This window comes from Flavonifractor sp. AGMB03687 (assembly GCF_017811815.1).
GTDB lineage: Bacteria > Bacillota > Clostridia > Oscillospirales > Oscillospiraceae > Flavonifractor.
Genome location: NZ_JADKZI010000004.1, coordinates 339,121 through 453,042, shown reverse-complemented (window position 1 = coordinate 453,042; position 113,922 = coordinate 339,121). Strand labels below are relative to the sequence as shown.

The following is a 113,922-nucleotide window of genomic DNA, read 5'->3' as shown; positions in this document are numbered from 1 at the left end:
TTTCAAGATGCGAGGTGGACTTTTTTGTCTTTGCAGAAAGGAAAAACAAAAAATGACACCCGGGAAGAGGGGGGCAGAAGGGAAAATATGGGGTACTTTTTAGACCGAGGGGTTTGGAACAAACAGACAAAAAAGCACTCCGGTCTGCCAAGAAAAGCGGGCCGGGGGTCAGGTATAATCCCTTCAGATAGCGTGCGGTCTCCTGCGGAGCCGCCGTTGGCTACATGAAGGAGGTAGTAGTATGCAACAGGAAGCTCTGGGAATGGTTGAGACCAGAGGTCTGGTCGGCGCCATCGAGGCCGCCGATGCCATGGTCAAATCCGCCAATGTCAGCCTGGTAGGCTACGAGAAGATCGGTTCCGGCCTGGTCACCGTGATGGTGCGGGGCGACGTGGGCGCGGTCAAGGCGTCCACCGATGCCGGCGCTGCCGCGGCCCAGAAGGTGGGAGAAGTGGTCTCCATCCACGTCATCCCCAGACCCCACACCGATGTGGAAAAGATTCTGCCCAATCAGCTGTAAGTGAGAAGGGACTCCCCCAAGGATTCAAAATTATAAAATGTTCGGAGGGTTAACACATGAAAGACGAGCTGATCAGCAAGGTCATGGACGAAGTCATGAAGAAGATGGGCGTGACTGAGACCACCCCCGCTCCCGCAGCCAGCGAGGCGTGCTGCGAGGCTGCCCCCGCCTGCAACCTGACTGAGTTTGTGGGCACCGCTCTGGGCCACACCATCGGCCTGGTTATCGCCAACCTGGATCATCAGGTGCATGAGCAGCTGAAGATCGATCCCAAGTATCGTGCCATCGGCATCATCAGCGATCGCGTGGGCGCCGGCCCCCAGATCTTTGCCGCTGACGAGGCTGTCAAGGCTACCAACAGTGAGTGCCTGCTGGTGGAGTGCCCCCGTGATACCGAGGGCGGCGCCGGCCACGGCTCCCTGATCATCTTCGGCGCCGAGGACGTCTCCGATGCCCGCCGGGCCGTTGAGGTCTGCCTGCGCGAGATCCCCCGCACCATGGGCGACGTGTATGGCAACAGCGCCGGTCACCTGGAGTTCCAGTACAGCGCCCGCGCTTCCTACGTTCTGAACAAGGTCTGGGGTGCTCCTCTGGGCAAGGCCTTCGGCATCACCGTAGGCGCCCCCGCCGGCATCGGCGTGGTTCTGGCGGATACCGCTTCCAAGGCGGCCACCGTGGACGCTGTTACCATTGCCACTCCCGGCAACGGCGGCACCAGCTTCTCCAACGAGGTCAACTTCTTCTTCTCCGGCGATTCCGGCGCCGTTAAGCAGGCTGTGATCGCCGCCCGCGACGTGGGCCTGCAGCTGCTCAAGACCCTGGCCCCTGACGAGGAGCTCAAGAGCACCACTACCCCCTACATCATCTAATTAACGGGAAGGAGTCAGTTACATGAAGTCAAAGCGTTTTGAAGTACTGGCCGCCCGCCCGGTTAACCAGGACGGCTATGTTCAGGAGTGGCCTGAGGTGGGTCTGATCGCCATGAACAGCCCCTTCGATCCCAAGCCCAGCATCAAGATTGAGAACGGTGTGGTTACCGAGCTGGACGGCAAGACCCGCGCCGAGTTCGATATGCTGGATACCTTCATCGCCGACCACGCCATCCGCCTGGAGAACGCCGAGAAGGCCATGGCCATGGATTCTCTGGACATCGCCCGGATGATCGTGGACATCAACGTCTCCCGTAAGGAAGTTCTGGACGTCACCCTGTCCCTGACCCCCGCCAAGCTGACCGAGGTCGTGGGCAAGCTGACCATCGTGGAGATCATGATGGGCATGACCAAGATGCGTGCCCGTATGATGCCCGCCAACCAGTGCCACGTGACCAACGTCCGTGACAACCCCGTTCAGATCGCTGCCGACGCCGCTGAGGCCGCCGTCCGCGGCTTCGCCGAGATGGAGACCACCGTGGCCGTGGCCCGTTACGCTCCCTTCAACGCCATGGCTCTGTTCGTGGGCGCCCAGGCCGGCCGTCCCGGCATCATGACCCAGTGCGCCCTGGAAGAGGCCACCGAGCTCATGCTGGGCATGCGCGGCTTCACCACCTACGCCGAGACCATCTCCGTCTACGGCACCGAGCCCGTCTTTATGGACGGCGACGACACCCCCTACTCCAAGGCGTTCCTGGCCAGCTGCTACGCTTCCCGCGGCCTGAAGATGCGCTTCACCTCCGGTACCGGTTCTGAGGTGCAGATGGGCTACGCCGAGGGCAAGAGCATGCTGTACCTGGAGGCCCGCTGCCTGGCCGTCACCAAGGGCGCCGGCGTGCAGGGTACCCAGAACGGTTCCGTGTCCTGCATCGGCGTGCCCGCCGGTGTGCCCGGCGGTATCCGTGCTGTGGCCGCTGAGAACCTGATCGCCATGCTGCTGGACCTGGAGTCCACCACCTCCAACGATCAGACCTTCACCCACTCCGACCTGCGCCGGGTGGCCCGTACCGTGCCTCAGCTCTTCTCCGGCACCGACTACATCTGCTCCGGCTACTCCGCCACCCCCAACTACGACAACATGTTCGCCGGCTCCAACTGGGATGCCGAGGACTACGACGACTGGACCATCATCCAGCGCGACATGAAGATCGACGGCGGTCTGCAGCCCGTCCGCGAGGAGGACGTGCTCAAGGCCCGTAACAAGGCCGCCCGTGCCCTGCAGGGTATGTTCCGTGAGCTGGGCCTGCCCGAGATCACCGACGCCGAGGTCGAGGCCGCTACCTATGCCAACGGCTCCAACGACATGCCTCAGCGTAACGTCAACGAGGATCTGAAGGCCATCGAGGACATGATGGCCCGCAAGGTCACCGGCGTTGACTTCGTGAAGGCTCTGGATCGCGCCGGCTTCCCCGACGTGGCCCACAACGTGTACAACATGCTCCGCCAGAAGGTGGCCGGCGACTACCTGCACACCGCCTCCATCTTCGACAAGGACTTCCACGTCCTGTCCGCCGTCAACGTGCCCAACGAGTATCACGGGCCCATGACCGGCTACCAGATCAGCGAGGAGCGCTGGAACCAGCTGAAGAACATTCCCAACGCCATCCGTCCGGAAGACATCTAAGAGGGGTGAAGCAACATGACGTTTGATGAAAACACGCTGCGCAGTGTGATTGAAGAAGTTCTCAAAGAGATGGGCGCCGCTCAGAGCGCGCCTGCCGCCGCCCCCGCCGCCTCCACCGTTCCCGCCGCCGGCAAGCTGACCGTGGCTGAGGATGGAGAGGCCCGCAAGGGCTCCGCCGCCGACGAGGTGGTCATCGGTCTGGCTCCCGCCTTCGGCACCAAGCAGACCAAGACCATCGTGGACCTGCCTCACGATAAGGTGCTGCGCGAGATCATCGCCGGCATCGAGGAGGAGGGCCTGAAGTGGCGCGTCATCAAGGTGTACCGCACCTCCGACGTCTCCTTTATCGCCCATGACGCCGCCGAGTATTCCGGCTCCGGCATCGGCATCGGCATCCAGTCCAAGGGCACCACCGTGATCCATCAGAAGGATCTGCCCCCCCTGTCCAACCTGGAGCTGTTCTCTCAGGCGCCCCTGATCGACCTGGAGACCTACCGCAAGATCGGCAAGAACGCCGCCAAGTACGCCAAGGGTGAGGCCCCCACTCCCGTTCCCACCAAGAACGATCAGATGGCCCGCCCCACCTATCAGGCTCTGTCCGCTCTGCTCCACATCAAGGAGACCGAGCTGGTGGACAACAACAAGAAGCCGCAGGCCGTTTCGGTCTCGTTCCAGTAAGGAGGCAGCAAGTTTATGGATCAGGAACTTTTGATGAAGCAGATCGTGGAGCAGGTCATGGCTGCCATGAAGAACGGCACCACCGCTCCCGCGGCTCCCGCCGCCCCCGCCGGCTGCTGCAGCACCGGCGCTAAGGTCACCGCCGCCAACTACCCCCTGGCCGAGAGCATGGCCGACAAGATCAAGACTCCCACCGGCAAGGACTTCACCTCCCTCAGCTATGAGAAGGTCATCAACGGTGAACTGACTGCCGACGACATGCGTATCGCTCCCGAGACCCTGGAGATGCAGGCTCAGGTGGCCGAGTCCGTCCACCGCGAGGCTTTTGCCGGCAACCTGCGCCGGGCCGCCGAGCTGATTGCCGTGCCCGACGAGCGTCTGCTGGAGATCTACAACGCCCTGCGTCCCTACCGCTCCACCAAGGAGGAGCTGCTGGAGATCGCCAACGAGCTGGACGGCAAGTACGGGGCCAAGACCGCCGCCACCCTGGTGCGCGAGGCCGCCGAAGTCTACGAGAAGCGCGGCAGACTGAAGAAATTCTAATCATGCACCAGAGTCAGGAGGCGCCCCATGAAACTTGTCGCAGGCATTGACATTGGAAACGCGACCACGGAAACGGCTCTGGCCCGTCTGGAGGGCGGCCGCGCGGTGTTCCTGGCCAGCGGCACGGTGCCTACCACGGGCATCAAGGGCACCCGGCAGAATATCAACGGTATCTTCCACTCCCTGAACGACGCCCTGGAGAAGGCGGGGTACACCATTCAGGACCTGAGCGAGGTGCGGCTCAATGAGGCCGCCCCCGTCATCGGCGATGTGGCCATGGAGACCATTACCGAGACCATCATCACCGAGTCCACCATGATCGGCCATAACCCCGCCACTCCCGGCGGTATGGGTGTGGGTGTGGGAGAGACCATCCTGATCACCGACCTGGAGCACGCCCCCGGCGGCAAGGACTACATCGCAGTGGTCCCCAAGTCGGTGGACTTTGAGGAGGCCGCCCGGCTCATCAACCGGGGCAGCGCCGGCAGCCGTCAGGTGACCGCCGCTATCGTGCAGCGGGACGACGGCGTGCTCATCCACAACCGTCTGGACCGGAAGATCCCCATCGTGGACGAGGTGGCCCTGGTGGACAAGGTTCCCCTGGGCATGCGCTCGGCGGTGGAGGTGGCCTCGGCCGGCGGCGTGGTGGAGGTGCTCTCCAATCCCTACGGCATCGCAACCCTGTTCGGCCTGTCCTCGGAGGAGACCCGGCAGGTGGTGCCCATCGCCCGGGCCCTCATCGGCAACCGCTCCGCGGTGGTCATCAAGACCCCCGCCGGTGACGTGAAGGAGCGCAAGATCCCCGCCGGCTCCATGGAGCTGATGGGCCAGAACCGCAGCGTCAAGGTAGATGTGGATGCCGGAGCTGAGCGCATCATGAAGGCGGTGGAGTCCATCCCCACCCTGGAGGATGTGCGGGGCGAGCCTGGCACCAATGCCGGCGGCATGCTGGAGAAGGTCCGCCAGGTTATGGCCAACCTGACCAACCAGCACCCCAGAGACATCAAGATCCAGGACCTGCTGGCGGTGGATACCTTTACCCCCCAGAAGGTGCAGGGCGGCCTGGCCAACGAGTTCTCTCAGGAGAACGCTGTAGGCATCGCCGCCATGGTCAAGGCCGACCGGCTCCAGATGGAGGCCATCGCCAAGGAATTTTCCGAGCAGATCGGCGTACCGGTCCGGGTAGGCGGCGTGGAGGCCGACATGGCCATCCGGGGCGCTCTGACCACCCCGGGCACCAACAAGCCCCTGGCCATCCTGGACATGGGTGCCGGTTCCACTGACGCATCCATCATCAACCCGGAGGGTGAGATCCACTCCATCCATCTGGCGGGCGCCGGCAACATGGTCACCCTGCTGATCCAGTCGGAGATGGGCCTGCCCGACTTCGACACGGCGGAGGATATCAAAAAGTATCCCCTGGCCAAGGTGGAGAGCCTGTTCCACATCCGCCATGAAAACGGCACCGTGGAGTTCTTCCAGCAGCCCCTGGACCCCCGGCTCTTTGCCAAGGTGGTCATCCTGAAGGAGGGCAACTTCATCCCTCTGGAAGGGGACCTGTCCATGGAGCGCATCAAGCTCATCCGCCAGCAGGCCAAGCAGAAGGTGTTCGTCACCAACGCCATCCGGGCCCTGACCCGGGTCAGCCCCACCGGCAACGTGCGGGAGATCCAGTTCGTAGTGCTGGTGGGCGGCTCCGCCCTGGACTTTGAGGTGCCTCAGATGGTCACCGACGCCCTGTCTCAGTACAAGGTGGTGGCTGGCCGGGGCAACATCCGGGGCACCGAGGGCCCCCGCAACGCGGTGGCAACCGGCCTGGTGCTCTCCCTGACGGAAGGGAGGGCCTGACATGCCCATGTCCCATGAGATCCGCAAGCCCATGATCCACTTCTTCCACACGGCTCAGGCCGACCGCCTGGTCCTTCGTGAGGTGGAGCTGGGCATGGAGGAGGAGGGCATCCCCTGGAAGCTGGACCAGATGCAGGACGGAAACGCCCTGTCCCTGGCCTGGGAGGCGGCCAAGAGCTCCAACCTGGAGGTTGGGGTGGGGGCCGACGACCAGTGGATCGTCCTTCACTACAATAAGCTGGAGCAGGATCAGCCATTATTCCGCATCTCTGCCCAAGCCGGGCCTGCCCAGGCCCGGGCACTGGGAGCCAACGCGGCGCGGCTGGTAAAGAAGTTGCCGCTGAAGGCTCTGGACAGGAGGTGAACATATGCAGCAGAAAAGTTTGGGACTCATCGAAACCCAGGGTCTGGCCGCCGGTGTGGTGGCCGCGGACGCCGCGGTGAAGTCGGCCAACGTGGAACTGGTGGGCTACGAGCTTACCAAGGGCGGCGGCTGGACGGTCATCAAGGTACAGGGCGACGTAGGCGCGGTGAAAGCCGCCGTAGATGCCGCCAGAATTGCCGCCGGCAAGGTCAACCGGGTGGTGAGTACCCGTGTGATCGCTCGCCCTTCCAGCAGCCTGGAGCAGTTGATCCACACCGCGGACACGGTGGGCGACCAGCGGCCTGAGCCCCCCGAGGGGCCGGAGCCGCCCCATACCCCTACTCCGCCGCCGGAGCCCGAGACCCCTGCGGAACCGGAGACCCCGGCAGAGGCTGAGGCTCCCGAGGAGGCACCGGAGGAGCCGGGAGAGCCGGAGGAACCCGAGCCCCCTGTGGAGCCGGAACAGCCGGCAGAACCTGAGGTTCCCGCTCAGCCGGAAAGCCCGGAGGAGCCCGAAGAGCCGAAAGAGGCCCTTCCGGCGGAGGAAGCTGCAGAGCAGCCCCCCGTGGAGGAGGCTCAGGAGGAGACGGTACCGCCGGAACCGGCGGAGCCCGCTGAACCCGCGCCGCAGCCCGGCGCGGAGGTACAGACCGGTTCCTCCTCCCGGCGGAGCCGCAAAAGCAGAAACAAATCCAATCAATCCAAATAAGAACACGTAACGACTTTAGGAGGTTATCACTATGGGTGAAGCGCTCGGTATGATCGAGACCAGAGGCCTGGTTGGCGCCATTGAGGCTGCCGATGCCATGACCAAGTCCGCTAATGTTACTCTGATCGGCTATGAGAAGATCGGCTCCGGCCTGGTGACCGTCATGGTCCGTGGCGACGTGGGCGCGGTCAAGGCCGCCGTGGACGCCGGCGCCTGCGCCGCTGAGAAGGTGGGCGAGATCGTGTCTCAGCACGTGATTCCCCGTCCTCACACCGACGTGGAGAAGATCCTGCCCAAGCTGCAGTAATCGTAAGAGGGATCTGGTATGGGCAAAATCGGAATGGAATACCAGGACGTTGTCCGTCAGATCACCCGCCTGGTGGTGGAGGCGCTCCAGGAGCAGGAGCAACTGGAGCGCTCCACCCCCATCGGGGTATCCAACCGTCACATCCATCTGGATCGGGCGGATATGGATGCCCTCTTTGGTCCCGGCAGTGAGCTGACGGTGAAAAAGATGCTGGGCCAGCCCGGCCAGTACGCCGCGGAGGAGACCGTGACCATCCGGGGCCCCAAGGGGGAACTGAACCGGGTGCGTGTTCTGGGCCCCCTGCGTGGGGAGACCCAGGTGGAGATCTCCGTGGCAGACGGCTTTGTGCTGGGGGTGAAGCCCCCGGTGCGGGAGTCCGGCCAGCTGGAGAATACCCCCGGCATCGAGATCATCGGACCCAAGGGCAGCGTGAAAAAGGAGCGTGGCGTCATCGCCGCGCTGCGGCATATCCACATGACGCCGGACATCGCCCGGCGGCTGGGATACCGGGACGGCCAGTACGTGCAGACCCGAATTGAGGGCCTGCGGGGCGCATTGCTGTGCAACGTGCTGGTCCGTGTTTCGGAGAGCTACGCGCTGGAAATGCACATCGACGTGGAGGAGGCCAATGCACTGGGCGTCAAGACCGGTGACCGGGCCTTCTTTGTAGAAGACTAAAGCAACGGAGGATGGGCCATGGGGCAGGAGCTGACAACATGCAACGAGACCCTGCTGGAGTTTGAGCGGCTGATCGAAACCGGCAGCTGCAATCCCTGGGAGGGCCAACTGCGGACAGGGGTGGATCTGGGCACAGCCAACATCGTGCTGGCCGTGGTGGATGAACACGACCGGCCGATCGCCGGGGCCACTTATCCGTCCACCGTGGTGCGGGATGGCATCGTGGTGGACTACATCGGCGCGTTGAACGCGGTGACCCGGCTGAAAGATGAGCTGGAAGCCCGGTTGGGGACCACCCTGGAGGTCGGCGCCTGCGCCATACCGCCCGGAATTATCGAAGGCAATGTGCGGGTGATCGGAAACGTGGTAGAGGGGGCGGGCTTCCGCCTCACCAACGTCGTGGACGAACCCACGGCGGCGGCCTCGGTGCTTGGCATCACGGACGGCGCTGTGGTGGACGTAGGCGGCGGTACCACGGGCATCAGCATTCTCAAGGACGGCAAAGTGATCTTTACCGGAGACGAACCCACCGGCGGCACCCATATGACTTTGGTGCTGGCGGGCTTCCACGGCTGGAGCATCCAGGAGGCCGAGCAGGCCAAGCGGGACCCGGCCCAGGAGAGCCGGGTATTCCCGGTGGTCAAGCCGGTGGTGGAAAAGATGGCCTCCATCGTGGGACGCTATCTGAAGGACTACCCGGTGGACCAGATCTATGTGGTGGGCGGCGCCTGCTGCTTCACCCAGTTTGAGCAGACCTTTGAGAAGTGCCTGGGCGTGCCGGTGATCAAGCCGGCGGCCCCGCTGCTGGTGACCCCCCTGGGCATTGCCGTGAACTGTACACAGTAACAGCAAAAGTAGGTGAGGACCGTTGACGAACGAGCAGCTGAACAGCCTGGTGCGGGAGACCCTCCTGGTGGAGGAGTTGGCCCAGCGGGTGGTGGTGAAGCTCCTGGCGCGGATGAAGCAGGCGCTGGTGGTGTACACCGGTTCCAACATCAGCGCCGGAGAGGCCCTGGAGGCTATGAGCCGCCTGCGGGCTGACGGCTACACCTTCCGTGTGCTGCTCTCCCAGAGTGCCGCCGGCCTGCTGGACGTGGAGGCCATCCGCGCTGCGCTGGAACCGGAGGAGCTTTGGATCGGCACACCGGGCGACACACCGGAGGCGCTCACCAAACAGTACGATACCATTATTGTGCCGGCGACCACCGTCCGCACCGCCGCCCACGTGGCGGCCTGCATGGCGGATACGCCGGCGGCAGCGGTGATTCTGGACGGCCTGATGCGGGGCAAGGATGTGATCCTGGCTACCGACGGCTGCTGTCCGGACCACCGCGAGCGGGCCAGGCGGGGCTTCCGCATGGCCGAGCCCCTGAAGCAGACCCTGCGGGGCAATCTGGAAACCCTGCGCGCCTATGGAGCGCGGCTGACCTCCGCGGACCGGCTGGATCAGGCGGTCAAGCGGGCCATGGCAGCACGCTTCCCCATGGGCGGCAATACCGGGAAACAGGCTTCCACCCAGCAGCAGGCAGTCAATACCATCCGGCTCAAGGGCCATGTGATCGGCGGTCAGCAGCTGGCCGGCTGCCCCTCCGGCAGTACGGTGTGGGTGGAGCCCCACGCTCTGATCACCCAGCTGGCAGCCGATGACGCCCGCCGCCGGGGGATCACCATCCGAAAAGAGACGTAAAGCAGGTGACACTATGTATTTGGGTAGAGTGATCGGGACCGTAGTCTCCACCAGCAAGAACGAGCATCTGGTGGGCATGAAGCTCCTGGTTGTGGAAAAGCTGACCGAGCGCCTGGAGCGGGACGGCAGCAGCGAGGTTGCTGTGGATTCCGTGGGTGCCGGCGTCGGCGAGATTGTGATCGTCTGTAAGGGCAGTTCCGCCCGCTACGTCTTCGGAAAGGGCGAGGCCCCGGTAGACACCTCCATTGTAGGAATTGTGGATACGGTTGAGGTGGGCTGATGGCAAACTTATATACCAAGACCGGCGACAAGGGTCAGACTAGCCTGGTAGGCGGCACCCGGGTCAGCAAGGACAGCCCCCGGGTGGAGTGCTACGGTACCATCGACGAAGCCAACTCCATGCTGGGTCTGGCCTACGCACAGACCGACCGGGAGTACATCCGCACCACCCTGCACACCATTCAGGGCAGGCTGTTTTCCCTGGGCGCCGAGCTGGCCAGCGATGAAGACGGCATGGCCAAGCTGAAGGGCCTGATCTCGGAGGAGGACGTGGCCTTCCTGGAGCAGGTGGTGGACACCTGTACCCAGACCACCGGCAGACAGACCCACTTTGTCATTCCCGGCGTGGACCCCTGTTCCGCGGCCCTCCATGTGGCCCGCACCATCGTGCGCCGGGGGGAGCGGCATATTGTCACCCTGGCCCAGCGCTACCCGGTGCGGCAGGTGGTATCCCGCTACGTAAACCGGTTGTCCGACGCCATTTACGCGCTGGCCCGGCTCCAGGAGGACCTGGTGCAGGAGGAGCGGCTGCGGGAGAAGGTGACCGCCGTTGTGCGGGAGCAGATGGCCGGGAACCGGACAGAAGCTATGCCGCCCTTTAGCCTGGCCACGCTGCAGAAGATGGCCAAGCGGGCGGAAGAGAAGGCGGAGCAGCTGGGGGTACCGGTGGTATTCGCGGCTGTGGACCAGGGCGGTAATCTGGTGCTCCTCCAGCGAATGGAGGGCGCCCTTCTGGCCAGCGTGGAGATCGCGGCCGGGAAGGCCTATACGGCCAGCGCGCTGAAGATGGCGACCCATGAGCTGGGCCAGGCGGCCGGGCAGAACGGGCCGCTGTATGGCATCGAGACGGCGATTCCCGGCAAGATCGTCCTGTTCGGCGGCGGCTTCCCCTACAAGGTGAACGGGAAAGTGGTTGGAGGCGTAGGCGTCTCCGGCGGCACGGTGGAACAGGATATGGAGATCGCCCGCTGGGCAATGTCCCTGTAAGGAGGAATATACAATGAACCTTGATGAAGCTGTTGTGGAGTCCATCGTAAAAAAGGTGCTCTCCCAGTTGGAAGATCAGCAGCCCCAGGAAAGCAGCTGCTGCGGCGGCGAGTGGGGCGTGTTCAAAACTATGGACGAGGCGGTTGGCGCCGCTGTCGTCGCTCAGCAGGAGTATCTGGGCCGCTCCATGCATGACCGTGCCAAATATGTGCAGGCCATCCGGGACGTGGTGCAGGATCAGGAAAACCTGGAGTACATCTCCCGCAAGGCCGTGGAGGAGACCGGTATGGGCGGCTACGCCTATAAGCTGATCAAGAACCGCCTGGCGGCGGTCAAGACTCCCGGCATCGAGGATCTGACCACCGACGCCATGACCGGCGACGACGGCCTGACCCTGGTGGAGTACTCTCCCTTTGGCGTCATCGGCGCCATTACTCCTACCACCAACCCCACTGAGACCATCATCTGCAATTCCATCGGCATGCTGGCCGCCGGAAACGCAGTGGTGTTCAGCCCCCATCCCCGGGCCAAGGAGGTCTCCCTCCACCTGGTCCGCCTCATCAACAAGGCGCTGGCCGTGGCGGGTGCGCCGGCCAACCTGGTGGTGACCGTGTCCGAGCCCTCCATCGCCAACACCAACGCCATGATGAATCATCCTAAGATCCGCATGCTGGTGGCCACCGGCGGCCCGGGTATCGTGAAGACGGTGCTCTCCAGCGGCAAGAAGGCCATCGGCGCCGGCGCCGGCAATCCCCCCGTGGTGGTGGATGAGACCGCCGACATCGAGAAGGCCGCCAAGGACATCGTGGACGGCTGCTCCTTCGACAACAACCTGCCCTGCATCGCTGAGAAGGAGATCATCGCGGTGGATTCCGTGGCCGACTACCTGATCTTCAACATGAAGAAGCACGGCGCCTATGAGGTCAAGGATCCCGAGCTCATCAACAAGCTGGTGAGCCTGGTGACCAAGGAGGGCAAGAGCCCTGTCACCGACTACGTGGGCAAGAGCGCCAAGTACATCCTGGAGCAGGTTGGCATCAACGTGGGCGACGACGTGAAGGTCATCCTCATGGAGACCACCGAGGACCACCCCTTCGTGCAGGTGGAGCTGATGATGCCCATTCTGCCCCTGGTGCGTGTGCCTGACGTGGACCAGGCCATCGACATGGCCGTCCGTGTGGAGCATGGCAACCGCCACACCGCCATGATGCACTCCCGCAACGTGGAGAAGCTGACCAAGATGGCCAAGCTGATCCAGACCACGATCTTTGTGAAGAACGGCCCCTCCTACGCCGGCATCGGCGTGGGCGGCGAGGGCTATACCACCTTTACCATCGCCGGTCCCACCGGAGAGGGACTGACATCCGCCAAGTCCTTTGCCCGCCGCCGTCGCTGCGTCCTGGTGGGCGGTATGGACGTGCGATAAAACGGAGGTTTGGGCCATATGCAGGAGAATCTCATCGGCCTGGTGGAACAGGCTGGCGTGGTGGGGGCCGGCGGCGCCGGCTTCCCCACCCATGTGAAGCTGAAGGCCCAGGCAGATACGGTCATCATCAACGGGGCGGAGTGTGAGCCCCTGCTCCGTGTGGATCAGCAGCTGATGGCCGGTCAGGCCGAGCAGCTGCTGGAGGCGCTGGACCTGCTGGTGGAGCAGGTCGGGGCCCAGCGCGGCGTGGTGGCTCTCAAGGAGCACTACCACGCCGCGGTAGAGGCCCTGGAGCGGGCGCTTCCCGCCCACCCCAAGCTGTCCATCCACAAAATGGGGGGCTTCTACCCCGCCGGCGACGAGCAGGTCATCGTCTATGAGGTGACCGGGCGCATCGTTCCGGAGGGTGGTATCCCCCTGAATGTGGGGGTGGTGGTGAGCAACGTGGAGACGGCTCTCAACGTGCTTGCTGCGGTACGTACCCACACTCCGGTCACGGAGAAGTACGTTACCATCACCGGTGCGGTACGCACCCCCAAGACCGTGAAGGTGCCCCTGGGCGTCACGGTGGCACAGATGCTGGAACTGGCCGGCGGTCCCGTGGTGGATCGCTGGCAGGTGGTCAACGGCGGCCCCATGATGGGCAAGGTGGTGTCCCCCGACAGTGTGGTGACCAAAACCACCAAGGGCCTGATCGTGGTGCCGGAGGGCCACCCGCTGCTGAACAGCCTGAACCGCAGTGTGCCCCAGATGCTGCGGGACGCGGGCGCGGCCTGCATGCAGTGCTCCCTGTGCTCCGAGGTCTGCCCCCGGGGCCTGCTGGGACACCGCATCCAGCCCCACAAGATGATGCGCCTGGCGGCCTACGGCTCCCTGTGCGATCCCACTTACACCCCGATGAACGCCTATCTCTGCTGCGGTTGCCGCCTGTGCGAGTACGCCTGCGTCATGGGCCTCCAGCCCTGGAAGCTCAACGGCATGCTCAAAGGCGAGATGGGCAAGAAAGGGGTACGCAATTCCCTCCACGAGCAGCCCCAGCAGGCCGCTCCTTTCCGCTCCTTCAAGCGCTATCCGGTCCACAAGCTGATCCAGCAGCTGGGCCTGAGCGCCTATGATGTGCCGGCTCCCATGGAAGAGATCCAGCTCCACAGCACATCGGTGACCCTCCCCCTGAGTCAGGGCGTGGGCGCACCGGCTCAGCCTGTGGTGAAGGAAGGGGACCGGGTGGAACGGGGCGCCCTCATTGCTGTCATTCCCGAAGGTAAACTGGGGGCCAACCTCCATGCCAGCCTGTCGGGCACTGTGGCGGCTATTACCGAAAAAGAGATCGTTATTCGGCAATAAGGAAGAGAGGTATTGTTTATGGATCTGTTCGCTCTGGTCGCTGCATTTGGCGGCGGTATCATCGGCGCATATATGGGCGCTCTCCCTGCGTTTATCATGACCGGTATTTTCGCTCTGGTGGGCGGCGTGCTCACTGCGGCGGGTGTGGGCGGCGACATTGCCGTTGGCATGCTGGCCTTCGGTTCCTTTGTGGGTCCCCACATCGCATTCGCCGGCGGCGTGGCCGCTGCCGGTTACGCCGGTAAGAAGGGCAAGCTTGCCTCCGGCACCGATATCCTGTCCTCCCTGAACGGCCTGGGTGAGCCCGATGTCATCCTGGTGGGCGGCATCTTCGGCGTTCTGGGTTATCTGGTCAGCTACGGCATCGGCATGCTGCCCGTCATCGGCAACGCCGGCCCCGCTACCACCGACCTGCCCGGCATCACCGTGTTTATCCTGGCCATCGTGACCCGTCTGCTCTTCGGTAAGACCGGTCTCACCGGCAAGTACACCGGCACCGGCAAGCGCGAGTGGTTCTCCTCCGGCAAGGGCTTCGTGTACAACGTGGTCCTGGGCGGCGGCATCGGCATTGTGGTCAGCGGCCTGGCCGTGGTCCTGTTCCAGAGCGGCAACACCGCCGCCTTCGGCATCTTCCCCATCATCTGCTTCGGCTTTGCCGCCATCACCCTGATCTTCACCCAGACCGGCTTTGCCACCCCCGCCAGCCACCACATCTTCCTGCCTTCTGCTCTGGCCGCTTGCGCCGGCATCCAGGCCTGGGGTGAGGCCGGCTTCCTGCTGGGCGTGCTGTTCGGTATCCTGGGCTCCCTGCTGGGCGATCTGGTGGGTAAGACCCTGAACAGCCACTGCGACACCCATATCGATCCCCCCGCTACTACCATTTTCATTCTTACCATCATCATCAACGCCATTGCCAGCGTGATCTGACCGGCATAAGTTCGGGAATTCTGAGGAAAAGAGGCCTGTTATGGGAAAGTCCATCGGATTACTGGAACTGAAGAGCATCCCCGTGGGCGTGGAGACTGCGGACGCGGTGCTGAAGGCGGCCAATGTAGAACTTTTGACTGCCAGTCCCACTTGCCCCGGAAAATATGTTATTATTATCTGCGGAGCAGTGGGTGCGGTAAAGAGTGCCATGGAGAGCGGGATGCAGATGGCGGGTGTCTATCTGGTCGGCCACCACATCATCAACAACGTCCACGACTCGGTCCCCGCGGCCATTGTGGGCACGGCGGAGGTGGAGCGGACGGCGGCCATCGGCATGATCGAGACCATGACCGCACTGACTGCCGTGCAGGCCGGTGATCTGGCTGCCAAGGCCGCCAACGTCACCCTGATGGAGATCCGCATCGCCAGAGGTCTGGGCGGCAAGGGCTTTATCCTGCTGACAGGAGAGGTCTCCTCGGTCCGTTCGGCGGTAAAAGCTGCCATGCATCAGTTGGAGGAGACGGGGGATATTACCAGCAGCTGCGTAATTCCATCCCCCCATCCCGGCCTGATCGAAAAACTGTCCAACTAGGAGGTTGACTGCAATGACTGCACAGGATTGCCCCAACTGTCACTACCCGGCACCCAACCGGAAGCAGGACAGGGAGAAGAAGGATATCCCCCAGAGTCCCTACCATGCCCCGGAGGCTGAAACCCCTGAGGATTGCGCCCAGTGCTTCTATCAGCCTGAAGAGCAGGCGAAGCAGAACACAGAGGACTGCAATCAGTGCTTTTATCAGCCTGAGAAGTAATCAAACCGTCCGTCCCGCCGGAGCATGTTTTGCTCCGGCGGGGCGGCATGCATAGAAAAGGATGTGAGCTGTGTGGAACGATTGATCGGGAAAAAGGCCCCCTGGTTTTCCATGGAGGCGCTGGCGGCAGACGGAGAGCATTTTACGCGGGTCAGCCTGTCTGATTATGCCGGAAAGTGGCTGGTGCTCTTTTTCTATCCCATGGACTTTACCTTTGTCTGCCCCACAGAGCTGACGGCCTTTTCCGACCGGCTGGAGGATTTCCAGAAGGCGGGCGCCCAGCTTCTGAGCGTCAGCACCGACAGCGTGTACACCCACCTGGCCTGGCAGCGCAACGGCCTGGGAAAGCTGGGCTATCCCATGGCGGCCGACCAGACCCTGCGGGTGTGCGACAGCTACGGCGTACTGCTGGAGGAGGAGGGCGTGGCCCTGCGCGGGCTCTTCCTCATTGACCCGGAGCAGAAAGTGCGGTATAGTGTAATCCATGACAACAACATCGGCCGCAATCCCGAGGAGGTACTGCGGGTGCTGGCCGCCCTTCAGACCGGCGGACTGTGCGCCGCGGGCTGGGAGGCGGGGGAGGAGAATCTCCATCCCCAGGTTCCCCAGCAGCTGCCGGTCTCCCAGAAGGCCAGAGATGCCATGGTACGCATCTATACCATGCCCACCTGCAGCTACTGCCGCAGCGTGAAGGAATTCCTGCGGCAGACCGGCGTGGACTATGAGGAGTTTGACCTGTCCCACGACAAGGCAGGTCAGGCTTTTATGAAACTGAGAGGCTATACCGGACTGCCGGTCACCGTCATCGACGGTGAGGAGATCGTGGGGTATGACATGCCCCGCATCAAGGCGGCTCTGGGCCTGGACGGACGGGATGAGGTGAAGTAAGATGGATCTGATGGACTTTGGACGGGTGCAGGAAGGCAAGATGCGCATCGTTCAGGAAATGGTGCCCGGCAAACAGGTCACCCTGGCCCACATCATTGCCAGCCCTGACGAGATCATCTATCAGAAGCTGGGCCTGAACCCCAACGTGGACTACCAGCAGGCGGCCATCGGCATCCTGAGCATGACCCCCTCGGAGATCTCGGTCATCGCCGGAGATATCGCCATAAAAAGCTCCAAGGTGGAGATGGGCTTTATCGACCGCTTCAGCGGCACCCTCATCTTTACCGGGCGCATCTCCAATGTGCAGACTGCCATCTCTGCCATCGTCACCTACCTGAAAAACCACCTGGGCTTCACCATCTGTGAGATTACGCGGACATGAAAAAGATCATTCTGATGGGCCGCAGTGAGTGCGGCAAGACCACCCTGACCCAGGCGCTGAAGGGTGACGTGATCCACTACCACAAGACCCAGTACATCAACCACTACGACGTGGTCATCGACACGCCGGGGGAGTACGCGGAGAACGCCACCCTGGCCAAGGCCCTGGCTTTGTATACCTATGAGGCCGACGTGGTGGGGCTGCTGCTCAGCGCCACCGAGCCCTATTCCCTCTATCCCCCCTGTGTCACCGCCTGCTGCAACCGGCCGGTGATCGGGATCGTGACCCAGATCGACCACGAGGGGGGCAACCCGGAACGGGCCCACAACTGGCTGGCCCTGGCGGGCTGCAATCCCATTTTCCACGTGAGTTCCTACACCGGGGAGGGGATCTGGCAGATCCTCAACTACCTGCGGGAGCCGGGGGATGTGCTGCCCTGGGATTCGGAGGAGGAGGCCGAGCGGCCCCGGACCGTGTTGTCGGATAAATACGGCGCCCTTTGAGACGAGGAGGATACCCCTTGGATACCCATACATTTCTTCTGGCCATGAACCGCGGACGCTACAGCGAGGCGGAGGGCCTGGCGGGCAGTTCCTACTGTGTGTTTACCGCCCCGGTGGAGCTGCAGGTCACCCAGGACCGGATGTACCTGGAGGGAGACAACCTGGTGCTGGAACTGCTCTACGGCCTGCACAGCGAGCCCGGCGTCCTTCGCCTGCGGCAGGTGGACACCAATGTGGTGCTGGAGGAGTCGCCCACCGGCAGCTTTGTCCGCTTTCTGGCGGACAAACAGGTCAAGTACATCGGCCAGCTGCTGATGTATGCCCTGCAATTCAAGATACAGGACCTGTCCGCCTATATTTCCGGCTGTGCCGACGCCATGAAGCAGCTGGAGGATAATCTGGACAACCGGCTGGACAACACCGGCACCTATCAGCTGCTGGATTTCCGGCGCAGCTATACCCAGTGCGGCAACATGGTCATTGCGGTGAAGGAGATCCTGGCCCACATCGACAAGGGCTACTATCCCATGCAGATGCAGAACAGCTACGTGCTCCAGGGCCAGGTCATGCTGGAATTCAAGTTCCTGGAGGAGCGGTACGAACTGACCAAGAATACCGTCATCAAGGACTTTGATACTTATACGTCCATTGTCAACAACAACATCAACCGCAGTGCCCGCCTGCTGAGTATCATCTCCCTGGTGGGCGTTACCCTGAATTTCCTATTCGGCGGTCTGCTGGCGGTCAATCCCATTTTGGGTGTGGTGGGAGGACTGGCCATCGGCGGATTGTCGGTGGGTGCCAGTCTCAAATATCGCACCAACCGGCGGGTGGAACAGCCCCTGGAGCCGGGACGGCGGCGTTATTCGCTGGGGTTCCACCGCAAGAAGCTGACGGCGGAGGAGCCGGTCCGGACCATGGAAGCGCAGGAAGAGAAGTGACCATAAGAGAGTAACTATACCGCCGCACATTCTGCGGCGGTATATTCTCTTTGAGGCTGGTGCATATCCCTGAGAGGTAAGGAGAGGAGTCATATGGAACGGTTCTTTTCGATTTCCCAGCGAGGCAGTACGGTGAGGCGTGAGGTGATCGGCGGTATCACCACGTTTTTTGCCATGGCCTACATCATCTTCGTCAACCCCAATACCCTGTGTGCCAATGTGGGTACCGCGGCGGAACCCTTTTTCCCGGCCATGCCGGCGGAGTTGTGGGGGCCAGTGCTGGTGGCCACCTGTGTGTCGGCGGCCATCGGCTGCTTCCTGACGGGATTGCTGGCCAACGTGCCTTTCGCCCAGGCCCCCGGTATGGGACTCAACGCCTTTTTCACCTACACTGTCTGCCTGGGTATGGGCTATACCTGGCAGGAGGGCCTGGCCATTGTGCTGCTCAGCGGCCTGCTCTTCCTGGCCATCTCGGTGTCGCCCCTGCGGAAACAGCTGATCGCTTCCATTCCGGATTTTCTGAAGCACGCCATCTCGGCGGGCATCGGTCTGTTTATTGCCTTTATCGGCCTGCTTAACGTGGGGCTCATCTCCATCAGCGGCGCGGTGCCCGCCCTGCAGCTGTCCATGGTGGTGGACGGGCAGCGGGTGTGGAACGCCCAGGGCCTGCTCACCCTGGTGGGCCTGCTGCTTACCGCCATTCTGATGGCCTTCCGGGTCAAGGGTGCGGTGGTCATCGGCATCCTGGTAACTACCCTGCTGGGACTGCCCGCCGGGGTGACCCAGATCCCCGAGACCGTCACCATGGAGCATGTGACCCTGGCCCCGGTGTTCTTCCAGCTGGACCTGGGCGGCGTGTTCAGCAAGGGCCTGCTGCCCCTGCTGACGGCGGTGATCAGCTTTGCCATTGTGGACTGCTTCGATACCCTGGGGGCCCTGGTGGGCCTGTCCGCCAACGCGGGGCTGGCCGATGAGGACGGACGGGGCGACCGGGCTCTGATTGCCGACGCCCTGGCCACCTGCTGCGGCGCCTGCATCGGCACCTCCACTGTCACCACCTTCGCCGAGTCCTCCACCGGCATCGCCGAGGGTGCCCGCACCGGCCTGAGCTCCATGGTGGTGGGCGTGCTCTTCCTGTTCTCGGTGTTTCTGGCTCCGGTGGCGGGTATCATCCCGGCCGCCGCTACCGCGCCCGCGCTCATCATCGTGGGTGTGCTCACCATGCGCAGCGCCATCTCCATCCCCTGGGACGACATGGAGTGTGCTGTGCCTGCCTTCCTGACCATTGCGGTTATGCCCTTCGCCTACTCCATTTCCGACGGCATCGCCTTCGGCTTCATCAGCTACAGCATCATCAAGCTGGTCCGGGGGAAGGGCCGGGAGGTGTCCCTGCTCACCTACGGCATTTCCCTGGTATTCATCTTCAAATACCTGCTGGGCAATCTGGTCTGAGCAGAGGATTCCATATTTTGCGCATATGGTGCCTTTTGTTGCCGTGACCTTGTTTTGGGAAACAAGTTGTGATAGGTTATAGCTGGATTTCAGCTAACCCACAATTTGTGAAAGGGGATCATGTTATGGCGACCCGCATTGTCCTGAATACGATTTCTTATCATGGAAAGGGTGCGATCGAAAACATCGTGCCTGAGCTCACTTCCCGGGGCTATCAGAAGGCACTGGTGTGCACCGACCCGGATCTGGTTCGCTTTGGTGTGGTGGCCAAGGTGACCGATCTGCTGGACAAGGCCGCCTTTGCCTATGAGGTATATACCGACATCAAGGCAAACCCCACTATTGAGAACGTGCAGAGCGGCGTGGCCGCCTTCCAGGCTTCCGGCGCCGACTGCATCGTGGCCATTGGCGGCGGCTCCGCCATGGACACCGCCAAGGCGGTGGGCATCATCATCAACAATCCGGAGTTCGCCGATGTGCGCTCTCTGGAGGGTGTGGCCCCCACCAAGAAGCACGCGGTGTTTACCATTGCCGTGCCTACCACTGCCGGTACTGCCGCTGAGGTGACCATCAACTACGTCATCACCGACGTGGAGAAGAAGCGTAAATTCGTGTGCGTGGACGCCAACGACATCCCCGAGGTGGCCGTGGTGGATCCCGACATGATGTCCTCCATGCCCAAGGGCCTGACTGCCGCCACCGGTATGGACGCTCTGACCCACGCCATCGAGGGCTACATTACCAAGGGTGCCTGCGCCATCTCCGACATGTTCCACCTGGAGGCCATCCGCCTCATCTCCCAGAACCTGCGGGGCGCGGTGGAAAACACCCCCGAGGGCCGGGAGGGTATGGCTCTGGGCCAGTACATCGCCGGTATGGGCTTCTCCAATGTGGGCCTGGGCATTGTCCACTCCATGGCTCACGGCCTGTCCGCCCTGTATGACACCCCCCACGGCGTAGCCTGCGCCATCCTGCTGCCCACCGGTCTGGAGTACAACGCCGACTATTCCGGCGAGCGCTACCGGGCCATCGGCAAGGCCATGGGCGTGGCTGGCATCGACGAGATGCCGCTGGAGGAGGCCCGCAAGGCCGCTATTGCTGCTGTCAAGCAGCTCTCCGCCGATGTGGGTATCCCCGCCGACCTGAAGGGCATCCTGAAGGAAGAGGACGTGCACTTCCTGGCGGAGTCCGCCTTCGCCGATGCCTGCTGCCCCGGCAATCCCAGAGACACCAGCGTGGAGGAGATCGAGGCCCTCTACAGAGGTCTGATGTAACCAAACAAAAAACCGCTGTCCCAGCTTTTGAGCTGGGACAGCGGTTTTTTGTTTGCGGTTTTATGCTTCGCTCCAGTGGTCCCACCGCTGCTGGATGATGGCGGCCAGGGCCTGGTAGCAGGCCTCGTCATGGGGGAGGAAGAGGTAGGCTTCGTCCTGAAATTCTCCGGCGCAGCGCTCTGGGCCGAAATAGCGCAGGGCATAGTCATCCACGTCGGCAGGGTAGGAGCAGTCGCCCGCTCCGCCGTAGTAGAAGCAGCCGAAAGCCTGCCCCTCCTGGTCGAAGAGGGCCAGGGGTAGGGTGCCGTTCAACTCGTCCCGGATAAAGGCGCTGAGATCCAGGTGGGAGAAGTCGGACTGGAAGCGCTGGACAAGACTGCCGTACTGCTCCAGGAAGGCCAGGCTCATGAGGTCGTGCTCGATGCACCACCGCAGATAGATAGCCATGTGGTGGTAGGCGGCTAGCTCGTCCACCGGCAGGTGCTTCTCACGGATAGATTGCAGGTGACCGGCGCCGTCGTCCAGCAATCCATCTTCCTCTGACATGGCTACGCCCTCCAGCGCATTGGGACGGTCGGGGCTGACCACAAAGCTGACGCCCTCCATGCGCTCCAGCAGCTCGTCGGCGCTGTGGGACAGTTTATATTGCAGCTCCTCCCAGTAGAGGGGGATCACCTGGTAGAAGTTGACCTCCTCCCCGTTGGGCAGGGTGCAGACAAAGCCCTCCTCCTCCACCCGCTGGGGAGCGACCAGAATGGCGGCGCTCAGTTGGGTGCTGTCGGCAAAGGGCTCCTGGTTGTCCATGGTGTGGCCCCAGGCCAGCCAGGTGTCCGAGCTGATGGGCAGCCGGGCCAGGATCTTCAGCAGGCGGACCGGCCAGTACCAGTTCTCATCGGCCAGGGACTCCTGGTCCAGCTTCCAGTCCGGCGGCAGGGCGATGGCCAGCTCCGCCCGCTCCAGCTTGTGCTCGGCCAGCTCTTGGGGCACATGCATGGCGTGGGCACCCATACCCATGGTCACCAGGGTGTAGTAATCCCGGTCCTCTCCCGGCGGGATCAGGCAGATGTCCACGTGGATGTCCGGGGACTCCAGCTCGTGCCACACGTTCTCAAAGGGGCCGAAATACCGTGTGATGTGGTCCTCCACCGCCTCCATCTCGGCCTCGGTGTAGTGCTCCACGGCGGGGGCGGCTTTGGTGTTGAGTTCCTCCCAGTCGCCGGGGGTGCCGTCCTCCTCCAGGCGGACATAGAAGTACCGTTTCACCTTCCCAGCGGTGTGGCTGTACAGCAGGGTGACCTGGTTGTCCAAGTCAAGGAGAACAGTCTCCAGGGTGCAGCGTTCTTCCTGGGGTGTGGTCCAGGTGAGCCAGCTGCCGCTGTCCAGTCGGGCCTTCTGAGTGGCCAACCACTGGGGCTGCTGCTTGGAAAGGCCTGCCTGATTCATGCGGAAGACCACCTCCACCTCGTGGCCCTGGACAGAGCGGTGGAAGGTGCAGTAGGGAGTGTCGGTTTCAAAATCCTCCGGATCGGGGGCAAAAATCTGATGGAAGGCGGCAAGCCCATCCGGATCGGTGGTGATGCAGGAAATGGAGCGCAGCTTTTCGTCGGCCCCCTCGTCCGCACCGTCCTGGAGGGCCCGGTCCAGATCGGGATTGATCCAGTGGTACTCCATCTGTTCCAGGGAGGCGCCAGCCAGAATCTCCCCCCGCAGGGTGAGGAACTCATAGTCCCCGGGCTCCAGGGCCAGGCCCTGCTGTACGGCATCCAGGGCCCCCTCCGGGTCCCCAAAGTGGCTGCGCAGCTTGGCCACCTGAAGCCAGATCCAGGGGTAGTCCGGCTCCTCCTGAGCGCCCAGCTCGGCATACCTTTGGGCATCCTCCAGTCTGCCGCAGTACATCAGCGCGGCGGAGTAGCGGTAGTACCAGGTGGCGCAGCCCTTGGCGTTCTCCTCGGAGTCGGGCATCCACTGGGCGGCCTGATAGTAGAAGCGGTACTCGTCCATATTGTTGCAGGCATAGGCATACCACAGAGCGATTTGCAGGTCCCGGCGGGCCTGCCGTTTGGTAAAGCGGCCCTCCTGCACGCCGGCGTTCATAAAGTTTTGCAGGAAGTCCAGCATCCGGCCAAAGTAGCCTCTGGAGTCGCCGGAAAAAGATTCCAGAGTGGCAATGTCCTCCGGAGACAGGAGGGAGCCTGTCTCCGGGTGGACCTCCGGCGGCTCATCGTCCCGGCTCAGCAGTCGGACGGTGCCCACATCCCGACGGAAGGTGTGGAAGCTGGCCCAGGACAGGGGGGAGTTCTGGAAGAAGTCGGCGGCGGCGCTGAGCACCGCATCCAGGTCCCAGGCAATGAAGTCCACATAGCCGCAGTAGAGACCGGTGGCGCCGCCGGTGAGGGTCAGGGCGTCCTCACCGGCCTGGGCGGTAAGGGCCTCCTCCAGTGCGTCCCGGAAGGCGAAGAGCTGCTGGCTGCGGTTCTCGCCGGTAAAGTCCTCCAGGGGATAGCAGAAGAAGCCGGCCACCGCGCCGTTTTGGTGGAGCTCGTCCATGCCATCGCTCTCGCCGCTGAGATAGTCGTTGATAAGCGGGGTGCAGCAGGTGGAGCCCACGGAAATGTCCAGCCGCCAATCGGCGTCCGGGTCCTGTTCCGGTTCCATCTGATAGGTGGTGTAGCTCTCCAGATATCCCTGGGCGTCCAGGGACAGGCAGAGCCCCATGTCCTCCAGGGCAGAGGACAGCCTGGAGAGGGGGATGGAGGGCCCCTCCGGCGGAAGGTCGGCTACCTGGAAGCGCTCTACATAGCGCATGTGGGGGATCTCGCCCAGCGCCTGGTCCGTCAGGGTGAACAGCATCCACCAGGCCTTGCCCTCATCCTCCCGGAGGAGAGGAAGCAGCTTTTCACAGTAGAGGGTCAGCCCCACCCGGTCGCCCTCCAGCCGCTCCGGCCACACCTGCACGTCGTCGCCGGAGAGCTCCCAGCCGTCCATGCGCAGACTGCAGTCGGGGGTGGGCTGGCGGCCCACCACGATGTTCCAGTGCTCTAGCACCCCGGCGGGGGCGTGACGCTGGAAGCACACCAGTTCAAAGAGCTTGAGCCGGACCCCCTCCGGCGTCAGGATCAGCTCATATTTGCTGCCGTTGAAGCCCAGCTCGAAGGAGACATCAGCCAATGCTGGATGCAGGATTTCCTCACACCGGGCAATTATCTCCTGGCCCCGCTGGCGCGCCGCATCCGTATCCATGATGCGGCGCAGTTCCGCTTCGCTCGCCTCAAAGGCTTGCCAGGCCTGCCGGGTCCGCTCCAGAAAGCTGGTCTCAAACCGGGGCAGGGTGAGGCACTTGCGGCAGCTCTCGATGAGCTCCATGGTGTCGGTATCGCCGGGTCGGGCCTCCAGGGCCTGCTGGAAGTAGCGGAGGGCAGGACCCTCCTGGTCCAGATAGTAGTAGGCGTAGGCGATACGGAAATTCCAGAAGTGGTCCCCTTTAAAATAGTCCTCGTGGGGCTTCAGAAGGTCCAGGGCCTTTCGGAAGAGGGCTTTGTCCTCCAGCCCGGCAATGTTGTTGTAGGCCCGGGCCAGCTCGCTGTCCATTTCGGGGGTGCGGCTTTCAGCGGGGATGGCCTCCAGTGCGTCAATGATCCGCTGATACTCATTGTTCTGATTCCAAAGCTGGCACTGCTCCAGTAATTCCATGCGGTTTCCTCCTTGCTCCGGCCGGGATAATCTTGTCATGTACAAAAAGGCCGCGGAAAGCCAACCGCCGATGGTCCGGCGGCAGCTTTTCGCGGCCTTTGGTTGTGGCAAAGCGTCCTGTTCATAGTGGGAACTCCCATGTATGAGTGACGGGTCTCCATTAAGAACCAATCTGAAAGAATGGTAGTTATATTATATACGAGCGGGACGGCCTGCGCAACCACCGGTTTTGCCGGAAGAAAAGTTTTTCCATCTGCTGTTAAGCGGCCTGAAAATCTGATATACTGTAGGACAACAAGGAATGCAGGGAAGGGGAACCGGCCATGATCCTATTTTTTTCCGGGACGGGAAACAGCCGATACTGCGCTCACATGCTGGCCCGGCTGCTGGACGACGAATGCAGGGATGTCTTTCATCTGATCCGGGAGGGGATCGCCGGTGAATTTGTCTCCGGGAAGCCCTGGGTCTTTGTGGCGCCCACCTACGGCTGGCAGCTGCCCCGGGTATTTGAGTCCATGATCCGGAGCAGCAGCTTTTCCGGCAGCCGGGATGCGTATTTTGTCATGACCTGCGGCGAAGATATCGGCAACGCGTCCGCCTATAACCGGAAGCTGTGCCAGGAGAAGGGGCTGCATGACCGGGGCACGCTGCCGGTGGTGATGCCTGAAAACTATGTTGCCATGTTTTCCGTGCCGGGCCCGGAAGAGGCAGCGCAGATTGTGGCCGCGGCCAGACCCACGCTGGAGCGAGGAGCCGCCCTGATCCGAGCGGGACAGGAGTTTCCCCACCATAAGGCCGGATTTGTGGATAAGTTGAAGTCGGGCCCGGTCAATACCCTGTTCTATCGCTTCCTGGTGAAGGCGAAGGCATTTACCGTGTCGGATGCCTGTATCTCCTGCGGCAAGTGCCAGAAGGACTGCCCGCTGGGCAATATCCGGATGGAGGGCGGCAGACCGGTGTGGGGCAAGCAGTGTACCCACTGCATGGCCTGCATCTGCGGCTGTCCGGCCCAGGCCATTGAGTACGGCAGGGCCAGCCGGGGAAAGCCCCGCTATCAGTGCCCGGATGAGCAGGCATAACGGCTGCGGCAGAGGAGGGGAAAACATGAAACTGCCGGACTACTATGAGGACGATATGCTCCGCTATTTTGAGGGCCATCCGGAGGAGCTTACGCTCTATGAGGCCCTGTTCGCCCGGATGTCGGCGGTGGTGCCAGAGGCGTCGGTCAAGGTGCAGAAGAGCCAGATCAGCTTTTACGGCCGCCACCTGTTTGCTGCCGTTTCGCTGCCGGTCCGGCGGAAGAAGGAGTGGCCCAAGCATTGTCTGTTGGTCACCTTCGGCCTGGCTCACCGTGTGGACCACCAGCGGATCGCCGTGGCGGTGGAGCCCTATCCCAACCGGTGGACCCACCATGTGGTGGTGTCCTCTGTTGAGGAGATGGACCAGCAGCTCTTTACCTGGATCAAAGAGGCCTACGACTTTGCACAGATTAAATGAAAAAGTGGAAACGGGCGTACTGCATCGCAGTACGCCCGTTTTTTAGTTGGCGGCGGCCAGCTGGCGGCGGAATAGGGTGCGGAAGATGAGGCGCACCAGCGGCCCGCAGTAGAGCAGCTGCCAGATCAGCGCCATGGGCATGTTGCAGCCGAAGGTGTGGACCCAGGTGCCGAAGCTGGGCTCCTTGAAGAGCAGGGTGGCAATGAGGCTCATGGTGGGGCACATGATGCACACGATCATGGTGGAGATGGCGTAGGTGATGAACTGGGGGCGGTCGGTGGACCGCATAAAGGAAAATGCCAGGCGGGTGGCTAGACGCTCTACCACGAAGAACTCCAGAAGGAAGGCGATGGGGGCCATAATGGGCAGTTCGTGGAGGGCCAGCAGGAAGGTGGCATTGGAGACGCCGCCGGTATTGAGGGCGACGTTGTACACAATCATGCCATAGACCATAATGACGGCCATGATAATGGTGAAAATGACGTTTTGCAGCTTGGTTTTGGGCATTTGCGGGGGACTCCTTTCCAACACAAAATGAGGGGCAAAAGCAAAAAAAGAAAGCAGCGAAACGTCCGTCTCGCTACTTTCCTTCACTGCGACTGCCATCCATATTGGTATTGTAGCAGGATTTTTTCGCCCTCGTAAGTATTTTTTTGCAGGCACAGCGCACAAAAATCTTCCAAATAAAAAGATGGAAATTTGGACGGACCGAGAAAGAAAAGAGCCGTTGACAGGTGGGGCTCCGGGTGCTAAACTGTTTGTATACAAATTATTGGCGGCGGTCCAATATACGAGGTGTTTTGGTATGGATTACAGCTTCCACTACCTTCTGATGGCGGCGCAGGCCCTTTTCCAGCGGGGCGTTATGGCGGAACTGAACGGGTCCGGTCTGACGGCGGGGCAGCCCAAGGTTCTGGACTATCTGGGGCTGCATGACGGCAGCGTGCAGAAGAGCATTGCCGCCGGCTGCCAGATCGATCCTGCCACCCTCACCGGCCTGCTCAACCGTATGGAGGAGAAGGGCCTGATCCGCCGCTGCAAGGAGCAGGGCAACCGGCGCTCCCTCCATGTCTATCTGACGGAGCAGGGCTGGGAGAAGCAGCGGGAGGTGCGCCGGACGCTGGAGCGCCAGGCGGAGACCGTGCTGGCCGGTCTGAGTGAGGAGCAGCGTGCCCAATTGATGGACAGCCTGTATCAGATCTGTGCCTCCATGGCGGATATGGAGGGCTTGCAATAACATGCGGAATGTGGCAAACCAAGGTGCCATTGACAAACCTATACCCCCATGATAATATAGGAATACATAAGTTTAGATAAGGGTTAGTTTATGCTAATTTCTGTAAGGAGGTAAGGACGATGACACTTTGGCTGACCGCAATCGGATTGCTGATTCCCTTTTTGGGGACCTCCCTGGGGGCGGCCTGTGTTTTGCCTGCCCGCCGGACGTTAAATGACCAGGTGCAGCGCGGCCTGACGGGCTTTGCCGCTGGCGTCATGGTGGCGGCCTCGGTCTGGAGTTTGCTGCTGCCCGCCATGGACCAGGCGGCCTACATGGGAAAGTGGGCCTTCCTGCCGGCGGTGCTGGGCTTTTGGGGCGGCGTTTTGTTTCTTCTGCTGCTGGACCATGTGGTGCCCCATCTGCACCTGGGCAGCGACGAGGCAGAGGGACCGGGCAGCAAACTCTCCAGAACCACCAAGCTGGTTTTGGCGGTGACCATCCACAACATCCCGGAGGGAATGGCGGTAGGTGCGGTCTTTGCCGGATATCTGGCGGGGGACGCGGGAATCACCGTCAGCGGCGCTCTGGTGCTTGCCGTGGGCATTGCCCTTCAGAACTTCCCGGAGGGCGCCATCATCTCCCTGCCCCTGCGGGCGGAGGGGGTGAGCCGGCGCAAGGCCCTGCTGTGGGGCGTGTTCTCCGGCGCAGTGGAGCCGGTAGCAGCGGCCCTCACGGTGTTGGGTGCCGGGCTGGTGGTGCCGGTGCTGCCTTATCTGCTCAGCTTTGCGGCGGGAGCTATGCTCTACGTGGTGGTGGAGGAACTGATCCCCGAGATGTCGGTGGGCCGCCACTCCAATGTGGGTACCCTCACTTTTTCCCTGGGCTTTACCATTATGATGGCGCTGGATGTGGCGCTGGGCTAAGATAAAAAACACCCGCGTTTCCTGAGAGAGGAAACGTGGGCATTTTTATGGCCCGGGGCGATAGAGAATGTGCATCTGCCCGTCAGAATCGGTGAAGACCTGGGCATCCACCTCGTAGATCTGGCGGATAAGGGCGGGGGTGAGTACCTGGCGGGGAGTTCCGGCGGCCACCACCTGCCCACTCTTCAGTACATAGAGCCGGTCACAGTACATGGACGCGATGTTCAGGTCGTGGATGGCGGCGATCACCGTGCGGTCCAGCCCCTTGACCAGGTTCATCAGCTGGAGCTGGAACTTGATGTCCAGGTGGTTGGTGGGCTCGTCCAGGATGAGACAGGGGGTGTCCTGGGCCAGGGCGCGGGCCAAAATCACCCGCTGCTGCTCCCCGCCGGACAGGGTGGAGAAGGAGCGGTGGGCAAAGGCGGACATACCCACTGTCTCCAGGGCCTGAGCCACCAACTGGTAGTCTCGGGCGTTGTCCCGCTCCAGGGCCCGCTTGTGGGGCGCCCGGCCCATCATCACCACATCGTGGACGGTGAAATCAAAGGAGTAGTGGTTGTGCTGGGCCACCACAGCTACCTGCCGGGCGGATTGCTTGTGGGAGTATGTGTCCAGTTCCTTCCCATCCAGGAAGACGGCCCCGCCGGAGGGTTTGAGTACCCGGTATATGCATTTGAGCAGGGTGGATTTTCCGCTGCCGTTGGGGCCAATGATCCCCACCAGCTCCCGCTGACCGGCCTGGATGGAGACCCCCTTGAGGATGGGGATGCCTCCCAAGATGGCCCGGATGTCCTCGGTTCGCAGTTCCATCAGTCGTTTCCTCCAAAGCCATAGGTTTTCCGCACCATGAGATAGAGAAAGACCGGCGCGCCCACCATGGAGGTGAGGATGCCGATGGGCAGCTCATTGCCCGGCAGCACGGTGCGGCAAAGCACGTCCGCCCAAATCAGGAAGATGGCGCCCAGCAGGGCAGAGAGGGGAATGAGCTTTTTGTGGTCGGTGCCCACCAGCATTCGCAGCACGTGGGGAATCACCAGGCCCACAAAGCCGATCATACCCGCCTTGTAGACCGAGAAGCCCACCAGCAGGGAGGCCACCAGCAGATAGAGCAGCCGCCATTTGTGCAGATCGGTGCCCAGGGTGACGGCGGCCTCATCCCCCAGCAGCATCAGATTCAGGTTGCGGTACTGGCTCCAGAGGAAGAGAGTGCCGCCTATCATGACCAGCAGAATGACCATGTCACTGGCGTAGTCCGCTCCGGCCAGGCCGCCCATGGACCACTTGACAATGGCGGCAGATGCGTGGTCGTCGTTGCGGATAAAGATAAGGAAACTGGAAAAGGCGGAGCAGATGGTGCTGAGGGCGGTACCGGCCAGCAGCAGCTTCACCGAGTTGGCCCGGCCTCCCAGATTGGCCAGGACCATCACCCCCAGGGAAACCGCAAAGGCGCCGATGCAGCCCATCACACCCATGGCGCTGCCCGCCAGAAAGGCACCTCCCCCCAGCATCACCGCCGCGGTGGCTCCCAGATAGGCGCCGGAGGAGACGCCCAGCACATAGGGGTCGGCCAGGGGATTTTTGACGATGGCCTGCATCACCACGCCGCACACCGACAGGCCCATGCCCACCCCCAGGGCCAGCAGCAGGCGGGGCAGGCGGATGAGCCACACCACGTCGTGGACGCCGCCCTTCCCCCACACCTGGGGGTCTCCTACGCCGAAGAGCTCATGGAGAATGACGTGGTAGACGTCGCCGATGGGAATGGACATGGTGCCGAAGCTGACCGCCGCCAGCAGGGAGAGAAGGAGCAGGCCCAGCAGGACCGGCAGGGCCATGGCCCACACCGGAAAGCGGCGGACGGGAGAAGTTCCTTCCATATCGTCTTACAGCTCCAGGTTGGGGTACATGCCGGCGGCCAGGCTCTTGAGCCCGTCAATGGTGCGGGGGCCGCTGGCGTACATATCGCCCAGCATGATCAGGTGGATGTTACCGTTCTGCACCGCCTTCAGGCTGGCAAAGGCGGGATCGTCCTGGATCTGGGCCAGCTGGCTGGCCTTGACGGTCTCAGGGTCGTCTCCGGAATAGGCCATGTAGACCACAAAGATGACGTCGGGGTCGCAGGCTATCAGATCCTCCTTGCCCATTTCGCCGCCGTTGGGCTTGGCCAGCTGGCCGCCCAAGGCGGTCACCATGTCGCCGGCCAGGGTGTCGGCGCCGTAGTTGGTGATGCCGCTGCTGGTGGGCTCCAGTACCGCCACCCGCACCGGGTCCTGGTCCTGGACCGCTGCCAGAGTGCTCTCCACTTGGCTCTTCATCTGGTCCACCAGCGCCTGGGCCTTGTCCTCCACGTCAAAGATCTTGCCGATGTTGAGGATATCGGTGTACTCGTTTTCCAGGGTGCGGGTGCCGCCGGGGACGGTGTTGGAGTTCATATAGGTCCCCACGCCCTTCTCATTCCACTGGTGCACGCCCCCCAGGGTCTTCTCTCCGAAGTAGGAGCCCCAGGAGAGGATCATGTCGGGTTCCAGCAGGGTGACAGTCTCCTTGTCGGGGGCAAAGACGGAATCGTCATAGTTCATCTGCGCAAAGCCCGACTTCCACTCCTCCTTGACCTCATTGTCCAGGCCGTAGGAGGCCAGCACATGGTCCTCCAGCCCCAGGGCGATCATGGTTTCAATGGAGCCCTGATATACCGCCAGCACCCGCTCCGGGGCCTTGTCGTAGGTGTACTCCACCGGATTGCCGGCGTAGTCGTAGTTGGTGATGGTCACTGGGTAGTGGTCGCTGCCTGCGGCGGCAGACGGAGAGGGGGAGGGCGTGGGGGCGGCAGCCGGTCCGCCGGAGGAACAGGCCGGCAGGGAGAGGGCCAGAGACAGGGCCAGCAGGCCCCCCAGGGTTTTCTTGCCAAGATTCATGATACATACTCCTTTCCGTTGGTTCGGTCTTATGATGTACCACCGCAGCGGAACAGAAAAAAGCCTGCTTTCCGAAAAAAGCAGACTTCCAAAACGATGGGTATGGCGTGCCCATCGCTTCGGACAGGACACTTTCTGCGGAAGATACCCATCCAATTCCAGACCAAGCAGGTTTCCTGGCTTGCGGATCGGTGCGCGCCGCGCCTTCTCACCACGCATTGGCTGCGCGGCAATGGCAATTTGCGGCTTGCTCCCCGCTTACAGTGACCGGATCGCTCGGGACTTACACCCGATTCCCTTTTACCCCAGCGTCAGCTGGGCACTTGGCAGGTTGTATTCAGTTGCATTTGCCTAACCATTGTAACGGCAGCTGAGCCGTTTGTCAATGACAGGATTGCGGGCGGGGACCACGAAGGGCCCCCGCCCGCGCTCAGGAGGGGAGGGTTATGGGCGTCAGCGGCTCCAATCCCGGCTGCGGCCCACGGCTTTATGCCAACCGGCCATCAGGCGCTCCCGCTCGGCAGCTTCCATGCGGGGGGCGAAAGTGGTGTCGCACATCCAAAGCTGGCGGATCTCGTCGGTGTTCTGCCACACCTTGGTGGCCAGACCGGCCAGATAGGCGGCGCCCAGAGCGGTGGTCTCCCGGATGGCGGGGCGGCGCACCTCACGGTCGATGATGTCGGCCTGGAACTGCATTAGGAACAGATCCCGGCTGGCGCCGCCGTCGGCCTTCAGCTGGGTGAGAGGCACGCCGGTGTCCGACTCCATGGCGTGGACCAGATCGGCCACCTGATAGGCGATAGATTCCTGGGCGGCACGGATGATGTGCTCCCGGCGGGTGCCGCGGGTCAGGCCCACCAGCACGCCTCGGGCGTACATGTCCCAGTAGGGGGCGCCCAGGCCGGTGAAGGCGGGCACCAGGTAGACGCCGCCGTTGTCGGGCACTTTTTGGGCGTAATACTCGGCGTCCCGGCTCTCAGTGAAGAAGCGCATCTCGTCCCGCAGCCACTGGATCACCGCGCCGCCCACGAAGACGGAGCCCTCCAGGGCGTACTGCACGGAGCCCTCCCGGCCCACGGCGATGGTGGTGATGAGGCCGTTGTGGCTCTCACAGGGGACAGAGCCGGTGTTCATCAGCAGGAAGCAGCCGGTGCCGTAGGTGTTCTTGGCGTCGCCGGGCTCAAAGCAGGTCTGGCCGAAGAGGGCGGCCTGCTGGTCGCCGGCGATGCCGGCGATGGGCACCTTGACGCCCTGGATCTCGGTGTAGCCGTAAATTTCGCTGGAGGAACGCACCTCGGGCAGCATGGCCTTGGGGATGTCCAGGGCCTTCAGCAGGGTGTCGTCCCAGCACAGCTTGTGGATGTCGTAGAGCATGGTGCGGGAGGCGTTGGTGGCGTCGGTGACGTGGACCGCGCCGCCGGTCAGCTTCCACAGCAGCCAGGTGTCCACGGTGCCGAAGAGGATCTCGCCCCGGGCGGCCTTCTCCCGGGCTCCCTCCACATGGTCCAGGATCCATTTGATCTTGGTGCCGGAGAAATAGGCGTCGGGGATCAGACCGGTGGTCTTGCGGATGTGCTCCTCCAGACCTTGGGCGATGAGTTCGTCCACGATGCCGGCGGTGCGGCGGCACTGCCACACGATGGCGTTGCAGATGGGACGGCCGGTGGCCTTGTCCCACAGAATGGTGGTCTCGCGCTGGTTCGTGATGCCGATGGCGGCGATGTCGGCGGGGTCAATGCCCGACTGGGCGATGACCTCCATCATCACCGCGTACTGGGAGGACCAGATCTCCATGGCGTCGTGCTCCACCCAGCCCTCACGGGGATAGATCTGCGTAAATTCCTTCTGACTGATGCCGATGATATTCTGCTCCGTATCAAAGAGAATGGCACGGGAGCTTGTAGTACCCTGATCCAGGGAGAGAATGTACTTTTCCATCAAATAATACCTCCCAAATGGGTGCCGCAGCGTGGCCGCGGTCAAAGATCTCGTGTGGCTACAAAGGAAATACCGGTATTGCAGATGTTGGATACGACGATGTCGCCCGTATGGATGGGGGCAGTCAGCTCCACACCGTCCAGACAGCGGACGGCCTGCGGGATCAGCGCCTTGGGGATGGGGGCGCTGGTCTTCACCGGGCAGCGTGGATGAGCGCCGCCGGTGCAGCGAACGGTGGAGGTAACCACCCGCGTAGGATGGGTCAGCTCTATTCTACCATATTCTTCGCCCCGTGGACAGCTATTTCCGGTGACTGCGTAATTCTGAGTTTCGTCCACGTTCAGATGGCAGCCCTTGGGGCAGACGATGCAGATCAGTTCCTTCATTTGGACTCCACCTCCTGGATGGATACGGTGATGGTCTCCGACGCCTTGTCCAGCAGGGCACGGGGGAGAACGATGTGCTCCATTTCGCCGGGGGCCAGATGCTCCCGGGGGAACTGGGCGATGAGAGTGTCCCCCGAGGTGACCCGGATCTGACTGTCCTTACAGATGCGGTTGACCCGGAAGAAGAGGTCGCACCGCCGGTCCACCCAGTGGGGGCGGATGTGCTGGGGAACGGTGTAGGTGACGCCGTCGCCGTTCTTGATCTCCAGCACCGGGCCCTCGGACATTGCCGTGCCCAGTACGTAATCGGCGGCGGCCGCTCCGGCCCGCTGACTCTCGGCGGTGACGAAGTCCACCAGATCGTGGACGTGGGCCACGTTGCCGCAGGCAAAGACGCCGGGCATGGAGGTCTCCATGTTTTCGTAGACCACCGCGCCGTTGGTGCGGGGATCAATGGTGATGCCCGCCTGGCGGGTCAGCTCGTTCTCCGGGATCAGCCCCACAGAGAGCAGCAGGGTGTCGCAGTCAAACACCATCTCGGTGCCGGGGATGGGCTGACGGCGTTCATCCACCTGGGAGACCACCACCTGCTCCACCCGATCCCGTCCGCGGATGTCGGTGACGGTGTGGGAGAGATAGAGGGGGATGTCGTAGTCGTGGAGACACTGGACGATGTTGCGGTTCAGGCCGCCGGAGTAGGGCATGACCTCCACGCAGGCCAGCACTTCGGCTCCCTCCAGGGTCATGCGGCGGGCCATGATGAGGCCGATGTCGCCGCTGCCCAGGATGACTACCCGGCGGCCGGGCAGCCAGCCCTCCATGTTGACATACCGCTGAGCGGCACCGGCGGTAAACACGCCGGCGGGCCGCTGGCCGGGGATGGCGATGGCGCCCCGGGTCCGCTCCCGGCAGCCCATGGCCAGGATGATGGCCTTGGCCTCCTCGATGCGGTAGCCGGTATCCTTGCCCACCATGTGGACCTGTCGGTCGGGGGTGACGGTGAGCACCATGGTGTCCAGCCGGACCTCCACTCCGGTGTCCTTCAGCATGCGGATGAACCGCCCGGCGTACTCGGGGCCGGTGAGCTCCTCCTTGAAGTAGTGGAGGCCGAAGCCGTTGTGGATGCACTGGTTGAGAATGCCGCCCAGTTCCTTGTCACGCTCCACGATGAGGATGCGCTTTACGCCCTTTTCCCAGGCGGTGCAGGCGGCTGCCAGCCCCGCGGGGCCGCCGCCGATGACAATCAGATCATACATGGTTTCAGCCTCCCTTCGTCTGGCTAGCCAGAAGCCAGCTGCCCGCCTTGTCCTGGACGATGTGGTCGGGGGTCACGCCCAGCTCCCGGGACAGAATTTCCACTACCCGGGGGCCGCAGAAGCCGCCCTGGCAGCGGCCCATGCCGGCGCCCACCCGACGTTTGACTCCGTCCACTGAGCGAGGCGGAATGGGGCTGCGGAGGGCCTCCAGAATTTCGCCCTCGGTCACCGTCTCACAGCGGCAGATCACCCGGCCGTAGGCGGGGTCCTGCTCCACCAGTTTGGCCTTTTCAGCCGGGGACAGGTTGTGGAACCGGGTGCGGCGGCGGTGGCAGATAAAGTTCTCTTTTTCCGTCAGGGCCAGCCCGTCATCGGCCAGCAGTTCCGCCGCGTACTCGGCAATGGCAGGTGCGGCGGTGAGGCCGGGGGAGCAGATGCCCGCCAGGTCCAGGAAGTGGGGGGCGGCCAGCTCGATGATGAAGTCTCCCCGGTCTGTGGAGGAGCGCACCCCGGCAAAGTTGCGGATGGACTCCCGGAAGTTCACTGATGGCACCGACTTTTGGGCGGTCTCCCGCACAAAGGCCAGCCCGTCGGCGGTGGTGGACACGTCGTCCCCCTCCACCGGGGTGGCGTCGGGCCCCACGATCAGGTTGCCGTGGACGGTGGGGGACACCAGGACGCCCTTGCCGTTGGGGCCGGGGCACTGGAAGATCACGTGGCCTACCCGGTTCCCCTCGCTCTTGTCCAGCAGGAAGTACTGGCCACGGGAGGGGTGGATGGTAAAGGTGGGGGGCGCGGCCATCTCATGGACGGCCTGGGCCCAGACGCCGGCGGCGTTGATCACGTACCGGCTGCGGAAGTCGCCCTTGCTGGTGTGTACCAGCCAGCCCTCTTCCGTGGCCTCCAGCCCGGTAACGGCGGTGTCCAGGTGGAGCTCCGCGCCGTTGACCACGGCGGTCTCCGCCAGGGCCAGACAGTACTCCCAGGGGGAGCAGATGGCGGCGGTGGGGGCGTAGAGGGCTGAGGTCACCCGGTCGGACAGGTTGGGGTCCATGGCTCTGGCCTCGTCCCCGGTAAGCAGACGGAGCTGGGGCACGCCGTTGGCCTGTCCCCGCTGGAATAGGGTGTGGAGGGTGGCGTCATCCTCCGGAGAGAAGGCCAGCACCAGGGAGCCGCAGGGCCGATAGGGGACATCCAGTTTGGCACACAGCTCCTTAGCCAGCTCAGCGCCCCGCACGTTGAGCCTGGCCATCAGGGTGCCGGGCTCCGGGTCATAACCGGCGTGAAGAATGGCGGAGTTGGCCTTGGTGGTGCCGTCGGCCACGTCGTTTTCCCGCTCCAGCACAGCGATTTTCAGCTGGTAGCGGGAGAGCTGGAAGGCGGCTGCTGCGCCGGTGATGCCGCAGCCAATGATGAGAACGTCATACATAACAGGACCTCCTGACTGAGAGTGGGGAAGAAAAAAAGAGCAAAACAAAGCCTCCCCAATGGGGCCGCTTTGTTTCACTCTCATTCTCTGGAAACGGCGTATGCAGTTTTACATATCCCAGACGGCGGGATTGGTGGAGGAGACCGCCACCGCGCCGGCACTCAGGGCTCCGGTCACGTCCTCCTTGTCGGAGATCAGGCCTCCGGCGATGATGGGCTTGCCGGTGGACTGGCACAGGCGGCGGATGATCTTGGGCATCAGGCCGGGCAGCACCTCCACCAGGTCGGCGGACTCCTGTGAGAAGTGGCGGTCCACATTTTTCAGAGCCATGGAGTCTAGCAGAAACACCCGCTGGATGGCCACCAGCCCCAGTTCCCGGGCCCGACGGGTGAGGGCGGGCTTGGTGGAGATCACGCCGTCGGCGGCGGTGTGACTGGCAATGAAGTCGGCGGCCACCTCCCGGGCGGACAGGCCGTCCACCAGGTCCAAGTGGACGAAGGCCTTCTTCCCGGCACTGTGGACCTTGGCCACCATGCTGTCGATGGTCAGAATGTCGCCGTAGAGCAGAAAGAGCAGGGATACGTCGCTTTTCAGGGCGGCCTCCAGTCCGGCGTCATCTTTGACGGCGGCGATCACCGGCTCGTCGGCCAGCAGCTCCAGCAGAGTTGCGCAATTCATGGTGGGCACCTCCCTTCCTATCCCGGGAGCGGGGAATAAAAAAGCGCAAAGCAACCGCGGGGGTTGCCTTGCGCACTCTCATACTCTTGCACAGAGGACAGTATCATCATAGCAGGCCGGAATGGGAAAAGCAAGCCACTCCACTGGAAAACTGATATTTCAGCAGGGGAGACAAAAAGAGAGAAGCTAATTTAGAGGACTTTAACAAAATAAAATCCCTGCGGAGCGCCGTCCAGTGGCAGCCGCTCCGCAGGGAGGAAAATCAGCAGCTGGCGCCGCCGATCACGGTCTTGTTCATGATGGTCTGCTTGTCGATGGTGCCGTGGAGCAGCTTATCCTCCACGTAGTCGAAGCCCAGGCGGGCAATGGTGTCGGCAAAGCGCTCGCCGGTCTGGCCCTCGTCCCGGAAGAAGAGAATGGCCTTCTCTATCAGGGCGATGACCTCCTCCTCGCTGGTGAAGATCTTGGACAGAGGCTTGCCGGCGGCAACCTTTTTGCCCCAGCGGCCGCCCAGGTAGACCTTGTAGCCGTAGGTGCTCTCGGTGAAGGCGCCGAAGGGGCACTTCTCCAGGCAGCGGCCGCAGTGGTTGCAGGCCTCGGGATCAATGATAGCCTTGCCGTCCTTCATGGTCACGGCGTGGATGGGACAGGCCTTCTCGATCTGGCACACCTTGCAGCCCTTGCACTTAGTCAGGTCGGGCTCAGGCAGACGCTGGCCCACGATGCCCAGGTCGTTCAGGTCGGGCTTGACGCAGTTGTTGGGGCAGCCGCCCACGGCGATCTTGAACTTGTGGGGGAGGGAGACGTCGTGGTAGCCGATATAGAACAGCTCGTGGAGCTTCTCGCTGAGGGCAAAGGTATCGCACAGGCCGTACTGGCAGGTGGTACCCTTACAGGACACCACGGGACGTACCTTGGAGCCGGTGCCGCCCACGTCCAGACCGGCGCTGTGGAGGAACTGGATCAGGGGCTCCACATTCTCATAGGGCACGCCCTGGATCTCCATGGTCAGACGGGTGGTCATGGTGACCTCGCCGGAGCCGAACTTCTCGGCGGCCTCGGCCACGGCGGTGTGCTCGGCGGCGGTGAGCTTGCCGTTGCGGGTGATGACACGGACGTTGAAGCAGTCGGGGGTGCGCTTATCCCACAGGCAGCCCAGGCCCTTCAGGCGCTTGACCTCCGTGGGGAGCAGGCTGGAGCCGGAGAGTTGAGGCACCTTCACCTGATTGAAGGTAACGCCGCCCTCCAGGACCTTGACGTTGGTATAGCCGTAATACTTCAGACGGTTCTGGAGGAAGTAGCCCCGCTTGCCGCGGGCACACACCAGCAGCAGCTTCTCGTCCTTGCCGATGTCCTCCAGGGGACCGTCCACCTTAGCCAGGTCCACCCACTGGGCGCCGGGGATGGCGGGAGCGGGCTGGGCGTCGATGACCTTGTAGTCCTTGGCCTCGCCGGCGGCGTACTCCATGGGCGTGAAGCTGTCCAGCTTGCCGGAGAGCTTGTTCTCCAGGATGTTGCAGGCCTGGACAAAGGGGTGGATGGCGGTGGAGAAGGGAGGCGCGTAGGCCAGATCCATGGTGTCGTAGGCGTCGATGGTCAGGCCGGCGTACAGGCCGACCGCCGCCACGTCCACCATCTTGTCCACCGCGCCGCCGCCCATGACCTGGATGCCCAGCAGCTTGCGGGTATTGCGGTCGGCGATGAGCTTGGTGATGAAGATGGAGGCGTCGGGGTAGTAGTGGGCCTTGTCGTCGCTGACGCACACCACGCTGATGGGGTCAAAGCCCTCGGCCCGGGCCTGGACTTCGGTAAAGCCGGTGCGGCCGGCGTTGAGGTGGGGCAGCAGCTTGACCACACCGGTGCCCAGGCAGCCGCCGTAGGGGGTGGGGGTGCCGGTGATGGTCTGAGCCAGGGCGCGGGCAGACAGGTTGGCGGTGGAGCCCATGGCGGACCACTGGTTCTTGCCGGTGATGGCGTTGCGCACCATGGCGCAGTCGCCGGCGGCGTAGATGTCGGGCAGGTTGGTGCGCATCTCCCGGTCCACCACCACGGCGCCCTTGAAGAGCTCCAGGCCGGTGTCCGCCAGGAAGCCGGTGGCGGGGCGCACGCCGATGGCCAGCACCACCACGTCGGCGGGGATGGAGGTGAGGTCGGTAACGATGCCGGTGGCCTTGTCGGTGCCGGAGACCGACTGGATGCGCTGACCGGTGATGATGCGGACACCCGCTTCCTTCAGCTTCCGGCGGGCAAAGTCGGCCATCTCGGGATCAAAGACGTTGGGCATGATCTGGTTGGCAAAGTCCACCACAGTGACGTCCAGACCCTTGGAGAGCAGGTTCTCGGCGATCTCCAGGCCGATGAAGCCGGCGCCGGCCACCACCGCCCGGCGGCAGTTGTGGGACTCCACGTAGTTGCGCAGGCCCACCGCGTCGTCGGGGGTGCGCATGGGAAACACGCCGGGCAGATCCTTGCCGGGCATGTCGGGCACCACAGGCGCTGCGCCGGTGGCGATGATCAGCTTGTCGTAGCTTTCGGTAAAGCTCTGGCCATTGAGCAGGCCGGACACCGTCTTGGCGGAGGGGTCCACCTTGGTGACCTCGCAGCCGGTGACCACCTCAGCGCCGGTGAGGCCGGCATATTTCTGGGGGGTGTTGACGATGAGCTCCTCCCGGCTGGCAATGGCGCCGCCCACATAGTAGGGCAGGCCGCAGCCGGCATAGGAGATGTCGGTTCCCTTGTTGAGGATCTTGACTTCCACACTGCGGTCCTCACGCTTGATCTTGGCCGCAGCTTTTGTACCGGCGGCTACGCCGCCAATGACCAAAATACGCATGCTAAATTCCCCATCCTTACTCATAGAATTTTAGTCGCACTTGTAATCAGTATAGCACCCCGCTATAATAAAGGAAAGTTTTTAAAAGTTATTGGTTGATCGAAAATATTTATGGGGGGTGACCGGGATGGTGGACTATCGCATCCGGACCTTTCTGACGCTGTATGAGACCATGAACTACCGGAAGACGGGGGAGCAGCTCTGCCTCAGTCAGCCGGCGGTCAGTCAGCAGATCCGGGGACTGGAGGAGAAATACGGCTGCAAGCTGTTTGTATACGATGGCCGGCGGCTCTCCGCCACCCCGCAGGCCCATCGGGTGGCAGAGTATGCCCGTACCGCCCTTTATAATGAGCAGCGGCTCCAGCAGGAACTGGCGGGGCCTGCCGCCCGGGAGATCCGGGTGGGGGCCACCAAGACCATCGGGGAATTTGTGGTGGCTGACGCTTTGAGCCGGTACATCCGCCAGTCGGCAGACAGCCTAAAAATTACGGTAGATAACACCGCCGTGCTGCTCAGTCAGCTGGAGCATGAACAGCTGGATTTTGCCCTGATTGAGGGGGCCTTTGACCGAAGCAAGTTCGGCAGCCGCCTGTTCCGGCGGGCTCGGTTTGTGGGGCTGTGCCGGAAGGACCACCCCTTTGCCGGACGCACCGTCTCCCTGGAGGAGTTGGCAGGACAGTGTCTGGTGGTGCGGGAGGAGGGATCGGGGACCCGGGGCATTCTGGAAAACGTCCTGGCCGAGCGGGGCTACTCCCTGGACCTCTTTTCCCGGGTGATCTGCGCCAACCAGTTTTCGCTGATCACCCGGTTTGTGGCCGATGGGGACGGCGTGACCTTTGCCTATGAGCCGGTGGCGGAGGGCCAGTCGGAGCTGGCCTTTTTCCATCTGGACTGCCTGGACGAGGCACGGGAGTTCAGTCTGGTGTATCTGAAGGGGACCCGGGTGTTCAGCCTGGTGCGGGAGGTGCTGGGAGACCTGGCGCCGGAAGACCTGGAACTTGAAGGCGGATGAGAGAACGAACTTGCAGAAAAGGGAAACTTATGGTAAAGTAAATGAGCATTGGGAATTGCGACCAAACTTCCGGCAGGAAGCCGGAGCGCCCGGCCAGAGCTGCGGCACACGCATCAAAAGCCCAGTGCATCTTTTGAAACGATGGAATTATACCAGGAAGGTATCTGTTCCCCTGAAGGGGGATCGGATACCTTCTTTTTTTGCAAAGGAGCGCGAATATGACGCTGGAACAGTCTTTTAAGGAAGTCCCCCGGGCGGCGCTGGCCTTTTCCGGCGGTACCGATTCCGCCCTGCTGCTGTGGGCGGCCAAGACCTACGGCTGTGATGTGCATGCCTACTACGTGAACACCGTCTTTCAGCCCGCCTTTGAGCTGGCCGACGCCAAAAGGTTGGCGGAGGAGCTGGCGGTGCCCATGACGGTGGTGGAGGCCGATGTGCTTAGTGTATCCGAGGCGGCGGCCAACGGGCCCCGGCGGTGCTACTACTGCAAGCGGGCCCTGTTTACCACCTTGTGGAAGCGGGCGGCGGAGGATGGCTACACCGTGCTGCTGGACGGCACCAACGCCTCGGACGACGCCGGGGACCGGCCGGGCATGCAGGCCCTCCGGGAGCTGGAGGTCCGCTCCCCCCTGCGGGAGTGCGGCATCACCAAGGACGAAGTGCGGCGGATGTCCAAAGCGGCTGGACTGTTCACCTGGGACAAGCCTGCCTACGCCTGCCTGGCCACCCGGGTGCCCACCGGCACCGCCATCACCCGGGAGGCCCTGGAGAAGGTGGAGCGGGGAGAGGATGCCCTCTTCCGGCTGGGCTTCACCGATTTCCGGGTGCGGCTGCTGGGGGACGCCGCCCGCATTCAGCTGCCGGCGGAGCAGATGGAGAAGGCCGTTCAGCTGCATGATACCATTACGAAGGCACTGAAGGCGGATTTCTCCGCTGTACTGCTGGATCTGAAGGGGAGGTAAGCATATGGACAACAAGCATGATATCCTGGAGCTGCTGCGGGCGGTCCAGGCGGGAAAGACCAGCCCGGAGGACGCCCTGCTGGAGCTGAAGACCCAGCCCTTTGAGGATCTGGGCTATGCCAAGGTGGATTTTCACCGCTCGGTCCGCCAGGGTGCGGCGGAGGTGATCTACGGGGCGGGCAAGACCCCGGAGCAGATCGCCGGGATTGCTGCCGCCATGGGCGAGCGGGGATGTAAAAATATCCTCATCACCCGCATGGGGGAGGAGGCCGCCCGCATCGTGGAGAAGTCGGTCCCCCTGGATTACCGGCCCATCCCCAAGCTGGGCATTGCCTTCCCCGGTCCCCGTCCGGAGCTGGGCCATATCGTGGTGGCCACCGGCGGCACCAGCGACATGCCGGTGGCGGAGGAGGCCGCCCTCACCGCCGAGGTGATGGGCAACAAGGTCACCCGGCTGTACGACGTGGGTGTGGCGGGGCTTCACCGGCTGCTGTCCAACCTGGATGCCATGATGAGCGCCCGGTGCGTCATCGCGGTGGCCGGCATGGAGGGGGCCCTGGCCTCCGTGGTGGGCGGTCTGGTGGACTGCCCGGTGGTGGCGGTACCCACCAGCGTGGGCTACGGCGCCAGCTTCGGCGGCCTGTCCGCCCTGCTGGCTATGCTCAACTCCTGCGCTTCCGGGTGCAGCGTAGTCAATATCGACAACGGCTTCGGTGCAGGCTATCTGGCCAGCATAATCAATCAGATGGAGGGGTTAAAATGAAGACTTTATATCTTGAATGTAATATGGGGGCCGCGGGCGATATGCTCATGTCCGCCCTGTACGAGCTGCTGGAGGACAAGGAGGGCTTCCTGAGCACCATGAACAGCCTGGGCCTGCCCGGCGTGCAGGTGGAGGCCGCCTCCGCTGTTACCAGCGGCATCCGCGGTACCCACATGAAGGTCACTGTCCACGGAGAAGAGGAGGACGAACACCTCCATCACTATGCGCACGAGCACCATCACGACCACGAGCATGACCACCATCATGAGCACGAACATGACCATGATCCCCACGATCACCATCATGACCATCCCCACGATCATGATCATTGCCACGACCACGAGCATCATCACGACCATGAACATGACCATCACCATGACCACGACCATCCTCATGAGCATGACCACGAGCATCACCACCATCACCACGCTACCCCCGGCCACATCGCCCACCTGATCGACCATCTGCCCCTGCCGGAGGAGGTCAAGACCCACGCCAAGGCGGTGTATGACGCCATTGCTCAGGCGGAGGCCAAGGCCCACGGCTGCCCCGTGGGGGAGGTCCACTACCATGAGGTGGGGGCGCTGGATGCGGTGGCCGACGTGGCCGGTGTGTGCTACGCCCTCTATCTGCTCAAGCCCGACCGGATCGTGGTGTCCCCCATCCATGTGGGCAGCGGCACCGTTCGCTGCGCCCACGGCATCATGCCGGTGCCCGCTCCTGCCACCGCAGCCCTGCTCTCCGGCGTGCCCACCTACGGCGGAGAGATCCGCGGCGAGCTGTGCACCCCCACCGGGGCGGCGCTGCTGGCCCACTTTGCTCAGTCCTTCGGCTCCATGCCGGTGCTCAATGTGGAAAAAGTGGGCTACGGCGTGGGCACCCGCCAGTTTGAGCAGGCCAACTGCGTCCGGGCCTTCTGGGGCGAGAGCCAGGAGGGCGGCAACGGCGAGATCGTAGAGCTGGTGTGCAACATCGACGATATGACTGGCGAGGCCCTGGCCTTCGCCGCCGAGCAGCTGCTGGCGGCGGGTGCTCTGGACGTCTATACCATCCCCGGCACCATGAAGAAGGGCCGCCCCGGCCATGTGCTTACCGTGCTGTGCGAGGCGGGGAAGGAGAAAGAGCTGGCCCCGGCCATCCTGCGCCATACCACCACCAACGGCTTGCGGGTGCGCCGGTGTGAGAAGTATTTCCTCACCCCCGGCAGCAAAAGTGTGGACACCCCTTGGGGAACCGTCCGGGTCAAGACGGCGGAGGGCTTCGGCGTCTGCCACGTAAAGCCCGAGTATGAGGACGTGGCTGCCCTGGCCCGTGCCAACGGGCTGCCCCTGTCGGCGGTGCTGGACGAAGTGAACAAGAGCCTGTAACGGAAAGGAGCCATCTATGAAACGCATTCTGACTCTGATTCTGTGCCTGGCACTGACTGCCGGTATGCTGGCAGGCTGCGGCGGCGGAAACACGGATGCCACCACCACGCCTCAGACCGGCAGCAAAGACAGCGTGGTCATCGCTATGGGCACCACCTCCGAGCCGGAGGCCGGTTTTGACCCCGCCTATGGCTGGGGGGCCGGAGAGCACGTCCATGAGCCCCTGATCCAGTCTACGCTCACCGTCACCAACACCGACCTGACCATCGGCTACGACCTGGCTACCGATGTCCAGGTCAGCGACGACGGCCTGACCTGGACGGTCAAGATCCGGGATGATGTGAAGTTCACCGACGGGGAGCCCCTGACCGCCTCCGATGTGGCCTTTACCTATAATACCGTCAAGGCCTCCAGCTCGGTGAACGACTTCACCATGCTGGACAATGCCGAGGCGGTGGACGACACCACCGTGGTGTTCCACATGGCCACCCCCTTCTCCATCTGGCCCTACACCATGGCTATCGTAGGCATCGTGCCCGAGCACGCCTATGATCCCGCCACCTACGGCGCCAACCCCATCGGCTCCGGCCGATACATCCTGAAGCAGTGGGACAAGGGCCAGCAGGTGATCCTGGAGGCCAACCCGGACTACTACGGCGAGGCCCCCAAAATGAAGCAAGTGACCATCCTCTTTATGGAGGAGGACGCCGCCTTCCTGGCGGTGCAGGCGGGCCAGGTGGATCTGGCCTATACCTCCGCCACCTATTCCGACCAGAGCCCCGCCGGTTATGCACTTGCTGCCTACGACAGTGTGGATAACCGGGGCTTCAATCTGCCGGTGATCGAGGGCACCCTTACCGGCGACGTGCTGGTGCGCCGGGCCATCAACATCGGCATCGACCGGCAGGAGATGATCGACAACGTGCTCAACGGCTACGGTACCCCCGCCTACAGCGTGTGCGATCAGATGCCCTGGTACAATCCTACCTCCGAAGTGGAGTACGATCCCGAGGGAGCCGCCGCCCTGCTGGATGAGGCGGGCTGGACCATGGGAGCCGACGGCGTCCGGGAGAAGGACGGCGTAAAGGCCACCCTCAACCTGCTCTATCCCACCAGCGACTCGGTGCGGCAGGCCCTGTGTGCCGATTTTGCCAACCAGCTGGGCGAGCTGGGCATCTCCTGTACCATGGAGGGCGTGGGCTGGGACATCGCCTATGACCGGGCTCAGACCGAGCCCCTTATCTGGGGTTGGGGCGCCCACACCCCCATGGAGCTGTACAACATCTATCACACCATCGGGGACACCGGCACCGCCCAGTATTCCCCCTATTCCAACCCCACTGTGGATGCTTATATGGATCAGGCCCTCCAGTGCTCCGATTTGGAGGAGTCCTATGAGCTGTGGCAGAAGGCCCAGTGGGACGGTACCACCGGCGTTACTCAGGATGGGGAAATCCCCTGGGTGTGGCTGGTAAACGTGAGCCACCTGTACTGGGTACGGGACGGCCTCCAGGTGGCCGAGCAGAAGATCCACCCCCACGGCCACGGCTGGTCCATCGTCAATAACGTGGACCAGTGGAGCTGGAACTGATATTCCACCGGAAAGAAGGAGTTCCCTTGAAGCACCGCCTGATGTTCACGGGCAAAAAATTGATCCGGATGGCCCTGCTGCTGCTGGGGGTCAGTCTGGCCGCTTTTCTGCTCATGTCGGCCTCGCCGCTGGACCCCCTGCAGACCAACGTGGGCCAGGCCGCTCTGGGCACCATGAGCCAGGAGCAGATCGCCAAGCTGGAGGATTACTGGGGGGCCAACACCCCGCCGGTGGAGCGGTATCTGGGCTGGCTTGGGGACTTTGTCCGGGGGGACATGGGCACCTCCCTGCTCTACCGTCAGCCGGTGAGCCAGGTTATTGGCCAGCGGCTCCAGAATTCCCTGTGGCTCATGGCCTTTGCCTGGGTGATCTCCGGCGTGCTGGGTTTGACCCTGGGTGTCCTTGCCGGTGCCAACCGGGGCAAGCCGGTGGATAAGATCATCCGGGGCTACTGCTGGCTCATCTCCAGCACCCCCGCCTTCTGGCTGGCCCTGGTGCTGCTGGTGGTCTTCTCGGTGTGGCTGGGGCTGTTCCCCATCGGCCTGTCGGTGCCCATCGGGGCGGACGCCGCCAGCGTCACCCTGGCCGACCGGCTCTACCACGCCTTCCTGCCCGCCCTCACCCTCAGCATCACCGGCGTGGCCAACATCGCCATGCACACCCGGGAGAAGATGGCGGACATTATGGAGAGCGACTATGTGCTCTTTGCCAAGGCCAGAGGGGAATCCACCCGGTCCATCGTCCTGCGCCACGGTCTGCGCAATGTGGCCCTGCCCGCCATCACCCTGCAATTTGCCTCCATCAGCGAGATCTTCGGCGGTTCGGTGCTGGTGGAGCAGGTGTTCTCCTATCCCGGCCTGGGCCAGGCCGCCGTCAATGCCGGCCTGGGCTCCGACCTGCCCCTGCTGCTGGGCATCACGGTGGTGAGTGCCGCCATCGTGTTCGGCGGCAACCTGATCGCCGATTTGCTCTACGGCGTGGTGGACCCCAAGATCAGAAGGGGGGTAGCCCGGAAATGAGACACTGGAACGGGCGGAAAAACGCCCTCTTTCTGCTGATTGCCGCCGCCCTGGTGCTGTGCGCCGTGGCGGTGGCCGGCGGCCTGCTCAGCGGGCAGGCCATGGTAACCGATTTCACCCGCAAGAACCTGGCCCCCTGCGGCCAGTTCCTCTTCGGCACCGACTGGATGGGCCGGGATATGCTCTCCCGCACCCTCACCGGCCTGTCCCTCAGCATCCGCATCGGTCTCTTGACTGCCGCCGTCAGTGCCGTCATTGCCCTGGTGCTGGGTGTGGCCTCCGCCGTCCTGGGTGGCTGGGTGGATGCGGTGATCTCCTGGTGCATCGACCTGGTCATGGGCATCCCCCATATCCTGCTGGTCATGCTTATCTCCCTGGCCTTCGGCAAGGGCTTTGTGGGCGTGGTGGCCGGTGTAGCCCTCAGCCACTGGCCCTCCCTGGCCCGGGTCATCCGGGGGGAGGTGCTCCAGCTGCGGGGAGCGGTGTACGTCCGCACGGCGGAAAAGCTGGGCGTGTCCCGGCTGACCATTGCCCGGCGGCACATGCTGCCCCATCTGCTGCCCCAGTTCCTCACCGGGCTGGTGCTTCAGTTCCCCCACGCCATTCTCCACGAGGCCAGCGTCACCTTCCTGGGCTTCGGCCTGTCGCCGGAGCAGCCTGCCATCGGCGTGATTTTGTCGGAGAGCATGAGCTACCTCACCACCGGCAAGTGGTGGCTGGCGGTGTTCCCCGGCCTGAGCCTGGTGCTCATCGTGGTTCTGTTTGCCGCCATCGGGGAGCAGCTGCGGAAGCTGCTGGACCCGGCCAGCGTACATGCATAAGGAGGGATGGAGTTGGAACCGATTTTGGAAGTCAAGGACCTGTCCATCTCCTTTACCCAGTATGGACGGGGTACCAAGCAGGTGCTGCTGCCCGTGATTCGGGATTTATCCCTCACCATTGCGCCCGGCCAGGTGGTGGCGGTGGTGGGCTCCAGCGGCTCGGGCAAGAGCCTGCTGGCCCACGGCATCCTGGGTATCCTACCCTATAACAGCCATATGGCCGGGGAGATCACCTTCCTGGGTCAGCCCCTCACCCCCAAGCGGGCGGAAAAGGTGCGGGGCAAGGAGATCGTCTTAGTGCCCCAGGGTGTGACCTATCTGGACCCGCTGATGAAGGTGGGGCCTCAGATCCGAAAGGGCCGCTGGGACCAGAGTGCCCGGCAGGCCAGCCGGGCGGTGCTGGAGCGGTACGGCCTGGGGGCGGACACCGAGGAGCGCTACCCCTTTGAGCTGTCCGGCGGCATGGCCCGCCGGGTGCTCATCGCTACCGCCGCGGCTGAGACTCCCAAGCTGGTCATTGCCGACGAGCCTACTCCCGGTCTGGATGCCCGCTCCGCCAAGCGGGTGCTGGGCCACTTTCGGGAGATGGCCGACAGTGGCGCGGGAGTACTCCTCATTACCCACGATCTGGAGCTGGCCCTCACCATCGCCGACCGGGTGGCAGTGTTCTACGCCGGTGAGACGGTGGAGGAGGCCAACGCCGCCGATTTTACGGCGGGCAAGCTGCGCCATCCCTATACCAGGGCTCTGTGGAACGCCCTGCCCCAGAACGGCTTTGTACCCATCCCCGGGGCCCAGCCCGGGCCCGGCGAGGTGGGGGAGGGGTGCCCCTTTGCGCCCCGCTGCCCCAAACAGCAGCCTGAATGCCTGGGTCCCGTGCCCTATCGGGAATGGGACGGCGGCCTGGTGCACTGCCTGGATCCGGAAGGAGGGGAATAGGCATGAGTCTGGAGGCAAAACAACTGACCTTTGGCTACCGCCGGAAGGGAAAAGCGCCGGTGCTGGACCACATCGACCTGAAGCTGGAGCCGGGGGAGCGGCTGGGTTTGGCCGGTCCCAGCGGACGGGGCAAAACAACGCTGTGCAAGCTTCTGGCGGGCTACGAGCGGCCTGACCGGGGAGAGGTGCTGGTGGACGGCAAGCCGTTGAAGGAATACCGGGGCATCTGCCCGGTGCAGATGATCTGGCAGCACCCGGAGACGGCGGTGGACCCGCTGATGAAGCTGGGGGACACCCTGAAGGAGGGTGGACCGGTGGAGGAGGGGCTGCTGGAGGCCCTCCACATCCAGCCCGCCTGGCTGGAGCGGTATCCCACTGAGCTGTCCGGCGGCGAGCTCCAGCGGTTCTGCATTGCCCGTGCCCTGCGGCCGGGGGTGCGCTACCTGCTGTGCGACGAGGTCAGCGCCATGCTGGACCTGGTCACCCAGGCCCAGATCTGGACCTTCCTGCTGGACCAGGCAGAGAAGCGCAACCTGGGACTGGTCATCGTCAGCCACAACAGCGCCCTGATGGAGAAACTATGTACACGGGTACAGACCTTGACATAAAAAAGGATGGTATGTGATTGGATTCACATACCATCCTTTTTTATTGTGCATTTGTCAGCTGGATCAATTCCGTGTAGGAATCACCGGAGGCAGTCATAATCTGGACCTCTATCTGTGTAGGATCATTGAGGTAGAGCAGGCCATTGATATAGTCTCCTTCGTTCAGTGGGAAGGATGCCAACAACGTGCCGTCATAGGCGTATACATCGGACCAAAAGGAATAGACAACGCTGCGTATGTCATTTCCATACCAGGTTAGGTTTGCCCCCTGGAGATCCGGTTCAAAGGTTTGGGTGACTATATTGAAAATGAAGTATACACCGTTTTTGGGCCCGGTATGCCCTTCAAAAATTAGATAGTTTCCAATTTGATATTGATTGGTGATTGCATTGATGGAGTTGTTTCGTTGGGATAGATTATAGGTTTTTGAGCCATAGGAAATTGTGGTGCCATGAACTTCTGCGGATAGAGTGGAGGGGAAAGGGTTGTTGACTTCGTTGTTTTTGGAGAAGACCGACCCGTCAGCCACCTTTACATAGATAAAATTGGTGGAATCTTTCGCCTGGAAGATCAGTTCGTCCCCCTCCATGCGGAAACGGTTGACAATAGCGGCGCCGCTCTCATCCTCCAGGGTGAGGATATCGCCGGATACGGACCACTTGCCATCCCCGATATAGCTGCTCAGGCCACCTTCATAGTAGGTGAAGGAGCCGTCCGCCTGGAGGGTGATGGTAAAATCACCGCCGAACCCGTCGCCCTCATAGCGGTAGAGTCCGGCAAGAGAGGGCTGGTGGGATTTGGGGTTAGTCAGAAAACACAGGGCGGCGATGATACAGGCGGCGAGGGCGATGATTACCATCCAGAAGGCGGGCTTTTTGTAGCCCATTACCGACTTCACCCGGTTCTTTACCCCCGACTCTCCGAATGCCAGAGGACAGGGAGCCACAGGCCGGCGGCGGATGCTGCAATTCAGAAGGGCGGTGGAGTAACCCCGCCGTTCTTCCAGGTTTAGGGTCCGGATGACCTTCTCGTCACAGGCACCCTCCATATCCCGGCAGAACAGCAGATAGGCCACCCACATCAGGGGATTGAACCAGTAGATTGCAAGCAGTACAAAGCCAAGCAACTTCCACCAGTGGTCCAAACGGCGGATGTGGGAGCGCTCATGTGCCAGCACATATGCCAGGTCCTGGTCCGGAATGTGGTAGGGCAGATAGATGACCGGGCGGAACAGTCCCAGTACAAAAGGGGAGCCAACACATTCGCTCTGCCTGATATTGTCCTCCAGCAGGGTGGCGGTGGACAGGCGCCGCTTCAGCAGCAGGGTGCTGACCAGAGCGTAAAGCAGCAGAAACGCCATTCCAACCAGCCAGATCCGGGAAAAGAGGAAGGATAAGACCTGGGTGGGATTGACGCTGGCTTCCACCGCCGGAGACAGGGTCTCTTGGAGGATGGGGTTGACGATGCTGTTGACGGCTGGAATGCCGCTTTGGATCTGGGGCGCGGCGGTATAGAGGATATCCTGCGGTAGGGGCTGGGCGCTGGGAATCAGGCTGAAAGGGCTTTCCAAGGAAAAGGGGAACATCAGCCGAAGGGCCACCAGCCCCCAGAGCAGACAGAAGCTCCACCTGGGGGCCCTTCTCAGGAGCAGCCTCAGCGCCAGTATTGCCAGCACCAGCCAGCTTGCGGTGAGGCTGAGGTTGACCAGGGTCAGGAACAGCTCTTCCATGGCGGGACCTCCTTACTTTTCGATGATGCGCCGGATTTCCTCGATCTCTTTCTCGGTCAGGGACTGTCTGCGGGCAAAGGCAGCCAGAAAGGCGGGCAGGGAGCCCTGGAACTTCTTCTCCATCAGCTCGTCGATCTCAGATACCTGGGCCTCCTCCTTGGAGATCAAAGCGGTCACCAGGCCGTCCTGATTTTTCAGGACACCCCGTTCCCCCAATCGCTTGATGACAGTGTAGGTGGTGGTGCGCTTCCAGCCCAGCTGGGCCTGACACAGCTTTACCAGCTCTGTGGTTGTTACCGGGTCGTGTTCCCAGAGAATGAGACAGAACCGGTATTCACTCTCAAAAATTTTGGGCGTTTCCATGGGAACCTCCTTTGTCTAATAGGATAGACTTCCTGACTACAGTCTATCCCATTAGACAAACGCTGTCAAGAGCATAAAAAAATTCCTGTGTTCTGAAAAGGAACACAGGAATTTTTTGCTTCAAACTCAGGCCAGCTGAGCCTTGGCCATCTCGGTCAGAGCGGTGAAAGCGGCCTTGTCGTTGACAGCCAGCTCGGCCAGCATCTTGCGGTTGATCTCCACGCCAGCCTTCTTCAGGCCGTTCATGAAGGTGGAGTAGTTCATGCCGTTCAGCTTGCAGGCGGCGGAGATACGGGTGATCCACAGGGAGCGGAAGTCACGCTTCTTCAGCCGGCGGCCGGTGTAGGCGTAGGTCAGGGACTTCATGACCTGCTCGTTGGCCATCTTGAAGTGCTTGCTCTTGGCGCCCCAGTAGCCCTTGGCCAGCTTGAGGATCTTATTTCTTCTCTTGCGCGTCATCATCGCGCCTTTAACTCTAGCCATTGTAAAAAGCCTCCTATGTTAAGGTAAAGTAAAATATCTTATTTGTAGGGGATCATGCGCTTGATGGCGGGCTCGTTGGTCTTGTCCGCATAAGCGCCGGCGCGGAGGCCTCTCTTACGCTTGGTGTCCTTGCCGTGGCCGTTGAGCAGGTGAGACTTGAACGCATGGGCGCGCTTGACCTTGCCGGACTTGGTCAGGCTGAATCTCTTCTTCGCGCCGGAGTGAGTTTTCAGTTTAGGCATGGTGGTTAACTCCTTTGTCTTTGGATTTCAGGGGATTGCTCAGGATTTCTTGCCGTCCTTGGCAACCTTGGGAGAGAGGAACATGGACATATGCCGTCCGTCCAGCTTGGGGTCCTTATCCAACGCGGCCACCTCGCTGCACTGTTCCGCAAACTTGAGCAGCAGGCCCTTGCCGATATCGGTGTGGGCCATTTCGCGGCCGCGGAAGCGGACGGTGACCTTCACCCGATTGCCCTGGCTCAGGAACTTCTGAGCGTTGCGGAGCTTGACGTTAAAATCGTTCACGTCGATGCCCGGCGACATACGGACTTCCTTGATCTCCACGACGTGCTGATTCTTCCGGGCCTCTTTTTCCCGCTTGGTCTGCTCGAACTTGTACTTGCCATAGTCCATGAGCTTGCACACGGGGGGCACGGCGTTAGGAGAGATCTTCACCAGGTCCAGGTTCTGCTCGATGGCGCGCTCCAGCGCCTCACGGGCGGACATGATACCCAGCTGCTCGCCGCTGTCGGAGACGAGTCGGACTTCCTTGTCGCGGATCTCTTCGTTGATCTGATGACCCTGTTTGCTGATACGAAAGCACCTCCAATTCACTGTGCATACAAAAAACGCGGTTACCATTCCGGTACCCGCGCCACAACAGAACAGCCACGCCGCACACACGACGCGCCGCTGACCATGTTGACCTCTTTGCTGAGTGCTGGAGGTGAGGACGGGGGTACCTTCCTGCTTTATTGTGCCACAATAGTATATCAGAGGGGATAGGCAATGTCAAGTACAAAGTAGAAGAAAAAATACGGCTTATTTTATGCTTTTCTTTTGGATGAAATTATGGCAGAATGGGGGATAAGGAGGGAGAATTATGGTGCGTCTGTGCCTGAAACGGCTTATTTTGACCATTCTTGCCCTTGCGCTGCTGGTCCTGGCCTGCCCGGCCTGGGGAGCGGCGGAGAGCAGTCATGACGCGGTGATCCTGTTTACCCACGATACCCACGACCATTTCTACCCGGCCCCCTCGGAGGACGGGGGAGAGTACGGCGGCTACACCCGGTTGGCTACCCTGCTGGAGCGGGAGCGGGTGAAGTACCCCGACGCCATTACGGTGGACGGGGGCGACTTCTCCATGGGTACCCTGTTCCAGACCATCTATGCTACCCAGGCCCCGGAGCTGAAGGCACTGGGTGCCATGGGCTACGACGTAACCACCCTGGGCAACCATGAGTTTGACTACCGGGCCTCCGGCCTGGCCCAGATGCTGGAGACAGCGGCCTCCAGCGGCAGCCCGGTGCCTGCCATCGTACAGTCCAACGGCACTGTGCTGGATGGGACTGGGAGCCAGGAACTAAAGCAGGCCATGGAGGACTACGGGGTGGAGAACCACCTGATCATCACCCGTGGTGGCGTCAACTACGGCATCTTCGGCCTGATGGGAGAGGACGCCGATGCTTGTGCCCCCATGTCGGGCATGGAGTTTGAGCCGGTGGCCGATGCTGCCCGGCGGGAAGTGGCGGCCCTGGAGGAGGAGCTGGCCGAGCTGGAGGGTCCCTCTCTAATTGTGTGTCTCTCCCACACCGGCACGGACGGCGGCAAGGGAGAGGACTATGAGTTGGCCAAGGCGGTGGACGGCATCGACGTCATCATCTCGGGCCACACCCACTCCACCCTGGAGCAGCCCATTGAGGTCAACGGTACCCTCATTGTCTCCTGCGGAGAGTACACCACCAATCTTGGTGTGCTGGAGCTGAAGCTGGACGATGCCGGTGCGGTCACCGACTACAATTACCGGCTGGTGCCGGTGGACGAGACGGTGAAGGAGAATACAAAGCTGGAGCGGCTGGCCCAGTCCTTCCAGCCCATGGTGGAGAAGGAGTACCTCTCGGAGTTCGGCCTGACCTTTGACCAGGTGCTGGCCCGGTCGGACTTTGACTTCACCCCCATCTCCCAGTTCGGCAAGGAGCACCGGGAGGACACCCTGGGCAACCTGATCGCCGACTCCTACATTTACGCTGTACAGAAGGCGGAGGGGGAGGACTACGTACCGGTGGATTTTGCCGTGGTGGCGGCGGGCGTGATCCGGGAATCCTTCTCCGCCGGGGATATCACCACATCGGACGTGTTCAATGTGTCCTCCCTGGGGTCTGGCGCGGACGGCTCCCCGGGCTACCCGCTGATCTCGGTGTGGATCACCGGCCGTGAACTGAAGGACGCCTTTGAGGTGGATGCATCGGTGACCAGTCTGATGCCCGCCGCCCAGATCTACGCCTCGGGCATGACCTGGACCTGGAATCCCCACCGGATGATTCTGAACCGGGTGAACGACTGTGCCCAGGTGCTGCCTGACGGCACTACGGTGCCTCTGGAGGACGACAAGCTCTACCGGGTGGTCACCGGACTGTACACCGGCCAGATGCTGGGCACCGTCAACGACCAGTCCTTCGGCATCCTGACCATAACCCCCAAGGATGCCCAGGGCAACGAGGTCACCAACTTTGAGGACCAGATCATTTACAACTCCAACGGCTCCGAGCTGAAGGAGTGGTACGCTCTGGCCACCTACCTGCAGTCCATGGGTACGGTGGATGAGTGTTACGCCTCGCCGGAGGGCCGCAAGGTGGAGGATGCCTCCTGGAATCCGGTGAGCCTGCTGAAGGGGCTGAATCTGATCGGCGGTATCGCTCTGGTGGTGGTACTGCTGGTAATCGCCCTGGTGGTATTCCTGGTGTACCAGCTGGTGCTCCGCCGGGGCCGCCGCTACGGCGGACGCCGGGGCAGAGGCTACCGACGCTATCGGGGCTGAGCACATCCCGGACAAAACAAAAGAGAGACGCGGGCCTTCCGCCGGATGATATTTCCGGCGGAAGGCCTTTTTACTTTGTATTGGAAGGATTGACAGACAGAGTATAATCAACATGAAAAAGGAGGGAGTGCCACATGGAGCTGAATGCCGACGCCAGAGCCGCCTTTGACGCCATGCGGGAGGGTATCACCATCATTGATACCGAGGGGAGGCTGGTATTCTGCAACCGCGCCTATCTGGAGTTTTTGCGCAAGGAGCTGGGGGAGCCTTTGGAGTCTGTGGAGGGAAAGTACCTGCGGTCGCTGCGCCCCGGCGCCCGTCTGCCCGAGGTACTGGAGAAGGGGGAGCCCATCCTCCACATCACCCGACAGGAGATCAAGGACTTCTATTTTGTCAATCTCTATCCCATCCGTGAGGGCGACCGGCTGGTGGGTGGCCTGTCGGTGGTCACCTTCCTGGAAGATGCCTATCAGACCCGAGAGGAGCTGGAGGCGGTGGAGGCTCGCAGCCGTCAGGTGCTGCGCAGCATCAATAAAGCCAACGGTGCCCGCTATACCTTTGACGACATCGTGGCGGTGACCCCTGCGGTGGTGCGGGTGAAGGACCTGGCCCAGCGCATCGCCGTCACTGATGCCACGGTTCTGCTGGAGAGCGAGAGCGGCACCGGCAAGGAGCTGTACGCCCAGGCCATCCACAATGCCAGCCCCCGGCACGACGGAGTCTTTGTAGCCATCAACTGCTCCAACTTCAACGCCAACATGCTGGAGTCGGAGCTTTTCGGCTATGCCGAGGGTGCTTTCACCGGTGCCAAGCGGGGCGGCAAGGTGGGCCTCTTTGAGGCGGCGGCAGGCGGTACTCTCTTCCTGGACGAGATTTCCGAGATGGATGTGGGCCTCCAGGCCAAGCTGCTGCGCGCCCTCCAGGAGCATACCATCCGCCCGGTGGGCGGCATCAAGGAGGTGGCGGTGGACGTGCGGGTCATTGCCGCCTGCAACGCCAATCTGCCGGAGTATGTGGCCGAGGGCAAGTTCCGCAAGGATCTCTATTACCGGCTGAGTACCTTCCCCCTGCATATTCCGCCTCTGCGGGAGCGGCCGGGCGACATCCCCGCTCTGGCTCAGGCGATTCTGGAGGACTTTTCTCATAAACTGCGCCGCCCCTTCACCCTGACGGAGGATGCGGTGACCTGCCTGCAGTCCCACGACTGGCCGGGCAACGTGCGGGAGCTGCGCAATGTGCTGGAGTTTTCCGCCTACCTGACGCCCTCCGGCGTCATCAACCGGGAGGCCCTGCCCAGCGACCTGGTCCATCAGCGGGAGGATGTGGGACTCACGTTGGCCCAGCGCACCCGCGCCTTCGAGAAGCGGGTCATCCTCAACATGCTGGAGAAGAACGGCTCCTCTCTGGAGGGAAAGAAGCGCACCGCCGCCCAGCTGGGCATATCCCTGGCCAGTTTATACAACAAACTGAATGGCTAGTTTAGAAAAGATTCCAGTTTTTTAGAAAACAATTCCAGAAATCTAGAATGTACTGATGCCATGCCGGTTCTGGCCCGCGAAACTATGTGATTTATTTAACGATTTCTAAGATATTAGAATTCGTGTGAGGATGGATACACCGACATCTTGGTGAAAAAGCGGGTTGTCCCAAGGAATTGGGGCGATTTTGGGGAACTGTGGCGAATTTGGCACGGACCTTGCTCTTATTCAGGGCGACGGCAGCAAGAAGAGGGGCTGCCGGAAAGATAAGAGGAGGTATTGTTTATGTTACCCTTAGCAATTCTGGGGTTCCTGACGGTCGTGATCATGCTGGTCCTGATCATGACGAAGAAGGCGTCCCCCCTGGTGGCCCTGATTGTGGTTCCTGTGGTCACCGGTATTATTTCTTGTTTCTTTATCGCGGTCGTACCCGAGGGCGCCCCGGAGGGCGCGCAGGGCGTGGTTGACTTTGTAGCCAACTTTAAGTCCCTGGGTGGTATGATCACCGGCGCCAAAGGCATTGGCTCCGTGGCCGCCACCGGCGTCATGTTCATTTTCTCCATCCTGTTCTTCGGTATCCTGACCGACGCCGGCACCTTCCGTCCCATCATCAAGGGCATCCTGAACCTGGTGGGCACCGATCCCATCAAGATCGGCATCGGCACCGCCATCCTGGCTGCCATCGTCCATCTGGATGGCTCCGGCGCCGTCACCTTCCTGATCTGCGTGCCCGCTCTGCTGCCCCTGTATGACGCGCTGGGTATGCGCCGCACCACGCTGGCTACCATCGTGGCTCTGTCCGCTGGTACCATGAACATTCTGCCCTGGGGCGGCCCCACCATCCGTGCCGCTACCGCTCTGGGCATGGGCGATAACGCCGTGGCCTTCTTTATGCCCGTCCTGCCCGCCGTCATTGTGGGCCTGGTGTGCGTGCTGGTCATTGCCGCCTTCCTGGGCGCTGGCGAGAAGAAGCGCATCGGCACCGTGGCTCTCCAGGCCGTGGGCCACACCGAGCAGGAGCTGACCGACGAGCAGAAGGCTCTGCTGCGGCCCCACCTGTTCTGGGTCAACATCATCCTCATCATTGCTGCCATTGCTTCTCTGCTGTTCTCCGGCTTTGCTCCCGCGGTGGTCTTCATGGTGTTCTATGTGCTGGCTACCGTCATCAACTACCCCAAGGTGAAGGACTCCAAGGCCCGTGTGGATGCCCACGCCAAGGAAGCCCTGATGATGTGCTCCGTGCTCTTTGCCGCCGGCTGCTTTACCGGCATCATGCAGGGCACCGGCATGATCACCGAGATGTCCAACGCCCTGGTGGCCATCATCCCCAACTCTCTGGGCAAGTTCTTCCCCCTCATCGTGGGTATCATCGGTATGCCCGCGTCTCTGCTCTTTGACCCCGACTCCTTCTACTATGGCGTGCTGCCCGTCCTGGCGGAGACCGCTCAGGGCTTCGGCGTGACCGGCCTGGATGTGGGCCGGGCGGCCATCCTGGGTCAGATGACCGTTGGCTTCCCCATCTCCCCCCTCACCGCTTCTACCTTCCTGCTGGTGGGTCTGGCCGGTGTGGACTTCGGCGAGCATCAGAAGAAGACCATCCCCCTGGCCTGGCTGGTTTCTCTGGTCATGGTGGTGGTGGCTGTCATTACCGGCGGAATCGCGATCTGATTGTACGTACTGTTCCGGCGGCTCCGGGCCACCGGGGCCGCCGGTCCCCCTATTAAACTCACTGGAAAGGAAGCTATGCCATGAAAACCATCCGCATTGGCAGCGGCGCCGGTTACGCCGGCGATCGCCTGGAGCCCTCTCTGGAGCTCATCGAGAAGGGCAACCTGGACTATATCAGCTATGAGTGCCTGGCCGAGCGTACCATCGCCATTGGCCAGCAGGCCAAACTGAAGGACCCCACCAAGGGCTATAACGGCCTGCTGGAGCACCGCATGGAGAAGGCCCTCCCTCTGTGCTGGGAGCACAAGGTGAAGCTCATCACCAACATGGGCTCCGCCAACCCCCAGGCTGCCGCCCAGAAGTGCGTGGAGATCGCCCGTAAGCACGGCCTGAAGGGTATGAAGATCGCCTGCGTTACCGGCGACGACCTGCTGCCCGTCATTGACAAGTACATGGATACCGAGGTGTGGGAGAACCACAAGCCTTTGAAGGAGCTGGGTGGCGAGATCGTCTCCGCCAACGCCTACATGGGCGTGGAGGGTATCCTGAAGGCCCTGGATATGGGCGCCGACGTGGTCATCACCGGCCGTGTGGCAGACCCAGCTATCTTCATGGCTCCCATGATCCATGAGTTCGGCTGGTCCCTGGAGGACTGGGACAAGCTGGGCAAGGGCACCATCATGGGCCACCTGCTGGAGTGCGGCGGCCAGGTCACCGGCGGCTACTTCGCCGAGCCCGGCAAGAAGGATGTGCCCGGCGTGGGCCACCTGGGCTTCCCCATCATCGAGGTGTCCGAGGACGGTTCCTTCTTTGTGACCAAGGTGCCTGAGGCCGGCGGTATGGTCACCGTGGAGACCTGCTCCGAGCAGATCTGCTACGAGATCCACGATCCTGAGAACTATCTGACTCCCGACGTGGTGGCCGACTGCAAGCAGATCAAGTTCACCGAGATCGGCAAGGACATGGTGAAGGTGGAGGGCATCACCGGCAAGCCCCGTACCGAGACCTTCAAGTGCTCCATCGGCTACCGGGACTGTTACATCGGCGACGGCGAGATCAGCTACGGCGGCCCCGGTTGCGTGGCTCGCGGCAAGCTGGCCCTGGATATCATTAAGGAGCGGCTGGAGCTGGTGGCTCCCAACGTGTTCGAGGAGCTGAAGTTCGATCTCATCGGCTGCAACAGCCTGTATTGGAATCCCGATTCCAAGTATAACGAAGAGCCCAGCGAGGTGCGGGTCCGGGTGGCCGGCCGCGCTAAGACCAAGGCTGAGGCCGACATCATCGGCAATGAGGTGGAGGCCCTGTACACCAACGGACCCGCCGGCGGCTGCGGCGCTGTGAAGCGCACCCGTGACATCGTCTCTGTGGCTTCCATTCTGGTGAGCCGCTACGACGTCAAGCCCCAGGCCGAGCTGTTCGAGGTCTGATTTTTACAGAAAGGAAGCGTTATGCTATGAAACTCTGGGATATTGCACATTCCCGTACCGGCGACAAGGGCAACATCTCCAATATCTCCCTCATCGCCTACGATCCGAAGGATTATGAGATGCTCAAAGAGAAGGTCAGCCCCGAGCGGGTGAAGGAGCATTTTAAAGGTATGGTCAAGGGCGAAGTGGTCCGCTATGAGCTGCCCAACATCCACGCCCTGAACTTTGTGATGTATGCCGCTCTGGGCGGCGGCGTCACCCGCTCCCTGTCCGTGGACATGCACGGCAAGGGCCTGTCCTCCTATCTGCTGGACATGGAAATCTGATTTTTTTCCTCCCTCATCTCTCACATAAACAGCAGACGCCCCGCGGAACCATTCCGCGGGGCGTCTGCTGTTTTATTCAACTCAGCGGGGATGCTGGAGGAATCAATAGCCGGGGTTCTCGTTCTTGACGAAGGTCTTAGCCTTCTCCTCGCCGCGGAGGACACGCAGGCCGCCCAGGGCCAGGGAGCGCATCTCGTCCTCGCCGGCGTACACCACCACAGGGGCGATGAAGGAGACCCGCTTTTCGATCTCGCTGGTCACATACTGGGAATAGGCGATGCCGCCGGTGAGCAGGATGGCGTCCACCTTGCCGCACACGCCGGGAGCCACCTTGCCGATATTCTTGGCGACGTTGAGGATCATGGCGTCGTAGACCAGCTTGGCGTGCTCGTCGCCGTTCTGGATCATCTTCTCCACCTCGCGGCTATCGGTGGTGCCCAGGTGGGCCAGCAGGCCGCCCTTGCTCTTCACCAGCTTCATCATGCTTTTGTAGTCGTACTCGCCGGAGAAGCACATCTTGATGACGTCAAACATGGGCAGGCCGCCGGCGCGCTCGGGGGAGAAGGGGCCCTCCTCGTCGTTGATGAAGTCCTCCACCTTGCCGTTGTGGTGCAGGTTGACGGAGATGCCGCCGCCCAGGTGGGCCACGATGACGGTGATATCCTTATAATCCTTGTTGTTTTCCCGGGCGTAGCGCATGGCGGCGGCGCGGGTATTCAGGTTGTGGCCCATGCCCTTGCGGCGCAGCATGGGCAGACCGGTGATCTTGTTGATGGGCAGCAGCTCATCCACGGTGACACCGTCATAGATGAAAGCGGGGATGTTGAGCTGGAGGCTGATGGAGCGGGCGATCATGGCGCCCACGTTGGAGGCATGCTCATTCTGGGGCTTGTTCTTCAGCTGCCACACCATGTCGTCGTTGACCTCGTAGGCGCCCGCCTCGATGGGGGTGAGCAGGCCGCCGCGGGAGACGATGGCGGTGAGGGACTCCAGGGCGATGTCGTGACGCTTCAGGCAGTCCAGCACCAGGTCGCGGCGGAACTCGTACTGGTCGGCCACGCAGTCAAAGGGGGCCAGCTCCTCAGCGGAGTGGGTGATGGATTCCACGAACAGGGGCTCCTCGCCGTCAAAGACGGCCAGCTTGGTGGAAGTGGAGCCGGGGTTGAGGATCAAAAGACGTTCCATTGAGGTTCCTCCTTACTGATTCTGGGCGGCAGCGGCGGAAATGACGATGGACAGATACTTCTCCTCGGCGGAGGAGCCGCGGCTGGTCATAACGATGGGGCACTGGGCGCCCACGATGAAGCCGGCCATCTTGGCCTTGCAGGTAACGGTGAGCATCTTGCCCATGATGTTGCCGGCGTGGATGTTGGGGGCGACCAGCACGTCGCAGTCGCCGGCTACAGGGCTCTCGAAGCCCTTGAAGTCGGCGATCTCCTTGCTGACGGCGCAGTCGTAGGAGATGGGGCCCTCCACCACACAGCCGGTGATCTCACCCTTCTGGTTCATCTGCTTCAGGGCGTCACCCTCCACGGTCTCAGGCATCTTGGGGTTGAGCTTCTCCACGCAGGCCAGCACGCCCACCTTGGGGTTGTCGTAGCCCATGGCCCGCAGAGCGCCCACGGTGTTCTCGATGATGGCCTTCTTCTGCTCCAGAGTGGGGTAGGTCACCATGCCGCCGTCCACAGGCATCAGCAGCTTGTGGTAGGTGGGCACCTCAAAGGCGGTGAAGTGGCTCATGACGCCGCCCTTGCCCAGGCCGTTCTCCTTGTTGACCACGGCCTTCAGCAGCACGGAGGTGTCCAGACGGCCCTTCATCAGGAAGTCAGCCTTGCCCTCCTTGACCAGAGCCACCGCCTTGCGGGCAGCCTCGGCCAGGTCGGGCTCGTCATAGATGTCCTCGGCGGGCACGGTCTCACCCAGCTCGGCCAGGACCTGGTCGATGATGGCCTTGTCGCCCACCAGAATGGGGGAGACGATGCCCTCAGCGCGGGCGCGGAGGACGGCCTGGAGGGTATGCTCGTCACCGGCGGCGGCCACAGCCATACGGGCGCGGTTGGGCTTGCCCTTCACATGGGCGATGAGCTCATCAAAATTATGGAATACCATAAGGAAGATCTCCTTTCCGGAATTGTGGATGGAGGGGCGAGAAAACGCCCCATAGACCATGCGGGCGCACAGGAGGCCGTGCGCCCGCATAGGCGAAGATTATTTCTGGGCGCGGCCCAGCTCCAGGCCCTTCTCGAAGGCCTGCTTGTTGAGGGGGAGCAGCTTGGGCTTGGAGGAGAGCTTGTGCTCGATGGTCTCCCACACGATGGCGGGGTCGATGACCTCGGTGTAGCCCACGTAGACGCCCAGCATGATGACGTTGAGCACCTTGGCGTTGCCCATCTCCAGGGCCAGCTCGGTGACGGGGGCCTTCACCAGCTTCACGTCGTCCCGGCCGATGTCGTCGGAGACGATGGAGCTGTTGATGAACAGGGTGCCGCCGCTCTTCAGGGTGCCGATGAACTTCTTCAGAGAGGGGCCGTTCATGACAATCAGGTCGTCCATCACATCGCCCAGAGGGGCACCGATGGTCTCGTCGGAGATGACCACGAAGCAGTTGGCAGTACCGCCGCGCTGCTCAGCACCGTAGGAGGGGAAGAAGGTCACGTTCTTGTCGGTGGAATTGCAGGTGGCGTCGGCCAGGAACTTGCCCAGCGTCATAACGCCCTGGCCGCCGAAGCCGGCCACACACAGATTGGTTTCCATAGTCTCGTACCTCCTTTACCGATCCCGGATGACGCCCAGAGGGAACTCAGGCAGCATCTTCTCTTCGATGTAGTCCAGGGACTTCAGGGGATCCAGGCCCCAGTTGGTGGGGCAGCTGGTGACGATCTCCACCATGGAGAAGCCCTTGCCGTCCAGCTGGTTCTGGAAGGCCTTGTGGATGGCCTGCTTGGTCTTGTTCACGTTGGTGGGGGTGTTGCAGCTGGTGCGCACCAGGTAGGCGGGAGCGGTCAGCTGGTTGAGAATCTCGCACATGTGCATGGGATAGCCGTGCTCCTCAGCGATACGGCCCTTGGGAGCGGTAGAGGCCTTCATGCCGATGAGGGTGGTGGGGGCCATCTGGCCGCCGGTCATGCCGTAGATACCGTTGTTGATGAAGATAACGGTGATGTTCTCACCGCGGTTGGCAGCGGAGATGGACTCGGCCAGGCCGATGGAGGCGAAGTCGCCGTCGCCCTGATAGGTGAACACCAGGGACTCGGGGTTGGTGCGCTTCATGCCGGTAGCCACGGCGCAGGCACGGCCGTGGGGAGCGGTGGTGTTGTCGTAGGCAATGTAGTCCATGTGCAGGCCGCAGCAGCCAATGCCCAGCACGCAGGCGGCCTTATCAACCAGGTTCATCTCCTCCAGAACCTCGCCGATCAGCTTGATGACGGTGGAGTGCATGCAGCCGGGGCAGAAGCCGGAGACTTTATCTTCCTGGATGGTTTTCGTTCTTCCGTAGATCTTTTCCATCTTACTTCCCCTCCATGATCTTCTTGGCCGCAGCAATGACTTTGTCACGGCTCATGATGTTGCCGCCGGAGCACAGGCAGGTCTCAATGGGGCAGCGCTCCTTCACGCCCACCTCCACGTCGGCCACGAACTGGGCGGGGATGGACATCTCCACATCCAGCACGGCCTTACACTTGGTGTAGTCGATGTGGTCGTAAGCCTCGTAGGGGAAGGGGTGCACGGTGATGGGACGGATCAGGCCGGCCTTGATACCCTCGGCCCGCAGCAGGTCCACAGCGGACTTGCAGATACGGGCGGAGATGCCGTAGGCGGTGAGCACGATCTCAGCGTCGGCCACCTGGTACTCCTCCACCTGCACGTCCTTCTCCCAGGACGCATACAGGGCGGCGGCCTCCTCGTTGACCTCCTGCATCCGGGCGGTGGACCACTGGCCGGGCTGGATCCAGGACCGGTTGGCGTAGTCCAGCTTGTGGCCGATACAGGCCCAGCCCTTCTTGGACTCCTTGATGGCGGCCACCTCCTCGTCGCTCTTCATCTCGGGCAGCACCACCGGCTCCATCATGGTGCCGATGACGCCGTCGGCCAGGATGAGGACGGGGTTGCGGTCCCGATCGGCGTAGTCGAAGGCCTTGTAGGTCATGTCCACAGCCTCCTGCACGGTGGAGGGGGCAAAGACCATCATCTGGAAGCCGCCGTTGCCGGAGGCCTTGGTGGCCTGGAAGTAGTCCATCTGAGCGGGCTGGATGGAACCCACGCCGGGGCCGCCGCGGGAGATGTTGGCGTACACCATGGGAATGCGGGCGGCAGCGCAGTAGGAAATGCCCTCACTCTTCAGAGCGATTCCAGGAGAGGAGGAGGAGGTCATGGAGCGGGTGCCGGCGGAAGCGGCGCCGTACACCATGTTCACGGACGCCACCTCGGACTCGCCCTGTACAAAGGTGCCCCCCACCTCGGGCATCCGGCGGGAAAAATACTCGGGAATCTCGTTCTGCGGGGTGATGGGATAACCGGCAAAGAACCGGCATCCAGCCCGCACGGCCGCCTCGGCGATGGCCTCGCAGCCCTTCATAAATACTCTTGCCATTTTCCTTACCTCCCCTTACTTATAGATCTCAATGGCTCCGTCCGGGCAGATCCGGCCGCAGATGGCGCAGCCGATGCAGTCGTCCGGATGGACAGGCACGACATACTCGTAACCCTTGGAATTGACCTTGTCACCGATGGCCAACACCTGCTTGGGGCAGAACTTGATGCAGTAGCCGCAGCTCTTGCAGCGCTCCGCCACGATTTGGACCTTTGCCATACCGACATCTCCTTTTCATATATCTTGCATCTTGCAAACTTTACAACGCAAGCAAATGCCTTATTGATTGGGTGCTTCTTACTGACTGATCCAGGGATAGGTCAGGTAGAGCTGAATGGGAAGCACCGGGCAGGGCAGCTCCTCCAGAAGAAGCTCACACAGCCGGTCCTGCACGCAGAGAAAATCCACCGGCTTGTAGGGGCCTACCATGTCCACCAGTTGCCGGGCGCCCTCCGCCACGTCGGCGGGGGTGGTATCCGGGCCCAGGTTGGGGTTGCCGATGAGACGCAGACGGGCCAGCTCCACATGGGAGACGCCCAGGGTCTCGCCCAGCACCTTGTCGATGTGCTCCAGGGTGGCCGACCAGGGCCGGAAGGGATTGATCACATAATAAATCGTAGTGCTGTCCCGGTTGAGCAGGGGGGCGTAGCCTCCGATAGACCGGGCGCCGATGTAGTCACCGCCTACGTCCAGAACGGTGTAACAGTTCTGGTCGTTGAGCAGCCGCCGCACGCCGCCGGTGAGGGTGGGGGCGTCCATGAACTGCTCCTCGTAGTGGACCTCCACGCCCATCCGCTCCAGCTGCGCCCGGCAGTCCCGGGCGCGGAACAGGGGCTTGGTCATGTCCAGATCAAAGAAATGAACCGGTTTGCTGCCCATCTGAGCCAGCGCCCGGGCAAAGTTGAGGGCGATCTCACTTTTGCCGCCGCCGGCCTCACCCAGGAAGACGAAATTGGTGTTGGTGCCCAGGGCAAGCAGCTCGGAAACCGATGTCTGCACAGCCATGTTCAGCGCCTCCTGTCGAACAAGATATATTTTATATCTTGCAAGATTTATGAGTTAAGAATACCACACTTTTCTGAAATTGCAAGAGGGAAGATGACGATTTGGGGAATGTGCCAAAACTGGGTGGTGCAATTTGGAGAAAACGCTGGTGAGGCTTGTAATTGCTCAAAACTGCTGATATAATATCTTGCAAGAAATGAGATTTTGGAGGCGCGGGCTATGGCGGCGATCAAAAAGCGTTCCCTGGTGGACCAGGTATATGAGACACTGCGCGGCGATATCATCATGCTCCGGCGGCCCCTGGGCAGCAAGCTCAATGTCAGTGAGCTGCAGGAGGAGCTGGGTGTCAGCTGTACCCCCATCCGGGAGGCGGTGAACCGGCTGCAGCAGGAGGGCCTGGTTGTTTATGAGAATAATGTAGGGGCCCACATTCTGGACCTGGACCGGCACGACATCATTGAGATCGAGCAGCTGGCCATGACCCTCCACTGCGCGGCCATCCGGCTGGCCATGGAGCACGGGGACCGTGGGGCCATCGTGTCCGAACTGGAGAAGCGCCTGGAGGAGTACCGGCGGGCCAAGAATGTCCAGAGCGAGGTAACGGCCATCAACCGGTTTATAGGTACCTATTATGCCAACTGCGGCAACCGACGGCTGGACGCCAGCATGATCTCCATTCAGGGCCAGCAGCTGCTGCTGCGGTATATTTATGCCAACTGTCTGGATCAGCGGGGAAGCAACGCCGAGGACTTTGAGGCCATGTTGGAGGCTACCCGGGCGGGAGACGGGGAGCAGGTATGCGAGCGGCTTCAGGCCAACACCGACCGACGCATCCCGGTGCTGATGGACTACGTCCAGCGGGAGCGGGCATCCCGGTAACCCAACCGACAGAGCGGAGACGCGCGTGAGCGCGTCTCCCTTTTTATGCCTGTATCCGGGGCTCGGCGCAGGATGACCGAGTAGATGGGGGATTTTTCAGGACTTTTTTGTCCATTGTGTCCCGTTGACGGAACTGCGGTCCGGTGCTAGACTATTTGTATACAAATAATTTGAAACACAATTATAGCGCGGCGGAACTGGTCCGCCGCCGGGGAATGAAGTGGAGGTAATTTTGTGAGCAGAGCAGAATTGGTAAGAAGGTATGTGTTTTTCCTGGTGGGGCTGTATGTCAACTCGTTGGGTATCGCCCTGATCACCCGGGCCAACCTGGGCACCTCTCCCATCTCCAGCACGCCTTATGTGCTGAGCCTGTGGAATCCGGCCCTGTCCCTGGGCATGTTCACCCTGTTCTTCAGCCTGTTTCTCATCGCCTTGCAGCTGATCCTGCTGGGTAAGCGGTTCCCCAAGCATTTCTGGCTGCAGATCCCGGTGTCCTTCCTGCTGTCCGCCTTTATTGATCTGTCCATGGCGCTGCTGTCCTTTGTGGATCCCCACAGCTATCCCATCCAGATCATCTCCCTGCTGCTGGGTTGCCTGGTGCTGGGCTTCGGCGTCTTTATGGAGGTGGCGGCCAACGTGGTCATGCTGCCCGGTGAGTGCACCGTCAAATCCATCACCATGCGCTGGGGCACCGATTTCGGTAAGACCAAGATCGCCGTGGATGTGACCATGGTGGTGGTGGCTGCCGTGCTGGGTTTTCTTCTGTGCGGCAAGCTGACCGGTATCCGGGAGGGCTCCGTGATCTCCGCCTTGCTGGTGGGCTTCATTGCCCGCAGCGTGGGTAAAGTGATCGGCGAGCCGGTGCAGCGTCTGCTGCGGGACAAGGCCCCCGCCGGTGCCTGCGCGGAATAATCCAAGTTAAGAGCAAAAAACGGCGCCGCCGGTCCTTGAGACCGGCGGCGCCGTTTTTTCTTGTTCAGGTACAGAGGGAGCGGACCACATCCAGCAGATGGGGCAGGGCTGGATTGGGGTTGTCCTCCTTCCACATCAGGCGGACATTGGCAAAGGGGACGCCCAGCAGGGGAATAAAGGCCACCTTGCCCTGGGATAGGCAGGCCATATCGTCACTGAGGGTGGAAATACCGATGCCGCAGGACACCAGAGTGAGCAGCACGGGGACGTGGGTGGCCTCCGCCACCACATGGGGGGCAAAGCCGGCGTCAGCTGCCGTCTTCCAGATAAAATCGTGGCCGGGAATGGAGGCGGTGCGGGCCATGATGACAAAGGGTTCGTCCTTCACCTCTTCCATCTGAATGCTGCCCCGGGAGGCCAGGGGGTGGTCGATGGAGGTGATAATGCATTGGTGATTCTTGTGAAGAAGGATGGAGGGGGAGTCCATGGCGGTGGGGGTGGGCATGTAGTTGAGAATGGCGTCTACCTCACCTCGCTCCAGGGCCGACAGCAGATTGGAGTGGCTGTATCCCTTCATGACCATGGAGACCTGGGGATAGGCGGCGTGGAACTGTTGGTAGATCTCGGAGATTTTGGGCTCAAAGGTGTCCCGCATAATGCCAAGGGACAGAGACCCCCGATATCCCTCCTGGGCCAGTCGGGCGGCCACCACGCTGCTCCGGTATTCATCCAGGATCTTGGGACACTCTTTGAAAAAGGCGCTGCCGGCCGGAGTTAAGGCCACACTGCGGGAGTTACGGTAAAAGAGCTGCACGTCCAGCTCCTTCTCCAGGGCAGAGATCAGACGGCTCAAAGCCGGCTGGGCCATGAACAGGTCGTCCGCTGCCTGGGTGAAGTTCAGCCGCTGGGCCAACACCATAAAGCATTCCAACTGATTCAGCGTCACTGTGGATCCCTCCGTTTTTCTGCTGCTATGAGTATATCAAAAACAGATGCGCTTGTCACCGCTGTTTTATGTAATTTGCGCATGGCTGTTATACACAGTACAGGGGCAAATTCGTGATTACCAACAGGGAAGTTAAGCTGCTTTTACAGAATTTGTCCAATTTAATAGTCTGTGATTTCCAGAATGAGGTAGAAAAGACGGTAAAATGCTTTACCTAGGCTAAAACTGCATGCCAGCCATTCACATACGGTATTTCACAGTTTGGGCAAGAACGGGTAAGATGCATACGAAAACAAGGTGACCCTTTTGAGGTCCGACCAGAAGAGAAGGAGGAGTTGAAATGTCCGTTGAATACCGTCCCATGCGCAGCGTGATTTATGTGGACTGCGTGCGGGAAGAGTACCGGCATCGGCTGCAGCACTGGCTGTACAACGTCCATGTGCCGGACAGCATTGGGAAATTCACCCCCTACTGCACCAAATATGCTTTCTATAACGCTCTGCCCACCCCGCCGGAAGGCGAGCGGTTCGGCACCCGGCGGATGCAGATGACCGAGCACTACTGGATGGTCAATGAGATGACCCCGGAGATGAGTGTCAATGCCTTTACCGAGCGGATGCCGGTGGAGGTGCTGCGCTGGCAGGGCATGATCCCCGACGACGGTGCTGACCTGTCCCACGCCGCCAACATGGACGGCGATGCCCACCGCACCTCCGGCGGCGACAACGGCTGCCCGCCCTTTGTGTTTGCCCACGTGCCCATGAACTGGGAGGAGGACTACAAGGGCAAGGGCCGCACCATTGACGACGGTCCCAACTACCGCTGGCAGTTCGTGCTGCGTTGGCCCTGCGAGAAGACCGGCGAGAAGTGGTTCCAGGAGGTCTTTGTGCCTTATTTCCAGAACCGGCCCGAGGTCAACCGCTTCCTGTCCAGCAAGATCTACCACGATGTGGTGGGCTGCCAGTTCCACCGTCTGGTGGAGCTGTGGTTCGACGGCCCTGAAGAGTGGTACAAGGCCGCCGTGGAGGGCACTCGGGACATGGAGAAGCCCGAGTGGGCCCAGCAGGAGCAGTTCCCCTTCCTCCGCTCCAACTACAACATTGTGGGCATGTTCCTGTCCGACATGGTCTCCAGCGACAACCTGACCCAGTATCGGGGCTACATCACCATGCGCTAAAACCAATTCATATTAAGAAAGGTTGGAACATACATGAAAGTTTTAGGTCTGTCCGCCGGTACCCTCAACGGCGCCAACGATTCCCTGTGTAAAGAGGCCCTGATGGCCGCCCAGGAGATGGGCGCCGAGATCGAGTTTGTCAATGTCCATCAGCTGAATATCAAGCACTGCACCGGCTGCAAGGCCTGCGTGGGCAGCCTGTTCTCCGGCCGCGGCAACGGCTGCGTCATCAAGGACGACCTGCAGTGGCTGATCGACAAGATGTTTGAGGCCGACGGCATCGTCTGGGCCGCCCCCATCTTCGAGAAGTGCGCCCCCGGCATCTTCCACACCATCATGGACCGCTTTGGCCCCCGTATGGACCGCGGCAACCTGATGATCGCCACCAAGATCGCCGAGGAGAAGGGCGGCAAGCCCATCGATCCCAAGTACCTGCAGGAGAAGGTGGTCACCTTCATGGGCATCGGCGGTTCCGACTGGGCCACCCGCATCCAGTGCGACTTCGCCACCCACGCCCTGACCTGCAAGTGGACCATCATTGACAACCAGTGCTTCCCCTGGTCCCTCAGCATCCTGATGAACGACGACGCTATCGCCAAGGCTCACCAGATGGGCAAGGACCTGGCTGCCGCTGCCAAGAAGATCGAGGACGGCACCTTCGTGCCCGGCCACGGCGTGTTCAACGAGGACTACAAGGGCCCCGCCGGTGTGTGCCCCTACTGCCACAGCAACAACTTCTACCTCCAGGAGGATGGTACCGCCATCTGCTGCCTGTGCGGCACCGAGGGCGTCATGAAGAATGTGGACGGCAAGTACGTCTTTGAGTACGACGCCGAGAAGTGGATGCCCCACGCCCACGACTCCATCTCCGGCAAGTTCATCCATGGCGATGACATCCAGCGCAACGAGGCCGCTGCCCGCGAGATGATGCAGTCTGAGGAGGCCAAGGCCCGTAAGGCCAAGTATAAGGACTTTATCCAGTCCTCCAAGCCCTGCTGATCCCGGTCATTCCGGTAAGTCCGTTCCCTGTTGCATGGCGGCCGGGCCGCCAAAACCTGGCCTCTCCGGAGGGGGAGGCCGGGCAAACAAAACACAATGGAGGGATTCCTCGTGCTTCGCAAGGATCAGTTTGGTATTGTGTTCAATACCATCTTCGCAATCATGTTTGCTATCTTTCTCCCCATGTATATCGACGGCAGCAATATGTACCGGGAAACCGGCATGGTGCTGTGGGGGCCCCTGTTCCAGCAGCTCACCAAGGACTTCATCCCCGCTTTCGCGGTGACCTTTGCCATCGGCACCTACATCGACCTGAAAGCCATGGGCGACGGCTTTGCCCGCCTGTGCCATGTGAAGAATGAGAATGGCCTGCTGTTCCACATCCTGCGTGTGGCCTCCATCACCTTTGTGATGACCTTCCTCATGAGCCTGATCATGATGTTCATTGCCGTGGGCTATACCATGCCCGCCAGTGCCTTCTTCATGGCCTTCCTCATGAGCTTCCCCATGACTTACGTGGTGGCTCTGGTGGTGGCCTTTGTCACCTTCGCCATTGGTATGCCCATTACCATGGCTCTGTGCCAGAAGCCCCCCAAGATGATGCCCCATCCCTAACCAAATAAGATCCAAGGCGCACCGGAATCGGTGCGCCCGGATCTGTTTCCGAACAAAAAAGGAGGTTTCTTATGTCTGTTCCTTTTTACGCCAAGAGCCCCAACAATCAGGGCTACATCAAGAACATGGAGGTCGTGGGCTTTTCCGATCTGAATGGCATCAACGCCTTCCAGATGGCCCTCTATAAGACCGACGATGGCAAGTACTACATGTACTGCGGCTCCTTCAAGGGTAACGGCGTCAACATCGTGGACGTCACCGATCCCGCCAATCCTCAGGTGGTGGGCATCGTCTACGTCAGCGACCCCAACATCTACTTCGCCCAGTCCACTCCTAAGGTCCAGGTGGCCGACGGCCTGCTCATCGTGGCTCTGGGCGGCGGCGTGCCCTTCCTCCACGGCATCAAGCCCGGCGATCCCGCCCTGGGTGGTCTGCAGATCTACGATCTGAAGAAGGACCCCCTGCATCCTGAGCTGCTGTCCCACTGGGATACCGGCGTGCCCAACGGCATGGGCGTCCACCGTTTTGCCTACAACGGCGGCAAGTATGTATACATGCCTGCCGAATGCCCGGGCTTCATCGGCTTCATCGTCCGTATCCTGGACATCTCCGATCCCCGCAACCCCGTGGAGGCCGGCCGCTGGTGGCTGCCCAAGCAGTTCAAGGACGGCATGGTGGAGGGCACCTACGCCGTGGGCCATGACGCTGAGAAGTTCTGGGGTATGTGCCACGCCTGCAACATCTGCCCCGATCATCCCGACCAGCTGTACATGGGCTACTTCGGCGGAGGCGCTATCATCCTGGACATCTCCGACCCCACCCGTCCCAAGCTGATCTCCCAGCTGATGGTGCAGCCTCCCTTTGCCGGCAAGTTCGATGGTGCGCAGTGCCACACCTACATGCGCCTCACCGGCCGGAACTTTGCCGTGCTTACCAACGAGGGCGAGCGCTTCCCCTTCTTCACCAAGGATAAGATCCTCAACGGTGTGCATAAGGGTGCCCAGCCCATGAACAACCTGCACATGATCGACGTGTCCGATCCCGCCGATCCCACCCTGGTGGCCGAGTTCCCCTATCCCGAGGTGCCCGAGAACTTCCCCTATCCCAACTTCAATGACTGCGGCATCGGCGCCCCCGGCCCCTTCGGCCCCCACAACATCCACGAGCCTATGGGCAAGAGCTGGCTGCAGGACGACCCCAACAAGGTGTACTGCTGCTACTTCCACGCCGGCATGCGGGTCTTTGACGTGTCCGACCCCTACTACATCAAGGAGCTGGCCTACTTCATCCCGCCCAACCCGGAGAAGCTGCTCTTTGACGTGCCCGTACCCGGCCCCATGATTGCCACCACCGAGGACTGCGTGGTGGACGACCGCGGCTACATCTACATGGATACCTGGCACGACGGTATGTACATCCTGCGCCTGAAGAACGGCATCTGAGCCGCCTATAAAGAACGCCCGGCCTTCCGTTTTACGGAAGGCCGGGCGTTTTGCTGTCCTTTTATCCCTTGCGGCGGCGGGCGGGGAGGGTGCGGATCTGGGTCAGATCGTAGGTGCGCAGGAAGGGCTCTACCGTGCCGCCGGAACGCAGACAGTGCAGCAGGATCTCGCCGCAGGCCCGGCTGTCGCTGCCCGCCTGGTGGTGGTCCAGCTCCAGACCGAGATACTGACACAGGGTGTTCAGCCGGTGGTTGGGCAGCTGGGGCAGGAGGCGGCGGCTCATCTGGCAGGTGCAGGCGTAGGGGACGGTGGGACGCCAGGAGATGCCGTAGTCCCGGAGGCATTTGGCCAGGACGGACATATCGAAGGGGGCGTTGTGGGCGATGAGCAGGCCGCTGCTCATCAGCGGCTCGATCTCCTGCCACAGGGCAGGGAAGGGGGGCTTGTGGGCGGTCATCTCCGGGGTAATACCAGTCAGGGAAATATTGAAGGGATCAAACCCGCATTCTGGATTGACCAGAGTCTCATACTCCTGGACCACCGCGCCATGCTCCACTACGGTGATACCGATGGCGCTCATGCGGTTGTTGGCGTAGTTGGGGGTCTCCACGTCAAAGGCAATGTAACGGCGGTTCATGGGTGTTTGCCTCCTTCCGGACAGAGAGTTTCCTCCAGCAGATGGAGGAAGGTACGCAGCGCCGGAGTGCGGCTGCCGCTGCGGTATGCCGCGCCGAAGGAGAGGGGTGGAAATTCCGGCAGGGAGAGATAGCGCAGCTCCGGCTGGCGCAGCTGGGGAAAGTCCGCTATGACGGCAAAGGCATACCCCGCCTCCACCATGGTGAACAGCACCTCCTGCGTCTCACAAAAGATGACCTGGTCGGGCCCAACAGAGGTGACCAGCTGCCCCTGAATGGCGAAAAGGGAATTGGGGCAGGCGGGAGGGCGGCACGTGGCGATGCGCCCGGCCCCCTTGAGCTCCTCCAGCGTCATCTGCTCTTTGGCGGCCAGAGGATGGTCTGCCCGGCAGACGCAGACCACAGGGCAGCGTACCAACTCCCGGTAGACGCTGTTCTTGGGAGCGCTCTCCTGGAAGGTGAACATCAGCTGGATCTCGCCTTCTGCCAGCAGGCTATCCAACCCGCTGAAGGGGAGGAACCGCAGCAGGGGGAGCACCAGCGGCGCTTCCTGCCGGAGCCGGTCCAGAGCGGGACGGATGAGGGAGAGGTCGGCGGCGCTGCGGCAGCCGATCTCCAGCCGGACGGCCTGGCCCGTATGGGACTGCTTGACCCGGGCCTTGGAGATGCCGGTGAGCTTGAGAATCTCCCCGGCGTATTGCAGAAACATGTTTCCCTCCTGGGTCAGCCGTACCGTCTTGCTGGTGCGGCTGAACAGCTGGACTCCCAGTTCGTCCTCCAGGGTACGGATCTGGTGACTGACGGCGGGCTGGGTGATCCGCAGCTGCTCCGCGGCCCTGGAAAAATTCAGACAGTCCGCCACTGCCAGAAAGCACTCCAGTTGTGTGGTATTCAACCAATGTCCCTCCCAACCGGTGAAGTATTCTTGTGCAATGCGGAAAAACGATAAATGTTCTTTATAGATCATAACAGATTTGAATTTCACATGCAAGAGATGCTGTGCTATAAATAGTAAGGTACCTAACAAATTATCCCGGATGAAACCAGAGGAGGGACATGACCGTGGCAGTGGATCGGAGCCGATTGGCCCATGACAGCCGGCAGATCAACATTCAGATGGAACAGATGGCCAACCGGTGCCTGGCCGAGGCCGGGATCACCGGCGTGCAGGCCCAGATGCTGCTCTATTTGCTCAGGCATAGCGAGAGGGGCGTTTCGGTGACCGAACTGCACCAGGTCAGCGGCTATTCCAAGGCCACCATCTCCAATCTGGTGAAGCGGCTACGGGAGAAGGGTTATGTACGGGTGGAGCCCTGTCTGGAGGATGACCGGCGACGTCTGCTCTTCGGTACGGAAAAGGGCTGCCGCGTACAGGCTCTCTTGGCCAACTCAGTCCGGGATGTGGAGGACCAGCTCTATCGGGACTTCTCTCCGGAGGAGCTGTCCACCCTGGATCGCCTGCAAAAGCGCATGCTGCACAACCTGTGGACGTTCCAGACACATAGCAAAAGGGAGGCATCGGCAACGTGAAACAAGTATTGCACCAACTGGGGAGGTATCGGAAGGACACCTTCCTGTGTATCGCCATGGCGGCGCTGGAGGTCTTGATGGAGATCCTTCTGCCCTTCATTACCGCCATTATCATTGACCAGGGCCTGGAGGCGGCCAACCTGTCGGTGGTGTACCGCTACGGAGTCGCCATGGTGGTCATGGCATTGCTCAGTCTGACCTTCGGTGCGCTGGCAGGTAAATTTGCCGCCAGCGCGTCCTCCGGCCTGTCGGCCAATCTGCGGGAGGCCATTTATGCCAAGATCCAGACCTTCTCCTTCTCCAACATTGACAAATTCAGTGTGCCAGGTCTGGTGACCCGCATGACCACCGATATCACCAACGTGCAGAACGCCTTCATGATGGTGATCCGCATTGCGGTACGGGCGCCACTGATGCTCATTTTCAGCTACGTGATGTGCCTGATCATCAGCCCGCCCATGAGCTTGATGTTCCTGGTGGCGGTGGTCTTCCTGGTGGTGGTGCTGGGAGTCATTATGGTGGTCACCCTGAAAATCTTCAACCAGGTGTTCCAGAAGTATGACGACCTGAATGCCAGCGTTCAGGAGAACGTATCCGCCATCCGGGTGGTCAAGGCCTTTGTCCGGGAGGACTATGAGAACAACAAGTTCTCCAAGGCCACCGCCAAGCTGTACAAGATGTTCGTCAAGGCGGAAGGCCTGCTGGCCTTTAACAACCCGGCCATGATGCTGGCGGTCTACTTCTGCATCATCTCCGCCTCCTGGCTGGGCGCCCAGTTCATTGTAAGCGGCACCATGACCACCGGCGATCTGACCAGTCTGTTCAGCTACATCATGTCTCTGCTCATGAGCCTGATGATGCTCTCCATGGTGGTGGTCATGATCTCCATGTCCATGGCCAGCATCCGCCGCATCAGCGAGGTGCTCCGTGAGACCCCAGACCTGAAGGAGCCGGAGAAGCCGGTGACGGAGGTGGCCGACGGCGCCATCGACTTCGATCACGTCAGCTTTTCCTACAAGCAGGGCAGCGGAAAGAACGCTCTGTCCGACATCGACCTGCACATCAAGTCCGGCGAGACCATCGGTGTCATCGGCGGCACCGGCTCGGGCAAGAGCAGCCTGGTCAACCTGATCTGCCGCCTGTACGACGTCAGCGAGGGAACTGTCCGGGTGGGCGGCCTGGATGTGCGTCAGTACGACATGGAGGCCCTGCGCAACCAGGTGTCGGTGGTGCTCCAGAAGAACACCCTGTTCTCCGGTACCATCCTGGATAACCTGCGCTGGGGCAATCCGGACGCCACCGAGGAGGAGTGCATCCAGGCCTGCCGGGCGGCCTGCGCCGACGAGTTCATCGACCGGTTCCCCGACGGCTATCAGACCCGCATCGAGCGGGGCGGCGCCAATGTGTCCGGCGGACAGAAGCAGCGGCTGTGCATTGCCCGGGCGCTGCTGAAGAAGCCCAAGGTCCTCATTCTGGACGATTCCACCAGCGCGGTGGATACCACCACCGACGCCAAGATCCGGGCGGCCTTCGCTGAAAAGATCCCCGGCACCACCAAGATCATCATCGCCCAGCGTGTGTCCAGCGTGGAGCACGCCGACCGGATTCTAGTGCTGGATGAGGGTCGAATCAACGGCTTTGATACCCATGAACATCTGCTGGAGAACAACGCCATCTACCGGGAGATCTATGAATCCCAGGTCAAGGGCGGCGGCGACTTCGACCAGCCCGCGTAAGAAGAAGGAGAACTCGTTTATGACTCAAACCCAACAAAAGCCCCGGTCCACCGGGGTGCTCAACCGGGTGCTCCGCTACATGCTCCGTTTTTACGGACCGGTTTTTCTGGCGGTCATCCTCTGTATTCTGGTCTCTGCCGTGGCGACTGTGGTGGCAGCCACTTTTCCCCAGACCCTGGTAGACGACTACATCGTTCCTATGCTCAGCAGTGGTTCCCGGGACTTCAGCGGCCTGGCGGCCGATATCGTGAAGCTGGCCTTCGTTATGCTGGCCGGCGTAGTGGCTGGCTTTGGCTACAACCGGATCATGGTCAACATCAGCCAGGGCACTATGCGCCACTTGAGAGATGATCTGTTCCGCAGCATGGAGGCCCTGCCCATCCAGTACTTTGATACTCATGCCCACGGCGACATCATGTCGGTCTACACCAACGACGTGGACACCCTGCGGCAGCTGATCAGCCAGAGCATTCCCCAGGTCATCAACTCCGGCATCACCATGGTGGCCACCCTGGTGACCATGCTGCTGTTGAATCCGTTCCTGACTATCATCTCAGTGGCCACGGCCATCGTTATGCTGCTGGTCACCTCCCGCTTTTCCAAGCTGTCCGGCAAGTATTACGTCAGACAGCAGCGGGACTTGGGTATTGTGGACGGTTTCATTGAGGAGATGCTGGACGGCCAGAAGGTGGTAAAGGTGTTCTGCCATGAGCAGGCCGCCATGGACGACTTCCACAAGGTAAATGAGGCCCTGCGGGAGAGCGCCAACAAGGCCAACCGCTACGCCAACCTGCTCATGCCCATCAACGCCAACATCGGCTGGCTCAGCTATGCGTTTGTGGCCATCGTGGGTGCTCTGCTGGCCATCAATGGTCTGGCGGGTGTGACTCTGGGTACGGTGGTTACCTTTGTAGGCCTGAACAAGAGCTTCACCCAGCCCATCACCCAGGTCAGCCAGCAGGTCAACTTCGTAGTTACTGCTGCCGCCGGCGCCCAGCGTGTCTTTGAGCTGATGGACCAGAAGCCGGAGGAGGACGAGGGCTATGTGGAGCTGGTCAACGCCAAAGAGGGGGCGGACGGTCAACTAGCGAGAGTACCGAGCGCACCAACGTGTGGGCCTGGCGGCATCCCCACAAGGCGGACGGCACCATTACTTACACCAAGCTGGAGGGAAGCGTGGTCTTTGACGATGTGGACTTCGGATATACGCCGGATAAGATCGTACTCCACAACATCAGCCTGTGGGCCGAGCCGGGGCAGAAGATCGCCTTCGTAGGCGCTACCGGTGCCGGCAAGACCACCATCACCAACCTGATCAACCGTTTTTATGACATTGCCGATGGCAAGATCCGCTACGACGGCATCAATATCAATAAGATCAAAAAGGCGGACCTGCGCCGTTCCCTGGGCATCGTGCTCCAGGATACCCATCTGTTTACCGGTACGGTGATGGACAACATCCGCTACGGCAATCTGGATGCCACTGACGAGGAGTGCATCGCGGCGGCACAGCTGGCCAATGCAGACGGCTTTATCCGCCGCCTGCCCGACGGGTATGATACCATGCTGACCGGCGACGGCGCCAACCTGTCCCAGGGTCAGCGCCAGCTGCTGGCCATTGCCCGGGCGGCGGTGGCCGATCCGCCGGTGCTCATTCTGGATGAGGCAACTTCCTCCATTGATACCCGCACCGAGAAGCTGGTGCAGGACGGTATGGACGCCCTCATGTGCGGACGTACCACCTTTGTCATTGCTCACCGGCTGTCCACGGTGCGCAACTCCGACTGTATCATGGTCATGGATCAGGGCCGCATCATCGAGCGGGGTACCCACGACCAGCTTATTGAGAAGAAGGGCAAGTACTACCAGCTGTACACCGGAAACCTGGCGGAAGAGGCGTGCTGACCGGTATTACATCAAAAAAGCAAGGCTCCCCAACAGGGGAGCCTTGCTTTTTTAAAGGTCGGACGGTTTGGGAGAAACCGGAAGGGGACCCACAGAACCTACACAGCGGTTGATGGGGGTGCCCATGTTGTGGAACTTCTCCTCGTAGTCGGTCATAACGCCGCAGATGCCGTTGGCGTGGAGGTTCCGGGTGACCTGGGAGAGCTGGAAACCGGCCTTGGGGAACTGGAACAGGGACCACTCAAACAGATCATGGTTGTCCGTCTTGAAATGGATCTCACCCTTGCGGGAGAGCACCTGCCGGTAGCGCAGCAGGAAGTCGGGATGGGTGAGACGGCGCTTGGAGTGGCGGTTGCCCGGCCAGGGATCGCAGAAATTGATGTAGATGCGGTCTACCTCGCTGGGGGCAAAGAGCTCGGTCAGCTCTGCGGCGTCACCGTCGATAAAGAAGACGTTGTGCAGGTCCATGGCACACACCCGTTCCATGGCAATGACCATGGCGTCGGGGACTCGCTCCACCGCGATATAGAGGGCCTGGGGATTCTGCGCCGCCGTTTCAGCGGTAAAACGGCCCTTGCCGCAGCCAAGCTCCAGGAAGAGCTCCTTGGCTTGAGGCATCAGACTTTGCCAGCGGCCCCGCATAGCCTTGGGGTCGGAAATCAGTACACGGGCACAGCGCTCCATCCGCGGCGCCAGATTGGGCTTTTTTCGCATTCGCATGAGTATCTTCACCTCGCAGAGAGCATCATACCATATTTAAATGGAGTCTTGCAATCCTTCCCAGCATATATTATAATGATATCCGTTCTGTGTGAACGCGTGTGATGTATAGAAAATCGTCGCGCTGTATTTGGGAGCATACCGGGCCCATCCATGAGGGAAAAAGCCTAACCCCACTATCCGCTGGGACACTACCGGAAGCGGGAACCAGTTCCGCAAAGCCGTTGGTCAAAAATCGGCGTTGACCACATGTTTGACCACAATTGGAAAATTTCATATCCGGGTGTAGCGCAGTTGGTAGCGCGCTTGCTTTGGGAGCGATTTTCCGCCTATCCACGATGGGAACAGCCAAAGCCCGGAACCCCTTGCAACACGGTCGTTTGCGGGATTTTTCCGGGCAGAAAAACCGGCCCAAAAACCGCTTTGACCACATAAATGACTACAGACAGGAAAAACTTTGATTTTCGCCTTGACCGTGGTATAATAGTTCAAAACTGAATATCCGGGTGTAGCCTATCGGTTAGGCACTTGGTTTGGGACCAAGGTCAGGCTGGTTCGACTCCAGTCACTCGGACCAAACCAATAGGCGAAAAAGACTATTTGCAGAAAAAGCAAGAGTTTTCAAGCCTTTCAAGGCCCTTTAGCTCGAATGCTAAAGGGCCTTGAACTTTGACTATTTGCCGAGGAAAAACGAATACAGATCAGACTCGAACCCGCCTCCAGCCGTACAAGATACAGCAATATGCCCAGCCGAAGTTGTTCAACAGCTTCGGCTTTAATTTTTGAAAGGAATGCGTATGAAAACAGAAACGACAGCAAATAAATCTTATTTTTCCGAACTGGCCCTCCGCCTCCGGCAAACGGGCTTTGTGGTCCTGCCAGAACAGGATGGTTTTCTCCCGGTAGAGTGGAACGACCAGCCTCTGTGCCGAGTCGCCAGCACAGGCGGCATCCGATACCGACAGGAGGATATGACCGACTCAGATACCGAGCTGGCCTGTGACCGGGCCGCGGATATCGCCGCCACGGTCAGGGAGTACATGACTCTCCTGGATAAAGCCCCATTGCTGAAAGCGGACAGCCTGCACGAACCATATCAAGTACTGGCGGAGTTCAATGATGTTGTGCTTGCCGCCCTCCCCGGCAAACACGGCGTTCAATTCACCACCTGGGCGTGGATCAATGAGCGTACCAGCCTGTGGCAAGGTCATTATGCTGGAAATGACTATCAGGCGGCAAAGCGGGACTTTGCCATCCGCTCCGGCCTGCTGGACAAGCACCAGCTTTTTTCTAAGGAGCAGCTTGCGGAGGTCTACCGCTGCGTCCACGAAACGCTGGAGAATCATTATCCCATCACCGCGGAACGCCAAAAGCTGCTGGAGGGCGTGGCGGCGCAGATCGAATGTGCGGTTCCTGCCCTGGCAGAGCTGGTCAGCCAGTCAAATCAGAAGGAATTGGAGGCAGCAGAAGATACGGAATATCAGGGCATGACCCAGCAATTCTAAATCATCATCAACACAGGACAAGGCCGTATCCCGTTTGGGACGCCGGCCTTTTTTGCCGCCCTTTCGGGATAAAGGTCCCATCCGGAAAGGACAGCACGTGACGAAATACTTCCTGCGAGACACCCCTCTGGCGGGGCTGGAGCGGCAGATGATGACGCCGCCCCACTTCTCCCCTCGCGGCGGAGGCCAAATGATCCTCTGCCGGTTTCGCTACCGGCCCGAGGATGTGGCCTGCAAGCACTGCACCAAATACAGAAGAAAGCAATGCACCATGCCGGTATGCCCTTGGATCGAGGAGCGTGCGGAGGCGGGGGCGGTCACCTATTCCTCCCTGGCGGCTGACTATTATCGGAACTGGCAGAGCGGCAGGCTGGGAGAGCGGATCGCGGAGCTGCTCTCCAACAAGAAAGCAGTCGCCTACTATGACGCCGCCCACACCTCCCGCTTCCTGTTCTATTATCCCTATCTGCTCCGTCATCATGGCGATGACACAGGCCGGCGCCGTCTGGCTACCATGTACCTGCTGACCGCCACAGAATCGCTCTGCCGCGCCGTACCGAATATCTTTGGCCTCTGGAGCATCCGCCTCAGCGGGTGGGACACCGTGCGGGCGATGAGTGAGCAGGAATATGTGCTCTATCAGGCGGCAAAGGGGCTCTATCAAAACCACCAGTACATCTCATTCCAGGAACTATGCGACCGAGAGCTGGTGGATGATACCGCCCTGACGCTGATCCTGGACGCGATGCTGATCGCCCACTACGGCAAGGCCATGTTCACCATCGGCGGAACGGGAGGTGAGGTCTGATGGCTCCCTTGGTGCAGGCGGTGTTGGCCAATCAGGAGCATCCTGAATATGGCGTGGCCACCATCCCATTCCCCATCCCCAACGAGGAATATGACCACTGTGTTGAGCTTCTATCCGCACTGGAGATCGGCGATCCCGTCCACCGGGATTGTCAGGTCATGGAGATCAGCAGCAGTTTTCCCGTGTTAAAGCGAATGGAGATGCTCACCGTCAATCTGGACGAGCTGGACTACCTGGCAAAGCGGCTGGACAGCTTTGATGTTGGTGAGGCCGCGCAGTTTCAGGCCATGGCGGAAAAGCTGGATCTTCGGGATATGACAGACTTTATCAACCTGACCTTCTGCTGCCAGCAGGCCACGGTGATCACGGACTTCTCCGATCTGGAGGCCATAGGCCGTGACCACTACATGAACCTGCATGGCGGCTGCGCCAGGACGGAAGAACTGGACGCTCTGGACGGATATGAGACTGCGCTGCTGCTCATTGAGGGCGGAGGCGGGACAGTCACACCCTATGGCGTGGTGTATGACAACGGCATGCGGCTGTCCAGTATCTATGACGGCCGCCATCTCCCGGAGTTTTTCTACGAGGACTGCGCGGCCTCTGTAACGCTTTCGGTGATCGGAAAGCCGGAGCAGCAGGAAACGCTCTATTTCCCCTGCGCGGAGAGCAAGATCGCCCGCGCGGTGCGGCGGCTGGGCGCGGACAGGCCGGAGCAGTGTATTGCAGTCTTGGATACCGCCGAACTCAGCGACGCGGTCCGGAGCGTCTTTGAGCGTGAATATCCTCTGAATGAGCATCTGGCTGCCCTGAACGCCCTGACCCGGCACCTGCGAAAGTTCGACGGGCAGGCAATGGAGAACTTCCATACTGTTTTCGATACAGTCTGGCCCCAGACGCCGGAGGAGATCCTGGCCCTGGCGGAAAATCTTCACGAGTTTACGGTGGTGCCGGACATCAGCACCGCGGAGGAATATGGGCGTTATATGATCCAGGAGTCCGGCCATTTTGAGGTGGACCCAAATCTGGAGGACTATATCAACTACCAGAGCTACGGAGAGCGCCGTATCCGGGAGGAGGGCGGGCTTTTTGGAGACCGGGGCTATGTGGCCTACCTGGGGACAGCGCAGGAGATCAGCGAGATTGTGGCCCGGAACATCCCAACAGAGCAGATGGAGCAGGGCCCGCAGATGGGAGGCTTGTCATGATCGAACTGCATCTGACCCGCGGGGATAACCAGGAGGGCGTCCGCCTGCGCTTTCCCACAACACCCGCGGAGATCGGCGAGGCGTTCGCCCTGCTGGATACAGTCAGCCGCTATGCCGGGGATGTCAGAATCCTGGATGTCAAAAGCCCGGTTGCCAATATCGGGCAGTATGTCCGCTATGCGGACCTGAACAGCAGAGAGGACATGCAAAAGCTCAACACGCTGGCCGAAAGGATCGGCGGGATGAGCAAGCGTCAGCGGGATATCTTCGCCGGAGCGTTGGATGCCGAAAGCGTCAACGGGCTGGATGATGTGCTTCGTGTCTCAGAGTCGCTGGAGGAATATACCATCATCCCCAATGTGAGCTCGGATACCGATCTTGGTAAATATGTGGCTGCTGCCGGACTGCTCCACGGCGATCCCCGGTTTCCGGAAAAAGCATGGCCGTATTTGGATTTTGCCAAGATCGGCGCAGAGTATTATGCCGACCGAGGCGGCGCTTATACCTACAGCGGCTATGTCCTGCGCAAACAGTCAGCAGAGCCTGAACAAAAGGAGGATTCGGTGATCCGGCTCCAGCTGGAAACCACCGGGACAGTCTGCGTTCTGCATCTTCCCGCAGAGGAAACAGAGTTGGACGCCGCAAAAGCACAGCTTGGGATCACGGACTTCGCGGAGGCCAGGATCGAAGCGGTTGAATTTCTCGTCCCTTATCTGGAAGAACATATTCCTGTGGACTGCGTCAGCGTGGAGTCCGCCAACGAGCTGGCGATGGCCGTGCGGGAGATGGGACAGACAGACGGCGAGCTGCTGAAATACCTTGCCGTCCTGTCAGCGGAGCAGCCGGAGGACTTTCCCGCCGCTCTGGATCTGGCGCTGGAGCTGGACGATTATGAGCGTGTCCCTGACGACCAGGAGGAATATGGAAAGCAGGTTCTGCGGCGATTCGGCGTCGATGAAGACGTTCTCGATATTCTTGAACTCTACACGGATTTCGAGCGGCTCGGTGAGGCTTACATGGAGGAGGACGATGTCCAGCAAACCGAATTTGGCTTTGTGCGACGCATCAGTACGCCCTTTCCAAATCAGACGCAGTCCCAGCAAAGCATGTAGTCTATAATAGGAGGTCAAAATTGCCCTTGCAGGAAATGAGCCAAGCCGCTGGGTGCAGAATTATAGCTCGGCAGGTCCTGGTGGGTTTCCGCCGCAGTTAGTGTTAAGGAAAATAAGTATGGACTTTCGAGAATCAGCGTGGTATTGTTCCCGTTACCAAAAAGCGAAGGAGGCACGCTATGAGTATCAATATCAAAACCGATCCCCTGCGATCAGCCATATTGTTCGGCAGGCCGGTACTGTTCACTCCCCAGCGTATCCCGCGGGAGGATGTCCCGGAAGGCTGGTATTACTACGAACTGAGAGGCAGCGTCCGCAATGCCAAAAAGCCCATCGCACTGTCAGACCGCGCCCGTATAAATCCCATTGGCTCTGTCCTTTCCCCCGTTCCCCTGAAACGGGCCGACACAATATCCCGCAGAGTGAACAGGCAGTTCCTCCTGCTTGGAGAGACCATGACACTGCGAGACTACTGCCGGAACAACAGCCTGGAATATCCCTTTCACAATCAAACATTTGCCATTCGGCCCGCTTCACCCGAGGAAGCGGGCTTTTTCTACGCCATGAGTCCGGAGGAAGATGCGAAATTCGGCTGCGTCGGCTATGTCCGCATGGATTTCGGACGGAGCGGCACGGAGTTCTGGCACACCTGGTGGCCGAGAGGCCCGGAGGAGCTGAACTCCCCGGAATTCAAGTCCGAATTGCAGGATGTGGTGGATGAGCTGCGAAATAACGTCCTGAAGAACTTCTCCGCCATGGCTGGCTACTGCCGGGGCCATGGCGGAGAGATCAGCGGCGGCTGGGTACAGAACTACGGTTATATCGTGGAGACAGAGAACTATCGCTACTGCCTGCGGTGCAACCCCGTAGCCGGTGAGTATCAAGCCTATCTGACCGCCTTTGACCTCCGTGTCCAGAGACAGAATATGACAGATAAGCCGGTGGTGGGGCGGGTGACCTTTGCCAGCGGCGAACAGGTGGAGTACACGGATGCGGAGGCATATCTCCAGTGCATCCGGGAGGAGCTGCCAGACCATCCGGCCACCGGCTTCCGGTATGAAACGCTGACCGATGACCCCACAGTCCGCAAGCAGGTGGACGATATCCTGTACGACCTCTACGGCGAGGAAAACCCCCGCCTGTTGGAGGACTATCAAAATACGCCCGATGAGGGCATGACGATGGGGGGATTGTCATGAACAGTATTCCGAAAGAGTGGCTGGCTTTCCTGCGGGAGCAGTACCCCGCGGGCAGCCGAATCAAGCTCAGAGAGATGAAAACCGATCCAGATCCAATTTCTTCTGGAGCCATGGGAACGCTGGACTTCATCGACGACGCCGGCCACTTCCACATGAGGTGGGACAACGGAAGAACATTGTCGCTGGTCATTGGTGAGGACAGCTTTACCGTCCTGCCGCCCGAACCCACCACCATGAAACTCTATATGCCCCTGACCGCTGACCTCTATGAGCGGAACGAATGGGGCGATATGGAGGAGGAAGGTACTCCGTTGGACGGCAGGGAGCTGCGGACCTATGAAGGGGATATCCTTGCCGCATTGGTGAAGAACCGGATGCCGGAGGAAACCGAGCGCGGGATCATGCACTGGTACGGCAAAAATGACAGTGTGGATGACAAGGTCAGGTCTGTGGTATTCACTGCTGAGGAGCGGAACGGCCAGCTTTGGGGCGTGGCGGAGTGTCGGGTGGTCGGCACCCTCACCCCGGAAGAACTGGACACGCTCAAGGAGTATGTCTCCGGACAGGCTTCAGACGGCTGGGGTGAGGGCTTTGAGCAGCGGGAGATCGAGGCAGATGGCGGTGAGTTGTATGTCCATCTCTGGAATTGGAACAACTGGAGCATCCAGACCGAGGAGGAGCGGTTCAGTCCTAAAATTGCGGAGGGATTGCCGGAGCTGTGCTTCTCCACCATCCTGACCACCGGCGAATTGATCTGCATCAAGCGGGGCGAGACCGGTTACTACCCCTCCGACTGGGACACCGGTGACAAGGAACGGAATGTGGAGCTGGCGGACCAGCTCAATGAGCAGCTTGGCGTGACCATGTGGCAGCGCAAGGCCATGGAGGTGGGCAGTATGTGCGGCTGGGGATGTCCCGGTGCTGACCCTGCCAAGTATCTGGAAGATTTTCAGCCGAAGACAGGAGGGTTGACGCTTGAATAAGGTGTTTCGGGTAGAACTGTCTGGAGGCAACGGCTGTTACTGCGAACTGGAGCTTCCCGCCGCCCCCTATGAACTGCTGGACGCGCTGGAGCGGCTGCAAATGCCCATGGACGGCAAGCCGGACTGGGATATCCTCGAGTATAACGACTTTCCGTATCTCCATATTCATCTGACGGATGAATGCGATCTATTTCAGCTCAATGCACTGGCAGACAGGCTGGCGCGGCTGGATGAACGGCAGAAAGCCGCGTTCGAGGGGCTGTTCCAGGTGGAGGTCTCCAAAAAGTATGGTCCGATCCAGATATCCACGATCATCGACCTGGCCTACAGCACGGACTGCTGCCATGTGCTGAGTGAGGTGCAGAACGACTCCCAGCTCGGCAGGTTTTATGCGGAAAACGGTTTTATGCCGGAGCTTGACGCCATCCCTGACAGCGTGTTTCAAATGCTGGATTTTGAAATGCTGGGCAGAAAGGCCCGCATGGATGAGGGCGGCGTATTCACCAGCCATGGTTATGTGACGCAGGACTCAGACTTGGAGCAGGTCTATGATACCCTTGACCTCCGCCTCCGCAGGCCGGACTATGCGGTTCTGATGGAACTGACAAATGGCGAACACAATGTTTCGCTGCCGCTGCCAGCGTCACACCTGATGATTGATAACAAGCTAAAGTCCATTGGAGCGGAAGCGTGGCAGAATATCCGATTCCGCTGTCTGGACTGCGCGGCACCCGCCCTGAAGGATCTGGTGGACGAGGCCGTCAGCATCACCCATGTCAACCGGCTGGCGCAGCATCTGGCGCGGCTTGGACCGGAGGAACTGACAAAGTACAAAGCAATCCTCATAGCAGAGGATCCCTCAGATATCAATGAGGCGTCCCGGCTGGCCGGACAGCTGGACGAATATATGGTGGAGCCGGATGTGCGCACCATGCCGGAGGTGGCGGAGAATGAACTTCGGATCATCCTTGGTGACGAAGCGGCGGAGCTTCTGCTCCCCCATGTGACCCTTTGGCGGTATGGGGAGGCTCTGCTCCAGAAGTACGGCAGTACAGTGACTGAGTACGGCCTGGTAGAGAGGCGGGACGGCCAGGTCATGGCAGAACAGCCCCAGCGGGGCGGAATGGAGATGATGTAATGTGGGAATTTGAGGAACTGATGATACTTCCGGGAACAGAACAGGAACGGGACTGGCTGGCGGAGCGGTTGTCCACATTGAGCAAGAAGGAAAAGCACATTGTCAGCGCCATTGTCATCAGCGCGCGACCGGAATCCATGGCGGAGGCCATCAATCAGCTGCTCTCCATGGAGGACTATGGGGTGTGCTTTCCCGCGGGAAGCTACGCACAGCTGGGGAGCTTTTATCTCCGGCACGAAGCCCATCTGCCGGAACGCACTATGTACTACGCGGATCTGGAACGGATCGGCATGATGTATGAGGACCGACACCCCGGCCTGTTCATCGGGAGCTGCTATGTGGCCTATCCGTCCGGCCCCGTCCCTCTCCGCTACACCGGCCAGGGGCTCATTCCGGAGGATGACGGCTGGAGCGTCAAGGTGAAGCTGGCCTCCCCCACAATACCGGAGGGGGTATGGCTGCGCCTGCCGGATCACTCCGCCGTAAGCGGCCAGCCGGACGAGGTGGCCCTGGCCCTGGACGAGCTGAATGTCCGAAGTCTGGAGGACTGTGTCCTGATGGACGCCCGGTGCGGCCGGCCCCAGTTGGGGGACCTGATGGAGCAATATGCAGACGCTCTGGAGCTGGTCAACGACGGCAGCGACCTGGGCTATACCATTGACGAGAACAGCCGCAGCCAAACCGTTACCGTGAATCCCAACGACACCCAGACTATCCGTTTTTACAACAACGCAGTGGGCGGCGTGGAGATCATCAAGATCAGTTCAGCGGACAAGACCGAGCGCATCCCCAACACCACCTTTGAAATTCGCAGGGTATCGGATGACGCTCTGGTGGACACCGTGACCACCGGGAAAACCGGCAGCGTCTTTGTGACACTACCGGATGACAGCTACTATGCGGTAGAGACCGAGAGCGCCGAGGGCTTCAAACTGGATTCCACACCCCACTATTTCACCGTGAAGGACGGGAGCTGTCCACCGCTGACCGTGACCAACGCGCCTATTTCCGGTATTTTGATCCACAAGGTCTCAACGGCGGACGGCTCCGGGATCTATGGCGTGACCTTCCTGCTCTACGATGCGAACAAGAACCCCATCGGCCAGTACACCAGTGACCAGGACGGCTATGTCTATATCGATGATCTCCCCGGCTCCGGGCGGTTTTACCTGCGGGAGCTGGAAAATGAGGGATATGTCCCGGATACGCAGCTCAAGACCGTCTATGTCACCGCGGGGACGACCACGGAAATCGAATGGGAGAATACACCTATCACCGGCCAAATCCAAGTGACCAAGACCTCCGCGGACTACAACAGTATGAACGGCTGGCCTGCTGGGACGCCCATCCCCAACACCATCTTTGAAATCTATAACTACAGGACGGGCAAGCTGGTGGACACGATCAAAACAGGGAAAAACGGCGTTGCCGTCAGCAAGCCCCTCCCCTTGGGCCGCTACCAGGTGATCGAATCCCAGAGTGCGGACTTCTATGGCCTGGATCAGACGCCCATTGATGTGGAGATCGAGTTCGCCGGCCAGATCGTTAAGGCGGCCATGACCAACAAGAGCCTGTATACCAATGTCAGCATCAAGAAAACAGGCTACACCGAGGTCATGCCCGGCCAGTCCATCCGCTATGACTTTTCCGGCATCGCCAACAACTCCACCACCAGCCTGACCAGTTTTTATTGGAGGGATACCCTGCCCGTGCAGGCAGTGCGGCTGGATAAGATCGTCACCGGCACCTACAATGTGCAGGGCAATTACAAGGTAGTCTTCAAGACCAACCTGAACGGCGAGTACCGCACCATGTACGACAACCTGAGCACCATGCAGAACTATATGCTGGACGCCTCTCCCGCCGCGCTGGGGCTGGCCTCCAACGAGTATGTGACGGAGTTCATGGTCTCCTTCGGCGTTGTCCCCGCCAACTTCCGGCAGGTGGAGGCACCCAAGGTGTACTGCAATGTGGTTTCCTGGCTCACCGGCGGTACCCAGTTCACCAACCAGGCGGACGCGGGCGGCGTTTACGACGGCCAGTGGATCATGGCAACCACCCGCTGGGTGACCAGGGTCTATAAGCCCTCCAAGCCCCTGCCCCGCACCGGCTATTGATCGTTCCATCTCATTTCACCAGGAGCGCCGTCCTAACAAGGCGGCGCTCCCACTTTATAAACGCACAGGAGGTTTTCAAGATGAAGCACAAGAAAATCATCCGCGCCCTGACCCTTGTTCTTGCCCTGACGCTGGTCTGCTGCGTCCCCGCCTTTGCCGCGGGGGATGTGGCCTCCGCCGTGGAGAGCACCTGGAAGGACGCGGCGGCGCAGATCAAGACCGTGGTGGACAATGTGGTCTTCCCGGCGCTGGATATGATCCTCGCCATTGCGTTCTTCACCAAACTGGCCATGGCGTACTTCGACTATAGAAAGCATGGCCAGTTCGAGTGGACCGGCCCGGTGATCCTGTTCGCCTGTCTGGTCTTTACCCTCACCGCGCCCCTCTACATCTGGGGCATCATCGGGATCTGAGGCATGCATATGACCTTTTTTGAACGGGAGCTGCGAAAGATCGTGCAGCCCATCTATCCCGACGCGGTATTTGTGGGCCGGGCCTGCTATGTCCGCCTGAGCGAGATGAACCGGGCCAAGCTGCAGTTCGTCACCTGCGGCATGGCGGATCGCTATGAGGCGATCCAGATGACCATCCTGAACCGCAACGACGGGCAGGTGGACGCCCTGCGCCTGCGCTTTGCGGACCTCTGGGGCAAGGGGCAGACGGATAACCCCTACATTCGGCGGAGCGGTCCCTACGCATGGACGGATAATGGGCAGACCGACTGGTACGCCTACCGCCCTACAGCGGCGGACTATGAAACGCTGACCAACGCAGTCTCCAGCTATCTGGAAGTATTCCAGGAGCAGACCGCCGCCCAGCAGTGGCAGCAGACCATGTAAACAAACGAAGGGGCCGTACCATCTGTGCGGCCCCTTGACTGTCCCAGAAACGGATGATACGGCCTTTGAAACGAGGTGAGTCATTCATTGTTCATCTGGGACTTTGTAGCCGCCACCATCATGGACAACCTCATCGACTGGTTCTATGGCCAGGTGGTGGGCTTTCTCGGCAACTTCTTCTCGGCCATGGGCAACATGGGCGTGGAGCTGTTCGAGCTGGAGTGGGTGCAGGCCATCGTGCTGTTCTTTTCCCAGCTTGGCTGGGCGCTGTTTGGCGTGAGCCTGGTGGTATGCGCCTTTGAGTTCGGCATCGAGTACACCACCGGCCGGGCCAATCTCCAGCACACCGCCCTCAACGCCATCAAGGGCTTCCTGGCGGTCAGCCTGTTCACGACGGTACCCATCCGGCTCTATGCCCTTTCCGTATCGCTGCAAGGGCGGCTCAGCGCCGGGATCACCGGCTATGGGACCAGCATCGGGGATGTGGGGCAGCAGATCATCACGGACCTGAACAGCGTGGAGAGCATCGCGGATATGACGCAGGTGACGCTGGACTTCGGCATCGGCCTGATCACCAGCCCCATCATGCTCCTGTTCTGCATCATCCTCATGGCCTACGCGGTGATCAAGGTGTTCTTCGCCAATCTGAAGCGGGGCGGCATCCTGCTCATCCAGATCGCCGTGGGGAGTCTCTATATGTTCAGCATCCCCCGCGGATATGTGGACGGGTTCACCCAGTGGATCAAGCAGGTCATCGGCCTGTGCCTGACGGCCTTCCTGCAATCCACCATCCTTGTGGCTGGGCTTATGGTCTTCAAGGACCACGCCCTGCTGGGGCTGGGCCTCATGCTCTCCGCGGGAGAAGTGCCCCGGATTGCCGGGACCTTCGGGCTGGACACCACGACAAGGGCCAATATCATGAGCGCAGTCTACACCGCACAGGCCGCCGTCAACACCACCCGCACCGTTGTGCAGGCGGTGGCGCCGAAATAAGGAGGAGCGTTGTATATGACAGAAGGAAAAGAAAACCGTCCACCTAAAATCTACGCGATCTGGGTGGAAGCGAGGCCGGAGAGTCCCATGGCGGGGCTCTCCGGCTTTTTATCTGAGAACGGCCAGCGCCTGTTCTTTACTGAGTGTGGGAGCGCGAAACAGAAGCTTTGGGATATGGAGGCGCTCCGTCTCAACCGTCATCCCGCTGTAAAGTACCAATGTGTGGAGTATCCAGGCGGCCATGATATAGAGCGGAGTGTTCAGGCTGAATTGATCAAGGCTCTTGATACAACGCCAGACCCCGGAGTCATGCGGTATGCAGTCATAGACCGTATCTATGGCAACACCGGAGGCGGATGCATGGTGGGGACGCTGGCCGTGCGGCTCCCGGAACTGGATAAGACTATTTGGATCAACTGCAATGATGAGGGTGTGACCATCACCTCAGCCGACTATGTGTGGAACGAGGATGACAGCGGGAGCTGGGAGCGGTATGAGGATGTGGTCCTGCGGGAGATCAGCTTCTGGGATCACACCCCGGAGGACTTGGGCCCTCTGCTCCCCGCTGTTCGGGAAGCTGTCGCCTACACCATGGACAAGGAGCTGGAACACACCTCCGGACTGCTCAGGATCCCGGCAAAATGGCTGCCGGAGGTGTACCGCCAGGCCGCCGATCCGGAATATCTGGACTGGGCCGCGGCAAATGAACACGCGGTGGAATTCGGCAGAGAGGGTGTGGTGGTCAACGACCCGGCCTATCTCTTCCGCTCAGAGACACAGGAAAATGCCCCTGGCGCGGTGGTCTACATCGCTTCCCCCTTGTCCGGGGATGTGGAACAGAACCTCCAGTTTGCCCGGCAGGCGTGCCGGTATGCCATCTCCCAAGGCGTAACGCCCTTTGCGCCACGTTTGCTCTACACCCAGATGCTGGATGACAGCGCCCCGGAGGAACGGCAGCTCGGCATTGCCATGGGAAACCGGATGCTGAAACGGTGCGACGAGCTTTGGCTGTGCGGGGACCGGATCAGCCCCGGCATGACGGGAGAAAAAGAACTGGCGGAGCGTTTCGGCATCCCCGTGCGGAGCGTCAGCACGGAGGAGATCCAGTCCACGGAGCTCTCGCATACAGAGGGGATGGGGATGGCCATGGGGTGACCCTGACGATGGGGAGTCTCTTCGACGGCATCGGCGGATTTCCCCTTGCGGCGGAGCGGCATGGTATCAGAACGCTTTGGGCCAGCGAGATCGAGCCGTTCCCCATGAAGGTCACAGAACAGCGGTTCCCGAGCATGGCCCATAAGGGCGACATTACAAAGTTGAGCGGCAGGCTGCTGTTCCCTGTGGACATCATCTGCGGGGGCAGCCCGTGTCAGGATCTCTCAGTGGCCGGGGCGCGCGCCGGATTGTCTGGCGCCCGCTCCGGTCTTTTTATGGAGCAGATCCGCATCGTCAAGGAGATGCGGACGGCGGAGAGAGAACGGGGCCGCACGGCAGCCGACATCCGTCCCCGCTGGCTATGCTGGGAGAATGTGCCTGGCGCGTTCAGCAGCGGATCGCCCAAGGGTGAGGACTTTCGCATCGTGCTGGAGGAGATCATTCGGATCCATGACGCCGGCGCGGAGGTTCCACGGTCCTATCCCTATTCGTGGCCGGACGCGGGAGATATCGCGATAGAGACCGGCTTCTCACTGGCGTGGCGCTGTCTGGACGCACAGTTCTGGGGCGTCGCTCAGCGGAGAAAGCGCATTTTTCTGGTGGCGGACTTCGCCGGCCCTCTCGCGCCCCTGCTCCTGTTTGATAGTTTAAACACGGAGGTTTGACCATGCAGAACTACGACAGCAACGGCCAGATGATGCTGTTCTCTCTGGATGAGCCTGATGATGTAGATGATATATTCGAGAGCCAGCCAAAACAAAAAAGCAAAGCCGTGTCCCTGTCCGTGCTGATCTCCATCCCCTATTTCCACCTGGACCTGTCCAGGGGCCATGTGGATCTGTTTGGGTGCCATTATTGGGAACTCCGCTCCCCGTGGCGGGAAAATGGTCCGCCGCTCAACACCGGACCGGCTCCGCGGGAGCCTGTCAAGTGTGCTTTGTCCGATATCCTGGAAACCAGCCCCCGGAGAAAATACTATCTGAGCAGGACGGCCTGCCTGGGTATCCTGCGGCGGGCGGAGGAACGGGGCAAAGAGCTGCCGGCACAGCTCAAGGCGGCGCTGATGGCGCAGGCGGGACTGATTCTCAGGCCGGGACAACCATATCATACCGCAACAGAGCCTGTCGGCTTCGATGGCTACAATGGAGATATCACCGATCAGGTCTCCGCAACACTTGGCACCAATTGCGGCATGTCTACCGGGCGTAACGGAGTGATCGCACCAACAGCTTTTGCGGCCAATCAGCGGGAGAAGGTGAATTGCCGCAAAGCGGCAAGAGAAGCCGCCCTGGGGCGCGAGGTGCGGGATATCCACGATGTAGCGGGGGCTTTGGGCGCACAGCCGGGAATGAAACAGCAGGCTTTTATTGCTGAAAATTGTCTCAACCCATGGGATACGCAGCAGGCCCGTGTGTTTACCCCAGAGGGAAAAGCTCCAACCCTGGCCGGCGCGGACGGCGGAGGCGGGCGGATTCCCGGCGGGCTGCTGTTTGCCGCAGGCGTGGTGACCAAGGGAAACGGCGAGTGCTATCTCAGCCCGGAACGGCATACGTCCATAAGCGGCGGGGGCGGTATGCCCGGCCAGGGCTATCCCTGTGTACTGACCGCAGGTTTCTGTGCCGGAGCCGCGCCTACAGCGGGCGGGATCGGATATCAGGAGGAGATCGCGCCCACATTGAAAGCCGCTGAGAGTGGAACGAACATGGTGCCGTCCGTCCTCTGCCTGAATGACCAGGGCGGCGCGGCCATGGGGTGCAGCAAGGATGTCTCCGGCACCCTGCGGGCACAGGAGCATGGACACCAGCCGCTGGTCTATGAGAATCACGGCGTTGATGCCCGTTATACCGGCCCGCACCCTATATCTCCCACACTATCCGCAAGAGCGGGGACCGGCGGAAACAACCTGCCCTTGGTGACGGACGCTCCCTGTTTCTGCATTACGGGCAATGCCATCGACCGCCAGCCCCAAAACGGCGGCAACGGGATCGGGTATCAGGAGAACATCGCCTATACCCTGACCGCCACGGATCACCATGCGGTCTTCTCCCGTCAGCGGGTGGATGTATTCAAAGATGACGCAGTAGCTTCCACTGAAAGCGCCCGCCAGCACAAGGACGCCACCGATCTGGTGTATCAGGAGACGGTGGGTGCCCTGACCAGCAGCGACCGGAAAGGACCCAACAGCCAGTATGTAGGGCAGGATAAGCTGGTCGTAGACGGCCCCCTGCTCATCCGCCGCCTGACGCCCCTGGAATGTGAACGGCTCCAGGGCTTCCCGGACGGTTGGACGGACCTGCCCGGCGCGTCGGACTCGGCCCGCTATAAGGCGCTGGGCAACAGCGTGGCAATCCCCTGTGTGGAGTTCATCATGCGCGGCATTGCCATGGCCGCAGGCTATTGATTTCCCGGATAGCAGAAGCAGCAGGTTTCGTGGTCATTCACCACTCCTGTGGCCTGAAGAAAGGAATAGATAATCGTGCTGCCTACAAAGCTCATCCCCCGGCGCTTCAGGTCTTTGGAGATGCGGTCGGACAGCTCCGTGCGGGCGCGCATTTCATCATCTGTGTTCAAGATGACCTTGCCCCCGGTAAAGCCCCAAAGGTAGCGGTCAAAGGAGCCGAACTCCGCCTGAATGGTGAGAAACACCCTGGCGTTTTGAGTTGCGGCCATGATCTTGCGCCGGTTGCGCACAATTCCCGCATCCGACATCAGAGCCTCCACCTTCTCCGGGCCGTATTGGGCGACCACGGCTGGCTCAAAGTTGTCAAACGCGGCCCGAAACGCCTCCCGCTTTTTCAGGATCGTCAGCCAGGAGAGACCAGCCTGAAACCCTTCCAGAATAAGCATCTCAAAGAGTTTGCGGTCGTCATGCTCCGGCCGCCCCCATTCATTATCATGATAGGCGGTGTATAATTCCGAGCTTGGATCCGCCCAGCGGCACCGTTTCATCTCAAGACCCTCCCACAATCAAGCTGTCTTGATTATACACGCCATTGCACCAAATGGCCACCAAAAGTTCCGCGAAAGGGCTTGTCGCTTGTGCTTCGTTTCATGCCCTGTTCTTCGTTGGGTTTGGTGAATAGCTTTTGGCCATGGCTTGGGACATACTTGCCCTACCAAAAGGAAAGGAGCGCACAAAATGGGCAAACTGACCATCAATTTATGTGAGGAACTCCACCAGAAGATCCGGGAGGATGTGGCGGCGGACGAGGCTCTGACCACCGGCATCCTTATGGAACGGATCCTCCGGGAGCATTACGAAAGGCCCAAACCGCGCCCCAGGGCAGAGGGCGGCAGGACGATGGCGTTCTCGGTATCGGAGGAGCTGTTCCAGCGGGTCAAGCAGTATCTGGCGGCCCACGGAGACCAGTCCCAGCGGGACTTCGTGGTTGGTCTGGTGGAGCAGGGCCTCGCCCTGTGGAAACAGGGTAAGACCCTTAAGCCCCTGGAGGGGTACAAATCCCAGAAAGGAGAGCGGACACTGGCGTTCACCGTCACGGAGGAGCTGTTCCAGCAGATCAAAGCCTACCTGTCCGCCCACAAGAAGCTCTCCCAAAAGGAATTCGTGGTCACCCTGATCGAAAATGCCGTCTCCGGCTGGGAGACTTGCCAGGAGAAGGACGGGATCCCTGTCGTGGAAGTCCTGCCCGAGTTGAGTGAGGAGGAAAAGCCCGCAGCGAAGGACTCTGTTGCATGAGGGAACCGCGCCCTATATCACCACTATCCAGAAATAGGCCAAGGACGGGAGGCGTTACTTCCCGTCCTTTTCGTTAGGAGGAATCTGACCATATATATCTACCCTGATAATCTGAAAGCCAAGGCGATGCTCTGGCTGTGGACGCTGCGGGATGTGGCCATCATCGGGATCGGGCTTTTGCTCTCTGTCCTGGCCTTGGCACAGAGCGGCTTCCTGCCCCCGCTGGTGGTTACCGTCCTCTTCGCCTTCCTGAGCATCCGCGTGGAGGACGCCAGCATTCTGGACTTCCTGCGCTATGCCGTTTGCTTTTTATTTTTGAAACAGCAGTACTATGAATGGAGTGAGAATACTGAATAGGAAACAGAAAAAGGAGCTGCGCCAGCGGCAGACCACCCGGCAGCTCATGGGCATCAGCCAGCTCACCGATCACGGCCTCAAGACCGCCGATGGAGAACTGGCCTTTTTTCTTATCAAGCCGGACAACCTGTCCGTCCTCTCGGACGAGGGCATCCGAGGCCGGATGCTGGCCCTGACCCGCCTGCTGTGCGCCATGCCGGAGCTGCGGATGCTGGCTCTGGACTCCCGTGAGTCCTTCCGGCACAACAAGGACTGGTACCGCCAGCGATTGGAGGACGAGGAGCTGCCCGCCCTGCGGGAACTGCTGCGGCAGGACAGCGCCCACCTGGACGAGATCCAGTCCGCCACCGCTTCGGCACGGGAATTTGCCTTCGTCTGCCGCCCGGAGCAGCAAAACGGCGAGACCGCCGAGAGCCGCCTGCGCCAGACGGAAAAGCGCATCCGGGACCAGGGCTTCCATGTCCGTCTGGCCGGTGAGCAGGACATCAAGCGCCTGCTGGCGGTCTACTACCAGCAGGATGTGACCACAGAACACTTCGAAGACTGTGACGGCGGGAGGTGGGTGACACAGGATGCCTAAAAAAGCGCAGAAGAAAAAGAAAGCAAAGGCTCCGGCCAAGCCTGCCGAACCCCGCGTCAAGGACTTCCTGGACCTCATCGCGCCCACGGCGGTGAAGTTCAACACCGACCACGCCATCTGCGGCGGGGCATACCGCTGTACCCTGGCCCTGCGGAGCTATCCCACCACCACGGAGGAGCTGGCCCTGCTGCGGCATTTAGGCGAAAAGAGCGGCGTGACCCTGACCATTTACAACCGGCAGGTGACTGCCGCCGAGGAGGATAAGATCATCCACAATGCGGAGAACAAGAACCGCATGGACCGGGGCAGCAGCAACAGCATGAAGCAAGCCGTCACCGCCGAGGCCAACCTCCAGGATGTGGCGGCGCTCATCGCCTCCATGCGGAAGAACAGCGAGCCGCTCCTCCACTGCGCCGTGTTCATCGAGCTGTCCGCACGGGACGCGGAGAGCCTGCGCACCCTGCGGGACGAGGTGACGGCGGAGCTGGTGCGGAGCAAGCTGGGCGCCGACCCAATCCTCCTGCGCCAACGGGAGGGCTTTCTCTCCGTGAACCCCGCTGGCCGCAACGCCTTTGGCTCCCAGTTTGAGCGCGTCCTGCCTGCCAGCTCGGTGGCCAACCTGTATCCCTTCAACTACTCCGGCAAGACCGACCCCAAGGGCTTTTACATCGGACGGGACCGCTACGGCTCCAATATCATCGTGGATCTGAACCGCCGTGCCGACGACAAGACCACCGCCAGCGTCCTCATCCTGGGCAACAGCGGCCAGGGCAAGAGCTATCTGCTCAAGCTCCTGTTGTGCAACATCCTGGAGAGCGGGCAACGCGCCATCTGCCTGGACCCGGAGCATGAGCTGACTGACCTGTGCGTCAACCTGGGCGGCTGCTTTCTTGACCTCATGAGCGGTATATACCGGATCAACCCCCTCCAGCCCAAGCTGTGGGATGTCAGCGGCGAAGATGACCCGGACGCTCCCGCGGCCTTTCGCCAGAAGACCCGGCTGAGCCAGCATATCTCCTTCCTGAAGGACTTCTTCCGCTCCTACAAGGAGGACTTCGCGGACAAGCACATCGACACCATCGAGCTGATGCTGGAGCGGCTGTACGCCCAGTGGGGCATGGATGACAACACGGACTTTTTGTCCCTGACCCCCACGGATTACCCCGTTCTCTCCGACCTCTACCGTATCATTGAGGATGCGTATCAGAATTATGACCAGGAGGAATTCCCCCTCTACACCAGGGAATTGCTGCGGGAGGTCCTGCTGGGCCTCCACTCCATGTGCCGCGGCGCGGAGAGCAAGTTTTTCAACGGCCACACCAACATCACCAGTTCCCGCTTCCTGGTCTTCGGCGTCAAGGGGCTCCTCCAGGCCAGCCGGAATGTGAAGAACGCCATGCTGTTCAATATCCTCTCCTATCTCAGCGACAAGCTGCTCACCGAGGGAAATACCGTGGCCACGCTGGACGAGCTGTACATCTGGCTGAGCAACCTGACCACCATCGAATATATCCGTAACAGCCTCAAGCGGGTGCGGAAGAAGGAGTCCTCCATGATCCTGGCCAGCCAGAATCTGGAGGACTTTGATGTGGACGGTATTCGGGAGCTGACCCGGCCCCTGTTCGCCATCCCCACCCACCAGTTCCTGTTCAACGCAGGCAGCGTGAACAAGAAGTTCTATATGGACAACCTCCAACTGGAGCCTGCTGAGTTCGAACTCATCCGCTATCCCCAGAGGGGCGTCTGCCTCTACAAGTGCGGTAACGAGCGGTATCTGCTGGAGGTCCATGCACCGCCCTATAAGGAAAAGCTGTTTGGAAAGGCGGGCGGACGGTGAACCCGTAAGTTAGTGAGCTCATTCCGAACCAATGGCCTGGAAATTGCCAAGCGGCTTCCAGGCTGTTTTCTTTTTGGAAAGGAACATCAATGAAACGAATCTATACCATATTATCTTTTTTCATGCTGACCGCAGCCCTGTGTATGCAGCTGACCGCCCCAGCATCTGCGGCCAATGATCCGGGATTCCGGGATGTCAGCGCGGAATCCCCTTGGTATGAGGGCATTTCCTTTGCGGCTGAAAACGGGATCACCTGTGGGACCGGGGACAATAACTTTTCGCCCGACGCTGTCATCACCACCCGCCAGTGGGCAGTCATGATCTGCCGTGCCTATGATAAGGAGGTTCCCGAAACTCCTGGTATTCCCTTCGGGCAGGCCCAGCTCGAGCTTGCGTACAAAGAGGGATGGCTCAATATGAGTGCGGTACTGGAACCAGACACGGAGATGTGCCGCAGCGCAATTTATGCCAGTGCTTTTGCGGCAGAGGGGATTCCCGTTTACTGTTATGAGCTGTATGAAGACGGAGAATACATGAGCGACGCTGATAATTATGTTCGTATCGCCTGTGAAAATGGATTGTGCGCGGAAAATGCCGATCCACTGGAACGTATCACACGCGGCGAAGCGGCACAGATCATCTATCTGGTCCGTACCAAAGGGCTGCACGTCGATCCCCCCGAGATGGTGGAGCGGTTGAACATCAATAATGTTGATCAGGTATATCTCGGCTCCTATCTTGTCGAGATGAAAAAGATTCCCGCGGCTATTCTGGATGAATATACAGCGCACGGCTGGTCGTTTGATCTGGACAGTCAGTATCTGGACGATTTAAGTGAGCAGTTGAATATGCAGTGCGCCGGTGCGACCAGTTATCGTCAAAAAACGATCTATGCCCGTGAGCCGTCTTGTACCGTTCATGAGTTCGGGCACTTCTATCATCAGGTAATTGGCTTTCCATCCACCACGGAAAAGCTCTATGAGAAGGAGTCGGGATCCGCGCGTGCTGTACTGGGAGACTACTCAACAGTCAATTCGCGGGAGTATTTTGCGGAGTTTTTTGAGTATTGGATCGATTGGAGTGAAAACGAGGATAGGATGCGCCCTCTGGCAGATGCCGCGCCGGAAACCTTTGCATACTTTCTGAAGCTCGAAGAACTCGGCTGGCCTGAGAACGCAAATGCGCAATAGGGAGCCAGCTATGAATGTCATCTCTTATGGCGGCGGCACAAACAGTACCGCTATGCTGATTGGAATGTACCACAAAAATATCCCCGCCGACCTCATTCTCTTTGCGGATACAGGCTGCGAGCAGCCCCACACCTATGAGTACCTGTCCGTCATGGACCAGTGGCTGATAAATCACGGGATGCCGAAGATCACAGTGGTAGAATACATGGACATGAATGGGGACCGCCTGACACTGGAGCAGGAGTGCCTCCGTTCCGGCACCCTCCCCGCTCTGGCCTATGGCTACAAGAGGTGTTCCCTGAAGCACAAGGCCGGTCCGCAAGAAAAATTCTGCAACAACTATCCGCCCTGCCGGGAGGTGTGGGCCAGAGGCGAGAAGGTAGTCAAGTTCATTGGCTATGACGCCGACGAGGAGCAGCGCAGGACCCACGCCTATGTCTATGATATACAGGATAAGAAATACCAGATGGAATATCCCCTGATCGACTGGGGCTGGGGGCGGGAGGACTGCGTTGCCGCCATCCAGCAGGAGGGCCTGCCGCTGCCCGGCAAGTCCTCCTGCTTTTTCTGCCCCGCGATGAAGCACCATGAGATCCGCACCCTCTACCACAACCACCGGGATCTCTTTGACCGGGCCATCGCCATCGAGGACAACGCCCAGCCCAACCTCATCAGTGTCAAGGGCCTGGGGCGGAACTGGTCCTGGCGGGACTTTGTGGAGGCGGATAAAAATCAGATGGCCATGTGCTGGATGTTCCCGGAACATGATATGCCCTGCGGCTGCTATGACGGAGGATAGGAAAGGAGTATTGATCAGATGAAAACCATTGAATTGGACAAATGGGAGCCTTCCGAGGAAGACCCCCGCAAGCTGAAGTGTGCCGGACAGCGCACAGCCCAGGAGGTTTTCGAGGAACTGAAATACCGGCTGGAGGGCATGGGCTATCTGCCGGACGAGTATTTTCTGCTGGCTCAGGAGTGGGAAAATGGCCGGGAGATCCCCCAGGACGCAGACATCTTCTGTACCACCGACTATGGCGGCAGCGAGGGCGTCTATCTGGATGTGTACCTGAAGTGGTATGAAAACGGCCAGCCGGTCACCAGGAGCTTCATCACCGGCAAGACCCTGGGCGATACCGGCGCGGACCTTGACCGGATGTTTCTCATCTCCTCCGCCATCACCAAGGCGTTCCACGGGGATGGCGGCACCTATGCCCGGTATATGCGGTTGGGGGAACGACCGGAGCCAGAGGACATGATCGTCCACCTGGATCCCGCGGAACAGCGTACCATCATCCAGGCGCTGGCAGAGCAGCGGGAACGACAGGAGGCTGCCATGTCCCAGACCGAGCAGCTTCTACGGCGCATGACCGGGAGCATCACCGCCTATATGGACACGGCTGGTCAGCGGCCCCTGCGCATGAGCGACTATGACAAAACAGTACTGGCCATCCGGGACGGCGAGTTGGAAACATTCAAGCAGTTTTACCCCAAGGTGCCGAATCAGGCGGACAGTCTGCTGGCGGAGGCGGCTGGACGGCCGGGGATAGTTGGACGGAAGATGGTTCTGACATTGCTGGCCGACGCAAGGAGTATTTCGCCGGAAGCCTACCTCACCGCCTGCAAGCGGGCGGTGGATACGGGAGACAGCCAGCGGGTGCAGACTCTGGTGGAGCAGATGAAAAGCCGGCTCTCAGAGCCGCGTCCCACGCTCCCCGGCGAGGTCATCCAGTACGCCTATGGACACGATCATCAGGAGATCGCCAAAGACCTGCTCCGGCGATGCACCCCGGAGCAGATTGCCGCCGCACCGCCAAGCCTGCTGCCCATGGCCGCCATGCGGCAGGATTTCCAAACTGCCATGGTGCTGGTGGAAAAGGGGGCGCAGCCGGACCGTCACATTTCCCAGGTGCTCCGTCCTTTGCTCTCTGGTCATCTGGAATGGATGGCAGAGCGGCTTTTGAAAGCAGGGATGCCGGTGGAACTGGATGATTATGCCGCCCTCTCTGCCTGCATTCAAAATGACGCGGTGGATACGGCCAAGCTGCTGCTGGATCGCGGCATGGATCTGGAGCAGTACCGCCTGTGGGATGCGGCCTACGGCAGGAGCGACGGCCATGCGGAAACCATGGATGCGCTGTCCGAATACTGGTCAGAACTGCAAAGCGGCCCACAGCAGGACGGCCCAGCCATGGGCGGCATGAGTCTATGAGCGCCACAGCCGCCGCGGTAGTCAAAGCGGCCATCGCCGCCCTCTCGGATGAAAATACCCGGAAGAAGCTGGGCTGGGTGCTGGTGGCCATCCTCTCTCCGGTGATCCTGCTCATCGCCTTTTTATGCTCTCTGGGTTCGGGCTCCGCCTCCCACAACCTCTCTGTGGTGGAGCTGTGCTTCTACGGCGGGACGATTCCTGCGGAACTCCCGGACGAGTACCGTGCCTATATCGGAGAGATGCAGACCTGTTTCGCTTTGCTGGATGGAGCCATCGCTGAAATCAACGCACAGGCAGAGGATGAAAATGGCCTTGACGGTATCCGTGTCAAGGCCATCTTTTATGCTCTGTACTTCGGCGCGGAAAGTCCCAGCCGCCAGGACTGCCGGGCGTTTGCGGACTGCTTCGTCACCTATGAGGAGCGCACCCGCACCGTAATCATAGCGAATGAAGATGGAACTACCACAGAGGAAGAAGAAACCTATACCGTGGCAGTACCTATCGAGGATCTGGCACAGGTCTACAAGAACATCTACGCCGTGCTGGGCACAGAGTCCACCGATGATCAACAAGCCAATGCGGACAGCGTCTACAGTCTGATCCGCTATGGCTACACCGGGAGCGGCAGCGGCTTTTCCGGTTCGGATGTGCCGTTCATCGGGGCGGACGGCTTCTGCTCTCCCATCGGGGAGAACTGGCGGAGCGTGGTCACCTCGGAGTTCGGCAATCGTATCGACCCCATCACGGGAGAGCGCCGGGGACATACCGGCATGGACCTGGCGGTACCCACCGGCACGCCGATCCGCGCCGCCCTGCCGGGGACGGTGACAGTCTCCGCCTACAACCAGGGCGGGTACGGCTACTATATCATCATCGACCACGGCGATGGCCTGTCCACTCTATACGGCCACTGTTCCCAACTGCTGGCCTCGGCGGGCCGGACGGTGGAGGCAGGGGATGTGGTCGCCCTGTCCGGCTCCACCGGACGGTCCACCGGTCCGCACCTCCACTTCGAGGTGCGGGTCAACGGGGAGCGGACGAACCCGCGCAGCTATCTGCCATAGGGCAGAGGAAAGGAAAATGTGATGAAAATCAAAGCAAATCTCTTGAACAGACCCAACAATTTTCAGATGGATGATTGTCAAATCGAGAAGGTGGTGGAGTTATCAACGGCGGAGTTTTCCGCGCTGGTGATCACACCGCTCACAAATCAGCCGTTCATTGCGGAGAACAAAAGCCGGATGTTCGTCGACAACAGAGCCATCCACTGCCTGCTGGCGCTGGGCCAGGGCAGCGAGGACGGTGTGCTGGTCTATTCCGACGGCTATGATTACCCACGCCTCGCCGCCTATCTGCCGGGGATGCGGGATATCCTCAACGCCAGACTGGAGCGGGCGGCGGACTTCATCGTCCGGCAGGGTACGGAGGCCACAGAGAACGGGAACTGGGGCGTCAGTTTCGAGGAGCTGGAGAAGCGGACCGGGATCACGATCCGCAGAGGAAACGGCCTGGACGGGATGCTGCTGGATGTGCTCACACGCCGCAGAGAGATAGCCTCGGCGGTACTGACCGATACAGGGCTCGACATAGCGTACCACCCCAGTTTCTGTCCCAGGATTCAAGGCCAGAAACCGTGCTACTTCGCCAAACTTCCGGAGGAACAGAAGACCCGGCTTTTCTATGACGCGGTAGAGGTGTTCTGTGAGCTTTTTGAAAGTGAAGGTATCTACTCCACTCTTCACGACGGCCTGCAAATGCCGAATGAGGAGATCCTGGCACGCGGATACCTCACCGTCGAGGCCATGCTGGCCGCGGGTGCCGTCATAGCCCTGCCGGAAAACTCTGATATCTCTCTGCGGGACATTCTCCAGTACGAGCTGGCCGAGGATCTGTCTCTCGTCCACACCCAGGGTGGAGAACCGATATTCCTTGAACAGGAGGAGGAACTGACCCGTGCGGAGCGAAAACGCTTCTCCGATGTGCTGGACGCCCGCGTTCTGGAGACCCGCGCCGGGGAGGACGGCACGGAGATCGTGATTGACGGCGTGAAGCCGGAACGGCTGGAGCAGTTCCGCTCTGTCCTCGATGCCTATAAGCCGGAGGCTCAGAGCATGAAATTCATTCAATAAAGGGGGCGGCAGACTCATGGACAGTTATGGCTTCCCCCATGTGCGCCCCCTGTTTGGTGAGAACCAGGACTTGGCCGGCCTATCTGCGGGAGGTCGAGGCAAGCTGGAACACCCAGCAGGCGGAGGCGCAGACAGATGCTCCCCAGATAACGATGAAGGAGAGATGACCATGTCAAGTTTTAATATTGCTCTTGCAGAAGAGGGCCTCACCGCCTATGCCATAGAACGGCAGAATGGAATCGAGCGTCACCAACGGCAGGACGAACCGCCCTGGTCGGAAACACGCCGGTTCTGGATCGACGCGATCCTTCAGGGCATGGCCCGGCTGGATGGAGTGCGGCCTGACCCAAAGCAGATGGAGCGGTTCGACCAGCGGCTGGCACAGGCCCGCGGCAGCTTTGCCGCAGAGCCTGCCACAGTTCAATCGCAGAAAGAGACGATCCGGGAACTGCAATGCTACCTCTCTGCGGTGGAAGCAGCCGGCGATGACCGCAGGCGGCAGATTGCCGTTGTCCGGGATTTGCTGGAGGACATGGCCTCCCATCTGCCGTGGGCCGGCGTGTCAAATGGGCTGCACGACGCCTATGACCAGTCGGCGTCCATGCTCCGCCACATGACCGCCCGGATGCCCATTCGGTTCACCCGTATCCTTCTGGGCTGGGAGACCGGCCCCTGCGAGAGCGCCTATGTATCCGGCGCGGTGACCACGCCGGAAGAAGTCACGGATACACTGCTGTTCAGGAAACTCTCTGAGCGGTATCCAGAGGTAACCGATTGGCCCGCGCTCTGCGTGGTCTACAACGGCGCTGGGCTGGATAACCCCATGGGTGTGGTGGACGCGTCAGAGTTCGATCTGGCGATCATGAACGAGGCCGGCGACTGCTTTCTGAATTTGCCTGGGATCCGCTGGGCTGGAGGTCCCTACGAAATGCGGGTCGCGGACAGCCCCGCCATGACAATGACGATGCAATAAGATTGGAGGCTGTCACCATGGAAAAAAGTGAAATCACAATCAGCTTCGACTGTGAGCGGCTGGAGGCGCTGGAGTTCTATTTGGGGAAGGAGCATTCCAGCGTCCAGAAACGCATGGAGGAGGCCCTGCGGCAGCTCTATGAACAGGCTGTACCTGAACCGGTGCGGGAGTTTCTGGACAGAAAAGCCGCGCCAGTTCGTCCCAAGCGTCCGACGCGGCCAAGCCAGCCGAAGCAGGAACCGCGTCCTGTTGCACCACTTGCGCAGAAGGAGGATGCACGCAATGAACAGTAGAGAAATCACCCTATGGCTCGACGGGCGATGGTACGACGCGCTGAGCCGCCAGCTGAAAGGTGAGACAGTGGAGGACAAGCTCAATGAGCACCTGGACGAGCTCATCAACGCCCTGATCCCGGACACGGAGTACAGCCGCATCAGCCAGGAGATCTGGCAGGAGGAGCAGGAGAACAAGCAGGCGCAGGAAGCCGCCCGCCGCTTCGCCGTGTTCCATGTGACGGAGGACGGCGGCGATACCTACTTCGTGGCCGAGGAGAATCTGGAGATGCTCCAGGTGGCCGCCCGGCTGCGCAGCTATCTCCGCAAGCCCCCTGAGAACTCTCCCGCACGGTTCACCGGAATGTTTTCCCGCGGGGAGAAGATCTCCCGTGAGCAGTTCAATGACTATGTGTCGGAGCGGCTGGAGAACACCGGACGGGTGACCGGGGCATTCGACATCGACCTGGACTCCGGCCGCTTCAACGCGCTCCATATCATGGACGGCTGGCAGTGTTTCCGAATCAGGGATGTCAGCAGCGCCGCCTACTATGCAAATAAGAGAGCCTATACGTCGTTGGAGGAGCGGTGGAAGGTGTTCCTCAACCATCTCGATGGAAAACAGCTCACCCAGGAAATTGAGCCTGGATATCTCACCGGCAGCCGGATGCTCCGAACCGGGGACATCTCCTTCAGCGGGGACATCGAGCAGAACGAAAACCTGCTGGAGTTCTATCTGGATACCGCTTTCGACGTCGACAAAGTATTCGGCACACACGTCTGCACCGATGAGAATGATGACTGGCTGAACATCTATGCCAACTACGATATGGAGCACCGCCGCGTCTGCGACACGCTGGAAGTGTTCCTGGTGCATGGCGATGGCAGCGAGCAGGACTACAAGTACTGTCTCAGCGAGGAGGAGCAGGCGCTCCTCCTTCCGAAGATGGAGGACTACTGCCAGCAGCAGACGGGCATGAGCCTTGCTGACTACAGCGCACAGTGCATGGCGGAGGATATGGCGCCGCCCATCGGCCCTGCAATGTGATCTATGTCAATCTGCTGGTGCTATTTTTCGTTGGCTTTGCTGAATAGCTTTTCCGGCGAAGGTGTGCCATTGTGTTTGCAAGCCGCCAGGAGCGGCACAAAATAACAACAGGAGGAACAACGATATGACAACTGAGAGAGCGCAGGAATTTCAAATGAGGATCACCGAGGAGGCTCTGGCTTTGATGATCATCCACGGTGAGAGCGTCAGCGACGCCCCCAGTGAGGAGGACATCAGCCTGGCCCACTACGAGGAGGCCGTCACCCTGATTGGTAAGGCGTGGGGCCTCCCCGCTGAGGCCACCGCTGAGAACCTCGGCCTCATCCAGAGGGAGAAGGATGTCCTCCGCAGGATCGCGGCCGGCGAGAATGTCAACCATATCCTGCCGGAAGAAGAACTGCCCATGAACGCCAGCGGGATGGAAACACTGGACAACGTGTGGGACCTGTTCGAAACCGCCGTCCGGCTGGACAACTGGGAGCAGCGCGCAGCGATGTTCAAGCTGGCCGATGAACTGGCGGAGTGCCAGAACCTGCTGGACTGGATCGAGAAGACGCCCGCGGAGCGGGAGTTACCTGAGATCACAGCCGGCTGATTGGCAGCCCAAACAGGGGGCGCTCCATTGCGATGGAGCGCCCCTACTGTTCTCCCCGCCGTTGCCCCTGTCCCGCCCTGTGTGCCGCTTTGCGGGGGTGGGCAGCGTCCCAGCCCACTGGCGCGGCAAAGCGCCGTGTTGCCAGCGTGTGGCGGGAAACGGGAAGGCACAAATGGCCGCTTTGCGGGGGGACGAAAAAAGTGCTGGATAAAAGGGTGCAATCACCCTGTATCACACCGCCCCGCAATGCGGGTCGGAGATACGCTTTTTAGGCTGGTCACGACAGTTTTTCGGTACCTTTTTGCTAAACCCAGTGTTATCACTTCTTTGCCGATGCTATCAAATCTGATATGAACCTGCCAAAAATCCCGACAGTTCCAGCGGTGTTTGCAGTTTCAAAAATGCTATCACAGCTATTTTCAGTTTATATCGGAGGTATTCTGAATGACAGAAGAAAAAGTAAAATTTCTGATGCGGATCGATTCTGATACTGACCGCAAGATTAAAACAGCCATGCCGCTGGCAAATGTCCGCAGTCAAAACGAGTTCGTGGAGAACGCCTTACGGTTCTACTGCGACTACCTGGCCTCCCAGGATTGCTTCTCCGTACTGCCGCCCATGCTGGTGTCCGCCATCCGTGCCACCGTGCAGAGCAGCGAGACACATATCTGCCGCATCCTGTTCAAGCTGGCGGTGGAGATGGACATGATGATGAACATCCTGGCCGCGGGCATGGAAATTCCGGAGGAGCAGCTGCGGGAACTGCGGGGCCGGTGCGTCCAAAATGTGAAAAAGACCAACGGCGGCATCACGCTGGAGAACGCGGTGGCGTATCAGCGCGGCGCGGACTGACGGCGGTGACGCTTCATGCCTCGCGTCATCTTCAAGTGCCCCTATCTCAAGGGCGGCGCGGCGCAGGCCGCACACCTGGGAAACTACGTCCGCTACATGGCCACCCGCAAGGGTGCGCAGCGCATCGCCCCTGACGCGGCGGGACTGCCCGCCACGAAAAAACAGCGGGAGATGGTGGAGCAGCTCATCCGAGACTTCCCGCTGAGCCGGGGACTGTTCGAGTACGAGGACTATCTGGCCTCGCCCACCCGCGGCAACGCCTCGGAGTTCATCACCCGTGCGCTGGAGGACAACTACGACTCGCTGGCGAAAAAGGAAAACTACATCAGCTACATCGCCAGCCGTCCCCGTGCCCAGCGCACCGGGGCGCACGCTCTGTTCACCGGCTCGGACGATCCGCTGACGCTGTCCCAGATCGCGGACGAGGTGGCGCACCATCCCGGCAATGTGTGGCTGCCCATCATCTCCCTGCGGCGGGAGGACGCCGCCCGGCTGGGCTATGAGGACGCGGCACGGTGGAGGGAACTGCTCAACAGCTATGCGGTGGAGATGGCGGCGGCCATGAAGATCCCGTGGGAGCAGTTTCGCTGGTACGCCGCCTTTCACGATGAGGCCCACCACCCGCATCTGCACATGGTCTGCTACAGCGCGGACGGCAAGTCCGGCTACCTGACCAAAACGGGCATCGCCCAGATCAAGTCCGGGCTGGCCAAGCGGATCTTCCAGCAGGACCTTGTGTCGCTCTATGAGCGGCAGACCCAGCGGCGGGACGCGCTCACTCAGGAGGCCAGCGAGGTCATGCGCCAGCTTACGGAGCAGATGAAAGATAGTACGCTGGACAACCCGCGTATCGAGCAGCTCATGGAGCAGCTGGCCGGGAAACTGCAAACCATCTCCGGCAAAAAGCAGTACGGCTATCTGAAAGCGCCGCTGAAGTCGGTGGTGGACGAGATCGTGGACGAGCTGGCAAAGGACGGGCGCGTCGCGCAGGCGTATGACCTATGGTATGAGTTACGGGAAGAAGTACTCCACACCTACAAGGACGATCTGCCGCCACGCCTTCCGCTATCCCAGCAGAAAGAGTTCAAGCGGATCAAGAATCTGGTCATCCAGGAGGCGGTGCGGCTGGGCGAGCTGTCCGCTGTGTTCGCGCCGCCCGAGCCGGAAGAAACAGATGAACCTGAGTTGGATTCCGACAAGCAATACGCCCTCGGCAAAGCCTACCGGGACGGCCATGGCGTGGAGCAGGACGCACTGATGGCTGCGGCATTGTTTCAAAAGGCCGCTGCGCGGGGAAATGACTCCGCCGCATACGCTCTGGCCAAGCTGCTCCTCAACGGCGGCGACGGTCTGCGGCGGGATATTCCTGCCGCTGTGGAGTGGCTCAAACAGTCTGCGGAAGCTGGAAACCAATTTTCTCAGTATCGGCTGGGTAAACTCCTGCTCCAAGGAGAGAATGTCTCAAAGGATACCGCCGAGGGCGTCCGCTGGCTGACCGCCTCCGCTGAACGGGGGAACCAATACGCCCAGTATGCCCTGGGCAAGCTCTATCTGCTGGGCAAGGAGATTCCGAAGGACGGGGACGCCGCCGTCCGCTGGTTCACGCTGGCGGCGGCGCAGGGCAGCGAGTATGCTCAATATTTCCTTGACCACATGGATGACTTTCGGGGGCCATCCCTGTTCTCCTGTGCCACCCGGCTCCTGCGCCACATGAGCCGGATCTTTCAGGAGCAGACGCCAAAGGGACCTGCCAGAACGATCTCGTTTACGGATAAAAAGCTGCGCCAGCGGATTAGGGAAAAGAAGATTGCCATGGGCCATAAGGCGGACGATTACGAAGAACGAATGCAGCAAATTTAGTGGAGGTGAGATAAAATGCCCTATATTCATTTTACCGAGGAGCAGAAGCTCCGGGCTGGCTCTGTTGACCTCGTTGAGTTCCTGCGCCGCCAGGGAGAGAAACTCATCCGCTCCGGCCCGGAGTATCGCATGACCAGCGACCACAGCGTCACTGTCCGGGGCAATGAGTGGTACGACCACGCCACCGGGGAAGGCGGTGGCCCCGTCTCCTTCGTTCAGAATTTCTATCATCTCAGTTACCCGGAGGCGGTCACCCGCCTGCTGGATGGCGAACAGGGGCAGCCGTATGCACCGGCGCAAAAGCCGAAGGAAGAACCCATAAGAGAATTCATCCAGCCGCCCGCCAACCATTCGATGCGCCGTCTCTATGCATACCTGCTGAAGAAACGGCACATCGACCGGGAGGTGCTGAATACCTTCGTCCGAGCAGGACTCATCTATGAGGACGCAGAATATCACAACGCCGTGTTTGTCGGAAAAGACGAACACGGCGTTGTCCGTCATGCCCATAAGCGAAGCACCAACGATCTGGGCAAGACCTTCCGCATCAATGTGGCGGGCAGCGACCCTCGGTACAGCTTCCACTGGACCGGTACCAGCAACCGGCTGTATGTGTTCGAGGCCCCTATTGACCTGCTGTCTTTTGTAACACTGTACCCGGAGGGCTGGCAGGAGCACAGCTATGTGGCCTGCTGCGGAACATCCAGCCAGCCTGTGCTCCAGATGATGGAGCAGAATCCCGCACTGCGCGAGGTGTTCCTGTGTCTGGACAACGACAAGGCCGGACACACCGCCTGCCTGCGGATCGCGGAGAGAGTTGCGGAACAGTTCGGGATCGCCTCAGACCGGCTGATCCCACAGAACAAGGACTGGAACGATGATCTGGCCGAGATCACAGAGGCACAGGCACTTGCTCCGGTCACACAGCAGATGGGGTGAGCCTATGCCGATCCAAACGATTTTACTTCTTGCGCTGGCGGGCGGGATGCTCCTGATCGTGGCCGCCGCCACACACTTCTCCGGTCAGGGCTCCCTGAACAACATCAAGTCCAAGACCGTGGGCGATGGCCAGCACGGAACGGCCCGGTGGGCAACCAAAAAGGAGATCGAGCAGACCTACCGGCATATCCCGTTCCAGCCTTCCCAGTGGCGCTCTGGCAAAGAGCTGCCCCAGGCCCAGGGGCTGGTGCTGGGCTGCGAGGGCGGCAGCTTTCCGAAAAAGCCCAGGAAAAACAAGAAGCCGCCCAAATCGAAATCGAAGAAGGAGCGCCACCCCCTCAAGGCCATCGTGGACACAGACGATATCCATTGCCTCATGATCGGCGCGTCCGGTGTGGGCAAGACCGCCTTCTTCCTTTACCCAAACTTGGAATATGCCTGTGCCAGCGGCATGAGCTTCCTGGCGCTGGATACCAAGGGGGATCTGGCGCGGAATTACGGCACGATAGCGTCCAGGTACTACGGCTATCAGGTGGCGGTCATCGACCTGCGTAACCCCACCCGCTCGGACGGCTACAATCTGCTGACCCTCATCAACCACTACATGGATATCTGCCGGGAGGATGAGAAAAACCTCGCTGCCCGCGCCAAGGCGGAGAAGTATGCCAAGATCCTCTCCAAGACCATCGTCAACCCGGAGGGGGACGCCTCCAACTACGGGCAGAACGCGTTTTTTTACGACGCCGCGGAGGGACTGCTCACCGCCGTCATCCTCCTGCTGGCGGAGTATCTGCCGCCGAATGACCGGGACAAGCGGGAGAAGCGGCACATCGTCAGCGTGTTCAAGCTGGTGCAGGATCTGCTGGCCCCCAGCAAGACCGTCAAGGGCAAGAATGGGTTTCAGATGTTGATGAACCGCTTGCCGGAAACGCACAAGGCCCGGTGGTTTGCCGGCGCTGCCCTCAACAGCGCGGATCAGGCCATGGCCTCCGTCATGTCCACCGTACTCTCCCGGCTCAACGCTTTCCTGGACTCAGAACTGGAGCAGGTGCTGTGCTTCGACAGCGCCATCGACGCGGAGACCTTCGCCTCCCGGAAGTCCGCCATCTTCCTGATCCTCCCGGAAGAAGATCCCAGCAAGAACTTCATGGCTGGACTCATGATCCAGACCCTCTCCCGCGAGCTGTTTGCCGTGGCCGACGAGAACGGCGGCAAGCTGAAGAACCGGGTGGTGCTGTTCTGTGATGAGTTGGGCACCATGCCCGCCTTTGACATCCTGCCCCTGTTCAGCGCGGGGCGCTCCCGCAAACTGACGCTGGTGCCGATTATCCAGTCGCTGGCGCAGCTTGAAAAGAACTACGGCAAAGAGGGCGCGGAGATCATCCAGGACAATGTGCAGGACACGATCTTCGGCGGCTTTGCCCCCAACAGCCAGACTGCCGAGGTACTCTCCAAGGCCCTGGGCAGCCGCACCGTCCTATCTGGCTCCATCAGCAAAGGAAAGAACGACCCCAGCCAGAGCTTGCAGATGATCGAGCGGCCCCTCATGACCGCCGACGAGCTGAAGTCTATCCCCAAGGGGCAGTTTATCGTCATGAAGACCGGCTCCCATCCCATGCAGACCCGGCTGCGGCTGTTTCTGGATTGGGGCATCACCTTTGAGGAGCCATATACCATCCCGGAGAAGGCCGCCCGTTCTGTGGCCTATGCCAGCAAGCAGGAGTTGGAGCGGGCCATCCTGGAACACCACTACACACAGATCGTCGAGGATGCGCCGCCCCCGGTCCCGCAGAACACGCCACCCGCTGGCGGCATGGCACAGGCGCGGGACAGACGGCCCCACGGCAGGCCGCAGCGAAACCCAGATTTACGTACCGGCATGGAGGGAAAATAGCCGTGGGATATTTTGAGATGATCTACCGCTCCGAGCTTTCTCACCGGGCGCGGGCGGTCTATATGTACCTGAAGGACCATGCTGACAAGGACGGCCAGTGCTGGCCGGGAATCAGGACTATTGCCGCCGAACTGAAACTCTCCAGAAGCACTGTCAAACGGGCGCTGGACGATCTATGCAAAGCGGGACTGATTGCCAAAAGCCCGCGCTGGCGGGAGAACGGAAGCCTCAGTTCCAATCTGTACCGGCTCCTCTGAGCATAGAAACGGACTCTCCCGCCAAGGGGAGAGTCCGCGCATTTTGTGAACCGAGCCTCGGTCCATGATGAACCATCCAGAAGGACCCACTCCAAGAAAGTTTAGAGCAGAGAAAGAACATTCATCCTGATAGAATCTTGGGATCCACTGTGTTATAATAACACAAAGCCATAGGCGGGAGGTGTCAGTATGGCGATCGAGAACGGCGAATGGATCATGCGGGGACTGGACTGGGACGATCCCAGCCGCATCCGAAGCTGGGAGGAGTTAATTGGCTGGATCAATGAGGTCGGCTTTCTCCCGCTGTTCAAAAATGAGATTCCCGGTTTCTCAGTGGAGGAACATACCTCCGACCTGTACTGGTGGACTGGGGACGAGGAGCAGGACCCGTGGGAGTGGCGGGAACTGATCGCCCGGAGCGGCCAGGTGGCCTATGGCAAATTCTTCGGCAAAAAGGCGGGCTTTATCTCCAGAGAGTGGTTTGCCCACTTTGCCAACTACCGGCGGGACGGCTATGACTTCGACAGCCGTTGGGATGAAGAACTGGCCAGTATGCGCTGCAAACGGATCATGGACCAGTTTGAAAGCAAGGACGAGCTGTTTTCCTTCGAGCTGAAACGGTTAGCCGGTTTCGGCAAGGATGGAGAGAAGAACTTTGAGGGGACGGTGACAGACCTCCAGATGCAGAGCTATCTGCTGATCCGGGACTTCCGCAGGCGCATCAATAAGAAGGGCTTGGAGTATGGCTGGCCCATCTCCGTCTACTCCACGCCGGAGGCCCTGTGGGGCTATGAGCACATCGCCTCCGCCTATTCTGCTGAACCAGCAGAGTCAAGGGAACTGATTCGCCAGCAGGTACAGAAGAACTTCCCGGAGACGGGGAAAATAGAGCTGGATGTAGTGCTGGGCTGACCACCCATAATTTCCACTGGTACCAGGCATACTAAGGCAAGGAGGCGACCGGGGTATGAAAAACAGGACTTATCTCTGCGTGGATCTGAAATCGTTTTACGCCTCGGTGGAGTGCGTGGAGCGGGGGCTTGACCCCATGACCACCAATCTGGTGGTGGCGGACGAGAGCCGCACGGAAAAGACCATCTGCCTCGCCGTGTCTCCTTCCCTCAAAGCCCATGGCATCTCCGGTCGGGCAAGACTGTTTGAAGTTGTCCAGAGGGTGAAGGAAGTCAACGCCCAGCGGCGGCGCAATGCCCCCAGTGGGCAGTTTACCGGTTCCTCATGGAACGATCCGGAACTGAAAAATCATCCTGAGATGGAGCTGGACTACATTGTGGCCCCGCCCCGGATGGCCCATTATATTGAGTGGAGCACCCGGATATACAGCGTCTATTTGAAGTATCTGGCCCCGGAGGATATATTTCCGTACAGCATCGACGAGGTGTTCATGGATGTGACGAACTATCTGGACACCTATCATCTGACGGCCCGTGAGCTGGCTCGAAAGATCATTCTGGATGTGCTGGAGACTACTGGCATCACCGCCACGGCGGGGATGGGTAGCAATTTGTACCTTGCCAAGATCGCCATGGATATTGTGTCCAAGCATATCCATCCGGACAAGGACGGCGTGCGGATCGCCAAGCTGGACGAGATGACCTACCG

111 protein-coding genes, 1 tRNA gene, 4 pseudogenes and 1 riboswitch (1 of these 117 only partly in view) are annotated in these 113,922 nt (G+C 60.7%); of the genes and pseudogenes, 88 read left to right on the top strand and 28 right to left on the bottom strand.

The annotated features are described in order from the left end of the window. The first annotated feature begins 241 nt into the window (after nt 1-241). From eutM to fucO, 26 genes and pseudogenes are all read left to right on the top strand, one after another. Complete coding sequence (gene eutM, locus J9789_RS11445; RefSeq protein WP_087340571.1) at nt 242-520, top strand: ethanolamine utilization microcompartment protein EutM; 279 nt, start codon at nt 242-244, stop codon at nt 518-520. Between the two features lie 56 nt (nt 521-576). After that, entirely contained in the window at nt 577-1,389 is an 813-nt protein-coding gene (gene pduB / locus J9789_RS11440) for a propanediol utilization microcompartment protein PduB (RefSeq protein WP_209345468.1), read from the top strand. A 22-nt stretch (nt 1,390-1,411) separates the two neighbouring features. Continuing rightward, a complete protein-coding gene (locus tag J9789_RS11435; protein WP_209345466.1) occupies nt 1,412-3,073 on the top strand; it encodes a propanediol/glycerol family dehydratase large subunit in 1,662 nt (553 codons plus the stop codon). 15 nt (nt 3,074-3,088) lie between these two features. Further along, entirely contained in the window at nt 3,089-3,751 is a 663-nt protein-coding gene (locus J9789_RS11430) for a propanediol/glycerol family dehydratase medium subunit (protein ID WP_209345464.1), read from the top strand. 15 nt (nt 3,752-3,766) lie between these two features. Continuing rightward, a complete protein-coding gene (locus J9789_RS11425; RefSeq protein ID WP_209345462.1) occupies nt 3,767-4,294 on the top strand; it encodes a diol dehydratase small subunit in 528 nt (175 codons plus the stop codon). A gap of 27 nt (nt 4,295-4,321) precedes the next feature. Continuing rightward, nucleotides 4,322-6,142: a diol dehydratase reactivase subunit alpha gene (locus tag J9789_RS11420; RefSeq protein ID WP_209345460.1), complete on the top strand. Its 1,821-nt coding sequence runs from the start codon at nt 4,322-4,324 to the stop codon at nt 6,140-6,142. 1 nt (nt 6,143) lies between these two features. After that, on the top strand, nt 6,144-6,506 hold the full coding sequence (locus tag J9789_RS11415; RefSeq protein WP_209345458.1) for a glycerol dehydratase reactivase beta/small subunit family protein: 363 nt from the start codon (nt 6,144-6,146) through the stop codon (nt 6,504-6,506). Nucleotides 6,507-6,510: 4 nt separating this feature from the next. Further along, nucleotides 6,511-7,215: a BMC domain-containing protein gene (locus J9789_RS17325; RefSeq protein ID WP_280842688.1), complete on the top strand. Its 705-nt coding sequence runs from the start codon at nt 6,511-6,513 to the stop codon at nt 7,213-7,215. A gap of 31 nt (nt 7,216-7,246) precedes the next feature. Continuing rightward, nucleotides 7,247-7,522 carry a propanediol utilization microcompartment protein PduA gene (gene pduA, locus J9789_RS11405; protein ID WP_087339333.1) on the top strand — a complete coding sequence of 92 codons (276 nt, stop codon included), beginning with the start codon at nt 7,247-7,249 and terminating at the stop codon, nt 7,520-7,522. 18 nt (nt 7,523-7,540) lie between these two features. Beyond that, nucleotides 7,541-8,200 (top strand): phosphate propanoyltransferase, encoded by a 660-nt coding sequence (locus tag J9789_RS11400; RefSeq protein WP_245185211.1) that lies wholly within the window; start codon nt 7,541-7,543, stop codon nt 8,198-8,200. 18 nt (nt 8,201-8,218) lie between these two features. After that, nucleotides 8,219-9,046 carry an ethanolamine utilization protein EutJ gene (gene eutJ / locus J9789_RS11395; protein WP_209345456.1) on the top strand — a complete coding sequence of 276 codons (828 nt, stop codon included), beginning with the start codon at nt 8,219-8,221 and terminating at the stop codon, nt 9,044-9,046. A 22-nt stretch (nt 9,047-9,068) separates the two neighbouring features. Beyond that, the gene (locus J9789_RS11390) at nt 9,069-9,887 is read left to right on the top strand and encodes a flavoprotein (protein WP_245185210.1); all 819 of its coding nucleotides are present in this window, start codon (nt 9,069-9,071) and stop codon (nt 9,885-9,887) included. Between the two features lie 13 nt (nt 9,888-9,900). Next, nucleotides 9,901-10,167, top strand: a complete 267-nt coding sequence (locus tag J9789_RS11385) for a EutN/CcmL family microcompartment protein (RefSeq protein WP_209345454.1) — start codon at nt 9,901-9,903, stop codon at nt 10,165-10,167. Next, nucleotides 10,167-11,153, top strand: coding sequence for a cob(I)yrinic acid a,c-diamide adenosyltransferase (locus J9789_RS11380; RefSeq protein WP_209345452.1), 987 nt, complete (start codon nt 10,167-10,169; stop codon nt 11,151-11,153). Before J9789_RS11385 ends, J9789_RS11380 begins: the two co-directional genes overlap by 1 nt. A 13-nt stretch (nt 11,154-11,166) precedes the next feature. After that, nucleotides 11,167-12,579 carry an aldehyde dehydrogenase family protein gene (locus J9789_RS11375; RefSeq protein ID WP_209345450.1) on the top strand — a complete coding sequence of 471 codons (1,413 nt, stop codon included), beginning with the start codon at nt 11,167-11,169 and terminating at the stop codon, nt 12,577-12,579. An 18-nt stretch (nt 12,580-12,597) separates the two neighbouring features. Further along, the gene (locus J9789_RS11370; RefSeq protein WP_209345448.1) at nt 12,598-13,923 is read left to right on the top strand and encodes a 4Fe-4S dicluster domain-containing protein; all 1,326 of its coding nucleotides are present in this window, start codon (nt 12,598-12,600) and stop codon (nt 13,921-13,923) included. An 18-nt stretch (nt 13,924-13,941) separates the two neighbouring features. Continuing rightward, nucleotides 13,942-14,850, top strand: coding sequence for a hypothetical protein (locus J9789_RS11365; RefSeq protein WP_209345446.1), 909 nt, complete (start codon nt 13,942-13,944; stop codon nt 14,848-14,850). 40 nt (nt 14,851-14,890) lie between these two features. Further along, complete coding sequence (locus J9789_RS11360; RefSeq protein ID WP_209345444.1) at nt 14,891-15,442, top strand: BMC domain-containing protein; 552 nt, start codon at nt 14,891-14,893, stop codon at nt 15,440-15,442. Between the two features lie 13 nt (nt 15,443-15,455). Further along, nucleotides 15,456-15,662: a hypothetical protein gene (locus J9789_RS11355; protein WP_209345442.1), complete on the top strand. Its 207-nt coding sequence runs from the start codon at nt 15,456-15,458 to the stop codon at nt 15,660-15,662. 24 nt (nt 15,663-15,686) lie between these two features. After that, nucleotides 15,687-16,220: pseudogene (locus tag J9789_RS17425) on the top strand (peroxiredoxin); the annotation flags it as partial. 84 nt (nt 16,221-16,304) lie between these two features. Continuing rightward, nucleotides 16,305-16,550 (top strand): glutaredoxin family protein, encoded by a 246-nt coding sequence (locus J9789_RS17420; RefSeq protein WP_348633679.1) that lies wholly within the window; start codon nt 16,305-16,307, stop codon nt 16,548-16,550. Nucleotide 16,551: 1 nt separating this feature from the next. Further along, nucleotides 16,552-16,932: a BMC domain-containing protein gene (locus J9789_RS11345; RefSeq protein ID WP_209345437.1), complete on the top strand. Its 381-nt coding sequence runs from the start codon at nt 16,552-16,554 to the stop codon at nt 16,930-16,932. Continuing rightward, nucleotides 16,929-17,435, top strand: coding sequence for a EutP/PduV family microcompartment system protein (locus J9789_RS11340; RefSeq protein ID WP_209345435.1), 507 nt, complete (start codon nt 16,929-16,931; stop codon nt 17,433-17,435). The genes J9789_RS11345 and J9789_RS11340 overlap by 4 nt, the downstream gene beginning before the upstream one ends. Nucleotides 17,436-17,452: 17 nt before the next feature. Further along, nucleotides 17,453-18,376 (top strand): CorA family divalent cation transporter, encoded by a 924-nt coding sequence (locus J9789_RS11335; RefSeq protein WP_209345433.1) that lies wholly within the window; start codon nt 17,453-17,455, stop codon nt 18,374-18,376. Nucleotides 18,377-18,469: 93 nt separating this feature from the next. Next, complete coding sequence (locus tag J9789_RS11330) at nt 18,470-19,828, top strand: NCS2 family permease (RefSeq protein ID WP_209345431.1); 1,359 nt, start codon at nt 18,470-18,472, stop codon at nt 19,826-19,828. Between the two features lie 125 nt (nt 19,829-19,953). Then, nucleotides 19,954-21,102, top strand: coding sequence for a lactaldehyde reductase (fucO, locus tag J9789_RS11325; RefSeq protein ID WP_209345430.1), 1,149 nt, complete (start codon nt 19,954-19,956; stop codon nt 21,100-21,102). Nucleotides 21,103-21,162: 60 nt separating this feature from the next. Here the strand turns inward: fucO and J9789_RS17085 are convergent, their stop codons facing one another. Next, complete coding sequence (locus J9789_RS17085) at nt 21,163-24,792, bottom strand: suppressor of fused domain protein (protein ID WP_245185209.1); 3,630 nt, start codon at nt 24,790-24,792, stop codon at nt 21,163-21,165. A 323-nt stretch (nt 24,793-25,115) separates the two neighbouring features. Here J9789_RS17085 and J9789_RS11315 point away from each other — a divergent pair, with 323 nt between their 5' ends. Then, a complete protein-coding gene (locus J9789_RS11315) occupies nt 25,116-25,871 on the top strand; it encodes an EFR1 family ferrodoxin (RefSeq protein ID WP_209345428.1) in 756 nt (251 codons plus the stop codon). A 25-nt stretch (nt 25,872-25,896) separates the two neighbouring features. After that, nucleotides 25,897-26,289, top strand: a complete 393-nt coding sequence (locus tag J9789_RS11310; protein ID WP_209345426.1) for a DUF5655 domain-containing protein — start codon at nt 25,897-25,899, stop codon at nt 26,287-26,289. Nucleotides 26,290-26,331: 42 nt separating this feature from the next. Here the strand turns inward: J9789_RS11310 and J9789_RS11305 are convergent, their stop codons facing one another. Beyond that, complete coding sequence (locus tag J9789_RS11305) at nt 26,332-26,796, bottom strand: DUF2798 domain-containing protein (RefSeq protein WP_209345424.1); 465 nt, start codon at nt 26,794-26,796, stop codon at nt 26,332-26,334. Nucleotides 26,797-27,094: 298 nt separating this feature from the next. On the opposite strand from J9789_RS11305, the gene J9789_RS11300 reads away from it, so the two are divergent. Next, nucleotides 27,095-27,526 carry a MarR family transcriptional regulator gene (locus J9789_RS11300; protein ID WP_209345421.1) on the top strand — a complete coding sequence of 144 codons (432 nt, stop codon included), beginning with the start codon at nt 27,095-27,097 and terminating at the stop codon, nt 27,524-27,526. 119 nt (nt 27,527-27,645) lie between these two features. Further along, on the top strand, nt 27,646-28,431 hold the full coding sequence (locus J9789_RS11295) for a ZIP family metal transporter (RefSeq protein ID WP_209345420.1): 786 nt from the start codon (nt 27,646-27,648) through the stop codon (nt 28,429-28,431). Nucleotides 28,432-28,476: 45 nt separating this feature from the next. Here the strand turns inward: J9789_RS11295 and J9789_RS11290 are convergent, their stop codons facing one another. The 9 genes from J9789_RS11290 to J9789_RS11250 form a co-directional block, all read right to left on the bottom strand. After that, entirely contained in the window at nt 28,477-29,241 is a 765-nt protein-coding gene (locus tag J9789_RS11290; protein WP_209345418.1) for an ABC transporter ATP-binding protein, read from the bottom strand. Next, nucleotides 29,241-30,308: an iron ABC transporter permease gene (locus tag J9789_RS11285; protein ID WP_209345415.1), complete on the bottom strand. Its 1,068-nt coding sequence runs from the start codon at nt 30,306-30,308 to the stop codon at nt 29,241-29,243. The genes J9789_RS11290 and J9789_RS11285 overlap by 1 nt, the downstream gene beginning before the upstream one ends. Before the next feature lie 6 nt (nt 30,309-30,314). Beyond that, entirely contained in the window at nt 30,315-31,346 is a 1,032-nt protein-coding gene (locus tag J9789_RS11280; protein ID WP_209345413.1) for an ABC transporter substrate-binding protein, read from the bottom strand. A 148-nt stretch (nt 31,347-31,494) separates the two neighbouring features. Further along, nucleotides 31,495-31,688, bottom strand: a riboswitch (cobalamin riboswitch). Nucleotides 31,689-31,799: 111 nt separating this feature from the next. Next, nucleotides 31,800-33,284: a glycerol kinase GlpK gene (gene glpK, locus J9789_RS11275; RefSeq protein WP_209345411.1), complete on the bottom strand. Its 1,485-nt coding sequence runs from the start codon at nt 33,282-33,284 to the stop codon at nt 31,800-31,802. 41 nt (nt 33,285-33,325) lie between these two features. After that, nucleotides 33,326-33,670 carry a DUF1667 domain-containing protein gene (locus J9789_RS11270; protein ID WP_209345409.1) on the bottom strand — a complete coding sequence of 115 codons (345 nt, stop codon included), beginning with the start codon at nt 33,668-33,670 and terminating at the stop codon, nt 33,326-33,328. After that, nucleotides 33,667-34,926 carry an FAD-dependent oxidoreductase gene (locus tag J9789_RS11265; RefSeq protein WP_209345407.1) on the bottom strand — a complete coding sequence of 420 codons (1,260 nt, stop codon included), beginning with the start codon at nt 34,924-34,926 and terminating at the stop codon, nt 33,667-33,669. Before J9789_RS11265 ends, J9789_RS11270 begins: the two co-directional genes overlap by 4 nt. A gap of 4 nt (nt 34,927-34,930) precedes the next feature. Continuing rightward, the gene (locus tag J9789_RS11260) at nt 34,931-36,355 is read right to left on the bottom strand and encodes an NAD(P)/FAD-dependent oxidoreductase (protein WP_209345405.1); all 1,425 of its coding nucleotides are present in this window, start codon (nt 36,353-36,355) and stop codon (nt 34,931-34,933) included. 108 nt (nt 36,356-36,463) lie between these two features. Next, complete coding sequence (locus J9789_RS11255; RefSeq protein WP_209345404.1) at nt 36,464-37,033, bottom strand: glycerol-3-phosphate responsive antiterminator; 570 nt, start codon at nt 37,031-37,033, stop codon at nt 36,464-36,466. 262 nt (nt 37,034-37,295) lie between these two features. Further along, nucleotides 37,296-39,866 (bottom strand): FAD-dependent oxidoreductase, encoded by a 2,571-nt coding sequence (locus J9789_RS11250; RefSeq protein WP_209345402.1) that lies wholly within the window; start codon nt 39,864-39,866, stop codon nt 37,296-37,298. A gap of 127 nt (nt 39,867-39,993) precedes the next feature. Here J9789_RS11250 and J9789_RS11245 point away from each other — a divergent pair, with 127 nt between their 5' ends. The 9 genes from J9789_RS11245 to J9789_RS11205 all read left to right on the top strand — a co-directional run bounded on the left by J9789_RS11245 (nt 39,994) and on the right by J9789_RS11205 (nt 48,948). Then, on the top strand, nt 39,994-40,878 hold the full coding sequence (locus J9789_RS11245) for a LysR family transcriptional regulator (protein ID WP_209345400.1): 885 nt from the start codon (nt 39,994-39,996) through the stop codon (nt 40,876-40,878). Nucleotides 40,879-41,096: 218 nt separating this feature from the next. Further along, the gene (larE, locus tag J9789_RS11240; protein ID WP_209345397.1) at nt 41,097-41,840 is read left to right on the top strand and encodes an ATP-dependent sacrificial sulfur transferase LarE; all 744 of its coding nucleotides are present in this window, start codon (nt 41,097-41,099) and stop codon (nt 41,838-41,840) included. Between the two features lie 4 nt (nt 41,841-41,844). Then, the gene (larB, locus tag J9789_RS11235) at nt 41,845-42,603 is read left to right on the top strand and encodes a nickel pincer cofactor biosynthesis protein LarB (protein WP_209345395.1); all 759 of its coding nucleotides are present in this window, start codon (nt 41,845-41,847) and stop codon (nt 42,601-42,603) included. Next, a complete protein-coding gene (gene larC, locus J9789_RS11230; RefSeq protein WP_209345393.1) occupies nt 42,600-43,970 on the top strand; it encodes a nickel pincer cofactor biosynthesis protein LarC in 1,371 nt (456 codons plus the stop codon). Before larB ends, larC begins: the two co-directional genes overlap by 4 nt. A 16-nt stretch (nt 43,971-43,986) precedes the next feature. Beyond that, entirely contained in the window at nt 43,987-45,561 is a 1,575-nt protein-coding gene (locus J9789_RS11225; protein WP_209345391.1) for an ABC transporter substrate-binding protein, read from the top strand. Nucleotides 45,562-45,602: 41 nt separating this feature from the next. Further along, the gene (locus J9789_RS11220) at nt 45,603-46,580 is read left to right on the top strand and encodes an ABC transporter permease (RefSeq protein ID WP_209345515.1); all 978 of its coding nucleotides are present in this window, start codon (nt 45,603-45,605) and stop codon (nt 46,578-46,580) included. Next, the gene (locus J9789_RS11215; RefSeq protein ID WP_209345389.1) at nt 46,577-47,401 is read left to right on the top strand and encodes an ABC transporter permease; all 825 of its coding nucleotides are present in this window, start codon (nt 46,577-46,579) and stop codon (nt 47,399-47,401) included. Before J9789_RS11220 ends, J9789_RS11215 begins: the two co-directional genes overlap by 4 nt. A gap of 6 nt (nt 47,402-47,407) precedes the next feature. Then, nucleotides 47,408-48,340, top strand: a complete 933-nt coding sequence (locus tag J9789_RS11210) for an ABC transporter ATP-binding protein (protein WP_209345387.1) — start codon at nt 47,408-47,410, stop codon at nt 48,338-48,340. Nucleotides 48,341-48,342: 2 nt separating this feature from the next. Then, nucleotides 48,343-48,948, top strand: coding sequence for an ATP-binding cassette domain-containing protein (locus J9789_RS11205; protein ID WP_209345385.1), 606 nt, complete (start codon nt 48,343-48,345; stop codon nt 48,946-48,948). Between the two features lie 40 nt (nt 48,949-48,988). Here the strand turns inward: J9789_RS11205 and J9789_RS11200 are convergent, their stop codons facing one another. The 5 genes from J9789_RS11200 to infC form a co-directional block, all read right to left on the bottom strand. Beyond that, on the bottom strand, nt 48,989-50,677 hold the full coding sequence (locus tag J9789_RS11200) for a M56 family metallopeptidase (RefSeq protein WP_209345383.1): 1,689 nt from the start codon (nt 50,675-50,677) through the stop codon (nt 48,989-48,991). A 12-nt stretch (nt 50,678-50,689) separates the two neighbouring features. Next, nucleotides 50,690-51,040, bottom strand: coding sequence for a BlaI/MecI/CopY family transcriptional regulator (locus tag J9789_RS11195; RefSeq protein WP_209345381.1), 351 nt, complete (start codon nt 51,038-51,040; stop codon nt 50,690-50,692). 126 nt (nt 51,041-51,166) lie between these two features. Beyond that, nucleotides 51,167-51,523, bottom strand: a complete 357-nt coding sequence (gene rplT, locus J9789_RS11190) for a 50S ribosomal protein L20 (protein ID WP_087338537.1) — start codon at nt 51,521-51,523, stop codon at nt 51,167-51,169. 38 nt (nt 51,524-51,561) lie between these two features. Next, nucleotides 51,562-51,765: a 50S ribosomal protein L35 gene (gene rpmI, locus J9789_RS11185; RefSeq protein WP_087188806.1), complete on the bottom strand. Its 204-nt coding sequence runs from the start codon at nt 51,763-51,765 to the stop codon at nt 51,562-51,564. Nucleotides 51,766-51,804: 39 nt separating this feature from the next. Next, nucleotides 51,805-52,386 carry a translation initiation factor IF-3 gene (gene infC / locus J9789_RS11180; protein ID WP_209345379.1) on the bottom strand — a complete coding sequence of 194 codons (582 nt, stop codon included), beginning with the start codon at nt 52,384-52,386 and terminating at the stop codon, nt 51,805-51,807. A 241-nt stretch (nt 52,387-52,627) separates the two neighbouring features. On the opposite strand from infC, the gene J9789_RS11175 reads away from it, so the two are divergent. The 5 genes from J9789_RS11175 (at nt 52,628) to J9789_RS11155 (ending at nt 59,461) form a co-directional block, all read left to right on the top strand. Then, entirely contained in the window at nt 52,628-54,562 is a 1,935-nt protein-coding gene (locus J9789_RS11175) for a bifunctional UDP-sugar hydrolase/5'-nucleotidase (protein WP_209345377.1), read from the top strand. A gap of 134 nt (nt 54,563-54,696) precedes the next feature. Next, entirely contained in the window at nt 54,697-56,040 is a 1,344-nt protein-coding gene (locus J9789_RS11170; RefSeq protein ID WP_209345375.1) for a sigma 54-interacting transcriptional regulator, read from the top strand. 285 nt (nt 56,041-56,325) lie between these two features. Next, nucleotides 56,326-57,708 (top strand): citrate:proton symporter, encoded by a 1,383-nt coding sequence (locus J9789_RS11165; protein WP_209345373.1) that lies wholly within the window; start codon nt 56,326-56,328, stop codon nt 57,706-57,708. An 80-nt stretch (nt 57,709-57,788) separates the two neighbouring features. Further along, entirely contained in the window at nt 57,789-59,135 is a 1,347-nt protein-coding gene (locus tag J9789_RS11160; RefSeq protein ID WP_209345371.1) for an acyclic terpene utilization AtuA family protein, read from the top strand. Between the two features lie 26 nt (nt 59,136-59,161). Beyond that, the gene (locus J9789_RS11155; protein WP_209345369.1) at nt 59,162-59,461 is read left to right on the top strand and encodes a hypothetical protein; all 300 of its coding nucleotides are present in this window, start codon (nt 59,162-59,164) and stop codon (nt 59,459-59,461) included. A gap of 102 nt (nt 59,462-59,563) precedes the next feature. Here J9789_RS11155 and buk read toward each other — a convergent pair whose 3' ends face one another. From buk to J9789_RS11120, 7 genes are all read right to left on the bottom strand, one after another. Further along, a complete protein-coding gene (gene buk / locus J9789_RS11150) occupies nt 59,564-60,646 on the bottom strand; it encodes a butyrate kinase (RefSeq protein WP_209345367.1) in 1,083 nt (360 codons plus the stop codon). Between the two features lie 12 nt (nt 60,647-60,658). Beyond that, entirely contained in the window at nt 60,659-61,570 is a 912-nt protein-coding gene (locus J9789_RS11145) for a bifunctional enoyl-CoA hydratase/phosphate acetyltransferase (protein ID WP_209345365.1), read from the bottom strand. Nucleotides 61,571-61,669: 99 nt separating this feature from the next. Beyond that, complete coding sequence (locus tag J9789_RS11140; protein ID WP_209345363.1) at nt 61,670-62,215, bottom strand: 2-oxoacid:acceptor oxidoreductase family protein; 546 nt, start codon at nt 62,213-62,215, stop codon at nt 61,670-61,672. A 15-nt stretch (nt 62,216-62,230) separates the two neighbouring features. Continuing rightward, complete coding sequence (locus J9789_RS11135) at nt 62,231-62,968, bottom strand: thiamine pyrophosphate-dependent enzyme (RefSeq protein ID WP_209345361.1); 738 nt, start codon at nt 62,966-62,968, stop codon at nt 62,231-62,233. Nucleotide 62,969: 1 nt separating this feature from the next. Next, nucleotides 62,970-64,052 (bottom strand): 3-methyl-2-oxobutanoate dehydrogenase subunit VorB, encoded by a 1,083-nt coding sequence (gene vorB, locus J9789_RS11130; RefSeq protein ID WP_209345359.1) that lies wholly within the window; start codon nt 64,050-64,052, stop codon nt 62,970-62,972. 15 nt (nt 64,053-64,067) lie between these two features. Next, entirely contained in the window at nt 64,068-64,271 is a 204-nt protein-coding gene (locus J9789_RS11125; RefSeq protein ID WP_087338512.1) for a 4Fe-4S binding protein, read from the bottom strand. Between the two features lie 78 nt (nt 64,272-64,349). Next, the gene (locus J9789_RS11120) at nt 64,350-65,057 is read right to left on the bottom strand and encodes a hypothetical protein (RefSeq protein ID WP_209345357.1); all 708 of its coding nucleotides are present in this window, start codon (nt 65,055-65,057) and stop codon (nt 64,350-64,352) included. Between the two features lie 219 nt (nt 65,058-65,276). Between J9789_RS11120 and J9789_RS11115 the strand changes: the two genes are divergently transcribed. Continuing rightward, complete coding sequence (locus tag J9789_RS11115) at nt 65,277-65,936, top strand: GntR family transcriptional regulator (protein ID WP_209345355.1); 660 nt, start codon at nt 65,277-65,279, stop codon at nt 65,934-65,936. A gap of 234 nt (nt 65,937-66,170) precedes the next feature. After that, nucleotides 66,171-66,848: a DUF6198 family protein gene (locus J9789_RS11110; RefSeq protein ID WP_209345353.1), complete on the top strand. Its 678-nt coding sequence runs from the start codon at nt 66,171-66,173 to the stop codon at nt 66,846-66,848. Between the two features lie 64 nt (nt 66,849-66,912). Here J9789_RS11110 and J9789_RS11105 read toward each other — a convergent pair whose 3' ends face one another. After that, entirely contained in the window at nt 66,913-67,794 is an 882-nt protein-coding gene (locus tag J9789_RS11105; RefSeq protein ID WP_209345351.1) for a LysR family transcriptional regulator, read from the bottom strand. A 340-nt stretch (nt 67,795-68,134) separates the two neighbouring features. Here J9789_RS11105 and J9789_RS11100 point away from each other — a divergent pair, with 340 nt between their 5' ends. From J9789_RS11100 to J9789_RS11085, 4 genes are all read left to right on the top strand, one after another. Next, entirely contained in the window at nt 68,135-68,971 is an 837-nt protein-coding gene (locus J9789_RS11100) for an acetyl-CoA hydrolase (RefSeq protein WP_209345349.1), read from the top strand. Nucleotides 68,972-69,004: 33 nt separating this feature from the next. Beyond that, the gene (locus J9789_RS11095; RefSeq protein WP_209345347.1) at nt 69,005-69,970 is read left to right on the top strand and encodes a flavodoxin family protein; all 966 of its coding nucleotides are present in this window, start codon (nt 69,005-69,007) and stop codon (nt 69,968-69,970) included. A gap of 111 nt (nt 69,971-70,081) precedes the next feature. Continuing rightward, nucleotides 70,082-70,585 carry a hypothetical protein gene (locus J9789_RS11090; protein ID WP_348633675.1) on the top strand — a complete coding sequence of 168 codons (504 nt, stop codon included), beginning with the start codon at nt 70,082-70,084 and terminating at the stop codon, nt 70,583-70,585. Between the two features lie 71 nt (nt 70,586-70,656). After that, nucleotides 70,657-72,027 carry a hypothetical protein gene (locus J9789_RS11085; protein WP_209345343.1) on the top strand — a complete coding sequence of 457 codons (1,371 nt, stop codon included), beginning with the start codon at nt 70,657-70,659 and terminating at the stop codon, nt 72,025-72,027. A gap of 61 nt (nt 72,028-72,088) precedes the next feature. Here the strand turns inward: J9789_RS11085 and J9789_RS11080 are convergent, their stop codons facing one another. Both J9789_RS11080 and J9789_RS11075 read right to left on the bottom strand, forming a co-directional pair. Then, the gene (locus J9789_RS11080) at nt 72,089-72,664 is read right to left on the bottom strand and encodes a 3'-5' exonuclease (protein WP_209345341.1); all 576 of its coding nucleotides are present in this window, start codon (nt 72,662-72,664) and stop codon (nt 72,089-72,091) included. Further along, nucleotides 72,661-73,557: a LysR family transcriptional regulator gene (locus J9789_RS11075; RefSeq protein WP_209345338.1), complete on the bottom strand. Its 897-nt coding sequence runs from the start codon at nt 73,555-73,557 to the stop codon at nt 72,661-72,663. The genes J9789_RS11080 and J9789_RS11075 overlap by 4 nt, the downstream gene beginning before the upstream one ends. A 167-nt stretch (nt 73,558-73,724) precedes the next feature. Here J9789_RS11075 and J9789_RS11070 point away from each other — a divergent pair, with 167 nt between their 5' ends. From J9789_RS11070 to J9789_RS11060, 3 genes and pseudogenes are all read left to right on the top strand, one after another. Then, complete coding sequence (locus J9789_RS11070) at nt 73,725-74,192, top strand: MarR family winged helix-turn-helix transcriptional regulator (protein ID WP_348633674.1); 468 nt, start codon at nt 73,725-73,727, stop codon at nt 74,190-74,192. Beyond that, nucleotides 74,189-75,928, top strand: a complete 1,740-nt coding sequence (locus tag J9789_RS11065; protein WP_209345333.1) for an ABC transporter ATP-binding protein — start codon at nt 74,189-74,191, stop codon at nt 75,926-75,928. The genes J9789_RS11070 and J9789_RS11065 overlap by 4 nt, the downstream gene beginning before the upstream one ends. 19 nt (nt 75,929-75,947) lie before the next feature. After that, nucleotides 75,948-77,833 (top strand): annotated as a pseudogene (locus J9789_RS11060) (ABC transporter ATP-binding protein). Between the two features lie 51 nt (nt 77,834-77,884). On the opposite strand, the gene trmB reads toward J9789_RS11060, so the two are convergent. Beyond that, nucleotides 77,885-78,553 (bottom strand): tRNA (guanosine(46)-N7)-methyltransferase TrmB, encoded by a 669-nt coding sequence (trmB, locus tag J9789_RS11055; protein ID WP_209345331.1) that lies wholly within the window; start codon nt 78,551-78,553, stop codon nt 77,885-77,887. Between the two features lie 502 nt (nt 78,554-79,055). Between trmB and J9789_RS11050 the strand changes: the two genes are divergently transcribed. The 15 genes and pseudogenes from J9789_RS11050 (at nt 79,056) to J9789_RS10980 (ending at nt 94,011) form a co-directional block, all read left to right on the top strand. Continuing rightward, a tRNA-Pro gene (locus J9789_RS11050) sits at nt 79,056-79,130 on the top strand. 394 nt (nt 79,131-79,524) lie between these two features. Further along, a complete protein-coding gene (locus J9789_RS11045; RefSeq protein WP_235396092.1) occupies nt 79,525-80,058 on the top strand; it encodes a hypothetical protein in 534 nt (177 codons plus the stop codon). A 97-nt stretch (nt 80,059-80,155) separates the two neighbouring features. Further along, nucleotides 80,156-80,866 carry a hypothetical protein gene (locus J9789_RS11040; protein ID WP_209345327.1) on the top strand — a complete coding sequence of 237 codons (711 nt, stop codon included), beginning with the start codon at nt 80,156-80,158 and terminating at the stop codon, nt 80,864-80,866. Further along, on the top strand, nt 80,866-82,074 hold the full coding sequence (locus J9789_RS11035; protein WP_235396094.1) for an antirestriction protein ArdA: 1,209 nt from the start codon (nt 80,866-80,868) through the stop codon (nt 82,072-82,074). The genes J9789_RS11040 and J9789_RS11035 overlap by 1 nt, the downstream gene beginning before the upstream one ends. Further along, nucleotides 82,071-83,186: a DUF6329 domain-containing protein gene (locus J9789_RS11030; RefSeq protein ID WP_209345325.1), complete on the top strand. Its 1,116-nt coding sequence runs from the start codon at nt 82,071-82,073 to the stop codon at nt 83,184-83,186. The genes J9789_RS11035 and J9789_RS11030 overlap by 4 nt, the downstream gene beginning before the upstream one ends. A 179-nt stretch (nt 83,187-83,365) precedes the next feature. Then, entirely contained in the window at nt 83,366-84,385 is a 1,020-nt protein-coding gene (locus J9789_RS11025) for an LPD28 domain-containing protein (protein WP_209345323.1), read from the top strand. Next, a complete protein-coding gene (locus tag J9789_RS11020; RefSeq protein ID WP_209345320.1) occupies nt 84,382-85,368 on the top strand; it encodes a DUF4314 domain-containing protein in 987 nt (328 codons plus the stop codon). Before J9789_RS11025 ends, J9789_RS11020 begins: the two co-directional genes overlap by 4 nt. A 1-nt stretch (nt 85,369) precedes the next feature. Then, on the top strand, nt 85,370-86,506 hold the full coding sequence (locus J9789_RS11015) for an antirestriction protein ArdA (protein ID WP_235396339.1): 1,137 nt from the start codon (nt 85,370-85,372) through the stop codon (nt 86,504-86,506). Between the two features lie 647 nt (nt 86,507-87,153). Next, a pseudogene (locus J9789_RS11010) lies at nt 87,154-88,623 on the top strand (SpaA isopeptide-forming pilin-related protein); the annotation flags it as partial. Between the two features lie 80 nt (nt 88,624-88,703). Continuing rightward, nucleotides 88,704-89,036 (top strand): DUF3852 domain-containing protein, encoded by a 333-nt coding sequence (locus tag J9789_RS11005; RefSeq protein WP_209345316.1) that lies wholly within the window; start codon nt 88,704-88,706, stop codon nt 89,034-89,036. A gap of 9 nt (nt 89,037-89,045) precedes the next feature. After that, entirely contained in the window at nt 89,046-89,462 is a 417-nt protein-coding gene (locus tag J9789_RS11000; RefSeq protein ID WP_209345314.1) for a hypothetical protein, read from the top strand. Between the two features lie 87 nt (nt 89,463-89,549). Further along, a complete protein-coding gene (locus J9789_RS10995; RefSeq protein ID WP_209345312.1) occupies nt 89,550-90,455 on the top strand; it encodes a conjugal transfer protein TrbL family protein in 906 nt (301 codons plus the stop codon). 15 nt (nt 90,456-90,470) lie between these two features. Next, a complete protein-coding gene (locus tag J9789_RS17080; protein WP_235396115.1) occupies nt 90,471-91,610 on the top strand; it encodes a DUF4406 domain-containing protein in 1,140 nt (379 codons plus the stop codon). Between the two features lie 8 nt (nt 91,611-91,618). Continuing rightward, a pseudogene (locus J9789_RS10985) lies at nt 91,619-92,254 on the top strand (DNA cytosine methyltransferase); the annotation flags it as partial. Between the two features lie 23 nt (nt 92,255-92,277). Continuing rightward, the gene (locus tag J9789_RS10980; protein WP_209345308.1) at nt 92,278-94,011 is read left to right on the top strand and encodes a DNA cytosine methyltransferase; all 1,734 of its coding nucleotides are present in this window, start codon (nt 92,278-92,280) and stop codon (nt 94,009-94,011) included. Here J9789_RS10980 and J9789_RS10975 read toward each other — a convergent pair. Further along, nucleotides 94,005-94,559 carry a DNA-3-methyladenine glycosylase I gene (locus tag J9789_RS10975; protein WP_209345306.1) on the bottom strand — a complete coding sequence of 185 codons (555 nt, stop codon included), beginning with the start codon at nt 94,557-94,559 and terminating at the stop codon, nt 94,005-94,007. The two genes, J9789_RS10980 and J9789_RS10975, sit on opposite strands and share 7 nt — an antisense overlap. Before the next feature lie 190 nt (nt 94,560-94,749). Here J9789_RS10975 and J9789_RS10970 point away from each other — a divergent pair, with 190 nt between their 5' ends. The 20 genes from J9789_RS10970 to J9789_RS10875 form a co-directional block, all read left to right on the top strand. After that, a complete protein-coding gene (locus J9789_RS10970; RefSeq protein ID WP_209345304.1) occupies nt 94,750-95,307 on the top strand; it encodes a hypothetical protein in 558 nt (185 codons plus the stop codon). Nucleotides 95,308-95,397: 90 nt separating this feature from the next. After that, nucleotides 95,398-95,664 (top strand): hypothetical protein, encoded by a 267-nt coding sequence (locus J9789_RS10965; RefSeq protein ID WP_209345508.1) that lies wholly within the window; start codon nt 95,398-95,400, stop codon nt 95,662-95,664. Further along, nucleotides 95,648-96,244, top strand: a complete 597-nt coding sequence (locus J9789_RS10960) for a hypothetical protein (protein WP_340039118.1) — start codon at nt 95,648-95,650, stop codon at nt 96,242-96,244. The genes J9789_RS10965 and J9789_RS10960 overlap by 17 nt, the downstream gene beginning before the upstream one ends. After that, nucleotides 96,237-98,081 (top strand): DUF87 domain-containing protein, encoded by a 1,845-nt coding sequence (locus J9789_RS10955; protein ID WP_209345302.1) that lies wholly within the window; start codon nt 96,237-96,239, stop codon nt 98,079-98,081. Before J9789_RS10960 ends, J9789_RS10955 begins: the two co-directional genes overlap by 8 nt. A gap of 89 nt (nt 98,082-98,170) precedes the next feature. After that, entirely contained in the window at nt 98,171-99,271 is a 1,101-nt protein-coding gene (locus J9789_RS10950; protein ID WP_209345300.1) for an S-layer homology domain-containing protein, read from the top strand. Nucleotides 99,272-99,281: 10 nt separating this feature from the next. Beyond that, a complete protein-coding gene (locus tag J9789_RS10945) occupies nt 99,282-100,070 on the top strand; it encodes a phosphoadenosine phosphosulfate reductase family protein (RefSeq protein ID WP_209345298.1) in 789 nt (262 codons plus the stop codon). 18 nt (nt 100,071-100,088) lie between these two features. Then, nucleotides 100,089-101,483: an ankyrin repeat domain-containing protein gene (locus J9789_RS10940; protein ID WP_209345296.1), complete on the top strand. Its 1,395-nt coding sequence runs from the start codon at nt 100,089-100,091 to the stop codon at nt 101,481-101,483. Beyond that, entirely contained in the window at nt 101,480-102,547 is a 1,068-nt protein-coding gene (locus J9789_RS10935; RefSeq protein WP_209345294.1) for a M23 family metallopeptidase, read from the top strand. Before J9789_RS10940 ends, J9789_RS10935 begins: the two co-directional genes overlap by 4 nt. A 21-nt stretch (nt 102,548-102,568) precedes the next feature. Beyond that, a complete protein-coding gene (locus tag J9789_RS10930) occupies nt 102,569-103,612 on the top strand; it encodes a DUF6329 domain-containing protein (protein WP_209345292.1) in 1,044 nt (347 codons plus the stop codon). Between the two features lie 169 nt (nt 103,613-103,781). Then, nucleotides 103,782-104,585 (top strand): hypothetical protein, encoded by an 804-nt coding sequence (locus J9789_RS10925; protein ID WP_209345290.1) that lies wholly within the window; start codon nt 103,782-103,784, stop codon nt 104,583-104,585. A 17-nt stretch (nt 104,586-104,602) separates the two neighbouring features. Continuing rightward, complete coding sequence (locus J9789_RS10920; RefSeq protein ID WP_209345288.1) at nt 104,603-104,878, top strand: DUF6103 family protein; 276 nt, start codon at nt 104,603-104,605, stop codon at nt 104,876-104,878. Further along, entirely contained in the window at nt 104,868-105,905 is a 1,038-nt protein-coding gene (locus tag J9789_RS10915; protein ID WP_209345287.1) for a hypothetical protein, read from the top strand. The genes J9789_RS10920 and J9789_RS10915 overlap by 11 nt, the downstream gene beginning before the upstream one ends. A gap of 124 nt (nt 105,906-106,029) precedes the next feature. Beyond that, complete coding sequence (locus tag J9789_RS10910) at nt 106,030-106,500, top strand: hypothetical protein (RefSeq protein ID WP_209345285.1); 471 nt, start codon at nt 106,030-106,032, stop codon at nt 106,498-106,500. A gap of 444 nt (nt 106,501-106,944) precedes the next feature. Further along, nucleotides 106,945-107,352: a hypothetical protein gene (locus J9789_RS10905; RefSeq protein WP_209345283.1), complete on the top strand. Its 408-nt coding sequence runs from the start codon at nt 106,945-106,947 to the stop codon at nt 107,350-107,352. Between the two features lie 15 nt (nt 107,353-107,367). Further along, nucleotides 107,368-109,212 carry a MobP3 family relaxase gene (gene mobP3 / locus J9789_RS10900; protein WP_209345281.1) on the top strand — a complete coding sequence of 615 codons (1,845 nt, stop codon included), beginning with the start codon at nt 107,368-107,370 and terminating at the stop codon, nt 109,210-109,212. 15 nt (nt 109,213-109,227) lie between these two features. After that, entirely contained in the window at nt 109,228-110,151 is a 924-nt protein-coding gene (locus J9789_RS10895; RefSeq protein WP_209345279.1) for a DUF3991 and toprim domain-containing protein, read from the top strand. A 4-nt stretch (nt 110,152-110,155) separates the two neighbouring features. Continuing rightward, nucleotides 110,156-112,045, top strand: a complete 1,890-nt coding sequence (locus J9789_RS10890; protein ID WP_209345277.1) for a type IV secretory system conjugative DNA transfer family protein — start codon at nt 110,156-110,158, stop codon at nt 112,043-112,045. A gap of 2 nt (nt 112,046-112,047) precedes the next feature. Beyond that, nucleotides 112,048-112,302 carry a helix-turn-helix domain-containing protein gene (locus J9789_RS10885; protein WP_209345275.1) on the top strand — a complete coding sequence of 85 codons (255 nt, stop codon included), beginning with the start codon at nt 112,048-112,050 and terminating at the stop codon, nt 112,300-112,302. Nucleotides 112,303-112,491: 189 nt separating this feature from the next. After that, the gene (locus J9789_RS10880) at nt 112,492-113,214 is read left to right on the top strand and encodes a hypothetical protein (RefSeq protein ID WP_209345273.1); all 723 of its coding nucleotides are present in this window, start codon (nt 112,492-112,494) and stop codon (nt 113,212-113,214) included. 55 nt (nt 113,215-113,269) lie between these two features. After that, nucleotides 113,270-113,922, top strand: partial view of a DNA methylase gene (locus J9789_RS10875; RefSeq protein ID WP_209345271.1) — the 5' portion only. 871 nt of this gene lie beyond the right edge of the window; 653 of the gene's 1,524 nt are visible here — the first part of the coding sequence; its start codon is at nt 113,270-113,272; the stop codon falls past the right edge of the window.

Excerpts from the sequence above, each read along its gene's own strand:
- eutM (WP_087340571.1), top strand. The coding sequence starts at position 242 with ATGCAACAGGAAGCTCTGGGAATGGTTGAGACCAGAGGTCTGGTCGGC.
- pduB (WP_209345468.1), top strand. The coding sequence starts at position 577 with ATGAAAGACGAGCTGATCAGCAAGGTCATGGACGAAGTCATGAAGAAG.
- J9789_RS11435 (WP_209345466.1), top strand. The coding sequence starts at position 1,412 with ATGAAGTCAAAGCGTTTTGAAGTACTGGCCGCCCGCCCGGTTAACCAG.
- J9789_RS11430 (WP_209345464.1), top strand. The coding sequence starts at position 3,089 with ATGACGTTTGATGAAAACACGCTGCGCAGTGTGATTGAAGAAGTTCTC.
- J9789_RS11425 (WP_209345462.1), top strand. The coding sequence starts at position 3,767 with ATGGATCAGGAACTTTTGATGAAGCAGATCGTGGAGCAGGTCATGGCT.
- J9789_RS11420 (WP_209345460.1), top strand. The coding sequence starts at position 4,322 with ATGAAACTTGTCGCAGGCATTGACATTGGAAACGCGACCACGGAAACG.
- J9789_RS11415 (WP_209345458.1), top strand. The coding sequence starts at position 6,144 with ATGCCCATGTCCCATGAGATCCGCAAGCCCATGATCCACTTCTTCCAC.
- J9789_RS17325 (WP_280842688.1), top strand. The coding sequence starts at position 6,511 with ATGCAGCAGAAAAGTTTGGGACTCATCGAAACCCAGGGTCTGGCCGCC.
- pduA (WP_087339333.1), top strand. The coding sequence starts at position 7,247 with ATGGGTGAAGCGCTCGGTATGATCGAGACCAGAGGCCTGGTTGGCGCC.
- J9789_RS11400 (WP_245185211.1), top strand. The coding sequence starts at position 7,541 with ATGGGCAAAATCGGAATGGAATACCAGGACGTTGTCCGTCAGATCACC.
- eutJ (WP_209345456.1), top strand. The coding sequence starts at position 8,219 with ATGGGGCAGGAGCTGACAACATGCAACGAGACCCTGCTGGAGTTTGAG.
- J9789_RS11385 (WP_209345454.1), top strand. The coding sequence starts at position 9,901 with ATGTATTTGGGTAGAGTGATCGGGACCGTAGTCTCCACCAGCAAGAAC.
- J9789_RS11380 (WP_209345452.1), top strand. The coding sequence starts at position 10,167 with ATGGCAAACTTATATACCAAGACCGGCGACAAGGGTCAGACTAGCCTG.
- J9789_RS11375 (WP_209345450.1), top strand. The coding sequence starts at position 11,167 with ATGAACCTTGATGAAGCTGTTGTGGAGTCCATCGTAAAAAAGGTGCTC.
- J9789_RS11370 (WP_209345448.1), top strand. The coding sequence starts at position 12,598 with ATGCAGGAGAATCTCATCGGCCTGGTGGAACAGGCTGGCGTGGTGGGG.
- J9789_RS11365 (WP_209345446.1), top strand. The coding sequence starts at position 13,942 with ATGGATCTGTTCGCTCTGGTCGCTGCATTTGGCGGCGGTATCATCGGC.
- J9789_RS11360 (WP_209345444.1), top strand. The coding sequence starts at position 14,891 with ATGGGAAAGTCCATCGGATTACTGGAACTGAAGAGCATCCCCGTGGGC.
- J9789_RS11355 (WP_209345442.1), top strand. The coding sequence starts at position 15,456 with ATGACTGCACAGGATTGCCCCAACTGTCACTACCCGGCACCCAACCGG.
- J9789_RS17420 (WP_348633679.1), top strand. The coding sequence starts at position 16,305 with ATGGTACGCATCTATACCATGCCCACCTGCAGCTACTGCCGCAGCGTG.
- J9789_RS11345 (WP_209345437.1), top strand. The coding sequence starts at position 16,552 with ATGGATCTGATGGACTTTGGACGGGTGCAGGAAGGCAAGATGCGCATC.
- J9789_RS11340 (WP_209345435.1), top strand. The coding sequence starts at position 16,929 with ATGAAAAAGATCATTCTGATGGGCCGCAGTGAGTGCGGCAAGACCACC.
- J9789_RS11330 (WP_209345431.1), top strand. The coding sequence starts at position 18,470 with ATGGAACGGTTCTTTTCGATTTCCCAGCGAGGCAGTACGGTGAGGCGT.
- fucO (WP_209345430.1), top strand. The coding sequence starts at position 19,954 with ATGGCGACCCGCATTGTCCTGAATACGATTTCTTATCATGGAAAGGGT.
- J9789_RS17085 (WP_245185209.1), bottom strand. The coding sequence starts at position 24,792 with ATGGAATTACTGGAGCAGTGCCAGCTTTGGAATCAGAACAATGAGTAT.
- J9789_RS11315 (WP_209345428.1), top strand. The coding sequence starts at position 25,116 with ATGATCCTATTTTTTTCCGGGACGGGAAACAGCCGATACTGCGCTCAC.
- J9789_RS11310 (WP_209345426.1), top strand. The coding sequence starts at position 25,897 with ATGAAACTGCCGGACTACTATGAGGACGATATGCTCCGCTATTTTGAG.
- J9789_RS11305 (WP_209345424.1), bottom strand. The coding sequence starts at position 26,796 with ATGCCCAAAACCAAGCTGCAAAACGTCATTTTCACCATTATCATGGCC.
- J9789_RS11300 (WP_209345421.1), top strand. The coding sequence starts at position 27,095 with ATGGATTACAGCTTCCACTACCTTCTGATGGCGGCGCAGGCCCTTTTC.
- J9789_RS11295 (WP_209345420.1), top strand. The coding sequence starts at position 27,646 with ATGACACTTTGGCTGACCGCAATCGGATTGCTGATTCCCTTTTTGGGG.
- J9789_RS11290 (WP_209345418.1), bottom strand. The coding sequence starts at position 29,241 with ATGGAACTGCGAACCGAGGACATCCGGGCCATCTTGGGAGGCATCCCC.
- J9789_RS11285 (WP_209345415.1), bottom strand. The coding sequence starts at position 30,308 with ATGGAAGGAACTTCTCCCGTCCGCCGCTTTCCGGTGTGGGCCATGGCC.
- J9789_RS11280 (WP_209345413.1), bottom strand. The coding sequence starts at position 31,346 with ATGAATCTTGGCAAGAAAACCCTGGGGGGCCTGCTGGCCCTGTCTCTG.
- glpK (WP_209345411.1), bottom strand. The coding sequence starts at position 33,284 with ATGGAAAAGTACATTCTCTCCCTGGATCAGGGTACTACAAGCTCCCGT.
- J9789_RS11270 (WP_209345409.1), bottom strand. The coding sequence starts at position 33,670 with ATGAAGGAACTGATCTGCATCGTCTGCCCCAAGGGCTGCCATCTGAAC.
- J9789_RS11265 (WP_209345407.1), bottom strand. The coding sequence starts at position 34,926 with ATGTATGATCTGATTGTCATCGGCGGCGGCCCCGCGGGGCTGGCAGCC.
- J9789_RS11260 (WP_209345405.1), bottom strand. The coding sequence starts at position 36,355 with ATGTATGACGTTCTCATCATTGGCTGCGGCATCACCGGCGCAGCAGCC.
- J9789_RS11255 (WP_209345404.1), bottom strand. The coding sequence starts at position 37,033 with ATGAATTGCGCAACTCTGCTGGAGCTGCTGGCCGACGAGCCGGTGATC.
- J9789_RS11250 (WP_209345402.1), bottom strand. The coding sequence starts at position 39,866 with ATGCGTATTTTGGTCATTGGCGGCGTAGCCGCCGGTACAAAAGCTGCG.
- J9789_RS11245 (WP_209345400.1), top strand. The coding sequence starts at position 39,994 with ATGGTGGACTATCGCATCCGGACCTTTCTGACGCTGTATGAGACCATG.
- larE (WP_209345397.1), top strand. The coding sequence starts at position 41,097 with ATGACGCTGGAACAGTCTTTTAAGGAAGTCCCCCGGGCGGCGCTGGCC.
- larB (WP_209345395.1), top strand. The coding sequence starts at position 41,845 with ATGGACAACAAGCATGATATCCTGGAGCTGCTGCGGGCGGTCCAGGCG.
- larC (WP_209345393.1), top strand. The coding sequence starts at position 42,600 with ATGAAGACTTTATATCTTGAATGTAATATGGGGGCCGCGGGCGATATG.
- J9789_RS11225 (WP_209345391.1), top strand. The coding sequence starts at position 43,987 with ATGAAACGCATTCTGACTCTGATTCTGTGCCTGGCACTGACTGCCGGT.
- J9789_RS11220 (WP_209345515.1), top strand. The coding sequence starts at position 45,603 with ATGTTCACGGGCAAAAAATTGATCCGGATGGCCCTGCTGCTGCTGGGG.
- J9789_RS11215 (WP_209345389.1), top strand. The coding sequence starts at position 46,577 with ATGAGACACTGGAACGGGCGGAAAAACGCCCTCTTTCTGCTGATTGCC.
- J9789_RS11210 (WP_209345387.1), top strand. The coding sequence starts at position 47,408 with ATGGAGTTGGAACCGATTTTGGAAGTCAAGGACCTGTCCATCTCCTTT.
- J9789_RS11205 (WP_209345385.1), top strand. The coding sequence starts at position 48,343 with ATGAGTCTGGAGGCAAAACAACTGACCTTTGGCTACCGCCGGAAGGGA.
- J9789_RS11200 (WP_209345383.1), bottom strand. The coding sequence starts at position 50,677 with ATGGAAGAGCTGTTCCTGACCCTGGTCAACCTCAGCCTCACCGCAAGC.
- J9789_RS11195 (WP_209345381.1), bottom strand. The coding sequence starts at position 51,040 with ATGGAAACGCCCAAAATTTTTGAGAGTGAATACCGGTTCTGTCTCATT.
- rplT (WP_087338537.1), bottom strand. The coding sequence starts at position 51,523 with ATGGCTAGAGTTAAAGGCGCGATGATGACGCGCAAGAGAAGAAATAAG.
- rpmI (WP_087188806.1), bottom strand. The coding sequence starts at position 51,765 with ATGCCTAAACTGAAAACTCACTCCGGCGCGAAGAAGAGATTCAGCCTG.
- infC (WP_209345379.1), bottom strand. The coding sequence starts at position 52,386 with ATGGTAACCGCGTTTTTTGTATGCACAGTGAATTGGAGGTGCTTTCGT.
- J9789_RS11175 (WP_209345377.1), top strand. The coding sequence starts at position 52,628 with ATGGTGCGTCTGTGCCTGAAACGGCTTATTTTGACCATTCTTGCCCTT.
- J9789_RS11170 (WP_209345375.1), top strand. The coding sequence starts at position 54,697 with ATGGAGCTGAATGCCGACGCCAGAGCCGCCTTTGACGCCATGCGGGAG.
- J9789_RS11165 (WP_209345373.1), top strand. The coding sequence starts at position 56,326 with ATGTTACCCTTAGCAATTCTGGGGTTCCTGACGGTCGTGATCATGCTG.
- J9789_RS11160 (WP_209345371.1), top strand. The coding sequence starts at position 57,789 with ATGAAAACCATCCGCATTGGCAGCGGCGCCGGTTACGCCGGCGATCGC.
- J9789_RS11155 (WP_209345369.1), top strand. The coding sequence starts at position 59,162 with ATGAAACTCTGGGATATTGCACATTCCCGTACCGGCGACAAGGGCAAC.
- buk (WP_209345367.1), bottom strand. The coding sequence starts at position 60,646 with ATGGAACGTCTTTTGATCCTCAACCCCGGCTCCACTTCCACCAAGCTG.
- J9789_RS11145 (WP_209345365.1), bottom strand. The coding sequence starts at position 61,570 with ATGGTATTCCATAATTTTGATGAGCTCATCGCCCATGTGAAGGGCAAG.
- J9789_RS11140 (WP_209345363.1), bottom strand. The coding sequence starts at position 62,215 with ATGGAAACCAATCTGTGTGTGGCCGGCTTCGGCGGCCAGGGCGTTATG.
- J9789_RS11135 (WP_209345361.1), bottom strand. The coding sequence starts at position 62,968 with ATGGAAAAGATCTACGGAAGAACGAAAACCATCCAGGAAGATAAAGTC.
- vorB (WP_209345359.1), bottom strand. The coding sequence starts at position 64,052 with ATGGCAAGAGTATTTATGAAGGGCTGCGAGGCCATCGCCGAGGCGGCC.
- J9789_RS11125 (WP_087338512.1), bottom strand. The coding sequence starts at position 64,271 with ATGGCAAAGGTCCAAATCGTGGCGGAGCGCTGCAAGAGCTGCGGCTAC.
- J9789_RS11120 (WP_209345357.1), bottom strand. The coding sequence starts at position 65,057 with ATGGCTGTGCAGACATCGGTTTCCGAGCTGCTTGCCCTGGGCACCAAC.
- J9789_RS11115 (WP_209345355.1), top strand. The coding sequence starts at position 65,277 with ATGGCGGCGATCAAAAAGCGTTCCCTGGTGGACCAGGTATATGAGACA.
- J9789_RS11100 (WP_209345349.1), top strand. The coding sequence starts at position 68,135 with ATGTCCGTTGAATACCGTCCCATGCGCAGCGTGATTTATGTGGACTGC.
- J9789_RS11095 (WP_209345347.1), top strand. The coding sequence starts at position 69,005 with ATGAAAGTTTTAGGTCTGTCCGCCGGTACCCTCAACGGCGCCAACGAT.
- J9789_RS11085 (WP_209345343.1), top strand. The coding sequence starts at position 70,657 with ATGTCTGTTCCTTTTTACGCCAAGAGCCCCAACAATCAGGGCTACATC.
- J9789_RS11080 (WP_209345341.1), bottom strand. The coding sequence starts at position 72,664 with ATGAACCGCCGTTACATTGCCTTTGACGTGGAGACCCCCAACTACGCC.
- trmB (WP_209345331.1), bottom strand. The coding sequence starts at position 78,553 with ATGCGAATGCGAAAAAAGCCCAATCTGGCGCCGCGGATGGAGCGCTGT.
- J9789_RS11045 (WP_235396092.1), top strand. The coding sequence starts at position 79,525 with ATGACCGACTCAGATACCGAGCTGGCCTGTGACCGGGCCGCGGATATC.
- J9789_RS11035 (WP_235396094.1), top strand. The coding sequence starts at position 80,866 with ATGGCTCCCTTGGTGCAGGCGGTGTTGGCCAATCAGGAGCATCCTGAA.
- J9789_RS11030 (WP_209345325.1), top strand. The coding sequence starts at position 82,071 with ATGATCGAACTGCATCTGACCCGCGGGGATAACCAGGAGGGCGTCCGC.
- J9789_RS11025 (WP_209345323.1), top strand. The coding sequence starts at position 83,366 with ATGAGTATCAATATCAAAACCGATCCCCTGCGATCAGCCATATTGTTC.
- J9789_RS11020 (WP_209345320.1), top strand. The coding sequence starts at position 84,382 with ATGAACAGTATTCCGAAAGAGTGGCTGGCTTTCCTGCGGGAGCAGTAC.
- J9789_RS11005 (WP_209345316.1), top strand. The coding sequence starts at position 88,704 with ATGAAGCACAAGAAAATCATCCGCGCCCTGACCCTTGTTCTTGCCCTG.
- J9789_RS11000 (WP_209345314.1), top strand. The coding sequence starts at position 89,046 with ATGACCTTTTTTGAACGGGAGCTGCGAAAGATCGTGCAGCCCATCTAT.
- J9789_RS17080 (WP_235396115.1), top strand. The coding sequence starts at position 90,471 with ATGACAGAAGGAAAAGAAAACCGTCCACCTAAAATCTACGCGATCTGG.
- J9789_RS10980 (WP_209345308.1), top strand. The coding sequence starts at position 92,278 with ATGCAGAACTACGACAGCAACGGCCAGATGATGCTGTTCTCTCTGGAT.
- J9789_RS10975 (WP_209345306.1), bottom strand. The coding sequence starts at position 94,559 with ATGAAACGGTGCCGCTGGGCGGATCCAAGCTCGGAATTATACACCGCC.
- J9789_RS10970 (WP_209345304.1), top strand. The coding sequence starts at position 94,750 with ATGGGCAAACTGACCATCAATTTATGTGAGGAACTCCACCAGAAGATC.
- J9789_RS10955 (WP_209345302.1), top strand. The coding sequence starts at position 96,237 with ATGCCTAAAAAAGCGCAGAAGAAAAAGAAAGCAAAGGCTCCGGCCAAG.
- J9789_RS10950 (WP_209345300.1), top strand. The coding sequence starts at position 98,171 with ATGAAACGAATCTATACCATATTATCTTTTTTCATGCTGACCGCAGCC.
- J9789_RS10945 (WP_209345298.1), top strand. The coding sequence starts at position 99,282 with ATGAATGTCATCTCTTATGGCGGCGGCACAAACAGTACCGCTATGCTG.
- J9789_RS10940 (WP_209345296.1), top strand. The coding sequence starts at position 100,089 with ATGAAAACCATTGAATTGGACAAATGGGAGCCTTCCGAGGAAGACCCC.
- J9789_RS10935 (WP_209345294.1), top strand. The coding sequence starts at position 101,480 with ATGAGCGCCACAGCCGCCGCGGTAGTCAAAGCGGCCATCGCCGCCCTC.
- J9789_RS10930 (WP_209345292.1), top strand. The coding sequence starts at position 102,569 with ATGAAAATCAAAGCAAATCTCTTGAACAGACCCAACAATTTTCAGATG.
- J9789_RS10925 (WP_209345290.1), top strand. The coding sequence starts at position 103,782 with ATGTCAAGTTTTAATATTGCTCTTGCAGAAGAGGGCCTCACCGCCTAT.
- J9789_RS10920 (WP_209345288.1), top strand. The coding sequence starts at position 104,603 with ATGGAAAAAAGTGAAATCACAATCAGCTTCGACTGTGAGCGGCTGGAG.
- J9789_RS10915 (WP_209345287.1), top strand. The coding sequence starts at position 104,868 with ATGAACAGTAGAGAAATCACCCTATGGCTCGACGGGCGATGGTACGAC.
- J9789_RS10910 (WP_209345285.1), top strand. The coding sequence starts at position 106,030 with ATGACAACTGAGAGAGCGCAGGAATTTCAAATGAGGATCACCGAGGAG.
- J9789_RS10905 (WP_209345283.1), top strand. The coding sequence starts at position 106,945 with ATGACAGAAGAAAAAGTAAAATTTCTGATGCGGATCGATTCTGATACT.
- mobP3 (WP_209345281.1), top strand. The coding sequence starts at position 107,368 with ATGCCTCGCGTCATCTTCAAGTGCCCCTATCTCAAGGGCGGCGCGGCG.
- J9789_RS10895 (WP_209345279.1), top strand. The coding sequence starts at position 109,228 with ATGCCCTATATTCATTTTACCGAGGAGCAGAAGCTCCGGGCTGGCTCT.
- J9789_RS10890 (WP_209345277.1), top strand. The coding sequence starts at position 110,156 with ATGCCGATCCAAACGATTTTACTTCTTGCGCTGGCGGGCGGGATGCTC.
- J9789_RS10880 (WP_209345273.1), top strand. The coding sequence starts at position 112,492 with ATGGCGATCGAGAACGGCGAATGGATCATGCGGGGACTGGACTGGGAC.